Source organism: Stenotrophomonas sp. YJH_SMC_101-4 (assembly GCF_059370395.1).
Genome location: NZ_JCAFTP010000005.1, coordinates 111,757 through 224,231, shown reverse-complemented (window position 1 = coordinate 224,231; position 112,475 = coordinate 111,757). Strand labels below are relative to the sequence as shown.

Genomic DNA, 112,475 nt, shown 5'->3' with positions numbered 1-112,475 from the left:
GCGCGGGCGCCAGCGCTCTGGCATCGCAGGGCTGGGCCGAGGCACGGTACTTCGACGGCCGCAATGGCGGCAATGACACAGACTCCCCCATCCTCGCCAATGACCTGCTGCTGGAGTCACTGCTGGCAGCTCCGCACGGCCAGTTCAACGGCTTCACTGAAAGCAGCGAGGGCCTGGATAGGCCCCGCTTCGGCTCCATTGAGCTTCCAACGTCCGCCCTGGAGATCCTCGCCGAGGTCCATGCCGGGACGCTGACCTTCATCGACGAAGCCTGCCATACACTCCATGAGGACGTCGCCGAGCTGGTCCTGGACGCCGAGGGCGTCCAGGTTCCACTCCAATGCCTGGGCAATGGGCGATGGAATGCCGACCTTGTACTTGCCCAGCTCGCCACCGAAGACGCCTTCACCGGACGCGGCACGGTCAGCGCGACCCCCTAGGACTAACGCTGGAACGCGACGCCGGTCTTTTCCTTCAATTCCTCATCACTGACACCCGGCGCCGCCTCCACCAGCTGCAGGCCGGCATCGGTCACGTCGAACACGGCCAGGTCGGTGATGATGCGGTCGACCACGCCCACGCCGGTCAGCGGCAGCGTGCATTCGGTCAGGATCTTGTGCTCGCCGTTCTTGGCGGTGTGCTCCATCAGCACCACCACGCGCTGCACGCCGGCCACCAGGTCCATCGCACCGCCCATGCCCTTGACCATCTTGCCCGGCACCATCCAGTTGGCCAGGTCACCCTTGTCGGTGACCTGCATGGCGCCGAGGATAGCCAGGTTCACATGGCCACCGCGGATCATCGCGAAGCTGTCGTGGCTGCCGAAATAGCTGGCACCGGCACGCGCGGTGACGGTCTGCTTGCCGGCATTGATCAGGTCGGCGTCCACTTCGGCGTCGGTCGGGAACGGACCGATACCGAGCAGGCCGTTTTCCGACTGCAGCCACACGTCCACCCCTTCGGGGATGTGGTTGGCAACCAGGGTCGGCAGGCCGATGCCCAGGTTCACGTACGCACCATCGGTCAGTTCGCGGGCGGCACGTGCCGCCATCTCATCGCGGGTCCACGCCATGTCAGTTGCCCTCCGCGCGGATGGTGCGCTGTTCGATACGCTTTTCAGGATGCGGGTTGTGCACGATGCGGTGTACGTAGATGCCCGGCAGGTGCACCTGGTCCGGATCAATCGCGCCGACCGGCACCACCTCCTCCACTTCCACGATGCAGACCTTGCCGGCCATCGCGCAGGCCGGGTTGAAGTTGCGCGCGGTCTTCCTGAACACCAGGTTGCCCGCTTCGTCGGCCTTCCACGCCTTGACCAGCGCCACGTCGGCGCGCAGCGCGGTCTCCATCACGTAGTGCTTGCCATCGAACTCCCGGGTTTCCTTGCCCTCGGCCACCACCGTGCCGTAGCCGGTGGCGGTGAAGAACGCCGGGATGCCCGCGCCGCCGGCACGCAGGCGTTCGGCCAGGGTGCCCTGCGGATTGAATTCCAACTCGAGCTCACCGGCCAGGAACTGACGCTCGAATTCCTTGTTCTCGCCCACGTAGGACGAAATCATCTTCCTGATCTGCCGGGTTTCCAGCAGCTGGCCCAGGCCGAAGCCATCCACGCCGGCATTGTTGGAGATCACGGTCAGGCCCTTGGCGCCGCTGTCGCGCAGCGCGGCGATCAGTGCCTCGGGAATGCCACACAGGCCGAAGCCGCCCACGGCCAGCGTCTGGCCATCGGCGACCACCCCTTGCAGGGCCTCCGCCGCACTGGCGAAGCGCTTGCTGCGCTTGCCGGTGGAAGTCGATTGCTGCATTGCTGTACTACCCTGCACGTTGAGGATGACCGCATTCTAGCTGGAGGGCGGCGAAGCGCCTGGATGCGCCGCAGCATTGCACGGGCATCGCACAGGGTTCCGTAGAATGCCAGGTTCCCCAGCCAATGGCCGGCCCCGTGCCCGCCCCACCCTCGTTGATGGCCCAGATCTACACCGAAGAAGACCTGCTCCGCTGGATGGAAGGCCGGACGCTGGAAATGAGCGACCATGGCCTGTCGGAAGTCCACAGCATGCGTCTGTTCGGTGACATTCTGGTCGCTGAGGTAAAGATCCCGGCCAAGTACTCCTACCGGGTGGAGATCGACCTGGCCGCCAGCCTTCGCCATCCGCGCAGCCTGCTGCGCAACCGGTGTTCCTGCCTGCTCGGCCACGACTGCATGCACGTGGCGGCTGTGCTGGCGCAGATGCTGCAGCAGATCGACCATACGCCCCCCATGCCCGACGACAGCAGCACGCTGCCAACGCTGTTGATCCGTTCGATGACGCCCGTCCTGCGCCTGCACACGGTCGAGTTCCGTCCGCCGTGGCTCGGCCCCCGCGACCCTTCGCAATGGGCCGATATCGCGACCGTGGCCTTCGAATACGACGAACACGTGCGGTTCCTGGATGATCCGAGCCTGTTCGCCCACGATCCGGAAGGCCAGCTTGCGCTGCTGCCCCGCGACCTGGCCGAGGAATCACGGCGCGAGGCCGAGCTGCGCACGGTGGGGCTGCATCGCGACACGGCCCCGCGGGCGCCATTGGAGGGCGCAGGACCTCAGTTCCAGCTGCGCACCCATGACTGGACACGATTCCTGCTGGACGACGTACCGCGCCTGGAAGCCTTGGGCTGGAAGGTGGAGACGGACGACGATTTCCGCCATCGCATCACCCGGGTGGATGAGATCGACCTGGACATCCAAGCGGACCCGGCGGATGCGGGCTGGTTCAACCTGGGCCTGGACATCCAGGTGGAAGGCCGCAACGTGTCGATGGTTCCGCTGCTGCAGCAGGTGCTGCAGTCCGATCCCCGCTGGATGCGTGGCCAGCTGGACGCCATCGGCGATGACGAGAACATCCTGTTGATGGCAGGCGACAACACCCGCCTGGCACTGCGGGCCGCGCGACTGAAGCCGATCATGGCCCTGCTGGCGGACCTGTTCACCCAGCGTGGCGCGCCGCTGCGCTTGTCAGCGCTTGACCGTGGTCGCCTGCAGGCGCTGCGAGACACGGCGCGCCTGCAGTTCCGGGGGCGCAAGGATACCCAGGCGCTGGTGCAGCGCCTGATGCAGGCACCCGCACTGGGTGAAGTGCCGCCACCGGCGGGGCTGGTGGCGACGCTGCGTCCCTATCAGCGTGAAGGCCTGTCGTGGCTGCAGTACCTGCGCCAGCAGGGTCTGGGCGGCGTGCTGGCCGATGACATGGGGCTGGGCAAGACCCTGCAGACGCTGGCGCATCTGCTGGTCGAAAAGGAAAGTGGCCGCCTGGACCAGCCGGCGCTGCTGGTGGTGCCGACCTCGCTGCTGCACAACTGGCAGAGCGAAGCCGCACGCTTCACCCCTGGCCTGCGGGTGCTGACCCTGCACGGACCGACGCGCGAAGCACTGTTCGAGGCGATTCCCGAGCATGATCTTGTGCTGACCACGTATCCCCTGCTGTGGCGCGACGAGCAGGCGCTGCAGGCACATGCCTACCATCTGCTGATTCTGGATGAAGCCCAGCAGGTGAAGAATCCGAAGTCTCGCGCGGCCATCACCCTGCGCACGCTGCAGGCCCGCCATCGCCTGTGCCTGACCGGCACGCCACTGGAGAACCATCTGGGCGAGCTGTGGACGCAGTTCGACTTCCTGCTGCCCGGCCTGCTCGGCAGCGAGAAGCAGTTCAACCAGCATTGGCGCCATCCGATCGAACGTGGCAGCGACCACCGTCGCGCCACGTTGCTGGCGCAGCGCCTGCGTCCCTTCATCCTGCGCCGGCGCAAGGACCAGGTCGCGTCAGAGCTTCCGCCCAAGACCCTCATTACCCGTGCGGTGGAAATGGAGGGCGGCCAGCGTGATCTCTATGAAACCGTGCGTGCCGCAATGGAAAAGCAGGTGCGCGAGGCCATCAGCGGCAGCGGGCTGGCGCGCAGCCATATCGTGGTGCTGGATGCCTTGCTGAAGCTGCGCCAGGTCTGCTGCGATCCGCGCCTGCTGCCGGGCGACGCCCCGGCACGCAATGCCGGCTCGGCCAAGCTGGAGCTGCTGCGCGACATGCTGCCGTCGATGGTCGAGGAAGGCCGGCGGGTCCTGGTGTTCTCGCAGTTCACCGGCATGCTGGCACTGATCGCACAGGCGCTGGAGGAGCTCGGGCTGGCCTATGTGACCCTGACCGGCGACACCCAGGACCGGGCTACGCCGGTGCAGCGCTTCATGCAGGGCGAGGTGCCGGTGTTCCTGATCAGCCTGAAGGCAGGTGGCGTCGGGTTGAACCTGACCGCCGCCGACACCGTCATCCACTTCGACCCCTGGTGGAACCCGGCGGCCGAAAACCAGGCCAGTGACCGCGCCCATCGCATCGGCCAGCAGCAGCCGGTGTTCGTTTACCGGCTGATCGCCGCAGGCAGCATTGAAGAACGGATCGCCGAGCTGCAGGAACGCAAGGCCACGCTGGCCGACTCGATTCTCGAAGGCGGCGGTGCTACGGGGCCACGCTTCAGCGAGGAAGACGTGCAGGCGCTGCTGGCGCCGTTGCCGGGAAAACCACCAGCGTCGCGCAGGGTACGTCGCCGGATCTGAGCTCTAACCTTTTCCGCTCTGGTAGAGCACTGCAATCTTCAGGCGGGCGCTATTTCCTCCATCACCTGCTTCAGACCATCCTGCCAGGTCGGCAGGACGATGCCGAAATCCTGCTGCAGCCTGCGGTTGTCCAACACCGACCAGGCAGGGCGCTTGGCCGGGGTCGGATACTCGGAACTGGGAATCGCCTCGACGGTCGGCACCTTCGCCAACACGCCGGTCGCCAGCGCTTCGGCGAAGATCGCCTCGGCGAACCCATGCCAACTGGTCTGGCCGCTGGCCGTCAGATGCCAGGTGCCGGACAGCTGCCCCGGATGCTGCAGTGCCTGCGCAGTGACATCAGCGATCAGCGCGGCCGGCGTCGGCGTGCCGACCTGATCGGCTACCACACGCAACTGGTCGCGCTCAGCGCCCACCCGCAGCATCGTGCGCAGGAAATTGGCGCCATGGGAGGCGTACACCCACGCCGTCCGGAAAATCAGATGACGACCGCCGGCAGCGCGCACGGCCTCTTCGCCATCACGCTTGCTGGTGCCGTACACACCCAGCGGCGCGGTCGGCTCGTCCTCGCGGTAGGGCGCACTACCCTGGCCATCGAACACGTAGTCGGTGGAGTAATGCACGAACGGCACGCCATGGGCCGCGCACCAGCGTGCGATCACACCCGGCGCCTCCGCATTGGCGGCGAAGGCGGCCTTCGTGTCCTGCTCGGCACGATCGACTGCGGTATAGGCCGCAGCGTTCACCACTACCGACGGCTGGAGACGGTCCAGCAGGGCTGGCAGAGTGTCGGGCTGGCCGAAATCCGCTATCTCGCAGGCACTGCCGTCAGGCAGCTGACCACTGCGGGTGGTGGCAACCACGTCACCCAGCGGCGCCAGCGCACGCAGCAGCTCCTGGCCAACCTGGCCGTTGCCACCGAACACCAGAACGGTCATGGCACGTAGACCGGCAAGCGATCTTCAGCGATGTCCTTCAGGAACGGGGCGTTCTCGTCCTTGGCCGACAGCGTCGGCGCACTGACCGGCCAGTCCACGGCGATATCGGCATCGTTCCAGCGTACGCCTGCATCGAAGTCCTTCAGGTAGACCTCGGTGCACAGGTAGCTGAACACGGCGCGCTCGGACAGCACCGCAAAGCCATGCGCGAAGCCTTCCGGAATCCAGAACTGCTTCTTGTTCTCCGCGCTCAGCACCACCGCTTTCCACTGGCCAAAGGTCGGCGAGCCACGGCGGATGTCCACCGCCACGTCATAGACCTCGCCTTCGAGCACGCTGACCAGCTTGCCCTGCGGGCGCGGCCACTGGTAATGCAGGCCACGCAGCACGCCCTGCGCCGAGGTGGACACATTGCTCTGCACGAAACGATCCGGCAGGCCCAGCGCGGCGAAACGCTCGGCATTCCAGGTTTCGAAGAAGTAACCGCGGGCATCGCCGAACACGGCCGGCTCGATCACCACGCAGCCGGGCAACTTGGTTTCAATCACTTTCACGGAACGACTCCACGCTGGGCGAGCGTGTGCAGGTACTGGCCGTAGCCATTCTTGATCAGCGGCGCGGCGAGTGCCTCCAGCTGTTCGGCGTTGATCCAGCCCTGGCCGAAGGCGATTTCCTCCGGGCAGCAGACCTGCAGGCCCTGCCGGGTCTGGATGGTCTCGATGAAGTTGGACGCTTCCAGCAGCGACTGGTGGGTGCCGGTATCGAGCCAGGCATAGCCGCGGCCCAGTGCTTCCAGATGCAGGTTGCCTTCGGCTAGGTAGCGCTTGTTGAGATCGGTGATCTCCAGTTCGCCACGGGGCGACGGCTTCAGGTCGGCGGCATGCGCGCTGGCATTGCCGTCATAGAAGTACAGGCCGGTCACCGCATAGTTCGAACGCGGATTCTCCGGCTTCTCGACCAGGTTGATGACCTTGCCGCTCTTGTCGAACTCGGCCACGCCGTAGCGCTCCGGATCATTCACCCAGTAGCCGAACACGGTCGAGCCGTGCACGCGTTCGTCTGCACGCTTGAGCACCTCGCGCAGGCCGTGGCCGTGGAAGATGTTGTCGCCCAGCACCAGGCAGCTCGGCTTGCCGGCGACGAAGTCGCGGCCGATAAGGTAAGCCTGGGCCAGGCCATCCGGACTAGGCTGCACCGCGTACTGGATGTCCATGCCCCATTGCGAACCGTCGCCCAGCAGCTGCTGGAACAGCGCCTGTTCGTGCGGGGTATTGATGATCAACACTTCGCGGATGCCCGCCAGCATCAGCACGCTGAGCGGGTAGTAGATCATCGGCTTGTCGTACACCGGCAGCAGCTGCTTGCTGACACCCTTGGTGATCGGATACAGCCGGGTGCCGGAGCCACCGGCGAGGATGATGCCCTTGCGCTGGGTCATGAGGTCTCCTGGGTTCAGGCCGCGGTGCCGATGCGCTGCAGACGGTAGCTGCCGTCGAGCACGCCGTTGACCCATGCCTGGTTGTCCAGGTACCAGTCGACGGTGAAGGTGATGCCCTGCTCGAAGGTGTAGGCCGGTTCCCAGCCCAGGTCGTTCTTCAGCTTGGACGCATCGATCGCATAGCGGCGGTCATGGCCGGGGCGATCGGTGACGTAGGTGATCTGGCTGCTGCGCGGCTGGCCATCCGCACGCGGGCGGCGCTGGTCCAGCAGTGCGCAGATGGCCTGCACCACTTCGATGTTCTGTTTTTCCGAATTGCCACCGACGTTGTAGGTCTCGCCAACCTGGCCCTTGGCCAGCACGGTGCGGATCGCCTCGCAGTGATCGGACACGAACAGCCAGTCGCGCACCTGCTTGCCGTCGCCGTACACCGGCAGCGGCTCGCCGGCCAGCGCCTTGGCGATCACCAGCGGGATAAGCTTCTCGGGGAAGTGGTACGGGCCGTAGTTGTTGGAGCAGTTGGTGGTCAGCACCGGCAGCCCGTAGGTGTGGTGGAACGCACGCACCAGGTGGTCCGAGGCGGCCTTCGACGCCGAGTACGGGGAATTCGGAGCATACGGCGTGGTTTCGCTGAACTTGCCGGTCTCACCCAGGGTGCCGTACACCTCGTCAGTGGATACGTGCAGGAAGCGGAAGGCCGCGCCCTGCTCGGCCGGCAGCGCCTTCCAGTAGTCACGGACCGCCTCCAGCAGGCCCAGGGTGCCCACCACGTTGGTCTGGATGAAGGCACCGGGACCGTCGATGGAGCGGTCAACGTGGCTTTCGGCGGCGAAGTTCACCACGGCATCCGGCTGATGCTCGGCCAGCAGTCGGGCGACCAGTTCGCGGTCGCCGATGTCGCCTTGGACAAACAGGTGGTTCGGGTTGCCATCAAGGCTGGACAGGGTCTTCAGGTTGCCGGCGTAGGTCAGCACATCGAGGTTGATGACCTTGACGCCGCGCGCGACGGCCTCGAGAACGAAGTTACCGCCAATGAATCCGGCGCCGCCGGTGACAAGCCATGTAGGCACTACCTGTTCTCCTGATCGAGATTCGTGGGACGGGGCCTTCATGGCCACGACAATGCAACGTTGAAGGATACAACGGGCCTCCGGTAACACGCGATCACACCAGTGAACTCAGGCCGACTGCATTGCTGCATCGCAACAGTCGGAGCCTCCACCATACGCATTCGCATGGTCACCCCAAGCCAGCTAGAATCGGGGTCCCACCCCCGAACCGGTTGCTGCTTCAGGACCGGACGTTCTCCCCGTTATTGAAGGACCCCGTACCAGATGAAAATCCTCGTCGCGTACAAGCGCGTGGTGGACTATAACGTCCGCATTCAGGTCAAGCCGGACGGTTCCGGCGTGGTCACCGACGGCGTCAAGCTGTCCCCCAATCCCTTCGATGAAATCGCCCTGGAAGAAGCCCTGCGCCTGCGCGACAAGGGCATCGCCAGCGAAGTCGTGGTTGCCACCATCGCCCCGGCCGACGCTCAGGCGCACCTGCGCAACGGGCTGGCCATGGGCGCCAATCGTGCCATCCACGTTGTCACCGACCAGGCCATCCAGCCGCTGACCGCCTCCCGTACCCTGCTCAAGTTGATCGAGAAGGAACAGCCGGACCTGGTGATCCTCGGCAAGCAGGCCATCGACGACGACGCCAACCAGACTGGCCAGATGCTGGCCACGCTGTGGGGCCGCCCGCAGGCGACCTTCGCCAGCAAGCTGGAAATTGCCGATGGCAAGGCCACGGTGACCCGTGAAGTCGACGCCGGGCTGGAAACGCTGGAAGTGGATCTGCCGGCCGTGGTCACCACCGACCTGCGCCTGAACGAGCCGCGCTTCATCAAGCTGCCGGACATCATGAAGGCCAAGGCCAAGCCGCTGGAAACCCTGCAGCTGGCCGACCTCGGCGTTGAAGCCGCCGACACCTTCAAGACCACCCACTACGCCGCGCCGTCCAAGCGCAGCAAGGGCGTGATGGTCAAGGACGCGGCCGAACTGGTTGCCGCACTCAAGCAGAAGGGGTTGCTGTAATGAGCAGGATTCTCGTCATCGCCGAGCACCACGAAGGCAAGCTCAACGCCGCCACCGCCAAGACCGTCAGTGCCGCCGCCGCCATCAGCGGTGCCAGCATCGACGTGCTGGTGCTGACCGCCGACCCGGCCGCCGTCGCCGCTGAGGCCGCGAAGATCGCTGGCGTCGCCAAGGTCCTGACCGTGGCCAACGCCGCCAACGCCCAGGCCCTGGCCCAAGTGCTGGCGCCGCAGATCGCACAGCTGGCCAAGAGCTACACCCACGTGTTCGGCCCGTCGACCACCTTCGGCAAGGACCTGATGCCGTGCGTGGCCGCGCTGCTCGGCGTCAACCAGGTCTCCGACCTGATGAGCGTTGAAGGCAGCCACACCTTCAAGCGCCCGATCTACGCCGGCAACGCGATCATCACCGTGGAAGCCCCGGCCGACCAGATCGTGGTCGCCACCGTGCGTGCCGCCTCGTGGCCGGAAGCCGCCCAAGGCGGCAGCGCCGCCATCGAAGCGGCCAGCGTTGACGCTGCCCTGCCGACCCACACCCGCTTCGTCGGCCTGGCCGCCGGTGCCAGCGACCGTCCGGACCTGCAGAGCGCCAAGCGCGTGGTCTCCGGTGGCCGCGGCGTCGGTTCGGAAGAGAACTTCAAGGTCATCTTCCAGCTGGCCGACAAGCTCGGTGCCGCCGTCGGTGCCTCGCGCGCCGCCGTTGACGCCGGCTACGTGCCCAGCGACCTGCAGGTCGGCCAGACCGGCAAGATCATCGCGCCGGAACTGTACGTGGCCGTCGGCATCAGCGGTGCGATCCAGCACCTGACCGGCATCAAAGATGCCGGCACCATCGTCGCGATCAACAAGGACGGCGACGCGCCGATCTTCGAGATTGCGGATATCGGACTGGTGGGGGATCTGTTCACGATCCTGCCGGAGCTGGAAACAGCTCTGAGCTGAAAAAACCTGAAAGATGCCACGCAATCAAAGGGTTACGTGGCATCTCAACCCACCTTGGGGCCTGCAGGGACGCCGGCCTGGATCACCCGTCCTTGCAGTACCTGTCGCTATAATCCGTGGTCAACCCGCGTAAGGACTGCATTGATGACGCTTCCGTGTTTCAAGGCCTATGACATCCGTGGCCGCGTTCCGGATGAACTGGATGAACGCCTTGCCCGCCGCATCGGCGCAGGCACTGCCGCGTTGCTGGGCCCGGGACCGGTGGTGGTAGGGCACGACATCCGCCTGAGCAGCCCCGCCCTGCTGCAGGCAGCCATCGAGGGACTGACGGCCAGTGGCCGCGACGTGATCGATATCGGCATGTGCGGCACGGAAGAAGTCTATTTCCAGACGTTCCACCGCCAGGCTGCCGGTGGCATCATGGTGACCGCCAGCCACAACCCGATGGACTATAACGGGATGAAGCTGGTCCGCGACGGCGCCAAGCCGATCAGTGGCGACACCGGCCTGTTCGACATCCGCGATTTCGCGGCGTCCGACGCACCGCTGGGCAACGGTCATGGCACCATCACCCGGGACGTCGACAAGGCCGCTTATATCCAGCACCTGCTGGGCTATGTCGATGTGGCCAGCCTGAAGCCGCTGAAGATCGTCACCAACCCCGGCAATGGCGGCGCCGGCCTGGTTATCGACGAACTGGCGCCGCACCTGCCTTTCGAGTTCATCCGCATCCAGCACGAAGCGGACGGCAACTTCCCCAATGGCATTCCCAATCCGCTGCTGCCGGAAAACCGTGCGGCGGCCCGCGATGCCGTGCGCGCGCATGGTGCAGACTTCGGCATCGCCTGGGATGGCGACTTCGACCGATGCTTCTTCTTTGATGCGGAAGGCAACTTCATCGAGGGCTATTATCTGGTCGGCCTGCTGGCCACGGCCCTGCTCGCCCGCCAACCAGGAGGAAAGATCATCCACGATCCTCGCCTGACCTGGAACACAGTGGAAATGGTCGAGCAGGCAGGTGGCGTGCCGATCATGAGCAAAACCGGCCACGCCTTCATCAAAGAGCGCATGCGCGCCGAAGACGCGATTTACGGCGGCGAAATGAGCGCGCACCATTATTTCCGCGAGTTCGCATACTGCGATTCGGGCATGATTCCCTGGCTGCTGATTGCACAACTGGTTTCCAGCACCGGCAAGTCGCTGGGTGAGCTTGTGGCCGACCGCATGGAGGCTTATCCGTGCAGCGGTGAGATCAACTTCCGTGTGGATGATGCCAAGGCTACAGTCGCGCGTGTGCTGGCACATTTCGAGCCCCAGCATCCCGTCCTGGACCATACCGACGGCATTAGCGCCGAATTTGCCAAGTGGCGCTTCAATCTGCGCAGCTCCAATACCGAGCCGCTGCTTCGCCTGAACATCGAGACCCGCGGCGATAAAGCACTGCTGCAGGATCGCACCCGCGAGCTGACCGCCCTGATTGGCGGCACGCCAGCCAATCATTGAAGAGGACCCCACACGTATGACCCCCATCGTCCCCGTCATTCTTTCTGGCGGCTCGGGCACCCGTCTGTGGCCGCTGTCGCGCGAAGCCTATCCGAAGCAGTTCCTGCCGCTGGTCGGCAGCGACACGATGCTACAGGCAACTTGGAAGCGTGTTGCCTCGATCGCTGGCGCCGCGCCCATCGTGGTAGCCAACCAGGAGCATCGCTTCATGGCAGCCGAGCAGCTTCGCGAATGCGATGTCGCGCCGCAGGCTCTGATCCTTGAACCGGTTGGCCGAAACACCGCGCCAGCCATCGCGATCGCAGCGCTTCAGGCGCTCGCCGGCGACGATGATGCCCTACTGCTGGTACTTCCATCGGACCATGTCGTCCGTAATGAAGCCGCGTTCCATTCTGCGGTGCTGCTCGCGGCGCAAGCAGCTGAGGCGGGCAAGCTGGTGACTTTCGGTATTGTGCCCACCTCGCCGGAAACCGGCTATGGCTACATCAAAGCCGCCGCTGGCGAAGGCGTGCATGCCGTTGACCGATTCGTCGAGAAACCGGATCTGGCGACGGCCGAGCGATATGTTGCCTCGGGTGAGTACTACTGGAACAGCGGCATGTTCCTGTTCAAGGCCTCACGCTATCTGAAGGAGCTGGAGATCCTGCAGCCGGCGATTCTGGCAGCGTGCCGCGTCGCGCTTGAAAAGGCCTCGCGCGACAATGACTTCGTCCGCCTGGACGCCGATGCGTTCGCAGCCAGCCCAAATGACTCCATTGACTACGCCGTGATGGAAAAGACCGCCGACGCTGCTGTCGTGCCATTGGATGCCGAATGGAACGATGTCGGCTCATGGTCGGCCTTGTGGGAGGTCTCCGATAAGGACGTCGATGGCAACGCCTGCCACGGCGATGTGATCGCACTGGATTGCAAGGACAGTTATGCCTACGGCAGCCGCCTGATCGCCATGGTCGGCCTGCAGGACGTCGTTGTCGTTGAGACCGACGACGCTGTATTCGTGGGGCACAAGGATCGCGTGCAGGACGTCAAGGAGATCGTTGGCCGCATCAAGCGCGAGGGGCGCAGTGAGGCCGCAGCACACCGCAAGGTGTACCGCCCATGGGGCGCGTACGATTCCATCGACAATGGCGCCCGGTTCCAGGTAAAGCGGATCACAGTCAACCCGGGGGCCACGCTCAGCCTGCAGATGCATCACCATCGTGCCGAACACTGGATCGTGGTCAGCGGAACTGCAGAGGTGACCCGCGGCGACGAAGTCATTCTTCTGACCGAGAACCAGAGCACTTACATCCCACTGGGTGTAACCCACCGGCTCAAAAACCCCGGCAAGCTGCCACTCGAACTGATCGAAGTGCAGTCGGGCAGCTATCTCGGCGAAGATGACATCGTGCGCTTTGAGGATCAGTACGGGCGCGCACCTCTATGAAAACCCGCCGCGCCTTACCGATGACGGTAAGGCGCGGTTCGTGCAGCAAATTCTTCCCAACCAGGACCACCGCGGCGTTCATACAACAATGGACCGGGATGCGGGCGCTCTGCGGTGCGCTGCGGCAAGACGGGTTGCAGCACGAAAGGATGGCGACTGAAGCACAGCTTCAACGCATAGAAGGGAAGCAGGCCAACGAAGCTCTTCCACTGCGAGCGGAACTGCAGGCAGGCTAGAATGCAGCGCAGGCGCTGGCCGATACCGACAGAAATCGGCAGCAATGGGCCATTTCGGGCCATGGGCGAAAGTACCCGAAACACGGGACCAGGAAGCCCCTCACCCTGGTAAAGCGTGTACTGAAACAGCGCCGCCCCCAACTCGGTCGCGAGAGCCAGGCCCGCAAGATGCGAAGCATCATGGTCAGGATGCCCCCCCTCCCAAGCAGGTACGATGATCTCGTCGAGGCTGGCACCCGCATAGTGGGCGCGCAGCGCTTCAATGGCGGGATCCAGCTGGTTGCACAGGTCACCGTCAGCAAAGGCGTGCTGCGCCCCTAGGAAGCGCATGGACGTGAGCGGAACTCCCAGTGCCGTCAGCACCTTCTCACTCTCATGCTGTCTGCGCAGGATGTCCTGCCCACCCCAGCCGCCATCGGTCATCCAGGCCAGATGGATCTGCCTCCCCTCCGCCATGGCCTGCTCGATCCATGGGAAGACGCCGAACTCATCATCTGGATGAGCCAGAAGGAACAGCACCGGGCCCCTCCCCTGAGACTCAGAACGCATCGAAGTCGAGCACGCTGAACAGCACGCTGCCACTTGCTGGAGCCTTTACCCGCTCATCCAGTGCACGGTAGATCAGGTTCAACGGGCTACTGCGGAAGCGCGCAGGCAACTCCCGCCATGCTCCTTTGAGCGCCCCCATCGATCGGGGTACGAGACCCAAGTGAAGACGCAGACCAAGGGGCGCCGATGCCGTCTGCACGCCGTCAATCGGGGTTGGCAGCTCTGCGAACGCTGAGAGCATGAACTTGCCCGTGGACGCGGATGCAGACAGCCGCCCCGTGCTTGAACGCGCCAGACGGTAGCCTCGCTTTGGATTCGCGCATCGCCATTGCAATGTTCGCTGGTCCCACTCCCGTCGGAACTGGACGTCGTCCTGTTTGTTGGCCGTCGCTTCAGGCAACAACGAACCAACACCGATCTTGGCGTCCAGCGGGCCGACTAGGTCGAAGCCCAACTTGCGCAGGAAGCCCGGCGTTGAGTTTGCATTGGCGACACCGTAAATGCCTGCCATGCCCTGAGCTGCACCGTCAGCGTAGGTTCCGTCAGCCAGCTTGGTGAAAAGGCCTCGTCCCTGGTAGTCCGGATCCGTCGCCGTGTTGAGCGAAAGCATGACCCGGCAGACTTTTCCATCAACCACGGCTTGCACAGGAATGCAGGCATAGTGCGCGGCCAATCGTTCGCCGTCCCAGGCGTCCAAGCCGATTACAGGACCTGCTGGATTATGCGCGTACAACCACTCCAGATAGACCGTGTCCAAGTGGGTTGCCTGCGGGAAGCACTTGGCGAAAATCGCCTGATAGTGCCGGAGGAGTTCGGGAGCAGTACCGGCCGGGCGGATATCCATTGGTGCCTCTGTTCTGGTTCGGTTGATACGCAAGTGGTAATCCGGACTTGCCACGGGCGAGTCCGGATGTCCCCGGTGGCCGATTATAGGGAACTATGCCTGGCGCCTTGGAACCAAGACTCCTGTCAATGGGCGACGCGGTACCGATGCAATGTCATAGCCTACGAATGCCAACAGGAACTGCAGGCCAGACACTGCGGCTACAGTGGCAATCATGACCGTGCCCAATGGAGTGGGAACGCCATTCTGTGCTGACTCCCACCAGTGCCAGCCGCCAAAGAACAGTGCCAACAACAGAAGTGCCAGCGCAGCGACCAGTTCGAACGAAGCCACCGAAAGATCACGCAGGAAGTAGCTGTAGCCTATACGCTTGAACGTATTGCGGGCGTGCTTGAAGGCAAACTCTCCGAGAATCTTGCCGACCTTCAACCCGCTTTCTTCATCTCCATAGAGGGCATCCATGGGGATGTCAACCACTACCGCCCGCATCGTATTTAGCCGGAACAGGATGTCGGTTTCGAAGAAGTAGCGCCTGCTGATCTGCTCCATCGGCAGGTGGCTCGCCACTGGCAGGCTGATCGCCGTATAGCCATTCGTGGGGTCGAACAGGTCCCAGTAACCGGACGAAGCCTTTGACATGAAACTCAATCCAAGGTTGCCCACGCGGCGCAGCAAGGGCATCTGCTTGATCTGGCGCAGGTCCCAGAACCGGTTCCCCTTAGTGTAGTCAGCCTCACCGCGCAGGATGGGCGCGATGAACTGTGGCAGCAGTGTTGGATCCATCTGGCCATCGCCATCGATCTTGACCGCCACCGCTGCGCCGTCAGAGATGGCCTGGCGATACCCTGTCATCACCGCGCCGCCAACTCCCTGGTTGACCGCGTGGCGCAGGACCCGGACACGTGGGTCGCTGACATTCGCTTCGATGAAGTCGCCGCTGCCCTCCGGGCAGGCATCATCCACACAGTAGATGGTGTGGACCTCTGGGCCGACGGACGCCACCACTGACTGGATATGCCGTTTCACCTTGTAGCAGGGAATGACCACAGCAACGATAGCGGAAGATGGGACACTCATCGATAGATCCAGTGCTTGGAAATGAAGAAACTTGCCAGGGCAAGTAGAAGATCGCAGGCGGGTTTGGCGATCCATGCCCAGCCGATGCCCGCATGATGACCGACCACCCAGACCAGGCCCGAACTCAACAGGCTCATCAGCACCCAGGTCATTGCAAAACGCAGACCCTGCGTCCGGCTCAACCTGGCAACATTCTTTCCGTCGGTGAATGTGTATTTGCCGTTGAGCCAGAAACCGAAGGCGGCCCCCCCCACGCGTCCCACGAGATTGGCAGCCACCAGAGGTGTACCGCCCCACGAGAGGACCACGAACAATGCCCAATCGATCACCAACTGTACGCCGCCAATGACACCGAACTTCAGCATCTGGCCAAGTACAGGGCCGAGCCGCTCACGTAAATAGGTGATCCGCGGCGAGCATCTCATGGACGGAATCAACTTCATTGGATGGACAGCACCGTCTCCGCCTCAAAAGCGCAACGGCCCGCGCTCGGACCGTCACCCACCACCAGTGACAGGACGTAACGGCCTGGAGCCAGCGTCACCAGCTCCAATGGAACCGTCAGTCCAGCGTTGACTGGGCGAGTTTCGGCAAATCGCGGACTGTCGCTGACGTCAGGCCGTTCCGAACGCACTGCCTTGAAATAGATTGAGGCACCTGCTTCATTGCGCAGCTCAAGGTAAGCGTCAGGCTGCTGGACTACGCTGCCGTCCACCGCCCACCCTACCGCACGCGTCGACGCCGTGCGCGGCAGGGACCAACCGTCCGCACCATGCCTCGCACCTTCAATGATATCCAGATAACAGGCCTGTCCAGGCGCCATCTTGGCCTGTTGCATCCAGTCGGGCACTGCCACCATTGGCGCCGCGCCCGGCCCCTCCGGTCCACGCCCCCCTTGGTTCGGCTCCATGCTAGCCGGCCCCTCGGCTCGACCACAAGCCGACAGGATCAGAGCGGTCACCAGAGTGAACAGGATCGGCCTCATGCCTGGCGTCCTTGCAACAGGGCCCCGAAATACTCCGCATGCGCCTCGGCCTGGCGCTGCAGGGTGAAGCGCTGACTGCGCTCTCGGCCAGCGGCAACCATTGCTTCGACATAGGAATCATCGGTTGCCACCCGATTGAGAGCCTCAAGCATCTCTGCCGGATCCTCAGGGTTGGCCAGGAGATGGCTTGCACCTTCGCCAATCTCGCGCAACGAGCTGTTGTCGGCGGTGATAACCATGGTTCCGCAGGCCATCGATTCGACCACGGGCAAGCCGAAGCCTTCGTACAGCGACGGATAGACGAAGGCACGCGCCCCACTGTAGAGCGCTGGCAGGTCCTCAATCGGCACGTAACCAAGCGTCTGCACGCGATCTCCGGCGGACGCCATCAAACGGCGGAGGTCTTCATTCTTCCAGCCGGCAGCTCCGACCACCACCAGCTTCTCGTCACCCTTGAAGGACAACATGGCCTGCAGAAGGGTCTTGAGATTCTTGCGAGGCTCGATGCTCCCTACGTACAGGAAGTACTTCTGGGGAAGGCCATAGCGCTGCTCGACGCTACGACGCTGGATCTGCGAGGCCGGCTTGAAGACATCATGGTCTACCGCGCAGTGAATGGTCGTGATGCGCTCCTCCGCAATGCCGTAATGATGAATGAAGTCCCGACGACTATTCTCGGAAATCGCCACGAACTTCGCCCCCTCCTTCACTGCGCGCTCGAAGTTGCTCGAGCACAGCTTGATATTCTCTTCAGTATGGAACTGAGGATGCGACAGGAACGTCGTGTCATATACGACCATCACCGCATCCGTTCCGAGTCCCTTTGGATAGACATTGCCGGAGCAGTAGACCAGATCCATGCCAGGTACGAAGTGGTCTTCATCGCGATAGGCAGGGAGTGGGCCGCGATAGGTCGTCATGCCGCTGCCAAGCAGCGTAGTCAGGCCTTTGCCCTTGCCAGGTACATAGTCCGGATGAACGAAGTCGCCGAATCCCGGAAGCAACAGGTAATCATGCCGGCGCCCATGGGCTGCCTGGTGGGCAGATATGCCCTTGACCAGAGTAGCTACATAGCGACCAACACCGGAGACTTCTCCGACCATCGCGCGGGATGCATCAATGGCGATACGTGGCCGCATCTTGGCAGGAACCGCATCGGAGTTCCGCGTTCCATCAACAATGTCAGCAATGCGCGCATGCATGCGTTGCGCCGAATGCCTCAAGGACCAATGGTTCCGGACGTCCTGCGCGGCCTGCTGGCCCTTGGCGCGTGCCTCCCCCTGATTCTCGAAGGCCCGGCGCAGCAGGTCCACCAGATGGTCTTCATCCGGCAACGCCCATTTGAAACCATCGTAGTAGGGGCATTTTGCCTCGGCGGGCACCAGCGAAACCTGCAACGGATAGCTGTTGTCCTCATCCATGAAGGCCTGCTGCGCGCTCCAGTAACTGGCGATCACCGGCACTCCGCAGGCCATTGCCTCCAACAGCGGCATTCCCCAGCCCTCACCTCGGGTCGGGAGAACGAAGCAATCGGCCGAGCGGTACAACTGGGCGATCTGGTAGTACGGCACTGATTCGTTAACCGAGTACACGACACGCCCGCCTTCCGGATCCAACTGCAGGCTGCGGATAATCGCGTCCGGATCGACACCCGGATCATGGTTGGAATACTTGCAGATGAGCACCACCGGATCAGTACGCCGGAACGCACGGTTGAACGCCCTCAGCAGTATCTCCGGCGACTTGCGCTCACCCCACTCGAACACCGACAGGAAAGTGAAGACTCCCTCGATGCGCTCGCTCTTGATCCTGGTGTTGAAGTAATTGGTATCGATCAGCGCAAGAGGCATGACCCGCACAGGCACTTTCACGCCGCAGCGCTGGAAGGTCCACTTATTGAACTCAGTGGGAACCCATACCTCATCCACGGAATTGCAACCATGCACCCAGTCCTTGGGAATACCGGTGGTTTCCAGCATCGTGTAACCAATCCGGTATCCCTCGCTGACCTTGTCAAACGCGTCAGCCTGGCCATATACCAGCTGCGGGGCGCTGCTGCCCGGGGAAGAGCGCTGCTTGATCATCTCCAGCATGTAAACGCCAGTATTCTGCGTCTTCACTTCACTGATCGGCAGCACGGTACCCGGTCCATACAGGTACTCGTAAGACACCGAAATACCGGTCTCGTCCAGGCCCAGCGCGATCTGCCGCGCCGTCATGGCATAGCCAACCGGTCGGAAGAACGTGGAATGAAGATTCAACTTGTACTTGTAACGTGCATCGAGCACATCCTTCCACTTGCCCAGGAATGTCTCCTTGGACTTGAGGAACATGTCGTTGAGGTTGACCTTGTTGACCGAGGTCGACCCATGCTCGCGATGACGAACCGTCAGCGTTCCACAGTTCATGACCCGGAAACCAGCAGCACGGGCCTTCAGGCAGTAATCGGTATCTTCGTAGTAGGAGAAAAAGTCCTCATCGAGGAAACCGACAGCATCCATTACTTCGCGCCGGATATAGACGCAGGCGAACACCACCCCTTCGACATCCTGATCAAAGCCGTACTGATTGATGTCCTTCTCGCCGGAGCCAAGTTGCTGGCCCCAGTAGCTGCGGTCAGGCATGTACGTGCCCGCGTGCTGGAAGTCGTCAGCATCAAGGCGACGTATGCGGCATCCGACCACGCCGGCACCCGCATACCCATATGCCGTGGCCTGGAGCTTGGAAATCCAGTCCGGATCATCGATCTCGGTATCGTTGTTGAGCAGGATCACATCACGATCGCGATCGATCAGTTTCAAAGCGGCGTTGTTACCCCGGACAAAGCCGAGATTCTCGCCATTGAAGATGGTCGAGATGCCCGGCACCTTCTTCAGGTACTCAACGGTACCGTCCGTGCTGCCATTGTCGGCGACGATGACTTCCACTGCATTGGTGTCGGTGTTGCGAAGCACGCTGTCCAGGCAGGGCCTGGTGTACTCGAGACCATTCCAGGTCAGGATCACCACCGAGACAGGACGCGGAGCCGGGGCCGATTCGGCCGGCACAATGGTGGTACGGTTCTCAATGATCATATCAGTCCACCTTGTAGATGCTGCAGGTACCGGTGCCCGGAATGCGGGATGCGTGGGTTACTTCGATACGGTCGTCGGCGAGCACATACCTGGCCTCGCTCAGCGTGCGCGCATCTATTGAGCCACCGTCGGGAAGCATGCGTACCGCAACCGGCAGATAGGGCAACCAGAATGCATTGTCGACCAGTTCCCGGCGGCCACTGGCAACCACTGCGACGCCTCCCGGATCGTGGGCGACCATCTCCTGCGCAAGGGCGCTGCAGCCCGCATCGAATGCGCCTGGGCTGCGACTCAGTTCTCGCCATGTCGCCATGTTGCCGGCCAACAGCCACGCCCCCAACAACACGAGCTGCAGGGCACGCCGCAACCACCCCTCACTCACCACGGCAATGGCAATGATAAGCGCCGCGAATGCCAGGAACCACCAGCGACTGAGGCGATACATCTGCGCCTCCATGCTGTCCACGGTTGAACCGAACCACGGATTGAGGTGCAGCTTGAGCACCAAAATGAACAGGACAGCCGCGCCGAGGATCGACACGATCACGCCCCAGTACGCGTACCAGCCTGCAGCGGACTGCTCGCGCCGTGGCCGCGGCAAGAACAACAGCATCAGCAGCAACGGAAACGACGAGAAGTAGTAGCGACTGTGCCAGCGCCCCAACCCACCGAGGTCACTCGGGGCAATGCCTACGGTGAAGACGATGGCCATGCCGATGGCGCCGGCCGTGGCCATCAGAAGGAACAGAGTTGGGTTGAACTCACCACGCCTGCTTGCCTGCTCCCGCGTGGCCAACAGCAAGCCCACACCAGCAGCCAGCGACAGGCTGAATGGAATTGCCAGGATCGTTAGATGGCCGAGCAGCAAGCCGGCGAATCCATGCAGATCGGACATCACCGTGTCGCGCCATCCATGGAGCCGATTTCCGTACATGCCGAGCCCGTCGGTTTCCGGGGATGACAGTCCGATCGAAACTCCCTTGAATACGGCATAGCTGACCAGCACCGCCAGCAGCCAGATCGGCCGAACCATGAACTGGCGCAGCGTGTGCTCCTTCAATGCAACTACGCCCATGGTTGCCAGCAATGCCAGCAGAACGGTAATACCATTCAGGCGCACATTAAGCAGCAAGCCGATCGTCACGCCAAATACAACAGCCGCGGCGACCGAGCCTTGCCGCTCCAGGAAGCGCAGGCCAGCCCAGCACGCCCACAGGTACAACGGGAAGTAAAGAACTTCGGTCGCCGCATAGGCCGAGATGAACACTCCCGGTATGGCAATGGCGGCCAGAGCGACGAGTACACCCAAGCGGGCATCCAGGAACCGGCGGGCGATCAGATAGGCGGGGAAAACTGCCGAGGCTACAATCAGCGCATTGATCAGCCGCACCCCGATATAGAACGACTCGCCCGCCATGAAACTGGGCGCGATCAGGTAGGGGTAGAGCATGTTCGGCAGATTTGTCGCGTGCAGAATCTGGTCTGGCGAGGGAATGCCCGATCGCCCGCCACCTGCCCAGATTCCGCTGGCGATCATCTTGTAGGCGTATTCGTCACCGGACCAGTACGGCAACATCTGTGCGGCGAGGAAGCGGACCAGGGTGCCTCCAAGCCACAAGGCGCTCAGCAGCGCCCACGGTACTGGTGCTTTCCTGCCACTCAAACCGTGAGTAGTCCACCGCGCGAACACAAGAACGAACGCGGCCAAGGCGACGAGCACGAAGGCACGCAACAGATGGCCGATCCAGATTTTCCATTTGGGAACATGCACAACCCGGATGTCACTGATATGCAGGCCCGCTGGACCGTCATAGAAGATGCGAAGTGACACCACTTCCGGAACGTCCGGGCCAACGTCCATCATGTCCGACCAGCGAACCGACGTCTGCCCAGGTTGTGTATGGAAACTACGCTCCTGAGCAGGACTGTCGTATCCAGGAGCAAACAGATCTACCACAACATCCGCCGGCGCACCGGGTGCGGTGTCCACCGAGAAAGAGAACGCGTAACGCTGCTGCGACTGCAACCGGAACTGCCCTGACACCATGTGCAAAGGCAGCTTTCCCGATGCCCGGAAACCATTGCCATCTGCTTCGAATCCGTCCATCTGGACGGACTCGGCCTGCAGCTGCGGAGAACGACGCGGATCGGCCTGGTAGGCACCCCAGCTGACGAACAACAGCATTGAAATAGCCAGAACAACCGCTGCCAACGCGATCGGGCCAGGCCGCTTCTGCCGTTGCTGCTCGATGCCTACATCCATTCGATCACCCACATCAACTCCCATGGTTTGTTCCCGGCTGAGCCTCAGGCCTTGAGACGTCGCAGGTCGGCTTCCACCATCATGGTGATCAGCTCCTGCAGGCTGGTTTTGGGCTGCCAGCCGAGCTTCTGCTGCGCCTTGGCCGGGTTGCCAAGCAGCACATCCACTTCTGCGGGGCGCATGAACTTCTCATCGATGACCACGTGGTCGCGGTAATCCATGCCCACGTGGGCAAAGGCGATTTCGCACATTTCGCGCACCGTGGTGGTGATACCCGTGGCGATGACGTAGTCATCAGCCCTATCCTGCTGCAGCATCAGCCACATCGCCTCGACGTAGTCTCCAGCAAAGCCCCAATCTCGCTTGGCATCGATGTTGCCCAGACGCAGTTCGCTCTGCATGCCCAGCTTGATGCGGGCAACGGCGTCGGTCACCTTGCGGGTTACGAATTCAATGCCACGCAGCGGGGATTCATGGTTGAAGAGAATGCCGCTGGAGGCATGCATCGCGTGGCTTTCACGGTAATTGACCGTAGCCCAGTGGCCCATCAACTTGGCCACGCCATAGGGGCTGCGCGGGTAGAAGGGCGTTCTCTCGTCCTGCTTCTCCGCCTGGATCAAACCGAACATTTCGCTGGTGGATGCCTGGTAGAAGCGTGCCTGCGGATTGGTGATGCGCACGGCCTCCAGAATGTTGAGTACGCCAACACCGTCCACCTGGGCAGTCAGGATAGGCTGCTGCCAGGAGCTGCCGACGAAACTCTGCGCACCGAGGTTGTAGACCTCTTCGGCGCGCGAAACCTGCATTGCACGGATCAACGAGGACAGGTCCGAGATATCGCCATCGATCAGCTTCACCTGCGTCTCGATTCCCAGTTCTCGCAAACGCCACAGCGTGTCGGTACTCCGACGAGCGAGAATGCCGTGAACGTCGTAGCCCTTTTCGAGCAGCAGTTTGGAGAGGTAGGCACCGTCCTGGCCGGTGATGCCGGTGATCAACGCGGATTTCTTGCTCATGAGGTTCTCACTGATGTCAGGATGTCGTTCAGGGTTTGATCAAAGCTGATCGTCGGCCGCCAGCCGGTCTGCTGAGTTGTCTGTGACGCATCGGCCACCATCCGTCGCTGGTCGGAGGGTCGCAGGCGCGCGGGGTCGACGCGCACTTCCGCGGTGGTCCCCGCCAGCGTCAGCATCTGCTGGAGGACCTTCGCCACGGTGCGCTCAACGCCGGAAGCTACCAGATAGCGGGTCTGTGCAGTGCCCTTGGCGAGAATGGCGGCATAGGCGGCGACCACATCTCGCACGTCGGTGAAATCGCGGGTAGCCTCGATATCCCCGACGTCGATCACTGGCGGCTGCCGCCCCTCCTTGATGGCCACCACCTGGTGGGCCAGGGAGGATACAACGAAGTCGCGGCTTTGCCCCGGACCGATATGATTGAACGGCCGAGCGATCAGGACGTCCCGATGCGTGCGGCGCCCCCACTGCAGACATAGTTCCTCGGCGGCCAGCTTGCTGGAGGCATAGGGGTTGCCCGGGCGGGGCACGGTCGCTAGGTTGACCGGCAGGTCATCCAGGTCGACGCGTCCATAGATGTCGCCGGAACTGATGTACAGGAAGCGCCCACGGAACTCGGTGATCGTCAGCGCTTCGAGCAGATTCAACGTGCCGATGACGTTGATTTCGTAGGTTTCCCGTGGTTGCGCGATCGCCCGGGGAACGAAACTCTGCGCTGCAAGATGAATTACGTCGGTTGCTCCCACTTCAGCAACGAATTCCGCTACCGCTGAGGCATCGCGCAGGTCACGGCCACCAGGCCAAGCGACAGCCTGCACGTTCTCACCGAACATGCCCGCATCGACAGCCGCCAGCAGGTGCCTGCCAACGAAGCCACTGGCGCCAGTAACCAAGAGGCGCGAGCTCATGGTCGTGACACCGACTTTCGTGCAATCACTGCGTAATCAAGTGATTGATGATGGGGCTGGACCAAGGCGTTGATGGTTTCCGCCCCAGGTACATCGGCAGCCACGAATGCGATATCCGAAGCAGGACGTGCCTCGAACAGGGCCTGGATGTCGGACTGCACGAAACCGCGTGCGCTCACGACCCAGCGCAGCATCTGCGGGGGAAGCGGATTGCGGTGAGTGGGATCCATATAGAAGGTCCACTGGGCCACCCGGGCGTTCTCCGGATTCGGGGTTTCGGCAATAAGGCCACCTCCAGGCACCAACACGCGCTGGGCTTCGTCGATCAGCTCGATCAACGAGGCGAAATCCAGGTGCTCGGCGAGGTGGAACAGGGAAACCACGCCCACCGATGCGTCAGGCAGGGACCTGAGCTTGGACAGTGCATCACCGAACTCAACGTCAAGCTCCTTGCGCAAGCATTCCCGAATGAAGAGCATGTTCAGGTCGACACCCGATGCCTTCAGCCCGGCTTCCCGCAGAAGCTCCAGCCACTCCCCCCTACCGCAGCCCAGGTCCAGGACCGGTGCATTGGACGTACCGGCTCCGACATCGCTGATGAACTTCAGGTAGGGCTGCAGGCGCAGGCGAATCTGCTCCTGAGGCCCACGGAAATGGTCCTCGAAATCGGCATAGAGTTGGTCAAGGTGCGACTCCACCGCGGACGTACGCATCTCGACATCACGGACCGGCACCTGCAGCGCTGTGGCGGCAACCGGCACCCTGGGAACAGGGCCAGCCTGCAACTCAGCGAGCTTCTCGCCCAGCGTCTCGATCTGGAGCGCCAGAGCATCGACATCCTCACGGGTTGGCAGAACTGCGATACTGCGGGCCTGAGAGCCGATCTGGACAGCTTGCTCGGCAGCAGTGCGCGTCAGCAATCTCTGCGCATGCTGGAGGTTGCCACTTACCGCCGCGATATGCGTATCCAATACGCGTTCGTTGCGGTGCAGGCGCACCAGTGCATGCCCCCAGTGCAGGAAGCGACCGATCACAGGGAGCCGACGCCATTCGTGCAGTTTGTAGGGCAGGAGCAGACCATCGATATGAATGCCTTTGCTTTCCCCCTCGTCCGACCAACGAATCGCACCAAGTATCTCGACCTTGGTGCGAAGGCCCGCTCGCAATGAACGCAGATGTCCCTGCGCGCCCTCGTCAGGCTCACGAAGAAGAATGGCGCGATAGACATTGACGATGAAAGCAACATCGTCGTAGCCAAGGAAATCGGCAACGACATATTCGCTCTTGATCGGAAACTCCCCGGTCGGAGGCGAAGCAACGAAGCTCGGCGATGAAACTCCCAGATCTGTCATGGAGGGAGTAGCTGCAAGAGGCATGCTCAAGTCACCTACACCAAGGCGCGTACGCACCCGTCGCATTACTTCGTTGGCCGACAGCATGGATTCCTGATTGGCTGCCATGTTCAATTCTCTCGTCTAGTCTGCATAAAGATGGAATGGCCTGAGGCTCGAAACAGTACCGATCAACTCTGGGTGATCGAAATCTGCGATGGCAACCAACTGGTGCCAACGAAGTACTGCTTGTCAAGGTTTGCCACGGAGAACACCAGCGCCATGTCGCGCCACTGGTAATTCTTGCCAAGATGGTCGCGCGTGTCGCTGAGCGAGATCGATACCGAGTACGTTCCCGGACCGAGCTCGGCCTGGAAATCGATGTCGAAGGTCAATATCCGACCGGCCGCAACGTTTTCCAGCATCTGGTCCGTATGGAAAGTGTTCGTACCAAAGATGGCCTGGCCAAGCCGGTCACGGATCATGTAACCCAGAACCAGCCGTTCCAGATCCTGGCGAGTCCTGACCGTAATACGCAAACGCACCGGTTCGCCCACCGCAACATACTCGGTGGCCTTGCCATGCACGTCCATCAGCGACACCGATTCGATGGTGGCTTCACCAGTCCCCGACTCGACCGTGGTACCACCATCTTCCCGCGCAGTCAGATTGATTGTGCCCTGCTCCTTCTGGGCGATGAGTGCATTGTAATAGTCCATTACCTGTTTCGGCTCACCATCCATCACCATGGTGCCGCCATCAAGCAGGATCGCGCGATCGCAGAGCACCTGCACGGCAGTCGGGTCGTGCGAAACGAACAGCAGGCTCGTTCCTTCGGCCTGGAATGCCTTGATCCGGTCAAAACACTTGTGCACGAAGTAGGCGTCGCCGACGGAAAGCGCCTCGTCGACAATCAATAGATCGGGGCGAAATGCTGTTGCGACACTGAAGGCCACGCGCATCTGCATGCCGCTGGAGTATGTCCGGACCGGCGCATCAAAGTACTCGCCAATCTCGGCGAATGCCTCAATCGCGTCTATCGCATCGGCGATAGCAGCCTGTGCATGCCCCATCAGACCCGCAGCATGGAACACGTTCTGCCGGCCAGTCAGGTCCGGGTTGAAGCCCATGCCGAGTTCCAGGATGGCGGCAACCTTGCCTGACTGCACCACCCGGCCGCGGGTCGGTTGCGACGTCCCGGTGATCATCTTCAGCAGCGTGCTTTTACCAGCGCCGTTCTGTCCTACGATGCCCACGCTCTCACCCCGCCCCACGGCGAAGGAGATATCACGCAGCACCCAATGCTGCTCGATAGGCTTGAAGGGTAGGCCGAACCAAGAAAAAACGCGCATCCACTCGCTGCGCCAGGTCGAATAGGACTTGCCGACGTCCTGCACGGTCAACAAGGAGCTCATAGGGCATCCACCATATCGGCACCGGATTTGCGGAACATCACCAACGCCATCACTGCCAGTACAGCGGTAACGATCACCAGCATGCTCAACTGGTCCCAGGCTGGCGGCTTGTTGTAGACCAACACGTTCTGGTAGCTGCTGACCAGTGCGTACAATGGGTTGTAGGCAAACCACGCCTGCAGCTTCGGAGGCAGCGTATTGAGGTTGTAGACAACAGGTGTAAGCCAGAACAGCGCATTCAGCACCACCGGCACAATCTGGCCAAGGTCACGCATGAATACGTTGATGACCCCAAGCAGCGTCCCCAAGCTGACAGACAATGCAAGCGTCATCAGGATCAGCAGCGGGAGCCAGAGCGCGTTGCTGTCCGGATAGTGACCAAGCGCCGCAAACACACCGAAAATGGCGCAGGTCAGCAACAGATTGGTAACCAGCATCGTTCCTGCCGCGATGATGGGCAGGCACAGCCGCGGAAACGCCATTTTCTTCATCAGATTGCCATTGTCGATGAACAGGTTCACGCATCGACTCAGCGTTTCGGAGAAGAGGGTCCAGAACAGCATGCCTGCCATCAGATAGAGGGCATAAGCATATTTGTTGTTGACGCCCGGCAGTTTCGCCGACAGCACTTCAGACAGGATCAGTGCGAAGATCAGCACCTGCGCCAACGGGTGGATGATCATCCAAAGTCCGCCCAGCTTGCTGCGGGCGAACCGGGCCCGCAGATCGTTCCTGATCGAGGACAGGATGAAATAGCGATAGCCCCAAAGGGAGCGCAGTACATTGATCACGTGGATGCAGCCTCGTTGTCCGCCGCATCGTCGCGGTCGGCGTGGTCCAGACCGGAGGGCCGATCAAGATGAGTCGCGAACAGCCGGCCGGTACGCTCCAGCGACATGTCCTGCAGGATGGTCGCACGCCCGGCTTGGGCGACACGCAAGGCATGCTCCGGATCCGCCACGACACGTTGCATCTGCTTCGCCGCATGGTCGATGTCCGGCTCCGCCCATACCTGGCCTTCCGCATGAGGATACTGGCCCGGCCTCACCGGCACCAAGCTGTAGTCGACAAGGAAACTGTTGCCCTCATCCATGAAGTCGCGATTGCCCGACCATGCCGTTGCAATCACCGGTTTTCCAAGGCGCATGCACTCGGCCATGCCCAACCCCAGGCCTTCGGCACGATGCAGGGATACGTAGCAGTCGCTCAGTGCCTGTAGTGCATTGACGTGACTGACGTCGATCACCCCATCACGCAACATGATGCGTGGGTCGCCTTGGGTTGCCATTGCAAGCCGGCGCAGCAACTCCGGGTTCCGCATGCCGTTGCTCGATTTCAGCAACAGCCGGACGTCATTCCGATCTGCGGGGAATGCGCGAAGGAAGGCGTTGATCACCCCTTCCGGGTTCTTGCGGTCCAATGACGAATTGCAGTCAAAAGTGCATAGGAACACGTATGCATCATCCGGCAACCCGAGATGGCCCCTGGTCAAAGCACTGGTGGCGGCCGGCAGGAGCGGAAAGGGAATACGGGTGACCGGCTTGTCGGTAACAGCCCGGAACGCTTCAGCGACGAACGCGGTAGCCACTACGATCTCATCCACCTGCTCGATAGCTCCCCTCCAAGCCTCCGGAGCCTGCGGCAACTCCCAGAACCAGCAGCCGATCACACGCCTGCCCAAGCGCTGCCGACCCACCGAATCAATTGCCGCATCGAACTGATCAGGATTGACGAACACCACCGTGGTATCAAAGCTTGTGCTGGATGCAGCAACGTGCCCGGCCAAGCTTCTGTCAGCACGTGAGTGCGGAATATCGATGTCCGAATCAATCAGGGTTACCGGATACCCAACCTGCAGCAGCGCGCTGGAGTAAGCACGCGCACTGACGCCCAATCCGAACTGACCACTGATGTACCCCAGCAGATTGGCACCGCTGCTGAAGGAGTCCGTCGCCGGCAGTACACCCGGCACCGGTGGTGTAGCGGGCGCAGGCCAGTCGCCAAGATTGCCAAAGCTCACCGAGGCGAACAGCTTGCGGTCGCGCCGCTGGCGGATGCGCTCACGCAGATGCTGCGGCAACAGTGCGCGATAGGCGGCGACCGCCCCCCGCCTGATCCACGCGGAAAACGAGACCGACGCCACCGACGGGCCAGCCAACGCATGGCGGGTCATGAGCAACTACCGGTTTGGGTTGCCCTCATCGGAGCAGAGATCACTCTCATCTCAACCCAACGCCCTTTCCAGATCCACCTGCAGATCCCCCAGATCCTCCACGCCCACGCTCAGCCTTACCAGCGCATCACTGATCCCCAGCTGCTCCCGCCGCGCAACCGGGATCGAGGCATGCGTCATCACCGCCGGGTGGTTGACCAGGCTTTCCACGCCACCCAGCGACTCGGCCAGGGTGAACAGCTCGGTCTTCTCGCAGAAGCGCTTGGCCGCCTCGAAACCGCCCTTGAGGACGATCGAGACGATGCCGCCGTAGCCGCCCATCTGGCGGGTCGCCAGCTCATGCTGCGGGTGCGACGGCAGGCCCGGGTAGATCACCTTTTCCACCGCCGGATGCTTTTCCAGCCACTGGGCCAGGGCCAGCGCGTTGGCGCAGTGCGCCTTCATGCGCAGCGGCAGGGTCTTCAGGCCACGCAGGGCCAGGAAGCTGTCGAACGGGCCCTGCACGCCACCCACCGAGTTCTGCAGGAAGGCCATCTGCTCGGCCAGTTCGGCGTTGTCGCCGACCACCACCATGCCGCCGACCATGTCCGAGTGGCCGTTGAGGTACTTGGTGGCCGAATGCAGCACCAGGTCCGCGCCCAGCTCCAGCGGACGCTGCAGCATCGGCGAGGCGAAGGTGTTGTCGACCACCACGATCAGGCCATGGCGCTTGGCGATGGCGGCAACCGCGGCGATGTCGACGATCTTCAGCATCGGGTTGGTCGGGGTCTCGATCCAGACCATCTTCGTCTTCGGCGTGATGGAGGCTTCAAACGCCGCCAGATCGGTCAGGTCGACGAAGCTGAAGTCCAGCCCGGCGGTGCGGCGACGCACACGCTCGAACAGGCGGAAGCTGCCGCCGTAGATGTCGTCCATCGCCACCACGTGGCTGCCGGCGTCCAGCAGTTCGATCACGGTCGAGCTGGCCGCCATGCCCGAAGCGAACGCAAAGCCGCGGGTGCCGCCTTCCAGCGACGCCACGCACCGCTCATAGGCGAAGCGGGTCGGGTTGTGGGTACGCGAGTACTCGAAGCCCTGGTGCTCGCCCGGGCTGGACTGGGCATAGGTCGAGGTGGCGTAGATCGGTGGCATCACCGCGCCGGTGCTGGGATCGGGCGACTGACCGCCGTGGATGGCCAGGGTAGCCAGGGCCAGCGCGCGGTCGGGCGAAGAGGAGTTGGACATGTCGTTTCCTGAATGGCGCCGACGTGCGGCGCCGTCAAAGGATCGGGAGTCTATCAGCGCAGCCTTAACGAGCTTTGACGCAAATAAACCGGAATTCAGTGGTGATCTGCAGCGATCAGCGGCTTACTGCACGCGGCGGCGCAGATAGTTCAGCAGGTCGATACGGGTGATCAGGCCCAGGAAAGTGTCGCCGTCCATCACGATCGCCACCTGCCCGCGGTCGAACACCGGCAGCAGCGCCTCGATCGGCGACTTCACGTCCAGCCGGTCCAGCTTGCTGACCATGGCGGTGGCGACGGTGTCGCGGAAGCGCGCCTCATCGCCATACACATGCAGCAGCACGTCGCTTTCGTCGACGATGCCGACCAGCTGGTCGCCGTCCATCACCGGCAGCTGCGACACGTCATACAGCTTCATGCGCTGGTACGCGGTGGTCAGCAGGTCGTTCGGGCCGATCACGACAGTGTCGCGCTGGCCGTACGGGCGCAGGATCAGGTCGCGCAGGTCGCCGTGCTGCGGGCGTTCCAGGAAGCCGTTGTCCAGCATCCAGTAGTCGTTGTACATCTTCGACAGGTACTTGTTGCCGGTGTCGCACACCAGCACCAGCACCTTCTTCGGCGTGGTCTGTTCCTTGCAGTACTTCAGGGCCGCCGCCAGCAGGGTGCCGGTGGACGAACCGCCCAGGATGCCTTCCTTGCCCAGCAGCTCGCGCGCGGTGTGGAAGCTCTCGGCGTCGCTGATGGCATAGGCCTTCTTGACGCGGCTGAAGTCGGAGATCGACGGCAGGAAGTCCTCGCCGATGCCCTCCACCAGCCAGCTGCCCGACTTGTCGTTCAGATTGCCGTCGTTGATGTACTCGGCCAGGATCGAGCCGACCGGATCGGCCAGCACCAGCTCGGTCTTCGGCGACAGCTTGGCGAAGGCGCGCGACAGGCCGGTCATGGTGCCGGAGCTGCCACAGCCGAACACGATGGCATCGAGGTCGCCGCCCATCTGCTCAAGGATCTCCGGGCCGGTACCGAATTCATGCGCGGCCGGGTTGTCCGGGTTGCCGAACTGGTTGATGAAGTACGCGCCCGGGGTCTGCTCGGCGATGGTCTTGGCCAGATCCTGGTAGTACTCAGGGTGGCCCTTGGCCACGTCCGAGCGGGTCAGACGCACTTCAGCGCCCATCGCCTTCAGGTTGAAGATCTTTTCCCGGCTCATCTTGTCGGGAACGACCAGAATGAGCTTGTAGCCCTTCTGCTGGGCCACCAGGGCCAGGCCCAGGCCGGTGTTGCCTGCGGTGCCCTCGACCAGGGTCGCGCCGGGCTTCAGGTCGCCGCGCTTCTCCGCCGCTTCGATCATCGACAGGCCGATGCGATCCTTGATCGATCCGCCCGGGTTGGCGCTCTCCAGCTTCAGGTAGAGCTCGCAGACGCCGGTGTCCAGGCGCTGGGCCTTGACGATCGGGGTCTGGCCGATGAGTTCGAGGACGGAAGAATGGATGGGCATTCGGAGGACTTTCGGTTCGCGCCACGCAGGGCCGGACCGATGATTATCCGACGGATGGCGATGAAAGTCAGGTCGCTGCGGCAGCGGCGTGCCCGCCGTAAAAAAGAGATGCGGACGGCCCCGGATCGACGAGGAGACCGGTACCGCCCGCATCGGTGAGTCGTGCCTGCAGGCCAAGGCACCACCGCTTGTGGTGCCTTGGCGCGGCCGCCTCATCGGCGGTGCCGCGATGCCGGGGCAGAAGCGCCCGGCGGGGCCATCGATGGCCGGGTCACGCCGTTCCGGGCGTGACGGGGTGCGTCAAAGCGTGGGGGACGTCGTTGGGAGCGGTGTTTCGTACATTCGCAGAAGTCGTTGCTTGGCCAGCAGCTTTTCGCGCTTCATGCGACCCAGGGTGACATCATCGATCGGGAGTACACCCAACTCCGCGTCCATGCACTTCTTGTTCAACTTGCGGTGCTGGTCATGGAGTGCCCTGAACTCCGGATCACGCGCGCGACGGGCGTCGATCTCGCTCTGGGGCTGATCTTCAAACATGATGGACCTCCTTCGACAGATACACGAACGCCCCGGCCGCAAGGCACGGGGCGTTGTTCATGGAGGAGCGCCGGTCGATGGCCACCTGGACGCCTGCAACGACCTGCGGCACTGGCCTGCGCACGTCGATTCGCTGCGGTTCGCGCCCTGTTTGCATCGGCCCGGCCCTCCCATCGTCCGGTCCGCGGCATTGCGTCCCGGACGATTGACCCTACGCCTGCTCAAGGCGGGGTACAAGACCCCTGCGGCAAAAAGACCGAACCCCGCCGGGGCGGGGTTCAGGCTGAATGCTCATCACAACGAAAAACAAACAATATCAATCAATTACGGGGCAATAATGACCTCGGCCGAGCGCGCCTGGGTGGAGGCCGCCTTCTTGCCGGCGAGCTGGATCCGGTTGCTGGCGACACCGGCCGCGACCAGGGCATCGCGCAGCGCTTCGGCACGCTTCTGGCCCACGCCGTTCGCGTTGTCGTAGGCCTCGATGCGCAGGCGGCCCTTCTTGCCGATGTTCAGGTATTCGGCCAGTGCCTTGGCCTGGTTGCGGGCCCCGCCGGACAGGCTGGAGGCGCCGGCGGTGAACGCGTCACCACGGAAGGTGAAGACCTCGCCGCGACCATCGAACTTCGAGGCCGGCAGTTTCTGACCGGACACCAGCTCGGCTTCCTCGCGGGCCAGCTTGGCGGCGTTCTGCTGGGCGGCGCTGAGGCGCTGCTGCTGCTTGCCAGCCACGCTGGTCAAGGCGTTCTCGGCGTCCTGGCGGGCCAGGGTTTCGGCCTCGGCGGCCTGGCGCAGGCGCTCGGCCTCCTCGGCCTGCATCTGTGCCTGCATGCGCAGCTGCTCGGCCTCCTGGCGGGCACGGGCGGCATCGCGGCGGCTGGCCTCGATCAGCAGGTCACTGCGGGTGCGATCAAGGCGATCGACCTCACGCGCGGCCAGTGCGGTACGCACGGCGGTCTCGGCAATCTCCACCCGGCGCTCGGCCAGGTAGGTGGCCAGCTCCTGGTCGCGGCGCTTGGCCTTGTCCAAGGTGGCGATGGCCTGCTGGGCCTGCATGCGCTCGAAGGCGCCCAGCTCAGCGGTGTCGGGATTGGCCTGGATGGCCATCAGGCGCTGGCTCAGCTGCGCCACCATCGGGTTGTCGGCGGCCACGGCCAGGGGCGGCAGCGCCAGCAGCGCGGCCAGGGTTGCGGCAGTCATCGGCTTCACCGGCGGTCCTCCCCGGTCGACAGCTGGCGTTGCAGCTGGTTGACCTCGTTGCGGCGCAGCTGCAGCTGGGCAGTCACGGTGGCTTCCTCGCTGCGGACGCGGGCCAGGTCGGCATCGGCGGCGGCGCGCAGGGCGATCGCCGGGGCGTTCTTGCGCTCGCGGCGGTCGCCGGCAGCACGCTGGGCCTGCTCCAGCCCCTGCCGGGCCAGCCCGATCAGGTCCGGGGCGTACTGGTCGGCGTCGGCCTGGGTGGCCTTGTCGACCGCCTGCCGGGCCTGGGCCAGTTCCAGTGCGCCGTCCTGCGCCCAGGCGGGGGCAGACAGTGCGAATGCAAACGCCATCACATACAGGCCATGGCGCATTCGTGCGAAGCTAAGTCGTTTCATTGGGGAGGCCGTACCGGTTGTCGGTTCACGGCCATTGTCGTCAAGCCGACACCGTGCTGGCAACGGGCGTCGGCCGTTTCGTTGGGGAAAATTCGCAATGGATATCGGCTACTTCCTGAAGCTGATGACCGAAAAGAACGCTTCGGACATGTTCCTGACCACCGGAGCACCGGTCTACATCAAGATCGAGGGGAAGCTTTATCCGCTGGGCAACACCGGCCTGCCGCCGGGCATGGTCAAGAAGATCGCCTACTCGCTGATGGACGAAGGCCAGGTGCCGCAGTTCGAGCGCGAGCTGGAGCTCAACATGGCCATCGCCCTGCCCGATGCCGGGCGCTTCCGCGTCAACGTGTTCAAGCAGCGGGGCGAGGTCGGCATGGTCATCCGCGCCATCCGCAGCCGCATCCCGAGCATCGAGGAGCTGAACCTGCCGCAGGTCCTGAAGGACGTCATCATGACCCCGCGCGGGCTGGTGCTGGTGGTGGGGTCCACCGGTTCCGGCAAGTCCACCTCGCTGGCGTCGATGATCGACCACCGCAACAGCACCACCACCGGTCACATCCTCACCATCGAGGACCCGATCGAGTACCTGCACAAGCACAAGATGTCGATCGTCAACCAGCGCGAGGTCGGGCTGGACACCCATGCCTTCCACAACGCGCTGAAGAACGCGATGCGTGAAGCGCCGGACGTGATCCTGATCGGCGAGATCCTGGACGCGGAAACGATGGAGGCCGCCATCGCTTTCGCCGAGACCGGCCACCTGTGCCTGGCCACCCTGCACTCCAACAACGCCGACCAGACCATCGAGCGCATCCTCAACTTCTTCCCGGAAAGCGCGCACAAGAACGTGCTGATGAACCTCGCGCTGAACCTGCGTGCAGTGATCAGCCAGCGCCTGGTGAAGAACAAGGAAGGCCGTCGCCTGCCGGCCACCGAGGTGCTGATCAACACGCCGATGATCCGCGACCTGCTGCGCCGCGGCCAGGTGCACGAGATCAAGGCTGCGATGGAAGGCTCGCTGGAGGAAGGCATGGAGAGCTTCGACCAGTGCCTGTTCCGGCTGGCCAAGGCTGGCACCATCGAGCAGGAGGAGGCCCTGCGCGCGGCCGACTCGCGCGATGGCCTGGCGCTGAAGTTCCGCCTGTCCGAAGGCAGCAGCGGCGAACACGACCCGTACGCGGATTTCTCGGCCGGCGCGCCGAGCATCACCCACGGGTTCTGACCTGAAGGGTTCAGGGGCGGTCTCATCCAATGAGACCGCCGATCCGTAGGTTTCCGCAATGGAAACCATCCGCAAGCTTGCCATCCTGGCTGACGCCGCCAAATACGATGCCTCCTGCGCCTCCAGCGGCTCGGGCAAGCGCGACTCACGCGCCAGCGGCGGCATCGGCAGCACCGAAGGCATGGGCATCTGCCACAGCTATACGCCGGATGGCCGTTGCGTTTCGTTGCTGAAGATCCTGCTGACCAACTTCTGCGTCTACGACTGCGCGTACTGCGTGAACCGCGTGTCCAGCAATGTGCCCCGCGCGCGCTTCAGCGTGGACGAGGTGGTCGCGCTGACGCTGGACTTCTACAAGCGCAACTACATCGAGGGCCTGTTCCTTTCCAGCGGCATCATCCGCAATGCGGACTACACCATGGAGCAGATGGTGGAAGTAGCGCGGCAACTGCGCGAGGAACACCGCTACGCCGGTTACATCCACCTCAAGACCATTCCCGAAGCGTCGCCGGAACTGCTGGCCAGTGCCGGGCGCTACGCCGACCGGCTGTCGATCAACGTGGAGCTGCCCACCGAAGCCGGGCTGAGCGCGCTGGCACCGGAGAAGACCGTACAGTCGATCCGCGGTGCGATGGGCGAGCTGCGCTGGCGCATCGAGGAAGCCAAGGAAGCGCGCAAGGCGCCAGCATTGGTCGCGCCGGTGACCATCCGCAGCGCGCGTCCGCGCCCTCCCCGCTTCGCACCGGCCGGGCAGAGCACGCAGATGATCGTCGGCGCCGACGGCGCCAACGACCGGCAGATTCTCGCCAGCGCCGATGCGTTGTACGGCAACTACCGGATGCGCCGGGTGTACTACTCCGCCTTCAGCCCGATTCCGGATGCCAGCCGCCAGCTGCCGCTGCAGCCGCCGCCCCTGCAGCGCGAGCACCGCCTCTACCAGGCCGACTGGCTGCTGCGCTTCTACGGCTATGGCGTGGATGAAATCACCGATACCACCCAGGCCGGCATGCTCGATCTGGACATCGACCCGAAGATGGCCTGGGCGATCCGCCACCCAGAACGCTTCCCCGTGGATCTCAACCGCGCGCCGAAGGAAATGCTGCTGCGCGTACCCGGGCTGGGCGTGCGCAATGTGAAGCGGGTGCTGATGGCGCGCCGCCACGGTCGCCTGCGGGTTGCCGATGTGGCACGCCTGAAGGCGCCGATGAGCAAACTGCTGCCATTCGTGCTGCTGGCCGACCACCACCCGCGCAGGGCGCTGGACGATCCGGCGGCGCTGCGCGCCCAATTGGCCCCACCGCCCCGTCAGGGATCGCTGTTCGATGCCCCACCGCCAGCCTGACGCACAGCGCTGGTCGCTGCGGGTGGAGCCGCCGTGGTCACTGGAGGCCTGGCGCAACGGTGCCCGCGAAGCCCTGTTGCGCGGCATCGCACCGGACCAGCTCGACTGGCTGGAGGGCAGCGACGCATCACTGCTGGATGCGCCGGCGGTCAGCTCCGCGCCCGTGCTGGCCGACGCCGGCGTGCCGAACGTACCGCGCGACTTCCTTGAACTGGCGGCCACCTGCCTGTGCCACCGCGATATGCAGCGCATGGCCCTGTTGTACCGGCTGCTGTGGCGCATCACCCATGGCGAGCGCTCGGTGCTGTCGAATCCCGCCGATGCCGACGTGCTGCGCGCAACCGCGCTCGCCCAGGCCGTTCGCCGCGATACCCACAAGATGAAGGCGTTCGTGCGCTTCCGCGAGGTGCCCGGCCAGCCCGAGGCGTTCATCGCGTGGTTCGAGCCACAGCACCACATCGTCGATCGGGTGGCGCCGTTTTTCGCGCGCCGCTTCACCGGCATGCACTGGGCCATCCTGACGCCGTCACGCAGCGTGGCATGGGATGGACAAGCGCTGGCCTTCGGCCCCGGCGCACGGCGCGAGGACGCCCCGGCAGAGGATGCACGGGAGGCGCTGTGGCAGACCTATTACGCCAGCATCTTCAATCCGGCGCGGCTCAATACCCGGATGATGATGCAGGAGATGCCGGCCAAGTACTGGCGCCACCTGCCCGAGGCGCAGCTGCTGCCGCGCCTGGTGCGCGATGCGGGCGATCGCGTGCAGGAAATGCATGACCGGCCCGCGCAGGCACCGCAACGGAAGATACCTGCGCGGGCGCTGGCGCCAATGCCCGCCGCCGACGCCAAGGGATTGCAGACACTGCGCCAACAGGCGCTGGCCTGCCGCCAGTGCCCGCTGTGGGAAGCGGCCACGCAGGGGGTGTTCGGTGAAGGCCCGGCCGATGCCCCGATCATGGTGGTCGGCGAGCAGCCGGGCGACGTCGAGGATCTGCGCGGCCAGCCATTCGCCGGCCCGGCCGGCCAGCTGCTGGATCGTGCCCTGGCCGAGCTGGGAATCGATCGCGCCACGCTGTACCTGACCAATGCGGTGAAGCACTTCCACCATGAGCGCCGCGGCAAGATCCGGCTGCACAAGCGTCCGGAAAGCCGCCACATCCAGGCCTGCCGGCCATGGCTGATGGGCGAGATCGCGCGGGTGCGGCCGCAGGTCATCGTCTGCCTCGGCGCAACCGCGGCAGCCTCGGTATTTGGCCGTGATGTCAATCTGTCACGCGACCGTGGACGCTGGCACACGCTGGAGGACGGCACCCGCGGCTACGCCACCGTGCATCCGGCGTGGGTGCTGCGGCAGGGCGATGGCGCCCGCCGCGAACAGGCCTATGCGCTGTTCCGCGATGATCTCGCGCAACTTCTGCAAGAAGGGGACGGAGGGGATTAAGTCGTATATGCATTTACGACGTAATCCACTCCGCCCCTTTTTTTGGGTTCAGGCGGCGTCGGGCTGGTTTTCCGGGCGGGCGCGGTCGAAGGCGTCCAGCGCCTGGCAGGCCGCTTCGATGCGGCGCAGGGTCGGGTACGGCGTCAGGTCCAGGCCGAAGCGGTGTGCGTTGTAGAGCTGCGGCAGCAGGCAGAGGTCGGCCAGGCCCGGACGATCACCGTGGCAGAACGTGCCTGTGTCACCGCTGTTGGCCAGCAGCGTTTCCATGGCCTGGAAGCCTTCGGCCATCCAGTGCAGGGTCCACTGCGCGCGGGCGTCGGCCGGCAGCTGCAGGTCGCGCTCCAGGTACTGCATCACCCGCAGGTTGTTGATCGGATGGATATCGCAGGCCACCAGCTGGGCCAGCGCCCGCACCCGCGCGCGGCCGGCGGCGTCGGCCGGCAGCAGCGGTACCTGCGGGAAGCACTCATCCAGGTATTCCACGATCGCCAGTGACTGGGTCAGCACTTGACCGTCATGCAGCAGCGTCGGCACCAGCTGCTGTGGATTGAGCGTGCGATAGGCGTCGAGGTGTTGTTCGCCGCCCTCGCGGACCAGGTGCACAGGCCGGGCCTCCCAGGCCAGGCCCTTCAGCTCCAGGCCGATGCGCACGCGGTAGGCGGCGCTGGATCGCCAGTAGGTGTACAGCACGATGCCGTCGTCGACCGGGCCGTCGTCAACCAGGATCTCCATCGCCGCCTCCATGCTCAGGGCTTGGCCGCCTGTTCGATGCGCTGCTCGATCGCGCCGAAGATGCTGTTGCCCGCGGCATCAAGCATCTCGATGCGGACCACGTCGCCGAAGGACATGAACGGTGTGCTCGGCTTGCCGTCGCGCAGAGTTTCCACCACGCGCTGCTCGGCGAAGCACGATGCACCCTTGCTGGTGTCTTCGTTGGCGATGGTGCCCGAGCCGACGATGGTGCCGGCGCCCAGCGGACGGGTCTTGGCCGCATGCGCGACCAGCTCGGCGAAGTTGAACTGCATGTCCACGCCCGCTTCCGGCGCACCGAACCACTTACCGTTGATGTGGGTCAGCAGCGGCAGGTGCACCTTGCTGTCCTGCCAGGCCGCACCCAGCTCATCCGGGGTGACGAACACCGGCGACAGCGCCGAACGCGGCTTGGACTGCAGGAAGCCGAAGCCTTTGGCCAGCTCGCCCGGGATCAGGTTGCGCAGCGAGACATCGTTGACCAGGCCGACCAGCTGGATATGGCCCGCCGCCTGCTCCGGGGTGGCGGCCATCGGCACGTCGTCGGTGATCACCACGATCTCCGCTTCCAGGTCGATGCCGTAGTCCTCGCTGACCACCTTGACCGCATCGCGCGGGCCGTGGAAGCCGGCACTGGTGGCCTGGTACATCAGCGGATCGGTGTAGAAGCTCTCCGGCACCTCGGCGCCACGGGCACGGCGCACGCGTTCGACGTGCGGCAGGTACGCGCTGCCATCGACGAACTCATAGGCGCGCGGCATCGGCGCGGCCAGTGCCTGCGGGTCAAGGTCGAACACGCCATCGGCGTCGCCGGCGTTGAGCGATTCATACAGGGCGTTCAGGCGCGGCGCGATGTGGCTCCAGTCTTCCAGGGCCTGCTGCAGGGTGGCGGCAATGCCGGTGGCGCGCACGCCGTGGCGCAGGTCGCGCGAGACGACGATCAGGGTGCCGTCGCGGCCGCCTTCCTTCAAAGAACCAAGCTTCATGGGTGGGTGTCCGGAGTCGTGGGCAAACAAGTTTCAAGTGTAATCAAATCTGCGGCAGCGCCAAGCTGCAGCGCGGCATCGGTCCACCCTACCGTAGTGGGGGGTCAGCAGGGCTTGCAGCCCTGCACCTGCTTCAAGCCAGGGCAACAGCCGACGCAACAGCAACAGCGGGCATTCCGTGGGATGGCAGGGCACTGTGGGTTTGCGGGGACGCCGTAAACCCGTCCATGGGGGCTTGGTCGCGGCATCCATGCCGCTCACACCCCGCAAACCCACAGTACCCCGCCGTCGACAGTAGGCCGGTGGCCAGTAGATCCACGCCATGCGTGGATGAATCTCCATTGAAATCGAGTATTTCGACAATTGAACGAAGAGCATCCACGCATGGCGTGGATCTACTGCAGATCGCGAAAAACTGTCGAAGGCGAGGTGGGTCCGGTGGCGGGAGTGTCCGCGGCATGGATGCCGCGGCCAAGCCCCCAGGGACGGGTTTACGGCGTCTCCCGCCACCGGACCCACCCCGCCCCCCTCAGGAAACCAGCTTTTGACGTTGACGTTGCTCCGGCCTCTGCAGGTGCAGGGCGCAGCCCTGCAGAGAGCCCCTTACCTGAACAGGCCTTTTTGCGTGAAGTCTCAAACATCGTTTAGACTTGCGGGGTCTGCAGCGGCCGTCCGTTTCCCTCCGGGATCGCCGGCGACCAGGGTCCGCCCTCTTCGCCCGCCCCCACTCCGACGCCGTTCGTCACGCATTCCAGCCTGCGCTTCGTGCCGGCTGCACCCAATTCTCGCAGCGCGGTTCACGGGAACGCTCCGAGTCAGCCGATCAGTTTGATCTGCCCCCGTCTGTCCGTTTGGACAGGCGTTTCTTGTACTTGGAGCAATCTCAATGTCTTTTGAATCGCTGGGCCTGGCGCCCTTCCTGCTGCGTGCGCTTGCCGAGCAGGGCTACGAAAACCCGACCCCGATCCAGCAGCAGGCGATCCCGCTGGCGCTGGCCGGTCGCGACCTGCTGGCCGGCGCACAGACCGGCACCGGCAAGACCGCCGCCTTCGGCCTGCCGCTGCTGCAGCACCTGGGCACCGCCTCGCAGGAAGTGCGCAGTGGCCCGCGCAAGCCGCGCGCGCTGATCCTGGCCCCGACCCGCGAGCTGGCCACCCAGGTGCACGACAGCCTGCGCGGCTACAGCAAGTACCTGCGCATCCCCAGCGCCTGCATCTACGGCGGCGTCGGCATGGGCAACCAGCTGGACATCCTGCGCCGTGGCGTGGACCTGCTGGTGGCCTGCCCGGGCCGCCTGATCGACCACCTGGAGCGTCGCAGCATCGACCTGTCCGGCATTGAACTGCTGGTGCTGGACGAAGCCGACCGCATGCTCGACATGGGCTTCCTGCCGTCGATCAAGCGCATCCTGGCCAAGCTGCCGAAGCAGAACCGCCAGACCCTGCTGTTCTCGGCCACCTTCGAGGACAACATCCGCCAGCTGGCGCTGGAGTTCATGCGCAACCCGGAACAGATCCAGGTGACGCCGAAGAACACCGTGGCCGAAACCATCACCCACCGCGTGCACCCGGTCGATGGCAGCCGCAAGCGCGACTTGCTGCTGCACCTGCTGGCGCAGGACAGCCGCGAGCAGACCCTGGTCTTCGCACGTACCAAGCACGGCAGCGACAAGCTGGCCACGTTCCTGGAAAAGTCCGGCATCAAGACCGCGGCGATCCATGGCAACAAGAGCCAGGGCCAGCGCCTGCGTGCACTGGGTGACTTCAAGGCCGGCCGCGTGACCGTGCTGGTGGCCACCGACATCGCCGCGCGCGGCATCGACATCAACGAGCTGCCGAAGGTGATCAACTTCGATCTGCCGATGGTGGCCGAGGACTACGTGCACCGCATCGGCCGTACCGGCCGTAACGGTGCCACCGGCCAGGCGATTTCGCTGGTGGCGCAGGACGAAGTGAAGCTGCTGCGTGCGATTACCCGCCTGCTGGGCCGCGACATGGACATCCGTGATGTGCCGGGCTTCGAGCTGCAGACGCCGATCCGCTGGGGCAACAGTGCGCCGGGCAAGGCCGAGCACGATACCGGCGAGCGCGCACCGCGCAAGAGCCACGCACGCCGTCCGCACGGCGATGCGCCGCGCCATGCGCATGCCGGCCCGAAGAAGGCCGGAGGCGGCCGTCGCGAGGGCGGTGGCCATGGCCAGCAGCGTGCCGGTGCGGGCGCGGGTCAGGGCCAGCGCCGTGGCGGTGGTGGCAATGGTGGCGGCCGTGGTCGTGGCCAGGGTGGCAACGGCGGCGGTCGCGCCGGCTGATCCCAGCTGAAATGGATGACGTCTCCCGCTGCGCGGGGGCTTATCGAGGGACGGCGCTGACGCGCCGTCCTTTTTTGTTGCTGGCTACCGTGAGTAGAAGCCGGCGGTGTGCTGCGCTGAGGGCGGATGGGCGTGGGGCCAGCGCAAAACACGCCGTAAACCCATCCATGGGGGCTCGGTCGGCGCATCCATGCGCCTCACGGTTTTGCGCTGGCCCCACGCCCATCCGCTTCAAGCATTGCCCGCGCCTTCTTCTCCCGCCGGGTAGCCGGGAGAAGAAAGATCAAATTCAAATTCAAAGTCAAAAGCCGAAGCCGCAATTCCTAGCTTTGCCTTATGCCTTTGCTTATGCCTTTGCCTTTGCCTTTGCTTTTGCCCTTGCTCCCGCCTTGGGGTCTGATGCGTCCGCGCCCGCAGGAAACTGTCATGGGAGGCAGGGGGCCTCAGCCAGGACCGTTGGCGCCAAGGATGGCGCCATCGAGCCCCCATGGATGGGTTCACGGCGTGTCCTGGCTGAGGCCCCCTGCCTCCCAAGCACAACAACGACTCGGCGCCAAACGCCTCAACCCCGCGCTTTACTCGGATTCACCAGATTCCCGAAGAAGATCGCGTTGATCAGCAGCCGGTCCGTCCCGTGCCAGTACTTGCGGTGCGCCGGATCATCGGCAAACAGCACAACGTTACCCTGCCCCTGCGCCGACACCAGCAACCATGCACTGCCCGCCACCCGCGTACGGTTGCGCTCGGACAGGTAACCATTCACCCGCGGTGGCGTATCAATGCGCACCACCGTCGAGAACGGATTCGTGCTCGGCTGCAGCGTCACCGTGTTCTCCTTGTTGATCGCCGGCTGCCGGCGCGGCACGCCGAACGCCAGCGGATGGCTGGTATCAACATCGGCACTGAGGATGTTGCCGCTCACCCGCTCGATCGCAGCGATGTCGCGCTGGTCGCCAAACGCGCGGCGGCTTGCATCAGCAGCCTCTTCTTCCTTGCCGAGCTTTTCGCCGTCGGCGAGCTTCTGCTCGATCGCCCACTTCGAGGCACTGCCGTAGGTCACCAGCGAACCACCGGCCTGCACCCAGCGCTTCAGTGCAGCCACTGCCGTGGCATCGACGCCCGTATAGGTACCGCCGGACAACACAATCGTGGTGTAGCGGTCCAGCGGCACCTTGCCCAGCTGCTGCGGATCCAGCTTGCTGGCCGGCAGGTGCAGCTGCTGGTCGAGCAGGAACCAGGCCGAGCCGATCTCGGTGGCGGCCACGCCCTCGCCCATCACCAGTGCCACCGCTGGCTTGCGCAGCGCCTTGACGCCATCACTGCCGAGGTCGATGCCTTCGCGGCTGCGGCCGCTGGACAACGCATGTACGCGTACGCCGGCATCGCGTGCAGCAGCACTCACCGCATCCAGCAGCGCCGCGCCCTGCAGCGGTTGCCCGGCCACCGGAACAACGATGCTGCCAGCGGCGAAATCGGCCTCGCCCTGTGCAGTCGAAGCGGTAAATGGCTGGAACGTTGCGCGTGTGCTCAAACCTTTGGCCTGCAGCACCGCCAGCGCACGCCCGGCGTTGTAGTCGCGCCAGTCGATGACATAGGCGAAGCCGGCCTGGCCACCCAAGACCGCGCCCTGCTCCTCCGGCAGCGCGGCCACGCGGGCGCCACCTTCGATACGACTGCGGCTGCCGGCGAAGGCCACACCGTAGGCCGGTGCGATCGCATAGCTGGTGCTGCCGTAGAACACATCCCCCTTGATCGGCGGCGTTTCGGCAAAGATCGAATGCACCAGGCGGAACTGCGCCTGCTGCACCGGCACCACGTAGGCGCTGCCGGCATCGAAGCGCTGCCCATCGACAGTAACTGCACGATCCAGCGCGCGCACCTCGATGCGATGCAACAGCAACAGCTCCAGCAGGCGACGGGTCAGTGCCGGGTCATGCGCGTCGCCGAACACGAAGCTCTTCACCGGCTGCTGCGCAGCCTGCTTCAACGCGCTCTGGAAGAACTGCTTCTGCAGGTCGAACAGGCCGTTGCGTTCGGTCACCGCGCCGCGCACCGTGCCCAGACCGGTGGCGACCTGGTTGCGGATGGTGAACGGGAAGGTCAGCAGTCCATTCACCGATTCCTGCACGCGACCGCGCGAGCTGGCCTGCTCGACGGTAACGCCGACAGCGCCATGGAAGTCCGGGTAGGTGGAGCCGTACACCGGCGAGAAATTGTCGAAATTCTCGCCGGTGTAGTACAGCGAACCCAAGGCATCCAGCGCCTGAGCGTGGTACTTGGCCAGGGTCTTGTTGAATTCATACGATGCCGCCGGAATCAGCGGGCTGTGCATGCTCTTCGGCGAAGGCTCGAAGTAGTAGGTGCTGTCCTTGCCCATTTCGTGGAAGTCGATCTGCACGTTCGGGTACCACTGGTGGAACACCTCCACCTTCGGCCGCGAGTCCTGCTGGGTCAGGGCCAGCCAGTCGCGGTTGAGATCGGTGAAGTAGTGATTGGTGCGGCCCTGCGGGAACGGCTCGACGTGCTCCTTGTCGGCCGGGTCGGCCGAGGCCGGGTCGGAGGCCCAGGCGTTGTGCCAGTTGGCGGCACGATCACGGCCGTCCGGGTTCTGCGCCGGGTCGAACAGCACCACCGCCTGCTGCAGCCACTGCTGGATTTCCGCGCTGCGGTTGGCCACCAGGTAGTAAGCGGTCAGCATCGCCGCTTCGGCACTGGAGGTCTCATTGCCGTGCACGCTGTAGCCCAGCCATACCACCACCGGGCTGTCACCGGCGGCGCTGCGCGGCTGCGCCGGATCGGCCAGGGTCGCGTGCTGCTGGCGGATCTGCTCCAGCCGCGCATGATTGCCTGCAGCAGTGACGGTGGCGATCAGCAGCGGGCGGCCCTCATAGCTGCGACCGATCTCGCGCACGCTGATTTTGTCGGAACGCTTCGCCAGTTCCTGGAAGTACGCCACCAGCTGGTCGTGCCGGGTGTAACGGCTGCCGATCGGGTAGCCGAGGAACTGCTCCGGCGTGGGCACCGCTGCATCGAACGCCGCTGCGTCGGTGACCTGCGGAAAGAAGTACGCGCTCTGTGCCTGCACCGGCTGCGGCGAGGACAGTGCGGTGGCGGCGGCAAGCAGCAACGGAAGAACGGCACGGCGATGCAAGGACACGGTGACTCCCCTGGAACACAACGGCAGACAGTCGCGCGGCCGGTCCCTTCAGGTGACCGGCCGCGGCGGATGGATCAGAAGCGGTAATCGAAGCCCAGCGTGAAGTAGCGGCCACGCAGGTCGTACTGGCTGAAGTCGTACGGCGCGCGGATGCCCGGGAACGAGGCGTCGTACGGCGGCGTCTTGTCGGCCAGGTTCTGCACTTTTGCGTACACGGTCAGCTTGTCGATGCCGGTGTAGGCCAGGTACAGGTCGTACTGGCTGTAGCTGCCGACGCGCTGCTGCACGGCCTTGGCGGCGGTGCTGGCTTCCTGGCGGTAGCTGCTGGTGTAGTACCAAGTCACGGCGGCGTTGAAATCACCGTACTTCCAGTCCAGCGTGGTGGTGGCCTTGTCCTTGGGCAGGGTCGCGCCCAGGTTGCTGCCGGCGTAATCCACCAGCGGTCCGCCGACCACGGTCGGGCGGCGGTAGTCGCGCACGTGGGTGTAGGCCGAGGACACGGTGAAGTCACCCAGTGCTGCGGTCGGGATGCGCTGGCGCAGCTCGACGTCGATGCCCGAGGTCTTCAGCTCGCTCAGGTTCTGGTAGCGGTTGTAGACCGCCTGCAGCTTGCCACGCTCATCGCGCTGCACCGCGCCGGCCACGTTGTCGTTGACCAGGGTCTGGGTGTTGTTGGTGCCGACCAGGTTGTCCAGCTGGATGCGGTAGTAGTCCACGCTCAGGTTGGTGTTGGCCCACGGCGACAGCACCACGCCGAAGTTCACGCTCCTGGTGCGCTCGGGCTTCAGTTCGTTGTTGCCAACGGTGAAGAAGGTCGGGTTCTGCCGCGAGCCCGGCACGTCCGGATCACGCGGGTCGACCACGCTGCCGTAGGCGATGCTGGTGCTGTTGGAGTTCTCCGACAGCGACGGCGCACGGAAGCCCTTCGAGGCCGATGCACGTACCAGCAGGAAGTCCAGCGGCTGCCAGCGCAGGCCGATCTTCGGCGAGAAGGCATCGCCGAAATCATCGTAATGGTCGGCACGCGCGGCGGCGGACAGCTCCAGCGTCGAGGCCAGCGGCACGTTCACTTCGGCATAGGCCGCACTGACCTGACGCTTGCCGTGCACTTCGGCGATGGCCGGGCGCACCTGCAGGCCGGCATCGATCTGCCATGGGTTGTTGGAATCAAGCTTCTCGCGGCGCCACTCGGCACCGGCAGCGAAGCCGATCTCGCCGGCCCAGGTGTGGCCCAGGCTGCCGGAAATCTTCGCATCGATGCCCTGCAGCTTGGATTCGGCCGGACGCAGCGTGGCGATGTTGATCGAGTCGCGCACCGACTGCGGCGTCGCCGCCGGGTTGAGCAGGTTGTAGCTGCCCGTGGCCAGCGCATCGGCCAGCGCCCAGCGGTTGGCGAAGCCGCCGGACACGCTCTCGCGTTCGCTGCTGCGCGCACCGAATGCAGCCACTTCCCAGTCCCAGTTGGCGGTGGTACCGCGCAGGCCGAACACGCCGCGATAGGCCGTGGATCGGTTGGTCTTGATGGTGCCGCCAAGGTCGAAGAACGTGTACTCGATCGGGATCGCACGGCCGTACGGGTTGTACGGATTGTTGGCCGGCAGCAGCGACGACACCGGCTCGGCCAGGCCGCTGTTGGCGTTCAGTGCGAAGCGGCCGCTCTCCAGGGTGAAGAACGGGCTGCTGCCGAACCACGCGGCGCTCTTGATCTGGCTGTACAGCACTTCGCCGAAGGCCTCGACGTTGTCGTTCAGGCGGAAGGTGCCGTTGGCATAGGCCTGGTAACGCTTGGTCGAGGGGATCAGCGTGGTGAACGGCGCCTGGTTGAAGCCGCAGGTGTCACCGGACAGGCCATCAATCGGCGCGCTGGCAACGCGGGTGGTGCCGGCCGGGCAGTTGCCGTTGGCGTCGAGCATCGGTACCGACACGCCGTTGACCAGGTAGCGCGCACCCTTGGCCGACCAGCCGTTCCAGCGGCCACCCGGCTTGTCGGTGTAGATGCCGCTCCTGGTCAGGTTGCGTTCGTCCTGGTCCAGGCGCTCACGGTTGTACCCCTGCAGGCTGAAGAGGATGTTGTAGCCATCGGTGTCGAGATCACCCAGGCCGCCGACGAACTTCAGGTTCTGCTCGTGCAGGCCGCCCTGGTCGGCACCGCCGAAGCTGCCGCCGATCTCGGCGCCTTCGAAGTTCTGCCGGGTGATGATGTTGACCACGCCGGCCACGGCATCGGAGCCGTACACCGCCGAGGCGCCGTCCTTGAGCACTTCGATGCGCTCGACGGCCACCAGCGGCAGCGCGTTGAGATCGACGAAGGTGTCGGACAGGCCGCCGGCCGGGAAGCCATAGTTGGCCAGGCGGCGGCCGTTGAGCAGCACCAGCGTGTTTTTCTGCGACAGGCCGCGCAGGCCGATGCCGGCCGAGCCGGACGCCCAGCCGTTGTTGGTGGTTTCGTTGCTGGCGTTGCCGGTGTTGGCCGAGATCGAACGCAGCACATCGGCCACGGTGGCCTTGCCGGTCTGTTCCAGCTGCTGCCGGCCGATCACCTGCACCGGGTTGGAGGCCTCGGTGTCGGTACGCTTGATGTTGGAACCGGTGACGCGCACGGCGGCCAGGGTGCTGGCTTCGCCACTGGCGTCGGCGGAGGTTTCGGCGGCGGCAGGCAAAGGCGCGGCCAGAGCGACGGCCAGGGCCGCCACGAGCAGGGTGTGCTTGGGCATGACGATGTGGGGAGGTGGTAAGGACGACGAAGTTCCGCAGTAGTCCATGCCTGGCCGGGGTCCGGCCAATAACATCTCTTCATACGGATATAAGAGAAACTATCATCTCTTCATCCGGATGGAAAGAGTTACTTCACGGAAGCCCAACATCCGCTCAGGCTGCCGAACCGCCCACGGCGTACAATCGCGCCATGGAAATCTTCAAAGTCTTCATGCTCGAGGCGGCGCACCGCCTCCCCAACGTGCCGCCGGGGCACAAGTGCGCGCGCCTGCACGGCCACTCGTTCCGGGTGGAACTGAAGGTCGAGGGCGAGCCGGGTGCGCAGACCGGCTGGATCATGGACTTCGGCGACGTGAAGGCGGCCTTCCAGCCGATCTACGACCGCCTGGACCATCACTACCTCAATGACATCCCCGGCCTGGAGAATCCGACCAGCGAGAACCTGGCGGTGTGGATCTGGAACGAGCTCAAGCCCAGCCTGCCAGCGCTGAGCGAGATCACCGTGCACGAAACCTGCACGTCGGGCTGCCGCTACCGCGGCCCCGAGATCTGATCAACCCATTGATCTGAAAGGTTTTTCAAAGGCGCCTTGGGCGCCTTTGTTATTTTTGTTGCAATGCGGCATCAAGGGCGTATGCTGCAATGCATCAAGCCACTTCCTGATGCCCCATGGCCGCCGCCTTCAGCGATCGCTTCAGTGATGCCACCCGCCAGCTCGCCGCCGCGGCAACGCGCGCGAACCGGTTGGCGTTGGAGAACGCGGAAAGCATGTTCGGCGTGCAGCTGAAGGTGATGGAGCGCAACCTGACCGCGACCAGCGGCTGGCTGGGCGAGCTGGCCCGCAGTGAAGACGCGGCCGGTACGCTCTCCAAGGGCGCGCAACTGTGGCAGGACAACCTGCAGCGGCTGGGTCAGGCCCAGCAGGACATGGTCGGGCTCGGCCTGCAGGCCAGCAAGGCCTGGTCCGAACTGGCACAGGGCTACAACGAATCAACGGCGGACGCGAACAACCACTGACGCGACGCAACGCTCATTGCGTGGGTCCCTCCCCCCACGCAATCCGGACCCGGCAGATCCCTCCCTCTGCCGGGTCTTTTTTTGCCCGTTGTCTGGATTGAAGAGCGCTTCCTCGTCTGGATTTCCTGCGAGCTGATGGGCCCCGCCGGGGCAGGCAGGGGCCTGGGCAAATGTCCCCCGGCGCCGGCCGTTGGCCGTCACCTCCTCCTTTACTTTGCCCAAACCCCTACCCACCCCGACGAGGCTCGGCTTGCGGTGGGTAAGGCTGCGAGCAATCTGCCTTCAATGAGGCGCCGATAGATTTCGAGCGCAGGGCGGATGCCCTTGCGTACGAAGTAAAGGGGGAGGCGACGGCCAACGGCCGGCGCCGGAGGACATTCGTACGCAAGGGCATCCGCCCTGCACCACGCAGAATGAATCCGCCACACGCCAAGCTGAAACGGCTCAACGCCCGCGACCACCGTGCCAGTGCTGGTGCCACGCCTGGAACATCAGCACGTTCCACAGGTGCGTGTGCCACTTGCGCTCGCCGCGCAGGAACGCTTCCCAGATACCGCGCACGCGCGCCGCATCGAAGCAGCCCTGGTTGCGCAGCAGCTGCGGATCCAGCAGCGCCTCCGCCCAATCGCGCAGCGGGCCTGCCAACCAACGTGCCATCGGCGGACCGAAACCGCGCTTGGGGCGGTACACCAGCGGCTCGGGCAGGTAGCGTGCCAGCAGGTGCTTGAGAATCCGCTTGTGCTCGCCGTCGTGGTACTTCAGATGCTGCGGCAGGCGCCAGGCCAAGCGCACCACCTCCATGTCCAGCAGCGGCGCACGCGTTTCAACGCCCGCTGCCATGCCGGCACGATCGACCTTGGCGAGAATGCCCTCGGCCAGGTCCATGCGGAAATCCAGCAGCTGGATACGCGCCTCGGCCGGCAGCGCAGTGTCCTGCTGCTGGAAGATCGTGATCGGTTCGCGCGCGCCCAGCACCACCTGCGCCGGCTGGCGCCAGCGGGTGACCCGCTGCAGGTAATGCCCTTCCACATCGTTGGCAGCGACCTCGGCCACCAGCGCACGCCAACCGCCGAGGCGGCCACGCTCCACGTTCATGCGGTTGCCGCTGCGCCGCGCCAGGTCGCGCACCCAGTCCGGCAGGCCACCGCACAGGCGTGCATTGCGCAGCGCGCGGCCATAGCTCGGGTGACCGAAGAACAGCTCATCGCCGCCGTCACCGGTCAGCGCCACCGGCTTGCGCGCACCCAGCAGTTCACTGGCCAGCAGGGTCGGCAGCTGCGAGGCATCAGCGAACGGCTCGCACCAGACCTGCGGCAGCCGCTGCAGCAGGTCCAGGCCCTGCCGCGCATCCATCCGGTGCAGATGATGCTGCACGCCCAGATGGCGCGCGACCTGCGAGGCCCAATCGCTTTCGTCATGGCCGGGATCGTCGAAACCGACCGTCCACGCCTCGATCGGCAAGGTCGATTGGGCCTGCATCATCGCGGTCACCAGCGACGAGTCGGTGCCGCCGGACAGGAACGCGCCACACGCCAATGGCGAATGCATGCGTGCGGCAATGGCCTTCTGCAGTACGGCTTCCAGCTGGTCGGTGGCCTGTTCCAGGCTCGGCGTTGGCTGCAGGGGCTCCTGCAGCGCACGCTGCATCGCATCGCGTGCACACCAGTAGCGCGTCCCCCCTTCCGTCGCCTGGCTGGAACCGCCGGCAGCGTGGTCATCCAGATCGACGCGCAGCACCGCGCCGGCCACCAGCTTGTGGATGCCCCGGTAGATGGTGTGCGGCGCCGGCACATAGTCGTGGCGCAGCAGCAGGCTCAGCGCATCCTGGTCGATGCTCGGCGCGAAGCCGGCGAAGGCCTGCAGCGCCTTCATTTCCGAGGCGAACAGGAACTGGCCCTGGAACCAGCCGTAGTACAGCGGCCGCTCACCGACCGGATCACGCGCCAGCCACAACGCGCGCGACTCACGGTCCCATACGCTGAAACCGAAGGCGCCTTCGACACGCGACAGCGCGCGCTCCACGCCCCATTCAACGATCGCCTGCAGCAGCAGCCGGGCATCACTGCAGCTGCGCGGCAGATCGCGCAGCTGCGCCTGCAGGTCGCCACGGTTGTACAGCCGGCCGTCCAGGCACAGCACGTAACGGCCGCAGTCCGAGCTCAGCGGCTGCAACGGCGTATCGGTGGGTGCCCGGCAGTGGCCCAGCGCGAGGCCGGCCTCGGCGTCGGTCCAGTAGCCGATGCGGCCCCGGCCGCGCTGCTGCAGGGCGCGCAGCATCGGCGCCAGCTGCTGCAGCAGCTGTTCGTCCTCGGCGGGGGGCAGCCAGGCGCCGACCACGCCGCTCATCGGGCACCTCCGCAGCGGCAGCGGCGGGACGGGTTCAGCAGGCAGGGGGCGGCGGGCGACATGGGAACGGCACGCGGAGCGGAGGAGACTCCATGCTCGGCGCCGCACCTGCCCCGCGTCAGTCGCTTTGCTGTCAGCGATGGTCACCAGACGTATCACGAAGGTAACGTTTTGTAACGGCAACAAGCTATGCTGGACGCCAAGTTGTTGCCAGGCCTGAGGCCCGGCCCGCGCGCCAGCAACCCCGGCTGAATGGCGCCCGCCCCCTGGACCCGGGTGGCCCGAAGGCTGGGATAGCATCGCCGCGCTCGTGCCGTGGCGGTACGTATGCCCCACGGAGGCCTTGAAAATGCTGGATATCGTACTGGTCGAAGACGATGCCCGCCTGGGTACGATGGTCAGCGACTATCTGCAGCGGCATGGCTACCAGGTGGCCCATGAGCGCAGTGGTGAGCGCGCGGTGGCCCGGATCCTGGCCGAGAAGCCGGCCCTGGTCCTGCTCGATGTCGGCCTGCCCGACCAGGATGGTTTCGAAGTGTGTCGGCAGATCCGGCCCCACTATGACGGCATCATCTGTGTGCTGACCGCCCGCACCGACAACATCGACCAGGTGCTGGGACTGGAGCTGGGGGCCGACGATTACATCGGCAAACCCATCGAACCGCGGGTGCTGCTGGCCCGCCTGCGTGCGCACCTGCGCCGCCATCGCCGGGTCGAACCGCGCGACGGCAGCCTGCGCTTCGGCGAGCTGAACATCGACCCGTCCACCCGCAATGTGCACCTGCAGGGCGGCCTGCTGGAGCTGACCACGGCCGAGTTCGACCTGCTGTTCCTGCTGGCCAGCAACGCCGGCCAGATCCTGGACCGCGATGCACTGCTGCGCGGCCTGCGTGGCATCGCCTTTGATGGCCTGGACCGTTCGATCGATGCACGCATCTCGCGCCTGCGCCGCAAGCTGGGCGACAACCCTGAACAACCGGAGCGGATCAAGACCGTGCGTGGACGCGGCTACCTGTTCAGCCGCTCGGCATGGGGATGAAGCGCACGCCTTCGGCGATGCGCGGCCACGCCTTCCACTTCCTGCGCTACGGCATCGGCTTCCTGGTCGCCCACCTGCTGCTGATCGTGCTGGGCCTGTGGGCCTGGGATGCGCTGCTGGAAGACCGCACCGAAGCCAGCCTGCTGGCCGAGATGCGTGGCACCCATGCGCTGCTGCAGCAACGCTTCGCGGAAACACCGCGCGAGCAATGGCCGGCGCTGGCACGCGGGCTCGACGCCGACTTCGCCTATGCCCTGCGGATGGTGCCGCTGGCCGAGGCGGAAAAGGAGCTGTCGGCCAGCCAGCGACCGCCGCTCAACAACGGCCGGGTGCAGATCGACCTCGAACACATGCGCAGCCTGCAGCGGATCGGTGACAGCGACTATGCCGTGATGCTGGGGCCACTGGACGAAGCACTGCCCGATGAGGGGTGGCAGGACAGCGAAGTGTCCGGCGTGGCGATCCTGCTGCTGATCCTGATGGTGGCCGTGGCGCTGCCGATGTACGTGATGGTCTACCGCCTGTGGCGCGACGTCTCGCAGCTGGCCCAGGCCGCCCGGCAGATGCGCGACGGCCAGCTGGACACGCGCGCGCCACGCGCCGGCACCGCGCTGGTGCGGCCGCTGGCCAATGCCTTCAATCACATGGCCGAGCAGCTGCAGCAGCTGCTGGAAAGCCAGCGCGTGCTGGCCCAGGCGGTGGCACACGAGGTCCGCACGCCGCTGGCACGGATGCGCTTCGGCCTGGCCGACCTGGAGGACACTGCGCTGGACGAGATACAGCGCGATGCGCTGGGCGGCCTGCGCACCGATGTCGATCGGCTGCAGCACCTCACCGACGCCGGCGTCGAGTACGCCGCACTCGGTCGCTGTCACCAGCTGACCCGCCAGCGCCTGCAGCTGGCGGCACTGGTGCGCGGCGTGGTGGCCCAGTTCGCGCCGCTGCCGATGCCCGTGCAGCAGGCGCTGTCGCCGGCAGGGCTGGTCAACGTCAACCGGCACATGCTGGAACTGGCGTTGCGCAACCTGCTCGGCAATGCCCTGCGCTACGCGCGGCGGCAGATCCGCATCGCCAGCACCGTCAACGATGGCTGGCTGTGCCTGCAGGTGGAGGACGACGGCCCCGGCATCGCGCCCGAACTGCGCGGCCAGGTGCTGCAACCCTATGTGCGGCTGGATCCGGGCAGCCCCGGTTTCGGCCTCGGCCTGGCGCTGGTGCAGGTGGTGGCCGACAAGCATGGCGGCCACGTTGAAGTGATCGACTCCGAACTGGGCGGTGCCTGCATCCGCCTGCACCTGCCACTGGAAAGCGGCGGTGCCGTGGAGAGCGAGACGACCTGCTAGACCGCCGGTTCCGCGCGCGGCAAGGCAAACACGAACAGCGCACCCCGCTCGCTGTCGCGCAGTTCGATCCGGCGCCCATGCAGCTGCACGATGCGCTGCACGATCAGCAAGCCGAGGCCACCGTTGTCACCGCGTCGTGCGCCCAGCGCGGCCGGCGCCTGGAACAGCTGCGCACGCAGCGCGGGGGCTACGCCGGGGCCGTCGTCGGCAACACTCACCTCAACGCTGTCCGGCGTCGCGCGCAGGCACACCTCGATCCAGCCACCCTCCGGCGCATGCCGCAACGCGTTGTCGAGCAGGTTGGTCAGCACCCGCTCGACCAGGCCTAGATCGGCACGCACCAGCGGCAGGCCCGGCGGGAACCCGGCGTGCAGGCGCTGGTTGCGCGCCTGCGCGGCCAGCTCGAACTTCTGCAGTACGTCCTGCAGCAGTTCCGGCAGCGCGAACACTTCCCACTCCAGGCGCACTTCGCCATGTTCCAGCCGCGCCAGCTCAAACAGCGCACGCGCCAGCCGGCCAACCTTGGCGCTCTGCGCCAGCGCGATACCGAGGTAGCGGCGGCGCTCATCCGGCGACAGTGCGGCGTCCTTCAATGCCAGCGTTTCCAGGTAGCCGTGCAGTGACGACAACGGCGTACGCAGGTCGTGCGAGATGTTGGCGACCAGCTCGCGGCGCTGCAGGTCCTGCTGGCGCAGCTGCTGCCACTGCTCACCCAGCCGCTGCGCCATCTGTGCGTGCGCGTGTTCGAGGATCACCAGTTCGTCGCGCTCGCCGGGGCGCAGCGGCTCCGGCGGCGGCAATGGCGTGGGTGCGTCGATGTCGAACGCCTGGATGCGCCGGGTCAGCCGTCGCAGCGGGCGGGTCACCCAGTAGAACGCCACCAGCCCGGCCAGCAGGCCCAGGCTGCCGACCAGCACCACCGACCACCAGGTGGTGTTCCACTGGCTGCCGGCGGCAAGATCGTCGGCCAGCATCTGCCGGTGCTCGCCGACCAGCACCACGTACACATAGCCGGCCTGCCGGCCCTGCACGATCAGCGGTGCTGCACTGAACACCTTGCGGCCATCCGCGCTGCGCGGGTCATCGCCGAGGATCGGCAACGGCGCACCGGCCAGCAGGCGACGCAGCGGCGCCACGTCCACCCGGTTGCGCACCAGGTGCCCACTGGGTGCATCGTGGCCAAGGATGCGACCCTGGTCGTCCAGCAGGTAGACCTCGACGCTGGGATTGACCGCCATCAACTGGCCGAACAGCGCGCGCACCGCGGCATCGCGCATGCCGCTGGTATCCATCAGCTCGCTGCGCTGGGCGATGTGCTCGGCCAGGCCCAGCGACAGCCGCTGCACCACCTCCTGCTCGTGGCGGGTGTTGGCACGCATCTGCAGTGCCAGCAGCGCCATGCAGCACATCAGCATCAGCGCGGCGATCACCGCTGCCAGCTTCTGCCACAGGTTCGGCTTGATCATGCCGCCGCCCCGGCCGGATCGACCAGCTTGTAGCCGCGCCCCCACACCGTCAGCAGCCGCCGCGGGTTGGCCGGGTCCGGCTCGATCTTGCTGCGCAGCCGATTGATGTGGGTGTTGACCGTGTGCTCGTAACCGTCGTGCTGGTAGCCCCATACCTGGTTGAGCAGCTCCATGCGCGCGAACACCTGGTCCGGATGACGGGCAAAGAACAACAGCAGGTCGAACTCACGCGGGGTCAGTTCCAGCGCGTTGCCATCCACCGAAGCGGTGCGCGCGACCGGGTCCAGCTGCAGCCCGCCCAGCTCGATCGCACCGGCATCGATGCGCGCGCTCTGCGCCATCGCCTCGGCCCGGCGCAGCAGCGCACGCACGCGGGCCACCAGTTCCGGCATCGAGAAGGGCTTTGCCAGGTAGTCATCCGCACCCAGTTCCAGGCCAACGATGCGCTGCGTTTCGCTGCCACGCGCACTGATGATGATGATCGGCACATAACGCGCCATCGCGCGTGCACGCTGGCAGACCTGCAGGCCGTCCACGCCGGGCAGCATCACGTCCAGCACCAGCGCATCCCATGGCCCTTCCTGCTCAAGCAGGCGCAGGCCGGCATCGCCGCTGGCGGCGTGGGCGACGTCGTAGCCCTCATCGCCCAGGTGCATGCGCAGCAGGTCGGCGATGTGGGCGTCGTCTTCAACGATCAGCACGCGTTTGGTCGACATCGGCAGCTCGGGGCCAGTGGGGAGGCTGCCCGCATTGTGGCGCGGGACGGCCGTCGATACCTCACGAAAAATTGAATCCTGCGTGAGGATTCGTTGACCCGGGCGGGCGCAGCATGGCCCCGTCGCCCCTTCCCGGAGTCCGCCATGTCCCTGTCCCGCCGCCATCTGCTGGGCCTGGGCGGTGTTGCCACCGCCGCCGGCCTGTTCGGCCTGGGGGCCTGCAGCCGCGCCGCCCCGGCGGCCGCCGAAGCGCGCCCGTCGCGACAGTTCGAGGTCATGCACAGCGATGCACAGTGGCGCCGGCAGCTGACCCCGGCGCAGTACGCCGTACTGCGCCAGCAGGCCACCGAGCGCCCCTACAGCAGCCCGCTCAACAAGGAACACCGCCAGGGCACCTTCGCCTGCGCCGGTTGTGCGCTGCCGCTGTTCTCCTCGTCCACCAAGTTCGAGAGCGGTACCGGCTGGCCCAGCTTCTGGGCGCCGCTGCACAACGCCATCGGCGAAGACCGGGACGTCACCTTCGGGATGCTGCGGGTGGAGGTGCACTGCCGCCGCTGTGGCGGCCACCTCGGCCATGTGTTCAACGATGGTCCGCGCCCGACCGGGCTGCGCTACTGCATGAACGGTGCGGCGATGGTATTCGTTCCCGGCGCCACGGATGGCACCGCCGACGGCTGGCGGGTGCCGGTCGGTTCTTCCCCTGCTTCCGGAGCCTGACGATGCTGCTGTTGCTGCTTGCCTACCTCGGGGGCGCGCTGACCCTGCTCAGCCCCTGCATCCTGCCGGTGCTGCCGTTCGTGTTCGCGCGTGCCGACCGCCCGTTCCTGCGCAGCACGCTGCCGTTGCTGCTGGGCATGGCACTGACCTTCACCGTGGTCGCCAGCCTGGCCGCGGTGGGCAGCCAATGGGTGGCGCAGGCCAACCAGGTTGGACGCTGGATCGCCCTGCTGCTGATGGCGTTGTTCGCAGTCGCCCTGCTGTGGCCACGACTGGCCGACCATCTGCTGGCACCGTTCCAGCGGGTGGGCGCACGGCTGAGCGCGCGCGCCGATGCGGCCGATGCCGCCGGGCGTGGCGGCGCATGGACCTCGCTGCTGATCGGCATCGCCACTGGCCTGCTGTGGGCACCGTGCGCCGGGCCGATCCTCGGCCTGGTGCTGACCGGCGCCGCCCTGCACGGTGCCAGCGTCGGCACCAGCACCCTGCTGCTGGCGTATGCGCTGGGCGCGATCACCGCGCTGGCACTGGCGGTGTGGGTGGGCGGCCGCGTGTTCCGTGCGCTGCAGGCGCGGCTTGGCCTCGGCGACGCACTGCGCAAGGTGCTGGGCGTAGCCGCACTGCTGGCGGTGGTGGCGATTGGTCTGGGCTGGGATACCGGCCTGCTCACCCGTCTTTCGACGGTCAGCACCGCACGCATCGAGCAGGGTCTGCTGGATGCGGTACCCGGCGCGCAGCCGGCGGCACCGCCGATGATGATGATGGCCGGTGCCAACGCCGCAGCCGATGCACCGCTGCCGGTGGAAGGCACCCTGCCCGCGCTGGACGGCGCCACCGGCTGGCTCAACAGCCCACCGCTGACGGCCCAGCAGCTGCGCGGCAAGGTGGTACTGGTCGATTTCTGGACGTACTCCTGCATCAACTGCCTGCGCGCGATGCCGTTCGTGCACGAATGGGAACGCCGCTACCGTGACCACGGCCTGGTGGTGGTCGGCGTGCACACGCCGGAGTTCGCCTTCGAACGTGACCCGCGCAATGTGATGAAGGCCGTGCAGCAACTCAAGGTCGAGTACCCGGTAGCGCTCGACAACCAGTACACGATCTGGCGTGCGTTCAACAACCGCTACTGGCCGGCGCAGTACTTCGTCGACGCGCAGGGCAACATCCGCGGCCACCAGTTCGGCGAAGGCAACTACGCGCGCTCGGAACAGATGATCCGTCGACTGCTGACCGAAGCCGGACAGACGAATCTGCCACCACCGGCCGATCCCGCTGCCGCCGACCTGAAGGGCGTGGCCGCGCAGGCCGACATGGGCAATCTGCGCTCACCGGAAACCTATCTGGGCCACGCCCGCGCCGAGCAGTTCGCCTCGCCCGGCGGGCAGCGCAACGATGCGGCATTCGACTACACCTTGCCGGCCACCCTGGCGTTGAACCAGTGGGGACTGTCGGGGCGCTGGACCGTCACCGACGAGGCTGCGCAGTTGCAGCAGGCCGGTGGCCGCATCGCCTTCCAGTTCCATGCGCGCGACCTGCACCTGGTGCTGGCGCCGACCCAGGAAGGAAAGCCGGTGCGCTTCCGCGTGTTGTTGGACGGCAAGCCACTGCCTGCCGCCGATGCCGGCAGCGATGTCGGTGCCGATGGCAGCGGTGTGGTCAACGAGCACCGTCTGTACCAGCTGGTGCGCCAACGCGGCACGGTCGGCCCGCACCGCTTCGAGATCGAGTTCCTCGACGCGGGCGTGCAGGCCTATGCCTTCACCTTCGGTTGAACCGGGAGGACACGATGAAACTCTCCTTTGAACAGGGCATCGCCGCCGGTGTTGCAGGTCTGGTGGCCACGGCATTGATCGCCGGTGTGCTACTCGTTGACCACGGCGCCATCGCGGCACCGCTCGAAGCCAGCGCGCAGACCCAGGCACTACCGGCACCCACGGGCGACGCCGCGTTCCGCGATGACGCCCCCCACGCCAGCGTGGTGTTCGCCGGTGGTTGCTTCTGGGGCGTGCAGGGTGTGTTCCAGCACGTCAAAGGCGTGAGCAATGCGGTGTCCGGCTACATCGGTGGCAGCGGCGCCGATGCACGCTACGAGCGCGTCAGTAGCGGACGTACCGGTCACGCAGAAGCGGTGAAAATCGACTACGACCCGCGCCAGGTCAGCTACGGGCAGCTGATGCAGGTGTTCTTCTCGGTAGTGCACGACCCGACCCAGCTCAACCGCCAGGGGCCGGACCACGGCAGCCAGTACCGATCGGCGATTTTCACTGACGACGCACGCCAGCAGGCTGCCAGCCGCGCCTACATTGCCCAGCTCGGCCAGACCGGCAGCTACCGTGCGCCGATCGTCACCCAGCTGGTCAGCGGCCAGCACTTCTACCCGGCCGAGAGCTACCACCAGAACTACATGACGAACTACCCGCAGGCGGCCTACATCCGCTACTACGACGCACCGAAGCTGGCCGCGCTGGGCAAGCAGTTCCCGGCGTTGTACCGGCGCGATGCGGCGCTGGTGCCGATGCGCTGACGGCATTTCCCCTAGGGCTGATCGATGCTCGGCTCTACACACAAAAAAAAGACGCACGGCCATCCAGCCGTGCGCTTGGGAAGTATCGGCCGCACCCCGATCAGGCCCGGCCGACAACGACATGCTAGTCTCGCCATCATCATGGGTACAGCACCAGATGGCGGGAAATTCGATGGATACAGATGACCAGAGCGCGATGATCCCACCCCGCTACCAACGGCTGTCCGACGAACTGGCCGAGGCCATCCACGGCGGCCGGCTTCCAGTAGGCAGCCGCCTGCCCTCGCTGCGACAGATGGCCCTGCAGCGCAGGCTCAGCCTGAACACGGTGATTGCCGCCTATCGCCAGCTGGAGGACGCCGGCCTGGTGATTCCGCGGCCCAAGGCCGGTTTCGAGGTGGCGCCACGACTGTCGGTGCCGGAACGTTCGCTGCGTGACACCCCGTCCGCGCCCACCGCACCACTGCAGCAGGTGCTGATGGCCCGGGTACTGGAGGCACAACGTCGCCCCGGCGTGATCGACCTGGCCTTCGCCGGCCCGCGCGGTCGCCAGTTCTACCCCGGCGCGCAGTTGGCCAGGCACACCGCGCAGGTACTGCGCCATGGCCAGCAGACGGTGGAGACCTACGCGCGCCCGAATGGTTCGCCGCGGCTGCTGGCGCAGATCGTGCGCCGTGGTCCGCGCATGGGCCTGCACACCCACGCCGAGCGCCTGCTGCTGACCCACGGTGCAATGGAAGCGCTGCAGCTGGCGTTGCGTGCAGTCACCCAGCCAGGTGATGCGGTGGGCATCGAGGCGCCGTCCTACTTCAACCTCTACCCGTTGTTGGCCAACCTGGGCCTGCAGGCCATCGAACTGCCCACACACCCGCAGCACGGGCTCGACGTGGATGCGCTGGATGCGCTGCTCGAGCACACGCCGCTGGCCGCACTGGTGGTGATGCCGACCGTGCACAACCCGCTGGGCTGCACCATGCCGACAGCGGCCAAGCAACGCCTGGCCGAGCTGGTCAACGCACGGCAACTGCCGCTGATCGAGGATGCGGTTTACGCCGAACTGCAGTTCTGCGAACCGCCGGCGCCCCTGCTGAAGGCCTTTGATCGCGACGGCTGGGTGATGGTGGTCGGTGGTTTCTCCAAGACGCTGGCGCCGGATTACCGCATCGGCTGGCTGGATGGCGGCCGCTTCGCCGAGCGCATCGCGCTGCTGAAATTCCAGTCCACCGGCGGCGAGCCGCAGCTGCTCGGCGATGCAGTGGCCGCGTACCTGGAAGCGGGCAGCTACGAGCACCACCTGCATCGCATGCGTCGTCTGTATCGCGAACAGGTGGGGCGGCTGCGCCAGCTGGTGGCCGAACATTTCCCGCCCGGTACCCGCGCCACCGAACCACAGGGCGGGTTCCTGCTGTGGCTGGAACTGCCGGGCGTGGATACGCGCGAGCTGTTCGAGCGTGCACTGCAGGAGGATATCGTGTTCATGCCCGGCCAGGTGTATTCGCGCGGCGCGCGCTACCGGCATTGCCTGCGGCTGTCGTGCTGCCAGACGCTGGATGCGCGCTTCATCGGCGCGGTGGAGCGGCTGGGTGCGATTGCGCGGGAGCTGGCGCGGGCTGATTGATAGGTAGAGTCGACTGTTAGTCGACTGCTCTTCACCGGATGCCCGAAAATCCCGCGCTGCGCGCGCGAGTCGACTGACAGTCGACTCTACCCTCTCCGGCATCGATTTCGCGTTTCAGCAATTCAGGCGTCGAGCAGGTGCGCGCTCAGCGCTTCGCCATCCGCCCCCGGAAGATGCGGCAGCCGCCCCCAGCACGGCATCGGCAGGCGCTGCCGCAGCGTGGCGAAGTTTTCATCCTGCCGCTGCATCGCCGGGTCGATGTGGTTGCCGATCCAGCCCAGGCACTCCACGCCGCTGGCCTGCAGCGACTGCGCGGTCAATCGCGCGTGGTTGACGCAGCCCAGCCGCATGCCCACCACCAGCAGCACCGGCAACTTCAGCGCGCGCACCAGGTCGAGCTGATCCAGCGTGGCCGAGACCGGCGCCAGCCAACCGCCAACACCCTCCACCACCACCACATCGGCCTGCGCGCGCAGACGCTCGAACGCGGCCACGATCGGCGCCAGCGCCACCTGCACGCCGTCCTCGGCAGCGGCCAGCTCCGGTGCCAGCGGCTGGCGCAACGCATACGGGTTCAGATCGGCATAGTCCGGTACCGGCCAGCTGGCCGCCTGCAGCGCCAATGCGTCTTCGTTGCGCAGGCCCTGCCCCAGATCCTCGCTGCCGCTGGCCACGGGCTTCATGCCCACCGCGCGCAGGCCACGCTGGCGCAGTGCATGCAGCAGCGCGGTGCTGGCCGCGGTCTTGCCGATTTCGGTGTCGGTGCCGGTAACGAACAGGGCGGGCGGCAGCGTAGCGGGCAACGGCATCGATGGGCTCCAACAGGGCAACAGTGCGTGCATTATCGCCGGCCCGGCGCGCTTGCTAGACTGCAGGCATGTTCGCCAATGCCTCGCTCACCGGCAGCAAGCCGGAACAATACGCCCAGCTGCTGGAACAGGCCCGTGGCCTGGTCTACGCCGAGTCCGACCGCATCGCCAACGCGGCCAACCTCTCGGCACTGGTCTACCACGCCCTGCCCGACCTGAACTGGGTGGGCTTCTACCTGTACGACGGCAAGGAGCTGGTGGTCGGCCCGTTCCAGGGCCTGCCGGCCTGCGTGCGCATTCCGCTGGACAAGGGCGTGTGTGGTGCCGCCGCCAGCCAGCGCGTGACCCAGCGCGTGGACGACGTCGATGCCTTCCCCGGCCACATCGCCTGCGATTCTGCCTCGCGTTCGGAGCTGGTGGTGCCGCTGCTGCGCGGTGATGAACTGATCGGCGTGTTCGATATCGACAGCCCGAAGGTCGGACGCTTCGATGCCGACGACCAGGCCGGCCTGGAAGCCATCGCCCGCGTGTTCGTCGAGGCGCTGGGATGAGCGCACCGAAGCTGCGCAACATCGGCCCGAAAAGTGCGGCGTGGCTGCGCCAGGTCGGCCTGCGCAGCCGCGAAGACCTGGTTGCGATCGGTGCCGTGGGCGCCTTCGTCAAGGTCAAGCGCGCGGGCTTCAAGCCCAGCCTGAACCTGCTGTATTCCCTGGAAGGCGCGCTGCTGGACTGCCACTGGCAGGAACTGAGCGAGCCGCAGCGCGATGCGCTGGTGCAGGATTACGAAGCACGCATCGCCGCGCATCCGCTGAAGGCGGCCGGCCCGGCGTCGGGCCCGGTACATGAGCAGCGCTTCGATGCCGACGATGACGCTGAAGACAGCGTTGCCGAGGGCGCGGACGAGGATTGAGCCGCGCCCTTCTGTAGCGCCGAGCCCACGCTAGGCTGGCTGTTCTGATCGAAGTGCAGCCGAGCATGGCTCGGCTCTACAAGAGCAGATCAGGGCTGCTGCAGCTCCAGCAGCTCGCCCACCAGCCCGACCTCACCGCGTTCCAGCCACACCCGCAGGCGCGTGCCGTGGTCGATGCGCAGGGCCCAGCACAACGACATTGGCAGGCCGCAGACCTGCGACAGCACCATGCGCAGCGGGCCACCATGGCTGACCACCAGCGTCGGCACCGGATCGTCCTCATCGAGCAGGCGATCGAGCGCGCGCGCGATGCGCCGTTCAAAGTGGCCCCAGCTTTCGCCGTTGGGCGGCGGGAATGCATGCGGATCGGCGTGGAAGGCCGCCAGTGCATCCTCCGGCAGGTCGAACAGCGACTGCCCGTCCCAATCGCCGAAATCCAGCTCTTCCCATTCCTCGTCCGCTTCCACGTCCAGCCCACGCGGGGTGGCCAGGGCCATCGCCGTGTGCAGCGAGCGCAGCCGTGGCGAACTGATCACCCGCTCCCAGGGCTGCGCGGCGTAGGCGTCGACCAGTTCCTGCGGCAGGCGGGCCAGCTGCGGTGGATCGCTGCGGCCATCGAGGAACTCATCGCGACCGTTGCCGGCATGGCGGACCAGGTCGAGGATCATGCGCGCGTCCTGTACAGGCGACGCGGGAACAGCGGAAAACAGGCGGACATCGGCAACGGCACCACGGGATCAAGGGGCCATTCTAAAGGCACGGCAAAGGCAGTCGAGCACGCGCGGCGCTACGGGCCGCCTGCGATGCCGTAGACTGCGCGCACTTCCAGGTGACCTGCGGCCGTGGCCGGCAGGTTGAAACGGGAAGCCGGTGACGCGTGATTCCACGCCAGGCCGGCGCTGCCCCCGCAACGGTAAGCACGTCAGTTCCAGGCTACACCGCCACTGTGCCGCAGGCATGGGAAGGCGCCTGGACGGTGGCCCCAGGCCACCCGGCGGCAAGCCCGGAGACCGGCCCGGAAGCCTCAGGTCGCGATGCGGTGGGCATGGCGCTGGATGACCGCAGCCTGCGCTGCGGCGTCGGCGCATGCCTGCCTTCGCGGCTCCTCCCCTTCGCCACGCGGGCGTGCGTGGCACCTGGAGTCCCCCATGAAGCTGCAGTCCCGAATGCTGTCCCTGGCCGTGCTGGCCACCCTGCCCGCGCTGGCCCAGGCCGCCGATGACACCACTGCGCTCGACCAGATCCTGGTCACCGCCACCCGCACCCCGATCGCGCTGCAGGACAGTATCGCGCCGGCGCAGGTGATCGACCGCGCGCAGATCGAATCCAGCCAGGCCACCTCGCTGCAGGAGCTGCTGCGCGGCCGCGCCGGCATCAACCTGACCAATGCCGGCGGCCTCGGCAAGCAGAGCTCGCTGTTCCTGCGCGGCACCAACTCGGGCCACACCGTGGTGCTGGTCGACGGCGTGCGCATCAACAGTGCCGACCTCGGCCTGGCCATGTACCAGGACCTGCCGCTGGCGCAGATCGAGCGCGTCGAAATCGTTCGCGGCCCGCAGTCCAGCCTGTACGGTGCCGACGCCATCGGTGGCGTGATCCAGATCTTCACCCGCCGCAACAAGGGCGATTTCGCTCCGCACTTCCAGCTCGGCGGCGGCAGCAACGGGCTGCGCGAAGCCAGCGGCGGCATTGGTGGCGGCACCGAGCGCGGCTGGTTCGGTGCCGACATCGCCTACCAGCATTCCGACGGCATCGATGCCTGCCGCGGTTCTTCCTCGGTGTTCACCGCGGGCTGCTTTGCCGACGAGCACGACCGCGACGGCTACCGCAACCTGTCCAAGAGCCTGCGCGGCGGTTACAGCTTCAACGACCAGTGGAACGTGGAAGGCAGCGCACTGCGCGCCGACGGCAAGAACCATTACGACGGCTACTACAACTACTCCGAGACCCGCCAGCAGGTGCTGGCCGGCAAGGTGCGCTACACCCCGTCGGAGCGCCTGGCGTTCACCGCCAACGTCGGCCGCAGCGACAATGAATCCGACAACTTCGGCGCACCGGGGGTGTTTGGCAGCGCGCAGACCCATCGTGACAGCGCCTCGCTGCAGGGTGACTTCGGTGTGGCCGAGGGCCAGCTGCTGAGTGCCGGCGTGGACTGGAGCGAAGACAATCTGGACGGCAGCAGCGCCGGGTATCTCGTCGACAGCCGCCGCAACACCGGCGTGTTCGTGCAGTACCAGGGCCGCTTCGGCCGCCACCAACTGCAGGCCAGCGCCCGCAACGACGACAACCAGCAGTTCGGCAACCACGCCACCGGCAGCGTTGGCTGGGCGATGGAACTGGGCCACGGCCTGCGCGTCAACGCCAGCTACGGCACCGCGTTCAAGGCACCGACCTTCAGCGACCTGTACGACCCGTGGAGCGGCGTGCCGACGTTGAATCCGGAGAAGTCCAAGAGCGCCAACCTCGGCGTTTCGCAGCAGGGCCAGGGCTGGCACTGGGGCATGGATGTGTACGAAACCCGCATCGATGACCTGATCACCTACGATGCGTCCACGATGAAAATGCAGCAGGTGGAGAAGGCGCGCATCCGTGGTGCCGAGCTGACCGGTGGCGTGCTGCTGGCCGGCTTCGACATCAACGCGCAGCTGAGCTACACCGACCCGCGCAACCGCACCTACGGCAGCACCCAGTTTGACAACTGGCTGCCGCGCCGTGCACAGCAGACCGCGCGCCTGGACATCGACCGTCGCTTCGGCGATTTCCGCGCCGGCCTGACCGTACAGGGCGCGGGCAAGCGCTTTGACAACGCCAGCAACTCGGTGAAGGTTGGCGGCTACGGCACGCTGGACCTGCGCGCCGAGTACGCGCTGACGCCGTCGTGGTCGCTGCTGGCGCGTGCCGCCAACGTGTTCGACCGCAACTACGAGACCGTGGCGTGGTTCAACCAGCCGGGCCGTGAGTACCAGTTGAGCATGCGTTACCAGCCGAAATGAGGAAACGCGCCGGGCATTCCCGGCGCTTTCTCTGTAGAGCCGAGCCCATGCTCGGCTCAGGCAGCAAAGCAGCCGAGCATGGGCTCGGCTCTACACCGGGACGCCGGCGGCCAACCCCGGCAATTCACGCAGATCGTCGATCACCGCCACGGCATGCGCGGTGGCCATGTCCAGGCCGCGCGGGTAGCCGTAACGCACCAGCGCGATCGGCATGCCTGCATCTTCGGCGGCGCGGTAGTCGGTCAACGAATCACCCACCATCAGGCAGGCATCCACCGGCAGCCCGAAGTGCGCAGCGATGTGCCGCAGCGGTTCGCCACTGGGCTTGCGCTGCGGCAGCGAATCGCCGCCCAGTATCAGCGCGAACGCATCACCGATGCCCAGGTGCTGCAGCAGCGGTGGCACCAGCGCTTCGGGCTTGTTGGTGCAGATCGCCAGCGGCACGTTGCGTGCACGCAGTTGCGCCAGCGCTTCACCCACGCCATCGAACAGGCGCGGGCTGCGCAGCAGGCATTCGCGGTAGTGCACCATGAAGACCGGCATGACCTCGGCCAGGTCGACCTCACGACCCGCGGCATGCACGGCCTGCTCGACCAGGCGGCGCACACCGTCGCCGATCCAGCCCAGCACCGTGGCTTCCGGTACGCGTGCCACACCGATGTCCTCCAGCGTGCGGTTCAGCGCTTCGGCGATATCAGCTGCGCTGTCGACCAGCGTGCCATCAAGGTCGAACACGACCAGTGGATAGGGATACGACAAGGGACGGCACCTGCATGACGTGGGGCCGTCCATTGTACGCCGCTGGTTTTTGCACCGATCCGCCTCAGCCGATCCGGCGCGCGCGGGTAGCCAGGAACGTGGGCAGGTAACGGTCGATCAGGAAACGCGGCTGCGGCTGCCAGTCCTCCATGAAGCGATCGATGATGAAGCCGGCATCCAGCTGGCCACCGATCAGTTCGGTCAGGCTGTGGCCGAAGGTCAGTGCATCGCCCCGTGCCAGCTTCGCCTCGCGCTCGGCCGGCGGCAGGTCTTCCAGGTCCGAATAGGGAATGGCGTACTGCGGCCGGATCAGGCCCTGTGCGTCCAGCTGCGGATCGCGCGCACCGACGAACAGCACCGGGTTGTAGAAGCTGGCCATCAGCATGCCATCGCGTGCCAGCACACGGCGGCATTCGGTCCACACCGGGCGCACGTCAGGCACGTACAGGTTCGAGATCGGGTGGAACACCACGTCGAAACTGTCGTTGGCGAACACGTGCAGATCGCGCATGTCACCCTGCACGGTGCGCAGCTGCAGGCCATCGCGCGCAGCGACCCTGCGGTCCTGTTCCAGCTGCCCGTCGGACAGGTCGAACACGGTGACGTCAGCGCCCGCAGCGGCCAGCACCGGTGCCTGCTGGCCACCGCCCGAGGCCAGGCACAGGATGCGACGGCCGCGCACATCACCCATCCAGTCCAGCGGCAGCGCGCGGGGCGTCAGGTGCACCTGCCAGCGGCCTTCGCGCGCGGCGGCAATCGTTGAACTTTCCACCGGGCGCGACCATTCGCGCACTTCGCTGGCCTGGCGGTCCCAGGCAGCACGGTTGTGGTCGATCAAGGCCTGTCCATGGTTCATGTGTTCTCCTTGCCCGGTGGGCGCCAATCCAGATCCTGGAAGGCCGGGCTGGCGAAACACTCGCCCAGGAAATCCAGGAATCGCCGCATGATAGCGGGCTGCTGGCGCCGTGACGCGTACACGGCATGAATGCCGAGTTCGTCCAGGCTGAATTCGGGCAGCAGTTCGATCAGCTCGCCACTGCGCAGCAGCGGCGCCACCTGGTAGGTCGGCAGCATGGCGATACCGGCACCGGCCCGCACCGCCTCCAGCAGCAGCGAGGCCTCGTTCGCGCTGATGTTGCCGCCCACCGCCACCGACAGCGAACGTCCATCGCGGTGCAGCTGCCACAGGCTTTTACCGACGTAATGGTGGGTCAGGCAGTTGTGCGCGGCCAGGTGCTCGGGGGCGGTCGGCGTGCCACGCGCCTGCAGGTAGGACGGCGTCGCGCACAACACCGAGCGGCAGGTGGCCAGGCGCCGTGCGATCAGGCTGGGGTCGATCTGGCGCGCGATGCGCACGGCCAGGTCCACCCGCTCTTCCACCAGGTTCACCGTGCGGTCGACCAGCAGCAGCTCGATGCGTGCCGCCGGATGGCGTGCAACGAAGCCGGCCACGGCCCGTGCCAGGTGACTCTGCCCGAATGAGACGCTGGCGGTCACCCGCAGCGTTCCGTGCGGCTCGGGATCATCACTGGCCAGCTCGCCCTGCAGTTCTTCGCCGATCGCCAACATCTGCCGGAAGCGCGCCAGCGCCGCCTCGCCGGGGCCGGTCAGGCTGATCCGGCGCGTGGTCCGGTGCAGCAGGCGCGCACCCAGCCACCCTTCAACCTCGGCCAGGTAGCGGGTGACCATCGCCCGCGACATGTCCAGCACCTCGGCGGCGGCGGTGAGGCTGCCGCGCTCGGCGACCTCGACGAACACGGTCATGGCGGTCAGTCGGTCCATCTGCTCGATTCCTGCAACAAACAAGCGCGTTATACGCTGTTTTTCGATCAACTGCAGCAGCCTAGAGTGACCCCATTCCCACCCCACACCGCCCCACGGAGTCCTGCCATGAAGATCGCCCTCATTGGTTCCACCGGCAACATCGGCCGCCAGATCGCCCGCCACGCGCTGGCCCGCGGCCACGAACTCACTGTCATCGTGCGCAGCGCGCAGGACCTTCCGGCTGAACTGGCCGGTGCGCATCCGGTGGTCGCCTCGCTGGACGACCTGGATGCGCTGGTCGCCGCCATTGCCGGCCACGACGTGCTGGCCAGTGCCTACGGCCCGCGCCCCGGCGATGACATCGGCCGTGTGGGCGAGGTCGCCGCGCAGTTGGCCGCCGCCGCACGCAAGGCCGGCGTACCGCGCCTGGTGGTGGTCGGTGGTGCCGGCAGCCTGGAAGTCGCGCCCGGCGTGCAGCTGGTCGATACCCCCGACTTCCCGGAGGCCTACAAGCCGTACGCGCTGGCCCATCGCGAGGCGTTCAACCGCCTGCAGGCAGTGGACGACCTGGACTGGACCTTCTTCTCGCCGGCCGCAGAAATCGGCCCGGGCGAAGAGCGCGGCCAGTACCGCGTGCAGCCCAAGGCCTTCCTTGCCGATGCCAGCGGCCACAGCCGCATCAGCTACGCCGACTATGGCGCGGCGTTCGTCGCCGAGCTGGAAGCGCACGCGTATCCGAAGCAGATCATCACTGCAGCGTATTGATCCACGCACGTCCCATGTAGAGCCAAGCCCGCGCTCGGCTCTACGCGAACATGCAGCCGGGCATTGGCCCGGCTCTACACAAGGAATTCCCATGCGTACCGCTGCCCTGCTGCTTCCCCTCGCCCTGGCCGCCAGCTTCACCAGTGCGCCGCTGATGGCCGCATCGGCCACCCCGGTGCCGGCCACGGCGACGAAATCCCAGCTGCACCTGCAGACCTTCCATCCCGGCCCGCAGGCGATGTTCTCGGTGTCCTCGGTGCTGATCGAAGGCCGCCACGACGCGATCCTGGTCAATGCGCAGTTCGGTGCCAGCGACGCGCGCAAGCTGGTCGAGCTGATCCGCGCCAGCGGCAAGCAGCTGACCACGATCTACATCAGCCACGGCGATCCGGACTACTACTTCGGCCTGGCCACGCTGCAGGATGCGTTCCCGAAGGCGCGCATCGTCGCTACCGCGCAGACCGTTGCCCACATCCAGCAGACACAGGCCGGCAAGCTGGCCTACTGGGGCCCGAAGATGGGTGCCGACGTGCCGGCCCGCATCGTGGTGCCGCAGGTGCTGGATGGCGATGCCCTGCAACTGGAAGGCCAGCGCCTGCCGCTGATCGGCCTGGACGGACCGACCCCGGACCGCACGGTGCTGTGGGTGCCGTCGCTGCGTGCGATCGTCGGTGGCATTCCGGTGGTGGCCGGTGAGCACGTGTGGATGGCCGACACGCAGACGCCGAAGTCGCACACCGACTGGCTGCAGACCCTGCAGCGGTTGCAGGCGTTGAAGCCGAAAGTAGTGGTACCGGGGCATTACGCACCGGGTGCCGCACTGGATTCGAGTGCGCTGCGCTTCACCGCAGATTACATCCGCGCGTTCGATGCCGAGGCGGCCAAGGCCAAGGACAGTGCGGCACTGGTGAAAGCAATGCAGTCGCGCTACCCGAAGCTGGATGGCGTCGCATCGCTGGAGCTGAGTGCGAAGGTGGCCAAGGGCGAGATGCAGTGGCCATGAGGTAGGAAGTTTTCTTTTGCAGGGCTGCGCCCTGCACCTGCTCAATGCAACGGCAACAGCCGAAGCAACAGCAAAAGCTGGTCTCCTGAGGGTTGGCGGGGTGGGTCCGGTTGCGGGGGGGCGCTGCAAGTACGTCCATGTAAGCTCGGTCGCCGCATCCATGCGGCTCACGCCCCCGCAACCGGACCCACCCCGCCTTCGACAGTTTCCCGCTATCTGTCGGAACCTGCTGCTGATGGTGGGTGCCGACCGTTGGTCGGCACGGGGTCAGAGCCCGTTGCTGCGCAACGGGCTCTGACCCCACTGTTTGATGATTAGGTATCTGTGGGTTTGTTCATGTCGTGCTCGAACAATTCCCCCTGCACCACCGGCTCCTTCTCGCGGAAGCCGCCGAGCCCGACGCCGACCAAACGGTAACGGGTCTCCGCCGGCAGGTCGACGCGGGCGCGCAGGGCCAGTGCGATGTCGCGCAGTTCTTCCATCGATTCCGGCGGGCGCTCCGGGGTGAAGCTGCGGGTGAGGATGCGGAACTGCGCGGTCTTCAGTTTCAGCACCACGGTGTGGCCGACGCGTTCGGTCTTGCGCGTGGCCTTCCAGGTCTTCTCCGCCAGCTGCACGATCGCTTCGCCCAGGTCTTCCAGCGGCAGGTCTTCGGCGAAGGTGTCCTCCGAGGAAATCGACTGCACCTGCTGGTCCGGTTCCACCGGCCGCTCGTCGATGCCGCGTGCACGGTTGTACAGGCTGCGGCCGAAGCTGCCGAATGCTTCTTCCAGGTCGATCAACGCCCACTGCCGCAGATCGCCGCAGGTGACGATGCCGCGCGCGGCAAGTTTTCCTTCCATCACCTTGCCGACGCCGGGCACCCGGTTCACTGGCAACGGCTGCAGGAACGCGTCCACCCGCTGCGGGGGGATCACGAACTGGCCATCAGGTTTGCGCCAGTCCGAGGCGATCTTGGCCAGGAACTTGTTTGGCGCGATGCCAGCTGAAGCAGTCAGGTTCGTTTCCTCGCGGATCTGCGCGCGGATGGTGCGGGCGATGTCGGTGGCCAGTTCGATGCCGCTCTTCGGCTCGGTCACATCGAGGTAGGCCTCGTCCAGCGACAACGGCTCGACCAGGTCGGTATGCCGCAGGAAGATCGCGCGCACCTGCTGTGACACCGCCTTGTAACGTGCGAAGTCCGGCGGCACGAAGATCGCATCCGGGCACAGGCGCTCGGCACGCACGGCGGGCATCGCCGAACGCACGCCGAACACGCGTGCCTCGTACGAGGCCGCGCACACCACCGAACGCGCTCCACGCCATGCCACAACCACCGGCTTGCCGCGCAGTGACGGATCGTCGCGCTGCTCCACCGACGCGTAGAACGCGTCCATGTCGACGTGGATGATCTTGCGCAGTCGGGTCATGTCAGGCGGAAAGGGCGGGGGCGTGCCGGACGGGCCACACGCCGAAGTATGGTCGTTGCACATCAACAGGATGCGCGTATTCCATTGAAAACACTACGGTTGCGTACGGTTGAAATGTTTGATCGGCGCAGTTTCCACGGGCATCCTCGAGCGCTTGTTTCCCTGTTTCCCCGCTTCCAGGATTGTGCTTCATGACCCGTCTCCACGCGTTCAACCGCGAACAGCTGCTGGCCAGCGCACGCGGTGAACTGTTCGGCACCGCCGCCGGCCGTTTGCCCAACGATCCGATGCTGATGTTCGACCGCATCACCGACATCCGCGAGGACGGCGGACCGCATGGCAAAGGCATGGTACGCGCCGAACTGGATATCCGCCCGGACCTGTGGTTCTTCGGCTGCCACTTCATCGGCGACCCGGTGATGCCCGGCTGCCTGGGCCTGGACGCCATGTGGCAGCTGACCGGCTTCTTCCTGACCTGGCTGGGCGCCCCCGGCAAGGGCCGCGCGCTGGGCTGTGGCGAAGTGAAGTTCACCGGCCAGGTGCTGCCGGAGGCCAAGCTGGTGCGCTACGAGATCGATATCAGCCGTGTCATCAACCGCAAGCTGGTGATGGCCCAGTCGGACGCGCGCATGTACGTGGATGACCGCGAAATCTACAGCGCGCGCGACCTGCGCGTCGGCCTGTTCACTGAAACCGGGAGCTTCTGATGCGTCGCGTCGTCATCACCGGCATGGGCATCACGTCCTGCCTCGGCAATGATCTGGATACCGTTTCGGCTGCGCTGCGCGAAGGGCGCTCGGGCATCACCGCCTTGGCCGACCACGCCGAAGCGGGCCTGCGCAGCCAGGTCGGCGGCCGCGTCGACCTCGACCTGGACGCGCTGATCGACCGCAAGCAGAAGCGCTTCATGAGCGATGCAGCGGCCTTCGCCTATCTGGCCATGCGCGATGCCATCGCCGATGCCGGGCTCAGCGCCGATCAGGTCAGCAATCTGCGTACCGGCCTGATCGCCGGTTCCGGTGGCGGCTCCAGCGAGTGGCAGATCGGCGCGGTCGACTTGCTGCGCGAACGTGGCGTGCGCAAGGTCGGCCCGTACATGGTGCCGCGCACGATGTGCTCGACCGTCTCGGCCTGCCTGGCCACGGCCTACCAGATCAAGGGCGTCAGCTACTCGCTGTCGGCCGCCTGCGCCACCTCGGCGCACTGCATCGGCGCTGCCGCGGACATGATCCGCCATGGCGCGCAGGACATCATGTTCGCCGGTGGCGGCGAAGATCTGCACTGGTCGATGAGCGTGATGTTCGACGCGATGGGCGCGCTGTCGACCAGCTTCAACGAGACCCCGGCCAGCGCCTCGCGTCCGTACGACAAGGACCGCGACGGCTTCGTCATCGCCGGCGGCGGCGGCATGCTGGTGCTGGAGGACTACGACCACGCCGTTGCGCGCGGCGCGCACATCCATGCCGAGCTGATCGGCTATGGCGTGACCTCCGACGGCGCCGACATGGTCGCCCCGTCCGGCGAAGGCGCGGTGCGCTGCATGAAGATGGCGCTGCAGGGCGTCGATCGCCCGCTGGACTACCTCAACACCCACGGCACCTCCACGCCGCTGGGCGACGTCACCGAGCTCAATGCGATCCGCGAAGTGTTCGGCGATGCGGTGCCGCCGCTGTCCTCGACCAAGGCGCTGTCCGGCCATTCGCTGGGTGCGGCCAGCGTGCACGAGGCGATCTACTGCCTGCTGATGATGCGCGATGGCTTCGTCGCCGGTTCGGCCAACATCGGCGAACTGGACCCGAAGGTGGAGAGCTTCCCGATCCTGCGCGAAAGCCGCGAGCAGAAGCTGGATACGGTGATGTCCAACAGCTTCGGCTTCGGTGGCACCAACGCCGCGCTGGTGTTCGGGCGGGTGTGATGGGGAAGGCGTGCCGACCAACGGTCGGCACCCACCAAATAGATGTAGAGCCGAGCCATGCTCGGCTCAGTGCCAACCAAGGTTGGCACCCACCGGGGGCATTGGGGCGTGCCGACCCACGGTCGGCACCTACCGGTTACCTCGGCAACAACGGCACCAGCAATGCGCGCGCGTCCACCAGCGACCCTACGATGCGGTGGCCCAGTGCGCGCAGCTCTTCATCAGGATGCACCAGGTCCGGCACCTGGATCACGGTCATGCCGGCCGCCAGCGCCGCGCGCGTACCGGCCGGTGAGTCTTCCAGCGCCAGGCAACGCTCCGGCGCCTGGCCCAGCCGCTGCGCGGCCAGCAGGTAGATATCCGGCGCCGGCTTCGGCCGCGCCACGTCGCCGCTGGTGATCACCGCATCGAAGTACGGCAGCAGGCCAGCGGCGGCCAGCTTGCGGTTGGCCCGCGGCTGCCGCGTGGTGGTTGCCACCGCACGCGGGATCGCATGTGCCTTCAGCAGCTCCAGCAGCTCCAGGATGCCCGGCCGCAGCGGCAGACCGGTCTGCGTGCGTGCTTCGTACAGCTCATGGCAACGTGCCGCCACGGCGTCGATCACGCTGTCCTCGATGCCCTGCGCACGCAGCAGCGCGTGCGTATCGCGGTCACCGAGGCCGACCATGCGCAGGAACACTGCCTCGTCCAGGCCCAGCCCGAATTCGTCGGCGGCCTCGCTCCAACAGGCCAGCGAGACCCGCTCGCTGTCGATCATCAGGCCGTCCATGTCGAAGATGACGGCGTCGGGGAGGAACGGCAGCGCAGCGATGGTGGTCATGGAGCGAACAGCGTATCCAGGTCGGTGGAAGTGAGCTGCCGCCATTGCCCTTCGTCCAGCCCCTGCAGGTCCAGCCCGCCGACGCGGCTGCGGTGCAGGGCCTGCACGTGGTTGCCCGTGGCGGCGAACATGCGGCGTACCTGATGGTAGCGGCCTTCGTGCAGCACCAGGCGCGCGCGACGCGCATCCACCACTTCCAGTTCAGCCGGCAGCAGGGGCGTCTTCTCGGACTCCAGCATCAGCGTGCCGCTGGCGAACAGCGCCACCTCGTCGCCGCGCAGGTCCTCGCTCAACTCGACCTCATAGACTTTCGGCAGCTTCGACTTCGGCGAGATGATCCGGTGCAGCAGGCCACCGTCGTCGGTCAGCAGCAGCAGGCCACTGGTCTCGCGGTCGAGGCGGCCCACTGTGGACAGCACCGGATCGCGGTCGCGGAAGCGCGGCGGCAGCAGGTCGTAGATCAGGCGGCCGGTGTCCTTGGTCGAGCAGGTGTAGCCGGCCGGCTTGTGCAGCGCGATCGACAGGCCCACCGGCGGGTCCAGCGGCTCGCCGTCGACGCGGATCGCCTCGTGCGGCACCTGGTCGTCGGCATACAGCACCTCGCCGTCGGCGTCGGTGACGCGGCCTTCGCGGAACATCCACTGCACCTGCTTGCGGCTGCCGTAGCCCAGGTTGGCGATGAGCTTGACCAGCTTCACTTGCCCTTCCCCTTCACCGCTTCCACCAGCTTGAAGCCATCACGCTCGGCGATCACGCGCACCGCGCCAAAGCTCTCGTTGAGCGTGTACTCGTACGGCAGGTGGCGGTTGGCCACCACGTACAGGCGTCCGCCCGGGCGCAGCGCCTGCGCGGCCACGGCGATGAAGCGCTGGCCGATGTCCGGGCGATCGGCGCGCGAGGGCGTGTGGAATGGCGGATTGCTGATGATGACGTCGTAGCCCGGCTCGATGCCGGCGGTGACGTCCTGCCACAGGAAGCGCAGCGGCAGCGGACGCGGCGGCGGTGCCAGGTTCAGCTCGGCCAGTGCCAACGCGCGCTGCTCCGCTTCGTACAGGTCCAGCGCGGTGATCTTCGGGCAGCGCTCCAGCAGCTCGCGCGACAGGTAGCCGTAGCCGGCACCGAGGTCGGCGGCGCGGCCGGCCAGGTCGGCCGGCAGGTGCTCGGCCAGCAGCGCCGAGGCCGGATCGATGCGGTCCCAGGCGAACACGCCCGGGCGGCTGAGGAAACGCCCGCCGACGATCGGCCGCACCGCATCCAGTGCCGACCAGCGCTTGGCCAGGTCGGCGTCGTGCTGGCCCTGCATCGGGGCGGTCCAGTACACGCGGCAGTGGTTCTTGGTCAGGCTGCCGCCGAGGCCGGTCAGTTGCTTGAGGTCGCCCTCGCCCGAGCGTGCACCTTCGTTGTTGGACTGGCAGGCAACGATGCGACCGCCGTCGGCGACCAGCGCCAGCGCACGGGCAAACAGCGCGCGGGCTTCTTCACGCTGGCGCGGCGGCAGCACCAGCACCAGCGGGTAACGGCCCTTGCCGGCCACATCATCCAGCTGGCCACTGACAGTCCAGCCGGCGGCCTGCTGCATAGGCTGCGCGAACGGGGCGAAGCTCTGCTCGCAGTGGACCTCGCGGCTGCCGGCCGCTTCACGCAGCGGCCAGCCGTCGCGGGCACGCAGGAAGGCCACCGGGCCCTCCGGCCAGCGCAGGGCGCCTTGGGAGAACGGCAGGAACAGGGTCTGCAGGGGGGCGTCGTCGCTGGAGGCCATCGGCGCGGGTACTTCAAGCGTGAGGGCCGTCCATTGTACCGGCTTGGCCGGACCGGCCCCGGTATGCCGCTTTGCAAAACCCGAACGGGGCCTTGATCTGCCAGCAACATTGAAACGTTCAGGGTAGAGGCTCCCCCGGAAACCCAGGAGAACCTGCATGCGAGCCTTGTTCGTCGGTGGCGTGGTCGACAACAGTGAGATGGACCTGGAAGGCAGCCATCCGCCCGTGCATTACCCCGAGGACACCGGCGGCGGCCACTCGCGCTACCGGCTGCACCAGGTCGGTCATGGCGCCGACGGCAGCGTGGCCTATGCGGTGTACGGCGCACCGGACCTGGCCGATGACGAGGTGGCCCGGGTGGCGGAAGAACGCGCCTATGCGCGCCGGTTCGAGGCGACACCGACCTTGTTCGAGCACTGACACACCGGTAGCGCCCGAGCCCACGCTCGGGCGACGGCGCAGCCGAGCGTGGGCTCGGCTCTACATCCGATCAAGGCGCCCTGGGTGGCAGACGGTCGACGCTGGCGATCTCGTCCAGCCACACATGGTGCTGCTGCACCGGCGTGTCGTAGTCATCCAGGCGCAACTGGCCGTTGCTGCCTTCGTCGCCGGCGTCGTTGCGGTACTGCTGCACGGTCGGTTTCACCGCCACGGTGCCGAGCAGGCGGCGACCATCGTGCAGGGTCAGTTGCACCTGCGTTTCGCCTTCCAGCTGCGGCAACAGGGCTTCCAGGCGCGCGATCTGCGCCGGATCGGTATGGATGCGGGGAGCTATACGGGACATCGGCGACCTCCTGCGTGCAGGGTCGCCGATCGGCCGTGAATGCTCAGTGCAGCGCGCTGTCCGCGCGTGGCACCTGCACCTTGCGTACCGCAGCCACCAGCTGTGCCACCGAGTACGGTTTGGCGACATGTTCCTGGAAGCCTGACGCCAGCGCTCGGCGCCGGTCATCGGCGCGTGCCAGCGCGGTCACGGCAACCGCCGGCAGGGTCATCGCATCCACGCCCATGTCCTCGCGCAGCGTGCGCACCAGACCATAGCCATCCATGCCCGGCATGCCGATGTCGGTCAGCATCACGTGGTACTGCAGGTGCCCGGTATCGGCCAGCAACGCCAGCGCTTCACCGGCCGAGCTGGCGGCCGACACACTCGCGCCCTGCTCTTCCAGCATGCGCCGCAGGTACTCCAGCACTTCCGGCTGGTCTTCCACCGCCAGCACATGCATGCCACGCAGCGGGTACGGTTCGACGATCACCGGCTCCAGGATCGGCCCGCTGATCACTTCGCGCAGCGGGCGTCGCTCGGCATCGGGAATGTGCTGCGGCAGGCGCACGGTGAAGGTGGCGCCGTGGCCATGGCCTTCGCTGGCGGCGGTGACGGTACCGCCATGCAGTTCGACCAGCTGCTGCACGATCGCCAGGCCCAGGCCGAGGCCGCCATGGCGTCGGGTGGTGGTGCCATCGGCCTGGCGGAAGCGGCTGAACAGATGGTTGAGGAACTCCGGTGCGATGCCATCACCGGTATCGCGCACCGTGATCACCCAGTGGTTGCCGTCGGCCTGCAGCTGCACGTCGATGCGGCCTTCGGCCGGGGTGAACTTGATCGCGTTCGACAGCAGGTTCCAGAACACCTGCTGCAGGCGGGTGGCATCGCCCAGCACCAGGCTGGGCTGCTCCGGCAGCAGCAGACTCACGTCCAGCGCCTTGCCTTCGGCGACCAGTTCCTGCGCACCGATGGCTTCGCCCAGCAGGTCGCGCAGGTCCAGTATCTCCACCTCCAGCTGCACCTTGCCCAGCAGCATGCTGCTGAGGTCGAGCATGTCCGAGATCAGCCGCTTCTGCGCACCGGCGCTGTTGGCGATCACATTCAGGCCCTTGTACAGCGGGCTGGTGTTGTCCACGCGCTGCAGCAGCAGCTCGCTCCAACCGAGGATGGTGGTCAGCGGCGTGCGCAGCTCGTGCGACAGCGTGGCCAGGAACTCGTCCTTCAACCGCGCCATGTTCTCGGCGGCACTGCGCGCGGCACGCTCGGACTGCAGAAGCTCCTCGCGGGCCAGCTCGATCTCGCGGCGTTCGGTCACGTCCGGGCTGCTGCCGGCCAGGCCGATGAAGCGGCCCATCCGTGAGAAACGCGGGCGTGCGTTCATCTCCAGCCAACGCCACTCGCCATCGGCGCGTCGGGCCCGCACCAGCGCATGCATCGACCGCTGCGCCTTCAGTGCTTCCTGCAGTTCGTACTCGAACACCGATGCATCGTCCGGATGCACCAGGCCGCGCCAGACATCTTCCGGCACGCGTGTTTCGTCACCGCCAAAGAACTCACTGAAAGCGCTGTTGACGAAACGGGCATGGCCGCGCTCGTCGAGCACCCACACCGGCATCGGCAGGCCGTCGGCCAGTGCGCTGAAGCGGGCTTCGCTCTCGCCCAGCTCCACTTCCATCTGCTTGCGTGCGGTGATGTCGAAGAACAGGATGCCGACCTTGTCTTCGCCCGGACGGCCCACGCGCACCGCATCAACCGCGAACGAGCGGCCCAGCGCACGCGCTTCCATCTCGAACTGGGCGGGGCGGCCACTGCGCGCGACCTCGCCGTAGATGCGGAACCAGTCCTGCTCGTGGCCCGGTTCCAGCGCCGTCATGCGCTGGCCACGCGCGTCCTTCAGGCCGGTGTGGCGCTCGAACGCATCGTTGACCTCGATGAAACGGTAGTCCACCGCGCGATCGCCCTCGAACAGCACCTGGATCACGCAGAAACCGGCGTTGATGCGCTCAAGCACGCCATGATGCAGGTCGGGTTCGGGCGCTGGCACCATCATCGGTGGGCGCTCCACGAGGGGCGGCAGTGTGGACAAGGGGCGTCTGTGCAGGCCGGATTGGAAGCACAGCATCTTCCAAAGCGCGTATTCACAGCGTCAAGCGCCGTCAGTCATGGTTGACGTCGATGAATTGGCGGCAACCACCCTTGCGCACGACGCAATCGGCCATTGCGGTGGCCCGGCCACAGGATCACACTCGATCTGTGATCAACATCGTCCCCAGCGCGGGGACGCAGGAGACCGTCATGAAACGCTCACTCGCGATTGCCCTGCTGGCAGGCGCCCTGGTGGCGGGCGGCGCCAACGCTGCACCGCGCACCGTGACCGATGCGGACGCGCCGCGCGCGTTGCAGGCCGATGGCCCGGTCAGCGTGAAATGGGAGGATCCGGCCAAATTCACCGAGATCCGCCAGAGCACCAACCGCTTCGAGGCCGAACGCGGTGACTGGGTACAGCAGCTGGCCCGCTACCTGCAGACCACCGCTGCCAAGCCGCTGCAGCCTGGGCAGACCCTCGATGTGACCCTGGTGGACATCAAGCGTGCCGGTGACTACGAGCCGTGGCACGGCCCGCGTGGCCGCGACATCCGGATCATGCGCGACATCTACCCGCCGCGGATCAGCCTGCAGTACACGTTGAAGGACGCCAGCGGCCGTATCGTCAGCGAGGGCGATGCGCGCCTCAGTGATACCGGCTACCTGCACAACCTGGGGCTGAAGAGCGACAGTGATCCGCTGCGCTACGAGAAGCGCCTGATCGATGACTGGGTGAAGCGCCAGCTGGCCAGCCAGGCCACCGCTGCGCGTTAGGCCACTCGGTAGGTGTCGACCTTGGTCGACACGCATTACACGGCGCCGACCAAGGTCGGCCGCTACCGAAGCCGAGCGTGGGCTCGGCTCTACACGTATACCCTGGCCACGCGCTTGACCGCGCACGGCAGCTGGTACGCACTCACGCCACAGCGCGGCGCCAGTTCGGACAGCGTCGGTGCGCTGCCCCACAGTTCCACCACGCTGCCGATGCCGGCCTGGGCATGCGCGGTCAGGTCCACCGTCAGCATGTCCATCGACACGCGCCCGATCAGCGCACCGGGCTGGCCGTCGATCAGCACCGGGGTGCCATTCGGGGCGAACTGCGGATAACCGTCGGCATAGCCGAGCGCGACCACACCCACGCGGGTGCGTGCCTTGGCAACGAAGCGTGCGCCATAACCCACCGGCTCACCCGCCTCGATCCAGCGCTCGGCGATCACCTTCGACTGCATCGTCATCACCGGGCGCAGGCGCTCGGTCAGTGCCGTGTTGTCCGGCAGCGGATTGGCGCCATACAGCATCAGGCCCGGGCGCACCCAGTCGCTGCGTACATCCGGCCAGCCCAGCAGCGCCGGCGAGTTGCACACGCTGGTCTCGCCGTCCAGGCCGTCGATGGCCCGCGCGAAGGTCGCGGCCTGTTCGTGGGTGCGTTCGCTGTCCAGCTCATCGGCGCGCGCCAGGTGGGTCATCAGCACGATGCGCTCGACCTGCGGCAGCGCCGACAGGCGTGCATGCGCGGCACGGAAGCTGTCCACGTCCAGGCCAAGGCGATGCATGCCACTGTCCAGCTTCAGCCACACCGTCAACGGGCACGGGCTGTCGTAGGCAGCAACGGCCTCCAGTTGCCACGGCGAACCGACGGCGAACCAGAAGTCATGCTCGGCCACCAGCGCCATGTCGCTGGGCTCGAAGATGCCTTCCAGCAGCAGGATCGGCGCACGGATGCCGGCCTGGCGCAGCTCCAGTGCCTCTTCGATGGTGGCCACGCCGAAACCATCAGCCTCACCTTCCAGCGCCTGCGCACAGCGCACCGCGCCATGCCCATAGGCATCGGCCTTGATGATCGCCAGGGCCTTGCCACCGCCCAGTTCACGGGCGAGCCGGTAGTTGCTGCGCAGGGCGCCCAGATCGATCAGCGCGCGGGCAGGACGCATGTGCGGTTCTCTTGTTGCGGCGCGTGACCGTACTGGCCGTAGCGGAAAATATCCAGGCCTTCGGTGCTGATCTGCGGCTGGCGCGCGCTCATCAGGTCGGCCAGGTAGCGACCCGAGCCGCAGGCCATGGTCCAGCCCAGCGTGCCGTGGCCGGTGTTGAGGTACAGGTTGCGGAACGGCGTGGCGCCGATCACCGGCGTACCGTCCGGCGTGGCCGGGCGCAGGCCGGTCCAGAACTGCGCACGCGACAGGTCGCCGCCCTTCGGGTAGAGATCGCTGACCACCAGCTCCAGGGTTTCGCGGCGGCGCTGCGACAGCGACAGGTCGAAGCCGGCCACTTCGGCCATGCCACCGACGCGGATACGGTCGTCGAAGCGGGTCACCGCCACCTTGTAGCTCTCGTCGAGAATGGTCGAGGTCGGCGCCATCGCCGGGTCGGTGATCGGCAGGGTCAGCGAGTAGCCCTTCAGCGGGTACACCGGCAGGCGCATGCCCAGCGATGCGACCAGCGCCGGCGAATAGCTGCCGAGCGCGACCACGAAGCGGTCGGCGGTTTCCAGCTTGCCGTCGATGCGCACGCCGGTGATGCGGTCGCCATCGAACTCCAGGCCGGTGATGTCCTGGTCGAAGCGGAACTCGACACCGGCATCCACGCACATCTGCGCCAGGCGGCGGGTGAACAGCTGGCAGTCGCCGGTCTGGTCACGCGGCAGGCGCAGCGCGCCGACCAGGCCATCGACGTGGGCCAGGGCCGGTTCGGCCTGGATGATGCCGGCGCGGTCCAGCACCTCGTACGGCACGCCGTACTGGGCCAGGATCTCGATGTCCTGCGCCGAGGCATCCAGCTGCTGCTGGGTGCGGAACAGCTGGGTGGTGCCCAGGTCGCGGCCTTCGAATTCGATGCCGATCTGCGCGCGAAGCTCGTTCAGGCAGTCACGGCTGTACTCGGACATGCGCACCATGCGCGCCTTGTTGATCGCGTAGCGCTCGTGGGTGCAGTTGCGCAGCATCTGCCACAGCCAACGGTACTGGGCCAGGTCCATGCCCGGCTTGATCGCCAGCGGCGCGTGCTTCTCGAACAGCCAGCCGATGGCCTTCTTCGGCACGCCCGGGGCCGCCCACGGCGAGGTGTAGCCGAACGACAGCTGGCCAGCATTGGCGAAGCTGGTTTCCAGCGCCGGGCCGAGCTGACGATCGATGACCGTGACTTCAAACCCGGCCTGTCGCAGGTACCAGGCACTGGTGGTGCCGATCACGCCGCTGCCGAGAACTAGGACTCGCATGGGACTTCTCCAACCCGATCATTCCCTACACTGGAGCGTGCCGGGACCATAATTGGGGAAGTATAGACAGCCATTCCCAGTTGATTTGCCTGTTTTGAAATCAACCGGCAGGATGTTCTCCTGCAATTCATTCCCCAAGGTTGACGGCCATGGCCACCCGTACCCGCGAACTGGACAAGATCGACCGCAAGATCCTGCGCATCCTGCAGGCCGAGGGCCGCATCTCCTTCACCGAACTGGGCGAGCGGGTCGGCCTGTCGACCACGCCATGCACCGAGCGTGTACGCAGGCTCGAGCGCGAAGGGGTGATCACCGGCTACCACGCCCACCTCGACCCGGCCGCGGTGAAGGCCAGCCTGCTGGTGTTCGTGGAGATCAGCCTGGCCTACAAGTCCGGCGACATCTTCGAGGAGTTCCGGCGCGCGGCGCTGAAGCTGCCCAACGTGCTGGAGTGCCACCTGGTATCGGGCGACTTCGATTACCTGCTGAAGGCGCGGATCAGCGAAATGGCCTCCTACCGCAAGCTGCTCGGCAGCACGTTGCTGACGCTGCCGCATGTACGTGAGTCGAAGAGCTACATCGTGATGGAAGAAGTGAAGGAAACGCTGAGCCTGCCGATTCCGGATTGAGGCGCTCGCAGGATGGGGTCAGAGCCCGCGGTGCGGGATCCGACCCCCGGAGTCCCTCAGCGCTGCTGCGGATGCTTCTGCGAGCGCTGTTCCTGCTGCTTGCCGCCCTTGTGCGGCTGCGGCTCCATCTGCTGCTGTTGTTGCTGCTGTCGCTGCTGCGGGTTGCGGCCCTGCGGTTCCTTGCCGGGATGACGGTTCTGCTGGTTTTTCATGATCGCGATCCAGTGGACGAAGGACATGCGGCGGCGGAATGCCAGCGCAGGGCCACGGTGGTCCCGGAACGGTTAATCGCAGGCGAAAAAGCAGTGATCGCCAAGAGGCTGTTTTCGTGCGTTCAGCCCGCACGACGCGCAGGAGCTGCCAACCTTGCTTGGCCCATAGGTCAGCGCCTGATCTGCTGGCCATCACCGGCAGGCACGCTGTCGTAATAACGGCCTGTACGCGAGTCGAACACGCGGTTCGGGCCGGCCGGGCGCACGCCAGGCACGATGCGGCCATTGCGGTCATAGACCTTGTCGGCCGGCTTCGGTACCGGCGCCGGCGCGATCCGGGCGGGACCGGTGGACTTGATCGGCTGTGCCGGCTGCGGCGACGGCAGCACCTGCGGCTGCGGGCGGGCAGCCTGTGGCGGAGGTGCCACCGGTTGCGGTGCCACGGTGGTGGCACTGCGGGTGGCGGTCGGGCTCGACGACGTCGGTACCTGGGCCTGCGCAACCAGGGGCAGCAGGCCCATCAACAGCAGGGGAAGGCTCGGTTTCATGTCACGCTCCGGCGTGGATCGCATTCACCTTGCGCCTGCACCTGTGTGCCGCCCATGAACGGCCATCACACTTGCAAGCGCGCGCCGGCACCCCCACGTTTTCCGGCATCCCCAGGCCATCGACCCCACGGAGCGCCGCCATGACCGCCTTCGACCTGACGCCCCCCACCGCCACCCAGACCGAGGCGCTGGTCGCCGGCCTCAGCGGCGAAGAACGCCGCGTACTGCTGCAGCACGGCACCGAGGCGCCGTTCTGCGGCGTATTCCTCGACAACAAGCGCGAGGGCGTCTACTGCTGCCGTCTGTGCGCACTGCCGCTGTTCCGCTCCAGCACCAAGTTCGATTCCGGCACCGGCTGGCCCAGCTTCTTTGCCCCGTTCGACCCGGCGCACGTGCGCGAGATCCGCGATACCAGCCACGGCATGGTGCGCACCGAGATCACCTGCGCGCGCTGCGGCAGCCATCTGGGCCACGTGTTCCCGGACGGTCCGCCGCCCACCTACGAGCGCCACTGCCTGAACTCCGTCTCACTTTCGTTCACCGGCAATGGCGAGCCCTGGCCCGATCCGTTGCAGCGTGGCGGCGCAGAAAGCGGCGTGGCGGGCTGAAACACCCCGCTGACCGGTTTCACAGAATTCCCTCTTCAGAAAACCGGGCGACGGGCCGACAAGGAGATATCCCCTCTCCTTGCGTCGCCCCATGCTCATCATCGTTGGATTCCTGGTCGTCATCATCAGCGTGATCGGGGGCTATCTCGGTGCCCACGGCCGCCTGGGTGCCCTCTGGCAGCCCTACGAGCTGGTCATCATCGGCGGCGCCGCGCTCGGCGCCTTCCTGGTCGGTACCCCGGCCAAGACGGTCAAGCAGACCCTGCAGGCCATGGTCGGCGTGTTCAAGGGCCCGCGCTACAAGCAGCAGGACTACATCGATGTCCTCAGCCTGCTCTATGAACTGCTCAACAAGGCCCGCCGCGAAGGCTTCATGGCGCTGGAAGACCATGTCGAGCGGCCGGCCGAGAGCGCGCTGTTCGGCAACTACCCCAAGGTGCAAGCCGACCACCACCTGATCGACTTCATCACCGACTGCCTGCGCCTGATGATCGGCAGCAACATCGAGCCGCACGAGCTGGAGCCGCTGCTGGAACTGGAGCTGGAAAAGCACCACGCCGAGGCCATGGCGCCGTCGCAGGTGCTGACCAAGGTCGCCGACGGATTGCCCGGTTTCGGCATCGTGGCGGCGGTGCTGGGCATCGTCATCACCATGGGCTCGATCGGTGGCGACATCGTCGAGGTCGGTGGCCACGTCGCCGGTGCGCTGGTCGGCACCTTCCTCGGCATCCTGCTGGGCTATGGCTTCGTCGGCCCGATGGCAGCCGCGATGGAGGCCCGCGCCGAGCAGGACAGCCGCATCTACGAATCGGTGAAGACCGCCCTGCTGGCCTGCCTGCGCGGCTACAACCCGAAGATCGCGCTGGAATTCGCCCGCAAGACGCTGCCGTCGAACGTGCGCCCGGCCTTCTCCGATTTCGAGCAGCACCTGAAGACGGTCAAGTAAGCCATGGCCGAGACCAAGCCCACCGTCATCGTCCGCCGGGTCAAGAAGGCCGGCCACGCCGCCCATCATGGCGGTTCGTGGAAGGTGGCCTATGCCGACTTCGTGACCGCGATGATGGCGTTCTTCCTGGTGCTGTGGCTGATGGCCACCACCAACAAGAACGACCGTGCCGCCATTTCCGAGTACTTCCGCAACCCGAGCCCGCTGAGCGGGCAGAACGCCACGCCGGCACCCGGCATGGCCGGCCCGGGCGGCGCCAGCACATCGATGATCAAGCTGGGCGGTGCCACCGACGTTTCGCGTGGCAACAGCAACGATCCCTTCCAGAACCAGAAGGAAGCAGTACCGCAGCCGGTGGACCAGCAGCAGCGCGACAAGCAGCAGCTGGAACAGCTGATGAAGGAGCTGCAGGAAGCGATCAGCAGGAGCCAGGCGCTGGAACCGTTCAAGGACCAGCTGCTGCTGGACCTGACCCCGGAGGGCCTGCGCATCCAGATCGTGGACAAGCAGAACCGGCCGATGTTCGACCTTGGCAGCGCCACGCTGAAGCCGTACACGCAGCAGATCCTGCACGAGCTGGCCGAGTACCTGAACCATGTGCCGAACCGGATCAGCCTGACCGGTCACACCGACATCACCGCCTATTCCGTCGCTCGCGGCTATGGCAACTGGGAACTGAGCGCCGACCGTGCAAATGCCGCACGCCGCGCGCTGATCGATGGTGGCCTGGACGACAGCAAGATCACCCGCGTGGTCGGCCTGTCTTCGTCAGTGCTGTTCGACAAGGTCGACCCGCAGAACCCGATCAACCGCCGCATCAGCATCGTGGTGATGACCCAGGCCGCCGAAGCGGCCGCCCTGGCCGGTGCCGGGCCACAGGTGGGGCTGTCGGCGCCGACCGCCGACCCGGACGTGCAGGCCGCGCAGGGTGAGGCGCACTGAACCGGGGTCAGATCCCTTTCCCCTGGAAAGGGATCTGACCCCACCTGCGTGCGGCCGCTACAATGGCGGTCTTTCCGTTTCCAGGTGACCCCACCCCATGTCCCAGAACTCCAAGGCCAAGCGCGACAAGCGCAAGAAGCAGCAGGCCAAGCGTCCGTTCCTGCGCCTGAACGCCCAGCAGCAGGTGCAGAACCATGCCGTGCTGACCAACGAAGACGGCCAGGTGGTTGCGGCCATCGGCCTGCAGGGCCGTGAGTGGCTGCTGGCCATCGGCGGCCAGACCATGGGCAACGCCGAAAACCCGGTGCCGATGCTGGCCATGCTCAAGCACCTGTCCAACGTGCAGGAAAAGGAAGGCCGCAAGGTCAACCTGGAGTACTCCGAGCTGCTGCAGAAGCTGCTGGACACCCTGGCAGCCGAATCCGAGCAGACCGCAGACGAGTACCTGGACAAGCTGGTCGCCGAGTTCGAGACCGTGGAAGCCGAAGAAGGCGAAGAAGCCGCTGAGGCCGCCGAAGGCGAAGTGGTTGAAGCTGCTGCCGAGGCCACCCCGGCCGCTGACAGCGACAGCAAGCCGCAGGCCTGAACCGGCCGCGGCGGTGACGGTCTACGTCGATGACGCGGTGCATCCCTGGCGCGGACAGCGCTGGGCGCACCTGATGGCCGACACCCTGGCCGAGCTGCACGCGATGGCGGCGCAGCTCGGCATTCCACCGCGGGCCTTCCAGAACAAGGCCAGCGGTGCGCACTACGATGTCACTTCCGAGCTGCGCGCGCAGGCCATCGCGCTCGGTGCGCGGGCGATTTCCCGGCACGCCGACCGTGACCTGGTCAAAGCGGTGATTGCCAACGCCAGGGCGCAGTACCGGCCGTAGGCGCGCTGCCGTTTGCCTCCTGTAGAGCCGAGCCCATGCTCGGCTGCTCTACGCGGACTGCAGCCGAGCGCGGGCTCGGCTCTACATGCGCAGCGCTGCCGGCCCGTTCAGAACGGGTCGCTGCCCAGGCGGATTTCAACGTTCAGCAGCGAGCACAGCGCCAGCATCGCGTCGTCGTCGCGGGTCAGCGCCATCACGCCGGTGAAACCGTCGCTGCCGGCATCCACGCTCCACAGCGTGTAGTTGTGCTCGCGCAGGCGGTCGAAGGCGGTGGACATCAGCTGCACGCCGTCCAGGTCTTCGGCGAAATCCTCGTCGTCCAGGTCGCCACCCCAGTCCAGCTGCAGGTTGAAGCGCGCAGACAGCTCGTTCACCGCTGACTGCAGCGAATCCAGATCATCACGTTCCACCTCGAAACCGGACTGCCAGGCAATGGCCGTGAACAGGGCCGGCAGCCAGTCACTGTCCGCTTCCAACGGCTGCCCGTCCTCGGCCAAGTGCTCGCGCCAGCGGTTGAACTGCTGCAGGGCCAGCTCTTCGTCGCCCGGGTTGATCAGCACCAGCAGGTTCCAGACCCGGGCCTCGAAGCCGTCTTCGTCGAAGTCGTGGATGTCTTCCTCGAAGTCGAAATAGTCGCTGTTGTCGGGCATGGCGGAACTTCCTCTGGGGCAGGCCGGCATTCTACGGTTTATCCTGTGCCGCTGAAGCCGGCCTTGGTGGCCGTCACTGTGAATGAAGCGATGAGCGATACCCCTCCCGACCACCTGGCGATCAACCCGGCCAGCCCCTTCCATGATGCGCAGGCGCTGGAGCGCGGCGTCGGCGTGCGTTTCAACGACGTCGAGCGCGACAACGTCGAGGAATACTCGGTCAGCGAAGGCTGGATCCGCGTGCAGGCCGGCAAGGCCCGCGACCGCCGCGGCAACCCGATGACCATCAAGGTCAAGGGCAAGGTCGAGGCGTATTTCCTGGACACGAAGCCGGAGTAACCGGCTTTTGTAGAGTCGAGCCATGCTCGACTCTACATCCGGCGTCATTCGCGCTTGCGCGACTCCAGCAGGTCCAGGTTGCGGATCAGGCGCCGCGAGATCTCATCGGAGATCACCCCGCGCCGGGTCAACCGGAACAGCTCCTCGCGCTCGGCATTGAGGCCGGCGCTGCGCAGCTGGCGGTAGCCCATTTCCATGCGCCGCACCTTCTCCGGGTCCACGTCGGGCCCCTCGCTGTCGCGCTCCAGGTGGCGCTGGTACAGCAGGCTCACCCGCGACGCGGCGTCGTTGTACAGCTGCACGTTCTCGGTGTTCTGGTTCATCACCAGCTGCTGGCGCATGCGCTCGACCCCGGCCAGCGCCGCCTTCGACGACAGCCGGCGCGCCAGGTCCTCTTCCTTGCGTTCACCCGAATCGGCCGGCAGCTGCAGGCCCTTCAGCAGCTGCGGCAGCGCGATGCTGGCGCCGAGCAGCGAGAACAGGATCACCGAGGCGGCCAGGAAGATCACCAGGTCACGTGCCGGGAACGCACTGCCATCAGGCAGGAACAGCGGCAGGGTCAACACACCGGCCAGGGTGATCGCACCGCGCACACCGGCCACCGAGGTCGCCACCACGATGCGCCAGTTCGGTGCCTCGCCCCGCTCCAGGCCGCGACGGCGCGCGCGCAGCAGGTTCCAGCGCAGCGACAGCCACACCCACAACAGGCGCAGCACGACCAGCGCCAGATTGATCACCACCACATACACCAGCAGCCACCACGCACTCTGGTGGCCGGTCTCGTTCATGGTGGTGGTGGCGCGTTCGACGATGCCTGGCAGCTGCTCGCCCAGCAGCACGAACATGATGCCGTTGAAGCTGAACTGCAGCATGTTCCAGACCCCGGCGCGCTGCACGCGCATGCTGCCGGAGACGCGGCCGGTCAACTCCACGTAGCTCATCGCGATGCCGGCGGCGACCGCGGCAAGAATGCCCGAGGCATGGATCTCTTCGGCCAGCAGGTAGGCCGCGAACGGAATGAGCAGGTTGACCAGCATCGCCGCGCCCGGCTCTTCGCCGAAGCGACGCCACAGCCAACGCTGGAAGGTCGATACACCCAGCGTCACCGCCACGCCGACCGCCAATCCCGCCACCGCCACCCACACGAAGGTCAGCGAGGCCGTGGCCAACGAGAAGGTGCCGGTCATCACCGCCGCCACCGCAAAGCGGAAGCAGACCAGGCCGGACGCATCGTTCAGCAGCGACTCGCCCTCGAGGATGTGCATCAGGCGCTTGGGAATCGGTGCCTTGGACGCGATCGCACCGACTGCCACTGGATCGGTGGGTGACACGATCGCCGCCAGCGCGAAGCACACCGCCAGCGGCATCACCGGAATCAGCCAGTGGATCAGGAAGCCGGCGCCGATGACGGTGAACACCACCAGGCCGAAGGCCAGCTCGAGGATCGCGCCCTTGTCGCGGAACAGGCCCTGCTTGGGAATGCGCCAGCCATCCAGGAACAGCAGCGGCGGCAGGAACAGCAGGAAGAACACCTCCGGCTCCAGCGCATGGCCACGGTTGAACACCCCGGCGATCACCGCGCCCAAGCCGATCTGCACCAGCGGCAGCGGCAACGAAAACGGCAGGACGCGAACCAGGTAGCCGCTGGCGACAACGGCTACCAGCATCGCCAGGACGACTTCAATGGTATGCATGCTTCTTCCAGGAAGCGGCGCGGGGGGAGGCTCGGGAGCCAGCGCCGGAAACCCGGAAAAAACTACCACATGCGGCCACGACCGCGACGGCCGGGGCCGCCGCGCGTCAGCCCCGGCTCATGCCCCGTCGAAGCGGTACAGATCCATGGCGAGGAAGCCGGCATCGATACCGGCGTCGATGCGGCGTGCGCCGAAACCGCCCTCGCCGGCCGCGCCCATCGCGAAGAACAGCGGCAGCAGGTGCTCGTCGGTCGGGTGCGCGCGCTCGGCGAACGGCGCCTGCCGGCGGTAATCCAGCAGCGCCTGGCGGTCGTCGGCGGCCAGGCGCTGCTCCACCCATTCGATGAAGGGCCGCACGTACGGCGCTTCCTTGCCGTCCTGGTAGTCGCCCCAGTCGTGCAGGTTGTGGGTGATGCTGCCCGAGCCCACCAGCAGCACGCCCTGCTCGCGCAGCGGCGCCAGCGCGCGGCCCAGCGCGAACTGATGCTCGGGGCCGAGCAGCGGCTGGATCGACAGCGGTACCACCGGGATGTCGGCCTGCGGGCGCAGCAGCCGCAGCGGCACCCACGCGCCATGGTCGAGGCCACGCTGCGGGTCGAGGGCCACTGGCAGGCCGGCGGCGGCGATGCGGCCGGCCACCTCTTCGGCCAGCGCCGGATCACCCGGCGCCGGGTACTGCAGTTCGAACAGCGCGCGCGGGAAGCCACCGAAGTCGTGGATGGTGGGCGGCTGCGGATGCGCGCCGACCAGCGGCTGCCGGCCCAGCCAGTGCGCCGAGGCCATCACGATGGCACGCGGCGTCGGCAGGTCGCGCGCCAGCTCGGCCAGGCGCACGCCGACCTGGCCCGGATGCAGGGCGGTCATCGGCGAACCATGGGAGATGTACAGCGAAGGCAGGCGGGACATGGAATTCTCCAGTTGCAGGATCAGGCGGCGATCAGCGCGAACGCAGGGTCCACTTGCCGTCGCCGACCAGGAACAGCACCACCAGCGCCAGCGCCCAGAACGCCGGGTATTCCCAGCCGCCGCCGGCATTGGCGAAACCGAAGCCGTTGGCGCCGTGCACGGTGACGATGGTGCCCAGCAGCAGCGGCACGCCGACCAGGCCCACCCAGCGCGCGTAGATGCCCAGCAGCAGCGCGACGGTGATCACCAGCTCGACACCGATGGTGAGGTAGCCCAGTACGCCCGGCAGCCCCAGCGACTCGAAGAATGCCGCCGTGCCAGCCGGGGTGAACACCAGCAACTTGATCAGCGCATGGACCAGGAACAGCACGCCCAAGGCCAGGCGCAGCAGGGTGGCGCCATACGGCGCCAGCGGCGAAACAGGAGGGGTCGTGGCGTGCATCGGAAAGCACCTTGAAGGGAGTGGGCACAGGTTATTGCGCCTTCACGGGCCGATAAATACGATCGTTTGACCGTATTTATTTCAAAAGGCGCAACAATGGACACCCTCGAGGCGATGCGTGTGTTCGTGGCGGTGGTCGAGCGCAACGGTTTCAGTGCTGCCGCCCTGGCCCTGGACATGTCCACCGCCGGCGTCACCCGTCAGGTCGCGGCGCTGGAAAAGCGCCTGTCCACCCGCCTGCTCCACCGCACCACGCGCCGGGTCAGCCCGACCAGTGCCGGCGCCGCCTACTACGCCCAGTGCGTGCGCCTGCTGGCCGAGTTCGACGCGCTGGAGGCCAGCATCGGTGCGCAGGCGCTGGAGCCCTCGGGCACGCTGCGCATCAACGCGCCGGTCAGCTGGGGCATTGCCCGCCTCGGCCCGTTGCTGGCCAGCTACCGCGAACGCTTCCCGCAGGTGGAACTGGACCTGGCCCTGTCCGACCGCCTGGTGGACATGGTCGAGGAAGGCTACGACGTGGCCATCCGCATCACCCGCGAGCCCGGCCCCACGCTGATCGCACGCCGCCTGGGCGAATCGCGGGTGAGCCTGTGCGCCGCGCCGGCCTACCTGGCCGCACGCGGCACCCCGCAGACCCCACAGGACCTGCAGGCGCACGCGTGCCTGAGCTACAGCTACTGGGCCGCCGGCAACAACTGGCCGCTGCAGGGGCCCGGCGGTGAGGTGAAGGTGGCGGTGAGCAGCCTGCTGCACGCCAACAACGGCGACGTGCTGCGCGAAGCCGCGATTGCTGGCATGGGCGTGATCCTGCAGCCGGATTTCCTGCTGGAAGACGCGCTGGCCGATGGTCGCCTGGTGCGCATCCTGCCGGAGTGGGAGGCCTCGCCGATCGGCATCTTCGCGGTCTACACCAGCCGCAGCCACCTGGCACCGAAGGTGCGCAGTTTCATCGACCATCTGGTGGAAAGCGGGGTGTAGACGAGTCTGGTGTTTGCCGGCCAGCGACCGGCAAATACGAGATCCGCTCAGGCAGCGACTTCGTCCAGCGCATCGATGATCCGTTCCAGCGGTGCCGGCCGCCCCAGCAGGTAACCCTGCACCTGGTCGCAGCCGTGCGCGGCCAGCCAGTCCAGCTGCCCCGGCGTTTCCACGCCCTCGGCGATGATGGTCAGGCCCATGCTGTGGCCCAGCGACAACAGCGCGCGGCAGATCGAGGCATTGCGCGGATTGGTTTCCACGTCGGCGACGAAGCTGCGGTCGATCTTCAGGATGTCCAGCGGCAGGTGCTGCAGGTAGGACATGCTGGAATAGCCGGTGCCGAAGTCATCCAGCGACACGCTGATGCCCTGCTCGTGCAGGCGCTGCATGGTCTGCATCGCCTGCGCCGGCTTGCGCATCAGGCTGCTCTCGGTCAGCTCCACGTGCAGCGCACCGCGCGCCAGGCCGAAGTCCTGCTGCGCACGGGTGAACTCGGCCACCAGGTCGCTGTTGAAGAACTGCACCGCCGATACATTGACCGCGATCGGCAGCTCGCCCCAACCGGCCTCGACCAGCCGGCGCTGCGCTTTCGCCGCCGCGCGGATCACCCAGCGGCCCAGCGCCAGGATCAGCCCGGTCTCCTCGCACAGCTGGATGAACTCGTTGGGCGGGATGAAGCTGCCGTCGGCCTGCGGCCAGCGCAGCAGCGCCTCCAAGGCGGCCGGGGTGCCATCGCTGGCATGCCGGATCGGCTGGAAATAGAGCTGGAATTCGTTGTCGATGGCGGCATGGATGCGCCCGGCCAGGCGCAGCCGGTCGGCCAGCCGTGTGGTCACCGCCGCATCGAACCAGACCACCACGTTGCCCTCGGCGCGTGCCGCGTGCGCGGCCTGCGCGGCCATGCCGATCACCTGCTCGGCACTGTGGCCGTCACCGGCAGTGTGCACGGCCACACCGATGCGCGGTTCGAACTGGTGCAGCGAATCCTTGCCACGCATCGGCGCCGACACGATCTGCAGCAGGTCGTCCAGCACGCGCGGGGTATCGTGCTCGGCCCCGATCGCGAACACGAAGTCTTCCGCCGGCTGGAATGCCAGCGTGCCGCAACGCGCGCCCAGTCCACCGAGCCGGGTCGCCATCGACTGCAGCACCGCATCGCCGATCTCACGGCCCAGCGTATCGGCCACCAGCTGCAGGCCACGCAACTGCACGAAGGCGATGGTGTAACTCTGTTCCTGCTCATCCAGCTGTTCGGTCAGGGCGCGCACGTTGAGCAGGCCAGTGGCCGGGTTGTGCCGTGCCCGATAGGCCAGGTCACGCTCGTAGGCCAGCCGTTCGCTGACATCCTCGGCCAGCACGAGGCACGCCGGCTGTCCGTCGAAATCGAGTTTGGACAGGTGTGCGCGCACCTCGAACACGCTGCCATCCTTGCGCCGGTGCAGGCGCACGGTCGCGTCCGGAGGATCGCCCACCTGTGCGCGCTGGATGGCACCACGCACTTCGTCCCAGCCTTCGCGCGGGCGGATGTCGAGGATGCTCATCGCCAGGAACTCGTCGCGGCTGTAGCCGTACTGGCGCACCGCAGCGTCGTTGACCTCGATGAAGCGCAGCGTATCCGGGTCGAACACCCAGAACGGTGCAGGATTGCGGTCGAACAGCAGCCGGAAGCGCCGTTCCACTTCGCTCATCTGCTCGCGCGCCTGATAGCGTTCGCTCAGGTCGGTCAGCGCGCCGATCATGCGCCGCTCGCTGTCGGCCACTTCCACCCGCTGCCCACGTGCGCCCACCCAGCGCACCTCGCCCCCGGGCAATACCAGGCGGAACACCTGGTCGAGCACGGCGCCGCCGGCGAATGCCTGGTCAAAGGCATGCTGCAGGCGCGCGGCATCGTCGCGGTGCACGCGTGCGAAGAAATCGGCCACCGGCAGCGCATCGGTCTGCACGCCAAAGATCTCGCGCGCCAGCGGCGACCAGCGCAGCAATGCGGCGTCCTCATCCACGTACCAGGTACAGACACGACCGACCTGGTGCGCAAGACGCAGCTCGGCGTGGCCTGTTTTCAGCTCCTCGGCCATCGCCTGCTGGCTGCGGGTGCTGCGCCGCACGGCGTACAGCAGCACCAGCAACACCGCGATGTAAGCCAGTACGATCGCCACCGACGCCTGCAGGTACGGCCACCACGGCGCCAGTACGTCTTCGTCGGCCAGGCCGACCTGCACCGCCAGCGGGCTGTGTTCCAGCGTGCTGATGGTCATGATGCGCGGTACGCCGTCGACCACACCCGGCACGCTGCCCAGCTCGACCACCGCCTGCGTGCCGAGCAGGTCACGGCGCGGCAGGCCGTAGCGGCGGCCCACCGTGCCGTGCGGATCAGGCACGCGGGCCAGCATGTAACCCTCGGCATCGCTGATCGAGACCAGTCCGTTGGGGCCGACATCGAGGCCGCCGACGATGCGTTGCAGTTCGCCACAGCGCAGCCGTGCCAGCAGCCAGCGTTCGCCGGCCATCGGCAGCGCCAGCGGCACCACCCAGCCGCCATCGCTGGCCCGCTGCGGCGGGCCGATGTACAGGGCGCTGCCCTGGCCACGACGCTGCGGGTCGGTCCACAGCGGCAGCTGCAGGTCGCCCTCGCCGGCCGTCAACGGTCGGCCATGGCGGTCGAGCACGGCGATGCTGTGCAGTTCGGCATGCCGGCCCAGCACCCCGCCGATGGAGGCATCCATCAAGGCCGGCGCCTGCGCCGGCACGCTGCGGAACAGCTCGGCGGCGTCGGCGGCGATGCCGGACATGGCCCGCTCCAGGTTGCGCAGCTCCAGCGCCAGCAGGCGCTCGCTGCCCACCGCCAGCGCACGGCTCTGGCGCTGCGCGGCCTCCAGCCGGCGGTGATGGTCGTTGGCCAGCATGGTGGCCAACCCGGCCACCAACAGAATGCCCAGCAACACCCCGCCCCAGGTAATGGCGCGCAGCGGCCGGGCCAACGCCCGTTTCAGCGCGGGCATCGGTTGGTCTTCCTTGTGCAGTCGGCTGGCTTCATGCGCGAACGAATCCTCCACGTCCCCGACCTCAACGGCCGGCGGACGCCATTCTTGACGCCTGACCCCACCCCGCATGGCCACCTCCCCGTGCCCGCGCAGGGTTCCCGGGCCCAGCATGCACCACCCCGGTGACGGCGTGAAGATCGCTTCCGCGCGTTCAGCCAGATCCCGCACAGGGCAGGTGCCACAACGGGAGGGCCAGCCGGGGCGGAGCGGATTAGACTTGGGGTTTTCCGCTGCAAGAGAAGTCCATGTCCAAGCTGCGCCGTCCCACCCTGGCACTGGCCATTGTTGCCAGCCTGACCCTGGCCGCCTGCGACCGCCCGGCCGATCCGGCCGCTGGCAACGCCAAGCCCGCCGAAGCTGCGCCCGCTGCGGCCAAGCCGATGCTGGGCAGCTTCGGCTTCGATGCCAGCGGCATGGACCGCAGCATTGCCGCCGGTGATGACTTCTTCGGCTTCGCCAACGGCACCTGGGTGAAGAACACCGAGATCCCGGCCGACCGCTCGCGCTTCGGCAGCTTCAACGTCATTGCCGAGAAGACCCTGGCCGACACCCGCGCCATTCTTGAGGGCGCCGCCGGCAACACCCAGGCCAGCGGTGACGACAAGCTGATCGGCGACTACTACGCTGCTTACATGGACGAGGCCGGCATCGAGCAGCACGGCATTGCGCCGGTACAGCCGCAGCTGAAGGCGATCGACGCGATCGCCGACAAGGCCGGCCTGGCCCGTGCCCTGGGCGGCGACGTGCGTGCCGACGTCGACCTGCTCAATGCGACCAACTTCTACACCGACCGCCTGTTCGGCCTGTGGGTGTCGGTGGACCTGCTGCAGCCGGACCGCAACGCGCCGTACCTGGTGCAGGGCGGCCTGGGCATGCCCGACCGCGACTTCTACCTGGGCGGTGGCCGCATGGCCGAGCTGCGCAAGCAGTACCAGGCCTACATCGCACAGATGCTGCAGCTGGCCGGCGTCGCCGATCCGGCGGGCAAGGCACAGCGCATTCTCGCGCTGGAAACGAAGATCGCGCAGGCGCACGCCACCCAGGAAGAAACCAATGACGTGACCAAGGGTGCCAATCCGTGGACCCAGGCCGACTTCAATGCGAAGGCGCCGGGCATGGACTGGAGCGCCTTCCTCGACGCGGCCGCACTGGGCAAGCAGCAGGACTTCATCGTCTGGCAGCCCAAGGCCGTGGCCGGCCTGTCCAAGCTGGTCGCCACCGAGCCGCTGGATGCCTGGAAGGACTACCTGGCCTTCCACGCGCTGGACCGCGCCGCTGCCTACCTGCCGAAGAAGTTCGCCGATGCCCGCTTCGCCTTCCACGGCACCGCGCTGAGCGGCACGCCGCAGCAGAGCGACCGCTGGAAGCGTGCGGTGGACGACGCCAACCATGCCGTCGGCGAAGCGATCGGCAAGCGTTACGTCGAGAAGCACTTCGACGCCAGGACCAAGGAACGCGCGGACGAGATGGCGAAGAACATCATCGCCGCCTTCGCCAAGCGCATCGATGCGCTCGCGTGGATGTCGCCGCAGACCAAGGCCAGCGCCAAGGCCAAGGTGGCCGGCCTGACCGTGGGCATGGGCTACCCGGAAAAGTGGCGTGATTACACTGGCCTGGAGATCCGCCGTGATGACGCGCTGGGCAATGCGCAGCGCGCCGAACTGTTCGAGTACCAGCGCAACATCGCCAAGCTGGGCAAGGCAGTCGACCACAGCGAGTGGGCGATGCTGCCGCAGACCATCAACGCGATGAACGTGCCGCTGGAGAACCGCCTGGTGTTCCCGGCCGCGATCCTGCAGCCGCCGTTCTTCGACGGTGCCGCCGACGACGCGGTGAACTACGGTGCGATCGGCGCAGTGATCGGCCACGAGATCAGCCACGGCTTCGACAACGCCGGCGCGCTGTTCGACGAAACCGGCAAGCTGCACAACTGGTGGACCGCCGAGGACCTGAAGCAGTTCAACGCCGCCGGTGATGCGCTGGCCGCGCAGTTCAGCAGCTACGAGCCGTTCCCGGGCGTGCATGTGAACGGCAAGCTGACCCTGGGCGAGAACATCGCCGACGTGGCTGGCCTGGGTACCGCCTACGACGCCTACCAGCTGTCGCTGCAGGGCAAGCCGGGCCAGACCCTGGAGGGCTTCACCCCGGACCAGCGCTTCTTCCTCGGCTTCGCCCAGGCGTGGCGCAGCAAGAGCCGCGAACAGGCGCTGCGCAACTCGCTGCTGACCGATGTGCATGCACCGGGCCAGTTCCGCGCACTGACCGTGCGCAACATCGACGCCTGGTACCCGGCGTTCGAGGTGAAGGAAGGCCAGAAGCTGTACCTGGCGCCGGACAAGCGGGTCAAGGTGTGGTGATGTAACCGGAACGGGCGCCGCAAGGCGCCCGTTTCACTTGCGGGTAGCTGCCAACCTTGGTTGGCGCTTCCGCGGCACCGCGAAAAGCGTGCCAACCAAGGTTGGCACCTACCAGGCAACCGCGGGCCACTCGCGCAGGATCTCCACCGGCGCGCCCATGCGTGCACAGGCGCGGCTGGCGAGGCCGTCGGGCAGCGCACGGCGGAACAGCGGCGCCATACCCTGCATCAGCTTCGCAGACGCCGCAGCCTGGGCGCGCTGACGGCCACTGCGTTCCAGCATGCCCTCGGCCCAGTCCGGCAGCAGCGCCGCGCCCGCACCGAGGAACACCTCGCGCGACAGCCCCGGCACCGGTACCGGCAGGCGCACGCCGGACAGCACCTCCAGCACCTCGCGCGAGCGCTCATCCACACGCAGCTCCGGCTGACGTGCACAGAAGTACGCCGCCACTTCCGCTTCGCTGCGCGGCACATCCACCGCGCCCAGTGCCTCGGCCACGCAACGGTACTCGTCGTAATAGCGATCGGCGATGTGCGCCGGCACCTCGCGCCCGTAGCGTCGGAACCCCTGCAGGAAACCGAAGGCTTCGGTCACGTGCACCCACGTCAGCAACTGCGGATCGTCGGCGGCGTAGGGCTCGCCCTGCGCGGTCTGGCCGCGGATCTGCGCATGGATGCGGCGCACCCTGGCCACCAGCGCCTCCACCTCGCCGCTGGGCGCATAGCTGGTGCCGGCAACGAAGGCCGTGGTGCGGCGCAGCCGACCCACTAGGTCCTGGCGGAAATTGGAGTGGTCATAGACCCCGGCCAGCGCGCGTGGGTGCAGGGTCTGCAGCATCAGCGCGCACAGGCCACCGGCGAGCATCGAGGGAAATTCGGCGTGCAGCCGCCAGGTGACGCTGTCCGGGCCGAACCAGCCCGGATCGCCCTGCGGATGGTCGTAGTCGATACCACTCTGGCCGCGCGGGAAGGCGTCCAGTACCCAGCGTCGGATCGGCGCCGTGACGGGGCGGGAGAGTCGCTGCAGCAAAGCCGGCATCACAGGTCCAGGAGAGGCGGAAGAACAGTCGCGTCTTGCGCGGTTGGCTCCGATTCTCGGCGATCACGCCTCCGGCGGCGAGCCTCCCCGCTCAGCGACGGTTTCATGTGCGGTCGCAGCACGTTTCACCCTGCGACATCCTGTCGCAGGCCGTGACTGCGATGCTGCATCGCATCAATTTTCACTCCCACCGGTCAAACCCTTGCGCCGCTTGGCATTGCCCCCATTGCACGGCTCGCTGGAAGTGCTAGAACTGGATCCGCCACACCGTCCAATGCTGATCGACGCACGTTCCACAAGGAGCCAGCCATGATTGCCTTGTTCAAGGGTTTGGGAATTCTGCTTCGCGACAACGAGCTCTACAGCAGCCCGTTCGACAAACAGGTGGCGCACTGGCGCAACCTCAGCGAGCAGCAGATCCGCGATGAAGTGGCTGTGCTGGCCCAGGCCAAGTGCCAGTGGCTGATCGCCTCGATCGTCGGCTGGCAGGCGGCCTCGCTGCTGATCCTGGGCCTGATCGCCAACTACCTGTGGCGCGACGACTTCCATATCACCTTCACCCGCGTGGTAATCGTGTTCGGCTCGTGGGTGTCGATCCTGTTCGTGATCTGGTTCATGGCCAACATGTTCGATCAGCAGGCCGGCTTCGAGCGCTGGATGAAGGCGTTCAACAGCCGCGCCCGCATCAGCTCCAAAGCCGACAGCGTCGAGCACGTGGCCGAGGCGCTTGACCTGGCCGAGCACTATCCGGAAGTGCTGGACTACAAGCAGGCGGTCACCGCCAAACGCGAGCTGCGCCACGAGGACATCCGCATCATGACCGAGATCGGGCGCATGAAGCAGCACTCCGAACTGGTCGGCCGCCTGAACCATGTGGGCGAGAACGAGCACCACCACGACCTGACACTGCAGCCTGCCTACTGACCCTTCAGGGAAGCGGGGGGACCCACACTGCCACCGTGATCACTCACGGTGGCAGTGTTCTATCGGGTCCTGGCTGACGCACTGGTGGAAGCCGCTGGGCAGGTCACGCATCGCCTCGGTCTTCCCCACCGCCACGGCAAACCGGCGCAATGGTGGCGTCGCACACGCGGCGTCGGTACTGCACGCTGGGTCCAGCACCAGGTAGTGGCATTGGCCACTACTGCTGGCGATGCACTGGAACCGTGCCTCGCCGTCGACCACGCTGCCCTTGCTGTAAAGCGTGTCCACGCCATTGGCACGGGTGCGGGTGATCGAGGTATTGCTGGATTTCTCACAGCCGGCCAACGACAACGCAGCGATGCAGGCAAACAGGAACAGGCGCATGGTGCCTCCAGGATGCGGCTACATGCCGCGGAACAGGCTCATGAACGGTTGGCTGACCACCAGCGTCTCCGTGCGCCCACGCAGGCGCAGCACGCCGCGCCCGGTATCGTCGCGGCTGACCGCCGCCACCGCCTTCATGTTGACGATGGTCGAGCGATGGATCTGGCGGAAATGCTGCGGGTCGAGCACTTCCAGCAGTTCGCGCAGCGGCGTGCGCAACAGGCTCTCGCCGGCAGCGGTCACCACGGTGGTGTACTTGTTGTCGGCACGGAAGTAGGCCACGTCTTCCAGCATGATCAGCTGCGTCTCGCGGCCGTTGCTGGCGGTGATCCAGGCCAATGGCGGGCGCTCTGCCGCACCCTGCGATGGCCCCAGGCGCCGCAGCAGGCGCTCGAGTACGGCATCGTCCTGGCGCGTTGATGGCAGCCGCGACAGGATGCGTTCGCGGGTGGCCAGCAGGCGCTCGTCGCTGACCGGTTTCAGCAGGTAATCCATCGCGCCCTGCTCGAACGCGTCGATGGCGTACTGGTCGTAGGCGGTCACGAACACCACCTGGGTGCGCGGGCTCAGCTCGGACAGCGAACGGGCTACTTCAATGCCACTGATGCCGGGCATGCGAATGTCGAGGAAGGCGATGTCCGGCTGCTTCTCGGCCAGCTGCTCCAGTGCACTGGCGCCATCCTCGCACTCGGCCACCAGCTTCAGGTCCGGCCACAACCGGCCCAGCTGCTCGACCAGCGACTGCCGCAGCAGTTCCTCGTCTTCGGCAATGAGCGCCTCAAGCGGCATGGCTGCGCTCCTTGTTCGACTGCGGCAGGGTCATGGTTGCGGCCACGCCGCTGGGGAAGTTGGCGACGATCGCCACGCCGGCCTGCTCACCGCAGGTCAGGCGCAGGCGCTCGCGCAGGTTCTTCAGGCCGATGCCGGTACCGCTGGTGCCCTGGCCGAAGCCGAGGCCATCGTCGGCCACCGTCACCGTCACATGGTCATCGAAGCCACGCGCCAGGATCCAGATCGTGCCACCGCCGGGCTTGGGTTCCAGGCCATGCTTGATCGCGTTCTCCACCAGCGTCTGCAGCGCCATCGCCGGCAGCTGCACGCCGTGCAGCTCGTTCGGCACCTGCACCTCCACTCCCAGCCGTGCACCCATGCGGATACGCAGGATCTCCAGGTAGGCACGGGTGCGCTCCAGCTCTACGCCCAGCGTGGACAGCGATTCGTCCACCTGTGGCAACGAGCTGCGCAGGTACTGGATCAGGTGGCCCAGCATCTGGTCGGCACGTGCCGGGTCGGTGCGGGTCAGCACCTGCGCGTTGGCCAGCGTGTTGTAGAGGAAGTGCGGTTCCACCTGCGCATGCAGCAGGTTCAACCGGGCCACCGACAGTTCCTTTTCCACCTGGGTCTGCTCGGCCGCGGCCTGCTCATCGCGGCGCTGGTCGGCCACGCGGCGGCTGATCGCGCGGGTGACCGCTTCGGCATTCTCGAAATTGCTGCCCTCATCCAGTGCCAGCAGGTCGGCCCACCAGCCGGCATCCGGTTCAAACAGCAGGGTGACGGTACTGGTGCCCTGCCCCGGCGTAACCGTCGCCAGCACGCTGTTGCGCTTGATCGCCAGCCGTGCCGGCAGGTTCCAGCGCGACGGCTGGCGGCCGTTCCAGGCATCCACGCGGCGCACGTAGGCCCGTACCTGCAGGCTGCCGGCCGAACTTTCCACGTCTTCAACGCGCGGCAGTTCGGCGATGGCCGCTTCCACCACCGAGAATGCCTGGCCGGCATCCATCGGCAGTTCCACCTGGCGGCGCTGGCGGCCGGAGAGCGTGGTCGAATCCAGCCGGCCGGCGACCAGCCAGACGCGGCGTACATGGGTAATCGCGCTGCCCAGCGCGGAAATCATCAGGAACATCGCCAGCAGGCCGAAGATCCAGCCCGGGCCATCGTTCATGCCACTGAAGATGCCGCTCCAGACCATGCCGGCGACGAACAGCGCCGCAGCCCAGGCCAGCAGGTGACGAAGCAGGAGAGAGAGGCTGGCAAACACGGCGGCGCCTTGGAGGAAGGGGGTGAGCCGAGCATAGGGCGGCCCGCCGGGCAAACAAGCGGGCTGCGACGAAGGGGGGAAAAGCGGGGATGGAAGCCGTTACGGAAACGCCGGGCATGGCCCGGCGTTTCCCCGGAGGGGCAATGCCGGCCAGCGGCCAGCACTACCGAACGCCATTATTTGCGCTGATCGGCGCTGGCGTCACGCACGGCGCGGAACGACTCGTCCCTGCTCCAGTTCGGCCAGCTGCGCGAATTGGCCAGCTGGTTGCCCAGCGTGTACAGCACTTCCAGGTCGCGGGCGGCACCGGCGAACACCCAGTCCGGTTGCCATTCGTCGCCCTGCTGGTGGTAACGCTTGGCGGTGTAGTCCTCGGAGGCCTTCTTGCCCGCGGCCACGCCGCCATCCACCCAGTCCTGGCCGGCCGACCAGGACAGCGCCGGCACGCCACGCTTGGCGAACGGGAAGTGATCGGAGCGGAAGAACAGGCCGGCTTCCGGCTTCGGGTCCGGCGTGTAGCGGATGTCCCAGCCCTTGGCCACGTCCTTCAGCTGGTCCAGCAGCTCGAAGCGCGCGGCGCCGTAGATGCCGAAATCACGCGACGGCCCGAACGGTGCCATGCCATCCATGTTGATCACCGCCACGGTCTTTTCCAGCGGGTACAGCGGATGGGTGGCGTAGTACTCCGAACCCAGCAGGCCCTTTTCCTCGGCGGTGACCGCCAGGAACAGCACCGAGCGCTCGGGGCGCTTGGCCTTGGCGAAGCCGCGCGCCAGTTCGATCAGCGATGCGGTGCCACTGGCGTTGTCCAGTGCGCCATTGAAGATCCGGTCGCCACGCGCGTCCGGCTCGCCCACGCCGATGTGGTCCCAGTGCGCGCTGTAGACGATGGTCTCGTCCGGGTGGCGGCTGCCTTCCAGGCGCGCGGCCACGTTGTGCGAGGTGATCACTTCGGTCTTCACCGCGTACTTCGCGTCCAGGCTGGCGCCGGTGAGCGGCACCGGGGTGAAGTCGCGCTGCTGCGCCTTCTTCTTCAGCGCTTCGAAGTCCTGCCCGGCAGAGCGGAACAGCTCCACGGCCAGGTCGCGCTGGATCCAGCCTTCCAGCAGCGGGTGGCTGTCGGCCGGGTTGTCACGCACCACGTCGAACATGGTGTTGGTGTTGGAGCCGGCCACGGTGGCCCAGCCGTACGACGCCGGTGCGGTCTCGTGCACGATCAGCACGCCCAGCGCGCCCTGGCGGGCACCTTCTTCGTACTTGTAGGTCCAACGGCCGTAGTAGGTCATGCCCTTGCCGTCGAAGTCGCCCTGGCCGGTCTCGAAGTCCGGGTCGTTGATCAGCACGACGGCGATCTTGCCCTTCAGGTCCACGCCCTTGAAGTCGTCCCAGTTGCGCTCCGGGGCCTTCACGCCGTAGCCGAGGAACACCAGCGGCGCCTTGCTGATATCGACGTTGCTGGCGCCGTTCATGGCGGCGCGCACGGCGATCTGCTTGCCCTGCTCCAGCGCAACGGTCTTGCCGCCCTGGTGCAGCGCCAGCTGCGGTGCGCCGACGATGTCGCCCTTGCGCAGCGGCACGGCCTGGGTCCACAGGCGCTTGCCATCCTTGAGGTCACCGCCCGGCTGCAGGCCGGCATCGGCGAACTGCTTGCTGAGGAAGGCGATGGTCTTCTCTTCGCCGGCGGTGGCCGGGGAGCGGCCTTCGTAGGCGTCGGAGGCCAGTTCCTTGACGTCGGCGGAGATCCGCGCGCCGTCGAATTTCGGGGTGGCGGCCATCAGTGCGCTCGACACTGACAAGGCCAGCAGGCCCAGTGCTACTCGCTTCATTGCTCTCTCCAGCAGGGAAATCCTTCTGGAGTGTAATGGGATTCGGCAGGGCTGCGCCCTGCACCTGCAGAGGCCAGGGCAACAGCAACAGCCGAAGCAACAGCGGCATTCCGTGGGATGGCGGGGTGGGTCCGGTTGCGGGGGTCGCTGCAAGTACGTCCATGTAGCTCGGTCGCCGCATCCATGCGGCTCACGCCCCCGCAACCGGACCCACCCCGCCTTCGACAGATTCCCGCTGCTGTTGGTAGGTGTCGACCTTGGTCGACACGCTCGGAAACACGAAGGGGTCAGATCCCTTTCCCGTCGGGAAAGGGCTCTGACCCCATCTGTGTGTTGCTTGAGCCTGTTACCAGTTCGGGTCTTCGGCCGGGGCCGCCGCGGCCTTGGGCTTCGGCTTGGCGGCCGGGCGTGCGGCAGCTGCGGGAGCGGCCGAGGCGGTCGCGCCTGCGGCGGCCGTTGCCGGCTTGCTGCCCAGCTTCTGGCGCAGTTCGATCTGGCCCGGGCGGAAGCCGCCGCGCATCGCGTCTACGCCGTCTTCGATGGTGCCGTAGGACGTCTGTGCAGCCACGCGATCGATGCGGATGGTGCAGCACGGGTGTTCGCTGCGGCCCAGCGAGCGGCCGGTCTGCGGGTCCTTCAGTTCTTCGCCCAGGCGCACGGCCTGCCAGCGCTGGCCAGCCTGCAGCGTTTCGCCGCCCTGACTCAGTACCACCTGGTCGCCGTCCACCGAGACCACCGACACCGGGAACAGCGTGGTGACGATGGTGGTGCCGATCTGGCCGGACAGCGACTCCATCATCGCCGCCGCCATGTTGCGACCGTTGACCACGCGCGGCAGGGTGCTGGGGCCGGTCGAGGCCAGCTGGTGGTCGAAGCTGTCGGACATCACCACCTGGCCGGTGGTGGCGTTGATCAGGCGCAGAGTGATGCGCCCGCCACCGGAGTACGAGGTCACCTGGCGGTCGGACATGCGCAGGTTGCGCACGCTGCGCGGGTACTCGAAACGCTCGATGGTCGGGATCAGGATCAGGTCGGTCGCCAGCTGCTGGCCCACGCGTGCGGTGTCCTGCAGGCGCACGTTGCCGCTGTTGATGTGGTCGATCTCGGCCTGCAGCTCGTCACCAAACTCGCGGTCCAGCACGATGAAGCGCTGGGTCTGGGTCAGCGTGTCGGACAGGCGTGCGCGGATCGCGTCGGCCACTTCGTCCGCGTCCACGCGGCCGTCGCCCACGGCGTAGCTGCCGGCCTTGGTGCGCGGCAGTGCAACCACGATCTTCGGCTTGCCCTGCTCGTCCGGTGCACGGTACTGGGCGATCTGTGCGCGCACGCGCACCTTCCAGTAGCTGCGCATGCTGCGATGGGTCACATCGGAATCGTAGGAGCTGGCGCCACGCTTGGCATCAACACTCACCTTCTCGTCGTAGCTTTGCTTGACACTGGCCGAGGCCGAACCGCCCTTGGCCGAGGCTTCGCCGGACGCACTGGCCGACGCCGAGCCCTTGAAGCTCCAGCCTTCGTCGCTGGCGCGCACGCGGGCGATGGTTTCCTCGTCCAGCTGCCGCACTTCTTCCTGCGACAGGATTTCATAGCCCAGCACCGCGCCCTGCGAGCCGGCGATCATCTGCTGGGTGAACGCGTCGGCGCGGATATCGCCGACGTGTTCGTCATCCACATCCACATGCAGGCCTGCACGCAGGCTCTGCATCTGGCTGGCCACGCGTACGCCGTTGACCTGCGCCACCGCCGACTGCAATGCCGCCAGCACCGCCAGTTCCGGGGTGCTGCCGATGCCGTCGGCTTCGCGCGCGACCTGGGTGGTGCCACCGAAATCCGGCGTGCCACGCAGGGGCGCTGCTTCCACGGGCGCATTGCTGGCCAGTGCACTGGTTGCCTTGTCCTTGGCGGGCGCGGCGGCCGGGGTGTCCTGCTTGCCACAGGCTGCAAGCAGCGTGGCAGCCAGGCCCAGGCCGATCAAACGGTAGGTCATACGCATGGAGATTCGCCTCGGATCAGAGCTTGTCGAGCATCGAATCGGCGTTGGACGGCACCTTCACCTTGCTCTTCTTGGCGAAGGTCACGGCCGACTTGGTCGAGCCGTACAGGCCCTGGATGAAGCCCGGCGATTCCTTGGCCACCCATGCACCTGCCGCCAGCTTGCGGCCGACGGTGGCCAGCTGGGTCGCGCCCAGGTTCTTCATGCCGGCGGTGAAGTTGCTGGCTTCGCCGCCCAGCTTCTGTGCTTCGGCCGCCGAGGACAGCAGCGAGACCAGGCCTTCGGCGTAGTGCTGCTTGGATTCAGCGTTCAGTTCCGGCTGTGCGGCCTGGCGCTCGTTGATCGCCGCCTGCGCCGCTTCGCTGACCGACACCGACTTCTTCATCGCATCGACGCTGACCGAACCCGACGACAGCGCCTGGCGCTCGGCTTCCAGCAGCTGCACCTGCTCGGCCAGGCCGAAGGCGCGGGCGAACGAGGTCTGGGCCTGCAGCGAGTGCGACTGCGAGGTAACGAAACGACGCACCAGCGCTTCCTGCGCGGCTTCGTCCGGAGCGGCGGCGCTGGAGGCGCTGCTGCTGGAGGTGCCGGTGGCGGCACCGGCCAGGTCCTTCAGCTTGCCCAGGCCAGCGTGGGCCGGCATCGACAGGGTGGCGGCAGCGATGGCCACGACAAGAGCGGTATTGCGGATCATGGGATTTCCTTTATGAGAAAGACGGCCGCAGCGCGGCACGCGAGATCGGGGATGGCAGCGAGTCAGTGCCGAGCAAGCTCGGCACCCACCAGAGCCGGTAGCGCCGGGCCATGCCCGGCGAGCGCAGCGGTAACGTCAGCGGACCGCCTTGACGTTCAGTTCGTTGATCATCTGCTGGGCAGCCTTTTCAGCCGCCAGCTGCAGCGCGTTGGTACGGGCGACGGTTTCGTTCGGACCGGTACCGGAGAACTGCACCGGGCCCACCGACGACACGGTGCGCGGGAAACGACCGGTCACGTCCAGCACCTTGCCGGTGACCGTGACGAACACGCGGGTGTTGCCGCTGGCCGGATCGCGGTCGCGCATGCCGACGTCGAGGGTGCCGACGGCGATGTACGGAATGTTGGCCGCACGAATGCCGTTGGCGGTATCACGCAGGGTGGCCGGAGCCAGGTCGTTGCCGGTGCTGAAGTCCTTGCGGATGCGCTCGATGCTGAGCAGGCCGCGCGACTCGCCTTCCACGTATTCGGCTTCGACCACTTCGTAGCCGGCGGCGCTGAAGGCACCGGTCATCGCGGTGTTCACTTCGGCCGCGTTGGCCACCTTCCAGCTGATGTTGTCGCTGCGCTGGGTGGTGCTGCCACCGCTGGTGACCGACATCGAACCGTTCTGGTTGATGCTGCCGTTGGTGCTGACCGAGTTGCCGCGGAAGCTGTCGCCCTCGCGGGTGTTCTCGTTGTAGCTGCTGCTGGCGTCGACGCGGCGGTATTCCTTGTCCTGGAACGACTGCACGGTGTCCTGCGAGCGCGCCATGAACAGGAAGGTCAGCAGCGAACGCTGGGCGGCAGTGGCACCGGCCACGGCCGAACCTGCATCCAGCTTGGTCTGCAGCAGGGTGGTGTTGATCTCGGCGCGGACGGTGACGGTGTAGGTCTTGGCCTTCTTGTCTTCGGTGTCCGACAGCTGCACGGCACTGAGCACGTAGCGGTCGATCTCGCCGATGAACTCGGCACGGCGCGCTTCGAACAGGCGCAGCTTGGCCGCACCGGTTTCGGCGATGTACGCCTCCAGTGCATTGACCTTGGCCTTGTTCAGGGCCTGGGCACGGGTGTCGGCACTCAGGCGCAGGCCGTAGCTGGCCGAACCAGTACCGCGCGAACTGGCGGTCTGCGCAGCGACCGGCGAGGCCACCACCAGGGCGATGAGGATGAGCAGGATGGTACGCATCAACGACATGACTTGATCAACTCCTGGAGGGCTTGGGTCTGCTGCTGCAACGGGCGGCCGCCCGGCTTCTGTTCGTCCAGCCAGCCGCGCGAATCGGCGCGCTTGGCGGCGGCGCCGGCGAAGGCATCGAGGCCCGCCAGCAGGGTTTCGTAGCTGGCCGACCACTGGTCGACCTGCCACTGCGTGACCGGCACCACCTTGGTGGCCCCCTTGCGCAGCGGCTGTTCGAAATAGACCTTGCCGGAGAACGGCTCGGTCACCTTGGCGGTGAAGAACGCACCGAACAGCATCGTCTTCATCGCCGGGGTTTCTTCGATCACGCCGTTCTTCAACGCATCCACCTGCAGGTTGATGACGTAGTCCGGCTCGGGAATCTTCAGCTGGTAGACCTTGCCGTCGGCAAAGCGCGCCGCCATCGCACCACCGATCGCCTGGCCCGAGGCCGGCGGCAACAGGCCGACGCCGGTATTGGACGACAGCGTCTTGGACAGTTCGTGGGCCAGCGTGGCACGCAGCGGGGCGTCCCACCTCGGGTCGGGCAGCTTGGCGCGGACCGCGTCGGACAGGGTTACGCCACCGACCTGCAGGCGACGCACGGCGGCATCGGGCAGCTTGGCCTGGGCGAGGCTGGCGGCCAGCACCTGCGACAGGCTGGTATCGGCACTGCCGTACAGGAGATCGGCAACGATCGCGTCGATATCGTCGTTGTCCGGCCGGTAATCCTGCACATCGATGCGCTGCAGGGTCAGCGGATAGGACGCGATCACCTGGCGCTCGCGGAAGTCGAAGAACAGCGCCTGCAGCGCCACTTCCACCAGCACCTTGTACTGGTCACCGATCGGCTCGACCGAGACCAGTTCGCGGTCCAGTGCCGCGGCCAGCACGGTCGCGCTGGTCGTGCCGTCGAGCATCGCCACCGGCTGGTCAATCAGCTGCAGGTGGGCCGGGGCGCGGCGCTTGAGCGACTGTGCCAGCGCCTGGTTCAACGGAATCAGGCCGCGCTGTTCCAGCACCGCATGCGCATGCGGCGTGGTCGCCTGCACGGCGGCGGCATCAGCGGTGTAGGCAAAACCGGCCCAATAGGCCTGCTGTGATTTGTCTGCCGCCTGCACGGCCATCGGCCATACGGCCAGGCACAGGGCACAGGCAAGCAGGCGCGCAAAAGCGCGCGATGCGCTCTTCGTCCTTGAATACATCCAACCGCTCCTCGGTCAATACGCATGGAAAGTGGACGCTGACGCGTCCGCTGGGCGCGAAACATAACGGCTCGCGGGGCTGCCGACAAGTGCTGCCTTCGTCGGGGTCACTCCGCGGGAGGCAGACCAGCCCGTTGCCGCAGCAGGCCGCGCTCTGCCTGGTTCTGGCTGAGTCTGGCGGCTTCCGCAAAAGCGTGACGTGCGTCCAAGTCGCGTCCCAACGCCTGTAGTAGTTCCCCGTGCACCACCTGCAGCGGCGCGTACTCGCGCAGTCGCGCGTCCACCAGCAACGGCTGCAGCTGCGCCCAGGCCGCGAAGGCACCGTCGCTGCGCAGTATCGCCACCACGCGGTTCAATGCGACAACTGGCGAGGGCTGCACCTGCAACAGCTGCGTATAGAGCGTTGCGATGCGCGGCCAGTCGGTATCTTCGGGACGCCGCGCCGCCGCATGGCACGCTGCGATGCGCGCCTGCAGCACATAGGGATCGTCGCCGCCACCGGCGGCCAGCGCGCGCGCCAGCACCTGCTGCCCGCGTTCAATCTGCAGCCAGTCCCAGCGCGCGCGGTTCTGTTGGTCCAGCAGCACCGGCACGCCCTGTGCATCGGTCCGTGCTGCGGCACGCGAGGCCTGCAGCTCCATCAGCGCCAGCAGGCCCAGCACCGGCGGCACCGGCAGCCGGTGCGCCAGAATGCGCGCGAGTCGCAGTGCCTCGTCGCACAGCGCCGGACGCATCCAGTCGTCACCGGCACTGGCCGCATAGCCTTCGTTGAAGACCAGGTAGATCGCCTCCAGCACTGAAGCCAGCCGCTCGGGCATCGCCTCCGCGCGCGGCACTTCATAGGGCACCTGCTTCTGCGCCAGGGTGCGTTTGGCGCGCACGATGCGTTGGGCGATGGTCGGCTCGGGCTGCAGGAAGGCGCGGGCGATCTCGGTCGTGGTCAGGCCACCGAGCAGGCGCAGGGTCAGTGCCACCCGCGCATCGGCCGGCAACACCGGGTGGCAGGCCACGAACATCAGGCGCAGCAGGTCGTCCCCCAGGTCATCCTCCAGCGCCTGGCTGTCATCCGGCGCTGGCAGGGGTGCCGGATGCAGTTCCTCACCCCATTGCGCATGCTGCTGCGCCACGCGCTGGTGCTGGCGCAGCACATCGATGGCACGGTTGCGCGCGGTGGTCATCAGCCAGGCTCCGGGATTGTCCGGGATGCCCTGCTCCGGCCAGCGCTCCAGCGCGGCCAGCCAGGTGTCCTGGGCCAGCTCCTCGGCGCGGCCGACATCGCCCCCGAGCAGCCGCGCCAGGCGCGCGATCAACACCGGCGACTCCATCCGCCAGAGGGTTTCCAGACGCTGCGTCAGTGCGGGATCGAGCATGCGCCGATCACAGCACGCACGCCCGGCCCGCACAAGCGCCATGGCTCACGCTTCGACGATGGGCTTGAAGCCGCCCCAGAACATGCGCTTGGTATCGAACGGCATGTCCTTCGGGCCCAGCGACGCCAGCCGCGGGTCGGCCATCACCCTGGCGTTGATGCGGTCGCGTGCCGCACGCGAGCGGAACACCACGAAGGCGACGATCACCGTTTCACCGGGCCTGGCTTTCACCGCGCGCGGGAATGACGTGCTTTTGCCCGGTTCCACGTCGTCGGCCACGCACTCCATGTACTGCAGCGCGCCATGGTCCTTCCACACCGCGCCGGCCTTGCGGGCAAGGCGGCGGTAGGCCGCCACCTTGTCCTGCGGGCACGGCAGCACGTAAGCATCCACGTAAGCCATGAGGGTTCTCCCTTGCGGCGGCCGTCAGCCCGGCTCGCCGTCCATGTGTGCGATTTCCCAGAGATGGCCATCCAGGTCCTGGAAGCCACGCTGGTACATGAAGCCCAGGTCGCGCGCCGGCTGCGGCTCGCTGGCGCCGGCGGCCAGTGCCTTGTCCACCAGCACATCAACGGCCTCGCGACTGGGTGCCGAGAGCGCATTGATCACTTCCGTGTGGGTGCGCGCATCGGCAATCGGCTTGTTGGTGAACTGCTGGAAAAAAGGTTGGGTCAGCAGCATCACGTAGATGCTCTCGCTGATGACCATGCCAGCCGCATCGTCATTGGTATAGGTTGGATTGAAGCTGTAGCCCAGCGCGGTGAAGAACGCCTTGGACTTCTCCAGATCCTGCACGGGCAGGTTGACGAAGATCATCTGCGGTTGTGGTGCACTCATTGGTAACGCTCCTTGTGGATGAAGAGGAAAGAGGGAGGGATCAGGGCTGCTTCATGCAATTGACCATCCACGGCTTGCCGTAGCGATCAATCAGCATGCCCCAGCGGTGCGCCCAGAACGTTTCGGCGATCGGCATCTGCACCTGGCCACCTTCGGCCAGCGCAGCGAACACGCGTTCGGCTTCTTCGATGCTGTCGACGTCGACATTGATGGTGGTCGAGCCGCCCTCGCCACCGCCGGGACCGTCGGCCGCCATCACGATGGCGCTGCCGATTTCCAGCTGGCTGTGCGCAACGTGGTCGAGGGTTTCCGGCGGCATCTCGTTGCAGCCTGGCGAGCCATCGGAGGGCGGCATGTCGCGGTATTTCATTTCCGACGTGACCTGGCCACCGAGTGCCTTGGCGTAGAACGCCATCGCCTCATGGGCCTGGCCGCTGAAGCCGAGGAAGGGAATCAGTTTCATGGCAATACTCCGTTGTGCGGTTCAGGCAGTAGTGCCGGGTCCTGCCCGGCAGGGAGATGAATCGGGTCAACCTTCCAGCTGTGCACGCAGACGCTGTTCCTGCTGCTGTAAGTCGGGGGTGAAGGCTTCACCGAAGTCTTCGGCGGTGATCAGCGGGCGCAGTTCCAGCGTGCCGCCACTGCCGAACGGCGCGCGGCTGGCCCACTCGACAGCTTCCTCCAGCGACCGCACGTCCCACAGCCAGAAGCCGGCGATCTGTTCGCTGGCGGGACCGAACGGACCGGCCTCGACCCTGGGTGCGCCACTGCCGAAGTGAATGCGGCGACCGCGCTGGGTGGCGTGCAGGCCTTCACCGGCCAGCATGATGCCGGCGGCCACCAGTTGTTCGTTGAAGGCGCCCATTTCGGACAGTTCCTGTTCGCTGGGCATGCGGCCGGCTTCGGAGTCGGCGTTGGCCTTCACGATCACCATTACTTTCATTGCAGTCTCCCGTGGGGACGCGTGATGCGTGCCCTTCACTGGGTACAACGAACCAGGGTCATCGGAATCGACACGTTTCCGGAAATTTTTTTTCTGCGTGGAAAGCACGCCTTCGGCGGGAGGCGGCGAACGGCGGAGCCCCTCCGTGGCGGGTTTGGGTTGGTCGCTGAAAGCTCGGGTTCATGGGTTTGGCCGGGTGGGTAGGCGGGTCGGGGGACGCCGTAAACCCATCCATGGGGGCTTGGCCGCGGCATCCATGCCGCGGACACCCCCGCCCCGCCTACCCACCCGGCCTTGGACAGTTTCTTGCCTCCGGTACCCACCACGGGAAGATCAAGAGAAAAGGCAAAAGCAACAGCAACAGCAACAGCAACAGCAACGGCGGTTGGCTGGCGGCCTCTGCTTTGCGAGCGAAGCGACCCGCTTTTGCTCTTGTTGTTGATTTCCCGTGGTGGATCGGCCGCCGGAATCTGTCTGGGGCCGGGCGGGTGGGGTTGGCGGGGTATCCGCGCCATGGATGGCGCGGCTAAGCCCCCATGGACGGGTTCACGGCGTCCCCGCCAATCCCACCCGCCCGGCCCACCCTCAGGAAACCCGCTTTCAGCGACCAACCCACCCCACCACGGAGGGGCTCCGCCGTTCGCCGATCGCCCGCCGCAGGCGGCTTTTCGCGCTGCAGCATGCCGGCAGGCAAACCTGCGCCATCATGGGCACCCCGCCCCCGCCAGGACCGCGCCATGCAGCAGTACCTGCTTCTGATCTACATCGAGCCTGCCCTGCTGCAGGCCCTGCCCATCGAAGAATTCAACGCGCTGATGCGCGACTGCCTGGCCCATGCCGACAAGCTGCAGGCCGAAGGCACGCTGCTGGCCGCGCAGAAGCTGCAGCCGGTCGACACCGCGCAGACCCTGCGCGTGCGTGATGGCCACAGTCGCGTATTGGATGGCCCGTTCGCCGAAACCCGTGAACTGCTGGCCGGCTTCAACCTGATCGTCGCCCGCGACCGCGACGAAGCCATGCGCATCGCCCGCGACTTCCCGTGGGCACGCTTCGGCAGCATCGAAGTGCGGCCGCTGGAAGACATGGACGCCGAGCGCGAACGCTGCGGCGCCCCGGCTGCCGCTATGGCAGCAGCCGTACCCTGACCTCGCGCGGGCCGACGCCTTCGTTGCCGCTGTAGTCGCGCACGCTGGCGCGCACGATGTACTCACCCGGCGGCAGCGCCGACGGCTGCCAACGCCCGGTTTCCACCAGGCCGTCACGCACGGTGTTGGTGGCCAGATAACGGAAACGGGTCACCGCGCTGCCATGCACGGTGATCCCACTGTCGGGGGCGTAGGCCACGCGCACCGCTTCCTTCTGCGGCGGCATGCGGTTGAACACGATGTTCCAGCGCGGCTGCTCGTAACCCTGCAGCGGCTGCCCAGCTGCATCGAGGATCTGGTAGCCCACCTGGTACATGCCCAGGCGTCGACGCGGCAGGTTGTTGTCAACCTGGTCCCAGGCCTCGATCACGATCTGCACGC

104 protein-coding genes and 1 riboswitch (2 of these 105 only partly in view) are annotated in these 112,475 nt (G+C 66.1%); of the genes, 38 read left to right on the top strand and 66 right to left on the bottom strand.

The window, feature by feature from the left end; translation table 11 throughout:
* Window positions 1-440, top strand: partial view of a rhamnan synthesis F family protein gene (locus AC5P8D_RS17565; RefSeq protein ID WP_159359775.1) — the 3' portion only. Its footprint begins 2,380 nt before the window's first position; the window shows 440 of its 2,820 coding nt (coding positions 2,381-2,820); its start codon lies off the left edge, out of view; the stop codon is at window positions 438-440.
* 2 nt (window positions 441-442) lie between these two features.
* Here the strand turns inward: AC5P8D_RS17565 and AC5P8D_RS17560 are convergent, their stop codons facing one another.
* Both AC5P8D_RS17560 and AC5P8D_RS17555 read right to left on the bottom strand, forming a co-directional pair.
* On the bottom strand, window positions 443-1,072 hold the full coding sequence (locus AC5P8D_RS17560; protein ID WP_331600754.1) for a CoA transferase subunit B: 630 nt from the start codon (window positions 1,070-1,072) through the stop codon (window positions 443-445).
* Between the two features lies 1 nt (window position 1,073).
* Window positions 1,074-1,805 carry a CoA transferase subunit A gene (locus tag AC5P8D_RS17555; protein ID WP_043398748.1) on the bottom strand — a complete coding sequence of 244 codons (732 nt, stop codon included), beginning with the start codon at window positions 1,803-1,805 and terminating at the stop codon, window positions 1,074-1,076.
* Window positions 1,806-1,963: 158 nt separating this feature from the next.
* Between AC5P8D_RS17555 and AC5P8D_RS17550 the strand changes: the two genes are divergently transcribed.
* Window positions 1,964-4,582, top strand: a complete 2,619-nt coding sequence (locus AC5P8D_RS17550) for a DEAD/DEAH box helicase (RefSeq protein WP_495203567.1) — start codon at window positions 1,964-1,966, stop codon at window positions 4,580-4,582.
* A gap of 38 nt (window positions 4,583-4,620) precedes the next feature.
* On the opposite strand, the gene rfbD is transcribed toward AC5P8D_RS17550, so the two are convergent.
* The 4 genes from rfbD to rfbB are packed head-to-tail and all read right to left on the bottom strand — an operon-like array spanning window position 4,621 to window position 8,028.
* Window positions 4,621-5,520: a dTDP-4-dehydrorhamnose reductase gene (rfbD, locus tag AC5P8D_RS17545; protein WP_495203537.1), complete on the bottom strand. Its 900-nt coding sequence runs from the start codon at window positions 5,518-5,520 to the stop codon at window positions 4,621-4,623.
* On the bottom strand, window positions 5,517-6,074 hold the full coding sequence (rfbC, locus tag AC5P8D_RS17540) for a dTDP-4-dehydrorhamnose 3,5-epimerase (RefSeq protein WP_495203536.1): 558 nt from the start codon (window positions 6,072-6,074) through the stop codon (window positions 5,517-5,519). Before rfbC ends, rfbD begins: the two co-directional genes overlap by 4 nt.
* Window positions 6,071-6,958: a glucose-1-phosphate thymidylyltransferase RfbA gene (gene rfbA, locus AC5P8D_RS17535; RefSeq protein WP_495203535.1), complete on the bottom strand. Its 888-nt coding sequence runs from the start codon at window positions 6,956-6,958 to the stop codon at window positions 6,071-6,073. Before rfbA ends, rfbC begins: the two co-directional genes overlap by 4 nt.
* Before the next feature lie 14 nt (window positions 6,959-6,972).
* Entirely contained in the window at window positions 6,973-8,028 is a 1,056-nt protein-coding gene (rfbB, locus tag AC5P8D_RS17530; protein ID WP_495203534.1) for a dTDP-glucose 4,6-dehydratase, read from the bottom strand.
* Window positions 8,029-8,292: 264 nt separating this feature from the next.
* On the opposite strand from rfbB, the gene AC5P8D_RS17525 reads away from it, so the two are divergent.
* The 4 genes from AC5P8D_RS17525 to AC5P8D_RS17510 all read left to right on the top strand — a co-directional run bounded on the left by AC5P8D_RS17525 (window position 8,293) and on the right by AC5P8D_RS17510 (window position 12,909).
* Window positions 8,293-9,039, top strand: coding sequence for an electron transfer flavoprotein subunit beta/FixA family protein (locus AC5P8D_RS17525; RefSeq protein ID WP_057496707.1), 747 nt, complete (start codon window positions 8,293-8,295; stop codon window positions 9,037-9,039).
* Window positions 9,039-9,980: an electron transfer flavoprotein subunit alpha/FixB family protein gene (locus tag AC5P8D_RS17520; RefSeq protein WP_495203533.1), complete on the top strand. Its 942-nt coding sequence runs from the start codon at window positions 9,039-9,041 to the stop codon at window positions 9,978-9,980. Before AC5P8D_RS17525 ends, AC5P8D_RS17520 begins: the two co-directional genes overlap by 1 nt.
* 144 nt (window positions 9,981-10,124) lie before the next feature.
* A complete protein-coding gene (locus AC5P8D_RS17515) occupies window positions 10,125-11,483 on the top strand; it encodes a phosphohexomutase domain-containing protein (RefSeq protein WP_495203532.1) in 1,359 nt (452 codons plus the stop codon).
* 16 nt (window positions 11,484-11,499) lie between these two features.
* Window positions 11,500-12,909: a mannose-1-phosphate guanylyltransferase/mannose-6-phosphate isomerase gene (locus AC5P8D_RS17510; protein ID WP_495203531.1), complete on the top strand. Its 1,410-nt coding sequence runs from the start codon at window positions 11,500-11,502 to the stop codon at window positions 12,907-12,909.
* Between the two features lie 14 nt (window positions 12,910-12,923).
* On the opposite strand, the gene AC5P8D_RS17505 is transcribed toward AC5P8D_RS17510, so the two are convergent.
* The 18 genes from AC5P8D_RS17505 to AC5P8D_RS17420 all read right to left on the bottom strand — a co-directional run bounded on the left by AC5P8D_RS17505 (window position 12,924) and on the right by AC5P8D_RS17420 (window position 33,606).
* Window positions 12,924-13,664 carry a PIG-L deacetylase family protein gene (locus AC5P8D_RS17505; protein ID WP_312785472.1) on the bottom strand — a complete coding sequence of 247 codons (741 nt, stop codon included), beginning with the start codon at window positions 13,662-13,664 and terminating at the stop codon, window positions 12,924-12,926.
* A gap of 19 nt (window positions 13,665-13,683) precedes the next feature.
* Window positions 13,684-14,538 carry a GNAT family N-acetyltransferase gene (locus AC5P8D_RS17500; protein ID WP_312785471.1) on the bottom strand — a complete coding sequence of 285 codons (855 nt, stop codon included), beginning with the start codon at window positions 14,536-14,538 and terminating at the stop codon, window positions 13,684-13,686.
* A gap of 93 nt (window positions 14,539-14,631) precedes the next feature.
* Window positions 14,632-15,615 (bottom strand): glycosyltransferase family 2 protein, encoded by a 984-nt coding sequence (locus AC5P8D_RS17495; RefSeq protein ID WP_312785470.1) that lies wholly within the window; start codon window positions 15,613-15,615, stop codon window positions 14,632-14,634.
* The gene (locus AC5P8D_RS17490) at window positions 15,612-16,058 is read right to left on the bottom strand and encodes a GtrA family protein (protein WP_495203530.1); all 447 of its coding nucleotides are present in this window, start codon (window positions 16,056-16,058) and stop codon (window positions 15,612-15,614) included. Before AC5P8D_RS17490 ends, AC5P8D_RS17495 begins: the two co-directional genes overlap by 4 nt.
* Window positions 16,055-16,600, bottom strand: coding sequence for a hypothetical protein (locus tag AC5P8D_RS17485; protein WP_495203529.1), 546 nt, complete (start codon window positions 16,598-16,600; stop codon window positions 16,055-16,057). The genes AC5P8D_RS17490 and AC5P8D_RS17485 overlap by 4 nt, the downstream gene beginning before the upstream one ends.
* The gene (locus AC5P8D_RS17480) at window positions 16,597-19,674 is read right to left on the bottom strand and encodes a glycosyltransferase (RefSeq protein WP_495203528.1); all 3,078 of its coding nucleotides are present in this window, start codon (window positions 19,672-19,674) and stop codon (window positions 16,597-16,599) included. Before AC5P8D_RS17480 ends, AC5P8D_RS17485 begins: the two co-directional genes overlap by 4 nt.
* Before the next feature lies 1 nt (window position 19,675).
* A complete protein-coding gene (locus AC5P8D_RS17475; RefSeq protein WP_495203527.1) occupies window positions 19,676-21,961 on the bottom strand; it encodes an ArnT family glycosyltransferase in 2,286 nt (761 codons plus the stop codon).
* A 20-nt stretch (window positions 21,962-21,981) separates the two neighbouring features.
* The gene (gene gmd, locus AC5P8D_RS17470) at window positions 21,982-22,953 is read right to left on the bottom strand and encodes a GDP-mannose 4,6-dehydratase (protein ID WP_312785465.1); all 972 of its coding nucleotides are present in this window, start codon (window positions 22,951-22,953) and stop codon (window positions 21,982-21,984) included.
* Window positions 22,950-23,861: a GDP-mannose 4,6-dehydratase gene (locus AC5P8D_RS17465; protein ID WP_495203526.1), complete on the bottom strand. Its 912-nt coding sequence runs from the start codon at window positions 23,859-23,861 to the stop codon at window positions 22,950-22,952. The genes gmd and AC5P8D_RS17465 overlap by 4 nt, the downstream gene beginning before the upstream one ends.
* Window positions 23,858-25,321, bottom strand: coding sequence for a class I SAM-dependent methyltransferase (locus AC5P8D_RS17460; protein ID WP_495203525.1), 1,464 nt, complete (start codon window positions 25,319-25,321; stop codon window positions 23,858-23,860). The genes AC5P8D_RS17465 and AC5P8D_RS17460 overlap by 4 nt, the downstream gene beginning before the upstream one ends.
* A 62-nt stretch (window positions 25,322-25,383) precedes the next feature.
* Window positions 25,384-26,607, bottom strand: coding sequence for an ABC transporter ATP-binding protein (locus AC5P8D_RS17455; RefSeq protein ID WP_312785462.1), 1,224 nt, complete (start codon window positions 26,605-26,607; stop codon window positions 25,384-25,386).
* Window positions 26,604-27,398 (bottom strand): ABC transporter permease, encoded by a 795-nt coding sequence (locus tag AC5P8D_RS17450; RefSeq protein WP_495203524.1) that lies wholly within the window; start codon window positions 27,396-27,398, stop codon window positions 26,604-26,606. The genes AC5P8D_RS17455 and AC5P8D_RS17450 overlap by 4 nt, the downstream gene beginning before the upstream one ends.
* Entirely contained in the window at window positions 27,395-28,780 is a 1,386-nt protein-coding gene (locus tag AC5P8D_RS17445) for a glycosyltransferase family 4 protein (RefSeq protein ID WP_495203523.1), read from the bottom strand. Before AC5P8D_RS17445 ends, AC5P8D_RS17450 begins: the two co-directional genes overlap by 4 nt.
* A 51-nt stretch (window positions 28,781-28,831) precedes the next feature.
* Window positions 28,832-30,004, bottom strand: a complete 1,173-nt coding sequence (locus AC5P8D_RS17440) for a cystathionine gamma-synthase (protein ID WP_495203522.1) — start codon at window positions 30,002-30,004, stop codon at window positions 28,832-28,834.
* A 123-nt stretch (window positions 30,005-30,127) separates the two neighbouring features.
* Window positions 30,128-31,498, bottom strand: coding sequence for a pyridoxal-phosphate dependent enzyme (locus AC5P8D_RS17435; RefSeq protein WP_197579066.1), 1,371 nt, complete (start codon window positions 31,496-31,498; stop codon window positions 30,128-30,130).
* A 300-nt stretch (window positions 31,499-31,798) separates the two neighbouring features.
* Entirely contained in the window at window positions 31,799-32,035 is a 237-nt protein-coding gene (locus AC5P8D_RS17430) for an HP1242/YdcH family protein (RefSeq protein ID WP_005407964.1), read from the bottom strand.
* Between the two features lie 324 nt (window positions 32,036-32,359).
* Complete coding sequence (locus tag AC5P8D_RS17425) at window positions 32,360-33,244, bottom strand: OmpA family protein (RefSeq protein ID WP_100050049.1); 885 nt, start codon at window positions 33,242-33,244, stop codon at window positions 32,360-32,362.
* Window positions 33,241-33,606, bottom strand: a complete 366-nt coding sequence (locus AC5P8D_RS17420) for a DUF4398 domain-containing protein (RefSeq protein ID WP_010480631.1) — start codon at window positions 33,604-33,606, stop codon at window positions 33,241-33,243. Before AC5P8D_RS17420 ends, AC5P8D_RS17425 begins: the two co-directional genes overlap by 4 nt.
* A gap of 121 nt (window positions 33,607-33,727) precedes the next feature.
* On the opposite strand from AC5P8D_RS17420, the gene AC5P8D_RS17415 reads away from it, so the two are divergent.
* From AC5P8D_RS17415 to AC5P8D_RS17405, 3 genes are read left to right on the top strand one after another with little or no spacing between them, the layout of a single operon-like run.
* Complete coding sequence (locus AC5P8D_RS17415; RefSeq protein ID WP_043398800.1) at window positions 33,728-34,855, top strand: PilT/PilU family type 4a pilus ATPase; 1,128 nt, start codon at window positions 33,728-33,730, stop codon at window positions 34,853-34,855.
* A gap of 58 nt (window positions 34,856-34,913) precedes the next feature.
* Window positions 34,914-36,197 (top strand): putative DNA modification/repair radical SAM protein, encoded by a 1,284-nt coding sequence (locus AC5P8D_RS17410; RefSeq protein WP_414614756.1) that lies wholly within the window; start codon window positions 34,914-34,916, stop codon window positions 36,195-36,197.
* A complete protein-coding gene (locus AC5P8D_RS17405; protein ID WP_495203521.1) occupies window positions 36,178-37,638 on the top strand; it encodes a UdgX family uracil-DNA binding protein in 1,461 nt (486 codons plus the stop codon). The genes AC5P8D_RS17410 and AC5P8D_RS17405 overlap by 20 nt, the downstream gene beginning before the upstream one ends.
* A gap of 48 nt (window positions 37,639-37,686) precedes the next feature.
* On the opposite strand, the gene maiA is transcribed toward AC5P8D_RS17405, so the two are convergent.
* Both maiA and AC5P8D_RS17395 read right to left on the bottom strand, forming a co-directional pair.
* Window positions 37,687-38,370, bottom strand: coding sequence for a maleylacetoacetate isomerase (maiA, locus tag AC5P8D_RS17400; protein WP_241883055.1), 684 nt, complete (start codon window positions 38,368-38,370; stop codon window positions 37,687-37,689).
* Window positions 38,371-38,384: 14 nt separating this feature from the next.
* Window positions 38,385-39,374 carry a fumarylacetoacetate hydrolase family protein gene (locus AC5P8D_RS17395; protein WP_043398812.1) on the bottom strand — a complete coding sequence of 330 codons (990 nt, stop codon included), beginning with the start codon at window positions 39,372-39,374 and terminating at the stop codon, window positions 38,385-38,387.
* Window positions 39,375-40,260: 886 nt separating this feature from the next.
* On the opposite strand from AC5P8D_RS17395, the gene AC5P8D_RS17390 reads away from it, so the two are divergent.
* On the top strand, window positions 40,261-41,682 hold the full coding sequence (locus AC5P8D_RS17390) for a DEAD/DEAH box helicase (protein ID WP_043398815.1): 1,422 nt from the start codon (window positions 40,261-40,263) through the stop codon (window positions 41,680-41,682).
* Between the two features lie 562 nt (window positions 41,683-42,244).
* On the opposite strand, the gene AC5P8D_RS17385 is transcribed toward AC5P8D_RS17390, so the two are convergent.
* Window positions 42,245-44,839, bottom strand: a complete 2,595-nt coding sequence (locus AC5P8D_RS17385; protein ID WP_495203520.1) for a M14 family zinc carboxypeptidase — start codon at window positions 44,837-44,839, stop codon at window positions 42,245-42,247.
* Between the two features lie 74 nt (window positions 44,840-44,913).
* Entirely contained in the window at window positions 44,914-47,553 is a 2,640-nt protein-coding gene (locus AC5P8D_RS17380; RefSeq protein WP_049453272.1) for a TonB-dependent receptor plug domain-containing protein, read from the bottom strand.
* Between the two features lie 191 nt (window positions 47,554-47,744).
* Between AC5P8D_RS17380 and queD the strand changes: the two genes are divergently transcribed.
* Window positions 47,745-48,107: a 6-carboxytetrahydropterin synthase QueD gene (queD, locus tag AC5P8D_RS17375; RefSeq protein WP_010484089.1), complete on the top strand. Its 363-nt coding sequence runs from the start codon at window positions 47,745-47,747 to the stop codon at window positions 48,105-48,107.
* A gap of 116 nt (window positions 48,108-48,223) precedes the next feature.
* Complete coding sequence (locus AC5P8D_RS17370) at window positions 48,224-48,571, top strand: phasin family protein (protein WP_019338007.1); 348 nt, start codon at window positions 48,224-48,226, stop codon at window positions 48,569-48,571.
* A gap of 444 nt (window positions 48,572-49,015) precedes the next feature.
* On the opposite strand, the gene asnB is transcribed toward AC5P8D_RS17370, so the two are convergent.
* On the bottom strand, window positions 49,016-50,917 hold the full coding sequence (asnB, locus tag AC5P8D_RS17365) for an asparagine synthase (glutamine-hydrolyzing) (protein WP_043398825.1): 1,902 nt from the start codon (window positions 50,915-50,917) through the stop codon (window positions 49,016-49,018).
* Window positions 50,918-51,266: 349 nt separating this feature from the next.
* Between asnB and AC5P8D_RS17360 the strand changes: the two genes are divergently transcribed.
* A complete protein-coding gene (locus AC5P8D_RS17360; protein WP_010484092.1) occupies window positions 51,267-51,956 on the top strand; it encodes a winged helix-turn-helix domain-containing protein in 690 nt (229 codons plus the stop codon).
* Complete coding sequence (locus AC5P8D_RS17355) at window positions 51,953-53,299, top strand: ATP-binding protein (RefSeq protein WP_019338005.1); 1,347 nt, start codon at window positions 51,953-51,955, stop codon at window positions 53,297-53,299. The genes AC5P8D_RS17360 and AC5P8D_RS17355 overlap by 4 nt, the downstream gene beginning before the upstream one ends.
* Here AC5P8D_RS17355 and AC5P8D_RS17350 read toward each other — a convergent pair.
* Both AC5P8D_RS17350 and AC5P8D_RS17345 read right to left on the bottom strand, forming a co-directional pair.
* On the bottom strand, window positions 53,296-54,765 hold the full coding sequence (locus AC5P8D_RS17350; RefSeq protein WP_329833679.1) for a sensor histidine kinase: 1,470 nt from the start codon (window positions 54,763-54,765) through the stop codon (window positions 53,296-53,298). The two genes, AC5P8D_RS17355 and AC5P8D_RS17350, sit on opposite strands and share 4 nt — an antisense overlap.
* Complete coding sequence (locus AC5P8D_RS17345) at window positions 54,762-55,481, bottom strand: response regulator transcription factor (RefSeq protein WP_005407947.1); 720 nt, start codon at window positions 55,479-55,481, stop codon at window positions 54,762-54,764. Before AC5P8D_RS17345 ends, AC5P8D_RS17350 begins: the two co-directional genes overlap by 4 nt.
* Before the next feature lie 144 nt (window positions 55,482-55,625).
* On the opposite strand from AC5P8D_RS17345, the gene msrB (AC5P8D_RS17340) reads away from it, so the two are divergent.
* The 4 genes from msrB (AC5P8D_RS17340) (at window position 55,626) to AC5P8D_RS17325 (ending at window position 60,340) form a co-directional block, all read left to right on the top strand.
* Window positions 55,626-56,198 (top strand): peptide-methionine (R)-S-oxide reductase MsrB, encoded by a 573-nt coding sequence (msrB, locus tag AC5P8D_RS17340; protein WP_057503809.1) that lies wholly within the window; start codon window positions 55,626-55,628, stop codon window positions 56,196-56,198.
* A 2-nt stretch (window positions 56,199-56,200) separates the two neighbouring features.
* Window positions 56,201-57,970, top strand: a complete 1,770-nt coding sequence (locus AC5P8D_RS17335; RefSeq protein ID WP_191863302.1) for a cytochrome c biogenesis protein DipZ — start codon at window positions 56,201-56,203, stop codon at window positions 57,968-57,970.
* A gap of 14 nt (window positions 57,971-57,984) precedes the next feature.
* Window positions 57,985-58,722 (top strand): peptide-methionine (S)-S-oxide reductase MsrA, encoded by a 738-nt coding sequence (msrA, locus tag AC5P8D_RS17330; protein ID WP_010484097.1) that lies wholly within the window; start codon window positions 57,985-57,987, stop codon window positions 58,720-58,722.
* A gap of 172 nt (window positions 58,723-58,894) precedes the next feature.
* Window positions 58,895-60,340: an aminotransferase-like domain-containing protein gene (locus AC5P8D_RS17325; RefSeq protein ID WP_049410469.1), complete on the top strand. Its 1,446-nt coding sequence runs from the start codon at window positions 58,895-58,897 to the stop codon at window positions 60,338-60,340.
* Between the two features lie 122 nt (window positions 60,341-60,462).
* On the opposite strand, the gene bioD is transcribed toward AC5P8D_RS17325, so the two are convergent.
* Window positions 60,463-61,149 (bottom strand): dethiobiotin synthase, encoded by a 687-nt coding sequence (bioD, locus tag AC5P8D_RS17320; protein WP_159359751.1) that lies wholly within the window; start codon window positions 61,147-61,149, stop codon window positions 60,463-60,465.
* Between the two features lie 68 nt (window positions 61,150-61,217).
* On the opposite strand from bioD, the gene AC5P8D_RS17315 reads away from it, so the two are divergent.
* Together AC5P8D_RS17315 and AC5P8D_RS17310 are read left to right on the top strand one after the other, a co-directional pair.
* Complete coding sequence (locus tag AC5P8D_RS17315; RefSeq protein ID WP_004140850.1) at window positions 61,218-61,700, top strand: GAF domain-containing protein; 483 nt, start codon at window positions 61,218-61,220, stop codon at window positions 61,698-61,700.
* Window positions 61,697-62,059, top strand: a complete 363-nt coding sequence (locus AC5P8D_RS17310) for a TfoX/Sxy family protein (protein ID WP_049453288.1) — start codon at window positions 61,697-61,699, stop codon at window positions 62,057-62,059. The genes AC5P8D_RS17315 and AC5P8D_RS17310 overlap by 4 nt, the downstream gene beginning before the upstream one ends.
* Before the next feature lie 89 nt (window positions 62,060-62,148).
* Here AC5P8D_RS17310 and AC5P8D_RS17305 read toward each other — a convergent pair whose 3' ends face one another.
* Entirely contained in the window at window positions 62,149-62,727 is a 579-nt protein-coding gene (locus AC5P8D_RS17305) for a histidine phosphatase family protein (RefSeq protein WP_049453290.1), read from the bottom strand.
* A gap of 142 nt (window positions 62,728-62,869) precedes the next feature.
* Window positions 62,870-63,092, top strand: a riboswitch (cobalamin riboswitch).
* A 115-nt stretch (window positions 63,093-63,207) separates the two neighbouring features.
* On the opposite strand from AC5P8D_RS17305, the gene btuB reads away from it, so the two are divergent.
* Complete coding sequence (gene btuB, locus AC5P8D_RS17300) at window positions 63,208-65,052, top strand: TonB-dependent vitamin B12 receptor (protein ID WP_495203519.1); 1,845 nt, start codon at window positions 63,208-63,210, stop codon at window positions 65,050-65,052.
* A 90-nt stretch (window positions 65,053-65,142) separates the two neighbouring features.
* On the opposite strand, the gene gph is transcribed toward btuB, so the two are convergent.
* The 3 genes from gph to AC5P8D_RS17285 form a co-directional block, all read right to left on the bottom strand.
* Entirely contained in the window at window positions 65,143-65,811 is a 669-nt protein-coding gene (gene gph / locus AC5P8D_RS17295) for a phosphoglycolate phosphatase (RefSeq protein WP_019338002.1), read from the bottom strand.
* Window positions 65,812-65,875: 64 nt separating this feature from the next.
* Window positions 65,876-66,667 carry a class I SAM-dependent methyltransferase gene (locus tag AC5P8D_RS17290; RefSeq protein ID WP_019338001.1) on the bottom strand — a complete coding sequence of 264 codons (792 nt, stop codon included), beginning with the start codon at window positions 66,665-66,667 and terminating at the stop codon, window positions 65,876-65,878.
* The gene (locus tag AC5P8D_RS17285) at window positions 66,664-67,593 is read right to left on the bottom strand and encodes a LysR family transcriptional regulator (RefSeq protein ID WP_010484105.1); all 930 of its coding nucleotides are present in this window, start codon (window positions 67,591-67,593) and stop codon (window positions 66,664-66,666) included. Before AC5P8D_RS17285 ends, AC5P8D_RS17290 begins: the two co-directional genes overlap by 4 nt.
* A gap of 108 nt (window positions 67,594-67,701) precedes the next feature.
* Here AC5P8D_RS17285 and AC5P8D_RS17280 point away from each other — a divergent pair, with 108 nt between their 5' ends.
* Together AC5P8D_RS17280 and AC5P8D_RS17275 are read left to right on the top strand one after the other, a co-directional pair.
* On the top strand, window positions 67,702-68,340 hold the full coding sequence (locus AC5P8D_RS17280) for an NAD(P)-dependent oxidoreductase (RefSeq protein WP_159359748.1): 639 nt from the start codon (window positions 67,702-67,704) through the stop codon (window positions 68,338-68,340).
* Between the two features lie 91 nt (window positions 68,341-68,431).
* Complete coding sequence (locus AC5P8D_RS17275) at window positions 68,432-69,343, top strand: MBL fold metallo-hydrolase (RefSeq protein ID WP_053442471.1); 912 nt, start codon at window positions 68,432-68,434, stop codon at window positions 69,341-69,343.
* 314 nt (window positions 69,344-69,657) lie between these two features.
* On the opposite strand, the gene dinB is transcribed toward AC5P8D_RS17275, so the two are convergent.
* Window positions 69,658-70,752, bottom strand: a complete 1,095-nt coding sequence (dinB, locus tag AC5P8D_RS17270) for a DNA polymerase IV (protein ID WP_043398884.1) — start codon at window positions 70,750-70,752, stop codon at window positions 69,658-69,660.
* Between the two features lie 191 nt (window positions 70,753-70,943).
* Here dinB and fabA point away from each other — a divergent pair, with 191 nt between their 5' ends.
* Both fabA and fabB read left to right on the top strand, forming a co-directional pair.
* Window positions 70,944-71,459 (top strand): 3-hydroxyacyl-[acyl-carrier-protein] dehydratase FabA, encoded by a 516-nt coding sequence (gene fabA, locus AC5P8D_RS17265; RefSeq protein ID WP_005407930.1) that lies wholly within the window; start codon window positions 70,944-70,946, stop codon window positions 71,457-71,459.
* On the top strand, window positions 71,459-72,667 hold the full coding sequence (fabB, locus tag AC5P8D_RS17260) for a beta-ketoacyl-ACP synthase I (RefSeq protein ID WP_043398887.1): 1,209 nt from the start codon (window positions 71,459-71,461) through the stop codon (window positions 72,665-72,667). The genes fabA and fabB overlap by 1 nt, the downstream gene beginning before the upstream one ends.
* A gap of 136 nt (window positions 72,668-72,803) precedes the next feature.
* Here the strand turns inward: fabB and AC5P8D_RS17255 are convergent, their stop codons facing one another.
* The 3 genes from AC5P8D_RS17255 to AC5P8D_RS17245 are packed head-to-tail and all read right to left on the bottom strand — an operon-like array spanning window position 72,804 to window position 75,246.
* On the bottom strand, window positions 72,804-73,487 hold the full coding sequence (locus AC5P8D_RS17255) for an HAD family hydrolase (protein WP_053442469.1): 684 nt from the start codon (window positions 73,485-73,487) through the stop codon (window positions 72,804-72,806).
* The gene (locus tag AC5P8D_RS17250) at window positions 73,484-74,185 is read right to left on the bottom strand and encodes a pseudouridine synthase (protein ID WP_010484113.1); all 702 of its coding nucleotides are present in this window, start codon (window positions 74,183-74,185) and stop codon (window positions 73,484-73,486) included. Before AC5P8D_RS17250 ends, AC5P8D_RS17255 begins: the two co-directional genes overlap by 4 nt.
* Window positions 74,182-75,246 (bottom strand): class I SAM-dependent methyltransferase, encoded by a 1,065-nt coding sequence (locus tag AC5P8D_RS17245; RefSeq protein ID WP_054170902.1) that lies wholly within the window; start codon window positions 75,244-75,246, stop codon window positions 74,182-74,184. The genes AC5P8D_RS17250 and AC5P8D_RS17245 overlap by 4 nt, the downstream gene beginning before the upstream one ends.
* 157 nt (window positions 75,247-75,403) lie before the next feature.
* Between AC5P8D_RS17245 and AC5P8D_RS17240 the strand changes: the two genes are divergently transcribed.
* Window positions 75,404-75,667 carry a hypothetical protein gene (locus AC5P8D_RS17240; protein WP_005407925.1) on the top strand — a complete coding sequence of 88 codons (264 nt, stop codon included), beginning with the start codon at window positions 75,404-75,406 and terminating at the stop codon, window positions 75,665-75,667.
* 70 nt (window positions 75,668-75,737) lie between these two features.
* Here AC5P8D_RS17240 and AC5P8D_RS17235 read toward each other — a convergent pair whose 3' ends face one another.
* Window positions 75,738-76,031 carry a DUF3247 family protein gene (locus AC5P8D_RS17235; RefSeq protein ID WP_049410437.1) on the bottom strand — a complete coding sequence of 98 codons (294 nt, stop codon included), beginning with the start codon at window positions 76,029-76,031 and terminating at the stop codon, window positions 75,738-75,740.
* A gap of 43 nt (window positions 76,032-76,074) precedes the next feature.
* Window positions 76,075-78,063: a hybrid sensor histidine kinase/response regulator gene (locus AC5P8D_RS17230; RefSeq protein ID WP_043398895.1), complete on the bottom strand. Its 1,989-nt coding sequence runs from the start codon at window positions 78,061-78,063 to the stop codon at window positions 76,075-76,077.
* Window positions 78,064-78,308: 245 nt separating this feature from the next.
* On the opposite strand from AC5P8D_RS17230, the gene AC5P8D_RS17225 reads away from it, so the two are divergent.
* The gene (locus AC5P8D_RS17225) at window positions 78,309-78,872 is read left to right on the top strand and encodes a DUF3016 domain-containing protein (protein WP_010484117.1); all 564 of its coding nucleotides are present in this window, start codon (window positions 78,309-78,311) and stop codon (window positions 78,870-78,872) included.
* An 89-nt stretch (window positions 78,873-78,961) separates the two neighbouring features.
* Here the strand turns inward: AC5P8D_RS17225 and alr are convergent, their stop codons facing one another.
* Window positions 78,962-80,029 (bottom strand): alanine racemase, encoded by a 1,068-nt coding sequence (alr, locus tag AC5P8D_RS17220; RefSeq protein ID WP_134959173.1) that lies wholly within the window; start codon window positions 80,027-80,029, stop codon window positions 78,962-78,964.
* The gene (locus AC5P8D_RS17215) at window positions 80,008-81,312 is read right to left on the bottom strand and encodes a D-amino acid dehydrogenase (protein WP_495203518.1); all 1,305 of its coding nucleotides are present in this window, start codon (window positions 81,310-81,312) and stop codon (window positions 80,008-80,010) included. The genes alr and AC5P8D_RS17215 overlap by 22 nt, the downstream gene beginning before the upstream one ends.
* A 149-nt stretch (window positions 81,313-81,461) precedes the next feature.
* On the opposite strand from AC5P8D_RS17215, the gene AC5P8D_RS17210 reads away from it, so the two are divergent.
* Window positions 81,462-81,941, top strand: a complete 480-nt coding sequence (locus tag AC5P8D_RS17210; protein WP_005407919.1) for an Lrp/AsnC ligand binding domain-containing protein — start codon at window positions 81,462-81,464, stop codon at window positions 81,939-81,941.
* Between the two features lie 56 nt (window positions 81,942-81,997).
* Here the strand turns inward: AC5P8D_RS17210 and AC5P8D_RS17205 are convergent, their stop codons facing one another.
* Together AC5P8D_RS17205 and AC5P8D_RS17200 are read right to left on the bottom strand one after the other, a co-directional pair.
* Window positions 81,998-82,180 carry a lana protein gene (locus AC5P8D_RS17205; protein WP_143993794.1) on the bottom strand — a complete coding sequence of 61 codons (183 nt, stop codon included), beginning with the start codon at window positions 82,178-82,180 and terminating at the stop codon, window positions 81,998-82,000.
* A gap of 143 nt (window positions 82,181-82,323) precedes the next feature.
* The gene (locus AC5P8D_RS17200; protein WP_043398903.1) at window positions 82,324-82,701 is read right to left on the bottom strand and encodes a hypothetical protein; all 378 of its coding nucleotides are present in this window, start codon (window positions 82,699-82,701) and stop codon (window positions 82,324-82,326) included.
* 140 nt (window positions 82,702-82,841) lie between these two features.
* Here AC5P8D_RS17200 and msrB (AC5P8D_RS17195) point away from each other — a divergent pair, with 140 nt between their 5' ends.
* The 5 genes from msrB (AC5P8D_RS17195) to AC5P8D_RS17175 all read left to right on the top strand — a co-directional run bounded on the left by msrB (AC5P8D_RS17195) (window position 82,842) and on the right by AC5P8D_RS17175 (window position 86,072).
* Entirely contained in the window at window positions 82,842-83,309 is a 468-nt protein-coding gene (gene msrB, locus AC5P8D_RS17195) for a peptide-methionine (R)-S-oxide reductase MsrB (RefSeq protein ID WP_010484122.1), read from the top strand.
* Window positions 83,310-83,400: 91 nt separating this feature from the next.
* Window positions 83,401-84,255 (top strand): flagellar motor stator protein MotA, encoded by an 855-nt coding sequence (motA, locus tag AC5P8D_RS17190; protein WP_005407915.1) that lies wholly within the window; start codon window positions 83,401-83,403, stop codon window positions 84,253-84,255.
* A gap of 3 nt (window positions 84,256-84,258) precedes the next feature.
* Complete coding sequence (gene motB, locus AC5P8D_RS17185; protein WP_143993796.1) at window positions 84,259-85,197, top strand: flagellar motor protein MotB; 939 nt, start codon at window positions 84,259-84,261, stop codon at window positions 85,195-85,197.
* Between the two features lie 97 nt (window positions 85,198-85,294).
* Window positions 85,295-85,783: a hypothetical protein gene (locus AC5P8D_RS17180; protein ID WP_010484124.1), complete on the top strand. Its 489-nt coding sequence runs from the start codon at window positions 85,295-85,297 to the stop codon at window positions 85,781-85,783.
* 13 nt (window positions 85,784-85,796) lie between these two features.
* Window positions 85,797-86,072 (top strand): DUF4031 domain-containing protein, encoded by a 276-nt coding sequence (locus tag AC5P8D_RS17175; protein ID WP_010484125.1) that lies wholly within the window; start codon window positions 85,797-85,799, stop codon window positions 86,070-86,072.
* Window positions 86,073-86,179: 107 nt separating this feature from the next.
* Here AC5P8D_RS17175 and AC5P8D_RS17170 read toward each other — a convergent pair whose 3' ends face one another.
* Window positions 86,180-86,722, bottom strand: coding sequence for a DUF6630 family protein (locus AC5P8D_RS17170; RefSeq protein WP_010484126.1), 543 nt, complete (start codon window positions 86,720-86,722; stop codon window positions 86,180-86,182).
* A gap of 90 nt (window positions 86,723-86,812) precedes the next feature.
* Between AC5P8D_RS17170 and AC5P8D_RS17165 the strand changes: the two genes are divergently transcribed.
* Window positions 86,813-87,061 (top strand): DUF3297 family protein, encoded by a 249-nt coding sequence (locus AC5P8D_RS17165; protein ID WP_010484127.1) that lies wholly within the window; start codon window positions 86,813-86,815, stop codon window positions 87,059-87,061.
* A gap of 44 nt (window positions 87,062-87,105) precedes the next feature.
* Here the strand turns inward: AC5P8D_RS17165 and AC5P8D_RS17160 are convergent, their stop codons facing one another.
* The 3 genes from AC5P8D_RS17160 to AC5P8D_RS17150 form a co-directional block, all read right to left on the bottom strand.
* Complete coding sequence (locus AC5P8D_RS17160; RefSeq protein ID WP_010484128.1) at window positions 87,106-88,755, bottom strand: Na+/H+ antiporter; 1,650 nt, start codon at window positions 88,753-88,755, stop codon at window positions 87,106-87,108.
* A 117-nt stretch (window positions 88,756-88,872) separates the two neighbouring features.
* Complete coding sequence (locus AC5P8D_RS17155; protein WP_099560191.1) at window positions 88,873-89,661, bottom strand: dioxygenase family protein; 789 nt, start codon at window positions 89,659-89,661, stop codon at window positions 88,873-88,875.
* Window positions 89,662-89,692: 31 nt separating this feature from the next.
* On the bottom strand, window positions 89,693-90,103 hold the full coding sequence (locus AC5P8D_RS17150) for a DoxX family protein (RefSeq protein WP_019336405.1): 411 nt from the start codon (window positions 90,101-90,103) through the stop codon (window positions 89,693-89,695).
* Window positions 90,104-90,199: 96 nt separating this feature from the next.
* On the opposite strand from AC5P8D_RS17150, the gene AC5P8D_RS17145 reads away from it, so the two are divergent.
* Window positions 90,200-91,081 (top strand): LysR family transcriptional regulator, encoded by an 882-nt coding sequence (locus AC5P8D_RS17145; RefSeq protein ID WP_197579331.1) that lies wholly within the window; start codon window positions 90,200-90,202, stop codon window positions 91,079-91,081.
* A gap of 47 nt (window positions 91,082-91,128) precedes the next feature.
* On the opposite strand, the gene AC5P8D_RS17140 is transcribed toward AC5P8D_RS17145, so the two are convergent.
* Window positions 91,129-94,191 (bottom strand): bifunctional diguanylate cyclase/phosphodiesterase, encoded by a 3,063-nt coding sequence (locus AC5P8D_RS17140; RefSeq protein ID WP_197598077.1) that lies wholly within the window; start codon window positions 94,189-94,191, stop codon window positions 91,129-91,131.
* A 176-nt stretch (window positions 94,192-94,367) separates the two neighbouring features.
* On the opposite strand from AC5P8D_RS17140, the gene AC5P8D_RS17135 reads away from it, so the two are divergent.
* Window positions 94,368-96,479, top strand: coding sequence for a M13 family metallopeptidase (locus AC5P8D_RS17135; protein WP_010484133.1), 2,112 nt, complete (start codon window positions 94,368-94,370; stop codon window positions 96,477-96,479).
* A gap of 108 nt (window positions 96,480-96,587) precedes the next feature.
* On the opposite strand, the gene AC5P8D_RS17130 is transcribed toward AC5P8D_RS17135, so the two are convergent.
* Window positions 96,588-97,517 carry an oxygenase MpaB family protein gene (locus AC5P8D_RS17130; RefSeq protein ID WP_019336401.1) on the bottom strand — a complete coding sequence of 310 codons (930 nt, stop codon included), beginning with the start codon at window positions 97,515-97,517 and terminating at the stop codon, window positions 96,588-96,590.
* A 309-nt stretch (window positions 97,518-97,826) separates the two neighbouring features.
* Between AC5P8D_RS17130 and AC5P8D_RS17125 the strand changes: the two genes are divergently transcribed.
* The gene (locus tag AC5P8D_RS17125) at window positions 97,827-98,441 is read left to right on the top strand and encodes a hypothetical protein (RefSeq protein ID WP_010484135.1); all 615 of its coding nucleotides are present in this window, start codon (window positions 97,827-97,829) and stop codon (window positions 98,439-98,441) included.
* Window positions 98,442-98,480: 39 nt separating this feature from the next.
* Here AC5P8D_RS17125 and AC5P8D_RS17120 read toward each other — a convergent pair whose 3' ends face one another.
* The 13 genes from AC5P8D_RS17120 to AC5P8D_RS17060 all read right to left on the bottom strand — a co-directional run bounded on the left by AC5P8D_RS17120 (window position 98,481) and on the right by AC5P8D_RS17060 (window position 110,949).
* On the bottom strand, window positions 98,481-98,825 hold the full coding sequence (locus tag AC5P8D_RS17120; protein WP_043398917.1) for a hypothetical protein: 345 nt from the start codon (window positions 98,823-98,825) through the stop codon (window positions 98,481-98,483).
* Between the two features lie 18 nt (window positions 98,826-98,843).
* Entirely contained in the window at window positions 98,844-99,614 is a 771-nt protein-coding gene (locus AC5P8D_RS17115; protein ID WP_010484137.1) for a LytR/AlgR family response regulator transcription factor, read from the bottom strand.
* A complete protein-coding gene (locus AC5P8D_RS17110; RefSeq protein WP_043398922.1) occupies window positions 99,604-100,863 on the bottom strand; it encodes a sensor histidine kinase in 1,260 nt (419 codons plus the stop codon). The genes AC5P8D_RS17115 and AC5P8D_RS17110 overlap by 11 nt, the downstream gene beginning before the upstream one ends.
* 176 nt (window positions 100,864-101,039) lie before the next feature.
* On the bottom strand, window positions 101,040-102,689 hold the full coding sequence (locus tag AC5P8D_RS17105; RefSeq protein WP_049435182.1) for a M28 family metallopeptidase: 1,650 nt from the start codon (window positions 102,687-102,689) through the stop codon (window positions 101,040-101,042).
* Window positions 102,690-103,035: 346 nt separating this feature from the next.
* Window positions 103,036-104,682, bottom strand: a complete 1,647-nt coding sequence (locus AC5P8D_RS17100) for a CsgG/HfaB family protein (RefSeq protein WP_100447564.1) — start codon at window positions 104,680-104,682, stop codon at window positions 103,036-103,038.
* A 16-nt stretch (window positions 104,683-104,698) separates the two neighbouring features.
* Complete coding sequence (locus tag AC5P8D_RS17095; protein ID WP_010484141.1) at window positions 104,699-105,376, bottom strand: hypothetical protein; 678 nt, start codon at window positions 105,374-105,376, stop codon at window positions 104,699-104,701.
* A 135-nt stretch (window positions 105,377-105,511) separates the two neighbouring features.
* On the bottom strand, window positions 105,512-106,612 hold the full coding sequence (locus AC5P8D_RS17090) for a hypothetical protein (protein ID WP_019660898.1): 1,101 nt from the start codon (window positions 106,610-106,612) through the stop codon (window positions 105,512-105,514).
* Entirely contained in the window at window positions 106,603-107,799 is a 1,197-nt protein-coding gene (locus AC5P8D_RS17085; protein ID WP_010484143.1) for a hypothetical protein, read from the bottom strand. Before AC5P8D_RS17085 ends, AC5P8D_RS17090 begins: the two co-directional genes overlap by 10 nt.
* A gap of 107 nt (window positions 107,800-107,906) precedes the next feature.
* Window positions 107,907-109,169 carry an RNA polymerase sigma factor gene (locus tag AC5P8D_RS17080; RefSeq protein ID WP_010484144.1) on the bottom strand — a complete coding sequence of 421 codons (1,263 nt, stop codon included), beginning with the start codon at window positions 109,167-109,169 and terminating at the stop codon, window positions 107,907-107,909.
* 45 nt (window positions 109,170-109,214) lie between these two features.
* Window positions 109,215-109,571 (bottom strand): DUF1428 domain-containing protein, encoded by a 357-nt coding sequence (locus AC5P8D_RS17075; protein WP_019660895.1) that lies wholly within the window; start codon window positions 109,569-109,571, stop codon window positions 109,215-109,217.
* A gap of 24 nt (window positions 109,572-109,595) precedes the next feature.
* Complete coding sequence (locus AC5P8D_RS17070; RefSeq protein ID WP_010484146.1) at window positions 109,596-110,006, bottom strand: VOC family protein; 411 nt, start codon at window positions 110,004-110,006, stop codon at window positions 109,596-109,598.
* Between the two features lie 40 nt (window positions 110,007-110,046).
* Window positions 110,047-110,469, bottom strand: coding sequence for a VOC family protein (locus AC5P8D_RS17065; RefSeq protein ID WP_005407887.1), 423 nt, complete (start codon window positions 110,467-110,469; stop codon window positions 110,047-110,049).
* A 66-nt stretch (window positions 110,470-110,535) separates the two neighbouring features.
* Entirely contained in the window at window positions 110,536-110,949 is a 414-nt protein-coding gene (locus AC5P8D_RS17060; protein WP_043403334.1) for a YciI family protein, read from the bottom strand.
* A gap of 737 nt (window positions 110,950-111,686) precedes the next feature.
* Here AC5P8D_RS17060 and AC5P8D_RS17055 point away from each other — a divergent pair.
* Entirely contained in the window at window positions 111,687-112,094 is a 408-nt protein-coding gene (locus AC5P8D_RS17055; RefSeq protein WP_010484148.1) for a YciI family protein, read from the top strand.
* Here AC5P8D_RS17055 and AC5P8D_RS17050 read toward each other — a convergent pair.
* On the bottom strand, window positions 112,072-112,475 hold the 3' end of the coding sequence (locus AC5P8D_RS17050) for an NHL repeat-containing protein (protein WP_495203517.1). Its footprint extends 1,678 nt past the window's final position; the window shows 404 of its 2,082 coding nt (coding positions 1,679-2,082); its start codon lies beyond the right edge, outside the window; the stop codon is at window positions 112,072-112,074. The two genes, AC5P8D_RS17055 and AC5P8D_RS17050, sit on opposite strands and share 23 nt — an antisense overlap.

Coding starts and splice junctions, on each gene's coding strand:
- AC5P8D_RS17420 (WP_010480631.1), bottom strand. CDS start 33,606: ATGCGCCATGGCCTGTATGTGATGGCGTTTGCATTCGCACTGTCTGCC.
- AC5P8D_RS17210 (WP_005407919.1), top strand. CDS start 81,462: ATGGCCACCCGTACCCGCGAACTGGACAAGATCGACCGCAAGATCCTG.
- alr (WP_134959173.1), bottom strand. CDS start 80,029: ATGCGTCCTGCCCGCGCGCTGATCGATCTGGGCGCCCTGCGCAGCAAC.
- AC5P8D_RS17390 (WP_043398815.1), top strand. CDS start 40,261: ATGTCTTTTGAATCGCTGGGCCTGGCGCCCTTCCTGCTGCGTGCGCTT.
- queD (WP_010484089.1), top strand. CDS start 47,745: ATGGAAATCTTCAAAGTCTTCATGCTCGAGGCGGCGCACCGCCTCCCC.
- msrB (WP_010484122.1), top strand. CDS start 82,842: ATGACCGCCTTCGACCTGACGCCCCCCACCGCCACCCAGACCGAGGCG.
- AC5P8D_RS17145 (WP_197579331.1), top strand. CDS start 90,200: ATGGACACCCTCGAGGCGATGCGTGTGTTCGTGGCGGTGGTCGAGCGC.
- AC5P8D_RS17080 (WP_010484144.1), bottom strand. CDS start 109,169: ATGCTCGATCCCGCACTGACGCAGCGTCTGGAAACCCTCTGGCGGATG.
- AC5P8D_RS17335 (WP_191863302.1), top strand. CDS start 56,201: ATGCTGCTGTTGCTGCTTGCCTACCTCGGGGGCGCGCTGACCCTGCTC.
- asnB (WP_043398825.1), bottom strand. CDS start 50,917: ATGAGCGGCGTGGTCGGCGCCTGGCTGCCCCCCGCCGAGGACGAACAG.
- AC5P8D_RS17360 (WP_010484092.1), top strand. CDS start 51,267: ATGCTGGATATCGTACTGGTCGAAGACGATGCCCGCCTGGGTACGATG.
- AC5P8D_RS17230 (WP_043398895.1), bottom strand. CDS start 78,063: ATGATGGTGCCAGCGCCCGAACCCGACCTGCATCATGGCGTGCTTGAG.
- fabB (WP_043398887.1), top strand. CDS start 71,459: ATGCGTCGCGTCGTCATCACCGGCATGGGCATCACGTCCTGCCTCGGC.
- AC5P8D_RS17430 (WP_005407964.1), bottom strand. CDS start 32,035: ATGTTTGAAGATCAGCCCCAGAGCGAGATCGACGCCCGTCGCGCGCGT.
- AC5P8D_RS17245 (WP_054170902.1), bottom strand. CDS start 75,246: ATGGCCTCCAGCGACGACGCCCCCCTGCAGACCCTGTTCCTGCCGTTC.
- btuB (WP_495203519.1), top strand. CDS start 63,208: ATGAAGCTGCAGTCCCGAATGCTGTCCCTGGCCGTGCTGGCCACCCTG.
- AC5P8D_RS17150 (WP_019336405.1), bottom strand. CDS start 90,103: ATGCACGCCACGACCCCTCCTGTTTCGCCGCTGGCGCCGTATGGCGCC.
- AC5P8D_RS17285 (WP_010484105.1), bottom strand. CDS start 67,593: ATGGACCGACTGACCGCCATGACCGTGTTCGTCGAGGTCGCCGAGCGC.
- AC5P8D_RS17480 (WP_495203528.1), bottom strand. CDS start 19,674: ATGATCATTGAGAACCGTACCACCATTGTGCCGGCCGAATCGGCCCCG.
- rfbA (WP_495203535.1), bottom strand. CDS start 6,958: ATGACCCAGCGCAAGGGCATCATCCTCGCCGGTGGCTCCGGCACCCGG.
- AC5P8D_RS17465 (WP_495203526.1), bottom strand. CDS start 23,861: ATGAGCTCGCGCCTCTTGGTTACTGGCGCCAGTGGCTTCGTTGGCAGG.
- fabA (WP_005407930.1), top strand. CDS start 70,944: ATGACCCGTCTCCACGCGTTCAACCGCGAACAGCTGCTGGCCAGCGCA.
- AC5P8D_RS17070 (WP_010484146.1), bottom strand. CDS start 110,006: ATGAGTGCACCACAACCGCAGATGATCTTCGTCAACCTGCCCGTGCAG.
- AC5P8D_RS17125 (WP_010484135.1), top strand. CDS start 97,827: ATGATTGCCTTGTTCAAGGGTTTGGGAATTCTGCTTCGCGACAACGAG.
- gmd (WP_312785465.1), bottom strand. CDS start 22,953: ATGAGCAAGAAATCCGCGTTGATCACCGGCATCACCGGCCAGGACGGT.
- AC5P8D_RS17355 (WP_019338005.1), top strand. CDS start 51,953: ATGAAGCGCACGCCTTCGGCGATGCGCGGCCACGCCTTCCACTTCCTG.
- AC5P8D_RS17445 (WP_495203523.1), bottom strand. CDS start 28,780: ATGACCCGCCATGCGTTGGCTGGCCCGTCGGTGGCGTCGGTCTCGTTT.
- AC5P8D_RS17495 (WP_312785470.1), bottom strand. CDS start 15,615: ATGAGTGTCCCATCTTCCGCTATCGTTGCTGTGGTCATTCCCTGCTAC.
- AC5P8D_RS17560 (WP_331600754.1), bottom strand. CDS start 1,072: ATGGCGTGGACCCGCGATGAGATGGCGGCACGTGCCGCCCGCGAACTG.
- AC5P8D_RS17275 (WP_053442471.1), top strand. CDS start 68,432: ATGCGTACCGCTGCCCTGCTGCTTCCCCTCGCCCTGGCCGCCAGCTTC.
- AC5P8D_RS17155 (WP_099560191.1), bottom strand. CDS start 89,661: ATGTCCCGCCTGCCTTCGCTGTACATCTCCCATGGTTCGCCGATGACC.
- AC5P8D_RS17490 (WP_495203530.1), bottom strand. CDS start 16,058: ATGAAGTTGATTCCGTCCATGAGATGCTCGCCGCGGATCACCTATTTA.
- AC5P8D_RS17130 (WP_019336401.1), bottom strand. CDS start 97,517: ATGCCGGCTTTGCTGCAGCGACTCTCCCGCCCCGTCACGGCGCCGATC.
- maiA (WP_241883055.1), bottom strand. CDS start 38,370: ATGGAGATCCTGGTTGACGACGGCCCGGTCGACGACGGCATCGTGCTG.
- AC5P8D_RS17520 (WP_495203533.1), top strand. CDS start 9,039: ATGAGCAGGATTCTCGTCATCGCCGAGCACCACGAAGGCAAGCTCAAC.
- AC5P8D_RS17235 (WP_049410437.1), bottom strand. CDS start 76,031: ATGTCCCGTATAGCTCCCCGCATCCATACCGATCCGGCGCAGATCGCG.
- AC5P8D_RS17215 (WP_495203518.1), bottom strand. CDS start 81,312: ATGCGAGTCCTAGTTCTCGGCAGCGGCGTGATCGGCACCACCAGTGCC.
- AC5P8D_RS17475 (WP_495203527.1), bottom strand. CDS start 21,961: ATGGGAGTTGATGTGGGTGATCGAATGGATGTAGGCATCGAGCAGCAA.
- AC5P8D_RS17555 (WP_043398748.1), bottom strand. CDS start 1,805: ATGCAGCAATCGACTTCCACCGGCAAGCGCAGCAAGCGCTTCGCCAGT.
- AC5P8D_RS17060 (WP_043403334.1), bottom strand. CDS start 110,949: ATGAAAGTAATGGTGATCGTGAAGGCCAACGCCGACTCCGAAGCCGGC.
- AC5P8D_RS17055 (WP_010484148.1), top strand. CDS start 111,687: ATGCAGCAGTACCTGCTTCTGATCTACATCGAGCCTGCCCTGCTGCAG.
- AC5P8D_RS17510 (WP_495203531.1), top strand. CDS start 11,500: ATGACCCCCATCGTCCCCGTCATTCTTTCTGGCGGCTCGGGCACCCGT.
- AC5P8D_RS17065 (WP_005407887.1), bottom strand. CDS start 110,469: ATGAAACTGATTCCCTTCCTCGGCTTCAGCGGCCAGGCCCATGAGGCG.
- AC5P8D_RS17485 (WP_495203529.1), bottom strand. CDS start 16,600: ATGAGGCCGATCCTGTTCACTCTGGTGACCGCTCTGATCCTGTCGGCT.
- rfbD (WP_495203537.1), bottom strand. CDS start 5,520: ATGACCGTTCTGGTGTTCGGTGGCAACGGCCAGGTTGGCCAGGAGCTG.
- AC5P8D_RS17380 (WP_049453272.1), bottom strand. CDS start 47,553: ATGCCCAAGCACACCCTGCTCGTGGCGGCCCTGGCCGTCGCTCTGGCC.
- AC5P8D_RS17225 (WP_010484117.1), top strand. CDS start 78,309: ATGAAACGCTCACTCGCGATTGCCCTGCTGGCAGGCGCCCTGGTGGCG.
- AC5P8D_RS17120 (WP_043398917.1), bottom strand. CDS start 98,825: ATGCGCCTGTTCCTGTTTGCCTGCATCGCTGCGTTGTCGTTGGCCGGC.
- AC5P8D_RS17170 (WP_010484126.1), bottom strand. CDS start 86,722: ATGCCCGACAACAGCGACTATTTCGACTTCGAGGAAGACATCCACGAC.
- AC5P8D_RS17180 (WP_010484124.1), top strand. CDS start 85,295: ATGTCCCAGAACTCCAAGGCCAAGCGCGACAAGCGCAAGAAGCAGCAG.
- msrB (WP_057503809.1), top strand. CDS start 55,626: ATGTCCCTGTCCCGCCGCCATCTGCTGGGCCTGGGCGGTGTTGCCACC.
- bioD (WP_159359751.1), bottom strand. CDS start 61,149: ATGCCGTTGCCCGCTACGCTGCCGCCCGCCCTGTTCGTTACCGGCACC.
- AC5P8D_RS17415 (WP_043398800.1), top strand. CDS start 33,728: ATGGATATCGGCTACTTCCTGAAGCTGATGACCGAAAAGAACGCTTCG.
- AC5P8D_RS17290 (WP_019338001.1), bottom strand. CDS start 66,667: ATGAACCATGGACAGGCCTTGATCGACCACAACCGTGCTGCCTGGGAC.
- AC5P8D_RS17305 (WP_049453290.1), bottom strand. CDS start 62,727: ATGATCCTCGACCTGGTCCGCCATGCCGGCAACGGTCGCGATGAGTTC.
- AC5P8D_RS17160 (WP_010484128.1), bottom strand. CDS start 88,755: ATGCATACCATTGAAGTCGTCCTGGCGATGCTGGTAGCCGTTGTCGCC.
- AC5P8D_RS17135 (WP_010484133.1), top strand. CDS start 94,368: ATGTCCAAGCTGCGCCGTCCCACCCTGGCACTGGCCATTGTTGCCAGC.
- AC5P8D_RS17435 (WP_197579066.1), bottom strand. CDS start 31,498: ATGCCCATCCATTCTTCCGTCCTCGAACTCATCGGCCAGACCCCGATC.
- AC5P8D_RS17090 (WP_019660898.1), bottom strand. CDS start 106,612: ATGTCGTTGATGCGTACCATCCTGCTCATCCTCATCGCCCTGGTGGTG.
- AC5P8D_RS17200 (WP_043398903.1), bottom strand. CDS start 82,701: ATGAAACCGAGCCTTCCCCTGCTGTTGATGGGCCTGCTGCCCCTGGTT.
- AC5P8D_RS17075 (WP_019660895.1), bottom strand. CDS start 109,571: ATGGCTTACGTGGATGCTTACGTGCTGCCGTGCCCGCAGGACAAGGTG.
- AC5P8D_RS17370 (WP_019338007.1), top strand. CDS start 48,224: ATGGCCGCCGCCTTCAGCGATCGCTTCAGTGATGCCACCCGCCAGCTC.
- AC5P8D_RS17255 (WP_053442469.1), bottom strand. CDS start 73,487: ATGACCACCATCGCTGCGCTGCCGTTCCTCCCCGACGCCGTCATCTTC.
- dinB (WP_043398884.1), bottom strand. CDS start 70,752: ATGACCCGACTGCGCAAGATCATCCACGTCGACATGGACGCGTTCTAC.
- AC5P8D_RS17410 (WP_414614756.1), top strand. CDS start 34,914: ATGGAAACCATCCGCAAGCTTGCCATCCTGGCTGACGCCGCCAAATAC.
- AC5P8D_RS17550 (WP_495203567.1), top strand. CDS start 1,964: ATGGCCCAGATCTACACCGAAGAAGACCTGCTCCGCTGGATGGAAGGC.
- AC5P8D_RS17240 (WP_005407925.1), top strand. CDS start 75,404: ATGCGAGCCTTGTTCGTCGGTGGCGTGGTCGACAACAGTGAGATGGAC.
- AC5P8D_RS17310 (WP_049453288.1), top strand. CDS start 61,697: ATGAGCGCACCGAAGCTGCGCAACATCGGCCCGAAAAGTGCGGCGTGG.
- AC5P8D_RS17115 (WP_010484137.1), bottom strand. CDS start 99,614: ATGCCGCTTGAGGCGCTCATTGCCGAAGACGAGGAACTGCTGCGGCAG.
- AC5P8D_RS17280 (WP_159359748.1), top strand. CDS start 67,702: ATGAAGATCGCCCTCATTGGTTCCACCGGCAACATCGGCCGCCAGATC.
- AC5P8D_RS17345 (WP_005407947.1), bottom strand. CDS start 55,481: ATGTCGACCAAACGCGTGCTGATCGTTGAAGACGACGCCCACATCGCC.
- motA (WP_005407915.1), top strand. CDS start 83,401: ATGCTCATCATCGTTGGATTCCTGGTCGTCATCATCAGCGTGATCGGG.
- AC5P8D_RS17395 (WP_043398812.1), bottom strand. CDS start 39,374: ATGAAGCTTGGTTCTTTGAAGGAAGGCGGCCGCGACGGCACCCTGATC.
- AC5P8D_RS17315 (WP_004140850.1), top strand. CDS start 61,218: ATGTTCGCCAATGCCTCGCTCACCGGCAGCAAGCCGGAACAATACGCC.
- AC5P8D_RS17165 (WP_010484127.1), top strand. CDS start 86,813: ATGAGCGATACCCCTCCCGACCACCTGGCGATCAACCCGGCCAGCCCC.
- AC5P8D_RS17350 (WP_329833679.1), bottom strand. CDS start 54,765: ATGATCAAGCCGAACCTGTGGCAGAAGCTGGCAGCGGTGATCGCCGCG.
- AC5P8D_RS17140 (WP_197598077.1), bottom strand. CDS start 94,191: ATGCGGGGTGGGGTCAGGCGTCAAGAATGGCGTCCGCCGGCCGTTGAG.
- AC5P8D_RS17460 (WP_495203525.1), bottom strand. CDS start 25,321: ATGGCAGCCAATCAGGAATCCATGCTGTCGGCCAACGAAGTAATGCGA.
- AC5P8D_RS17515 (WP_495203532.1), top strand. CDS start 10,125: ATGACGCTTCCGTGTTTCAAGGCCTATGACATCCGTGGCCGCGTTCCG.
- msrA (WP_010484097.1), top strand. CDS start 57,985: ATGAAACTCTCCTTTGAACAGGGCATCGCCGCCGGTGTTGCAGGTCTG.
- AC5P8D_RS17500 (WP_312785471.1), bottom strand. CDS start 14,538: ATGGATATCCGCCCGGCCGGTACTGCTCCCGAACTCCTCCGGCACTAT.
- AC5P8D_RS17440 (WP_495203522.1), bottom strand. CDS start 30,004: ATGTCCAACTCCTCTTCGCCCGACCGCGCGCTGGCCCTGGCTACCCTG.
- motB (WP_143993796.1), top strand. CDS start 84,259: ATGGCCGAGACCAAGCCCACCGTCATCGTCCGCCGGGTCAAGAAGGCC.
- AC5P8D_RS17095 (WP_010484141.1), bottom strand. CDS start 105,376: ATGATCCGCAATACCGCTCTTGTCGTGGCCATCGCTGCCGCCACCCTG.
- AC5P8D_RS17085 (WP_010484143.1), bottom strand. CDS start 107,799: ATGTATTCAAGGACGAAGAGCGCATCGCGCGCTTTTGCGCGCCTGCTT.
- AC5P8D_RS17325 (WP_049410469.1), top strand. CDS start 58,895: ATGGATACAGATGACCAGAGCGCGATGATCCCACCCCGCTACCAACGG.
- AC5P8D_RS17405 (WP_495203521.1), top strand. CDS start 36,178: ATGCCCCACCGCCAGCCTGACGCACAGCGCTGGTCGCTGCGGGTGGAG.
- AC5P8D_RS17105 (WP_049435182.1), bottom strand. CDS start 102,689: ATGAAGCGAGTAGCACTGGGCCTGCTGGCCTTGTCAGTGTCGAGCGCA.
- AC5P8D_RS17455 (WP_312785462.1), bottom strand. CDS start 26,607: ATGAGCTCCTTGTTGACCGTGCAGGACGTCGGCAAGTCCTATTCGACC.
- AC5P8D_RS17100 (WP_100447564.1), bottom strand. CDS start 104,682: ATGCGTATGACCTACCGTTTGATCGGCCTGGGCCTGGCTGCCACGCTG.
- AC5P8D_RS17205 (WP_143993794.1), bottom strand. CDS start 82,180: ATGTCCTTCGTCCACTGGATCGCGATCATGAAAAACCAGCAGAACCGT.
- AC5P8D_RS17525 (WP_057496707.1), top strand. CDS start 8,293: ATGAAAATCCTCGTCGCGTACAAGCGCGTGGTGGACTATAACGTCCGC.